Origin of the sequence: Mycolicibacterium chengduense (assembly GCF_033741155.1) — a bacterium.
Classification (GTDB): domain Bacteria; phylum Actinomycetota; class Actinomycetes; order Mycobacteriales; family Mycobacteriaceae; genus Mycobacterium.
Genome location: NZ_JAWQNH010000001.1, coordinates 169356 through 283743, shown reverse-complemented (window position 1 = coordinate 283743; position 114388 = coordinate 169356). Strand labels below are relative to the sequence as shown.

Below are 114388 nucleotides of genomic sequence, written 5' to 3'. Positions count from 1 at the left end.
GTGGTGAGGCGCCCGCCGGGCCGGGCAATTTCTTCCCCGCCACGGTGCTCGACGGCGTGCCCGCCGACGCGCGGATCCTCAAGGAGGAGGTGTTCGGTCCGGTCGCGCCGATCATCGGGTTCGACACCGAGGAAGAGGGCATCGCCGCGGCGAACAACACCGAGTACGGGTTGGCGTCCTACATCTACACGCAGTCGCTGGACCGGGCCCTGCGGGTGGCCGAGGCCGTGGACGCCGGCATGGTGGGTGTGAACCGCGGGGTGATCTCCGACCCGGCAGCGCCGTTCGGCGGGGTGAAGCAGTCCGGTTTCGGCCGCGAGGGCGGCACCGAGGGGATCGAGGAGTACCTGGAGACCAAGTACATCGCCTTCACCCCCTGACTCCTTCCCGCCCAATTGATCAAACGGGCGCGAAAGTGCGAGAGGACCTCGCCAGAACGTCGAACTCGGCGGGCGGGGTCTTCCGCATAAGCGGGTCCACGCGTCTCATTCCGCCGCCAATGCGGATACGATGCCGCGGTGCCGACGATCCGGATCCGCGAGGCGGCCGAGCTGCTCGGCGTCAGTGATGACACCGTGCGGCGCTGGGTCGACGACGGCAGCCTCACCGCGAGCGCCGACGTGTCCGGCCGCAAGGTGCTCGACGGCGCCGAGCTGGCGGCCTTCGTGCGCGGTAACGCCGGCCGGGTGCCACAGGACCCGGTCGGCATCGGCAGTTCGGCACGCAACCGGTTCGCCGGCCTGGTCACCAAGGTTGTCGCCGATACGGTGATGGCTCAGGTCGAGATGCAATGCGGGCCGTTCACCGTCGTCTCGCTGATGAGCGCCGACGCCGTGCGCGAACTCCGGCTCGAGCCGGGCAGCGTCGCCGTGGCCGTCGTCAAGGCCACCACCGTCATCGTCGAAACCCCGGGAGGCAGCACATGAAACGCGTCGCCGCGCTGATGCTCGCCGCCGCCCTGCTGGCCGCCGGATGCAGCACCGACAAGCCGGCGCCCGGCCGGCACCTGGTGGTGTTCGCGGCGGCGTCGCTCAAACAGTCCTTCACCCAGATCGGCGAGCAGTTCAAGACCGACAATCCCGGCGCGACGGTGGAGTTCTCCTTCGCCGGCTCGTCGGATCTGGTGACCCAGCTGACCCAGGGCGCCAAGGCCGACGTGTTCGCCTCGGCCGATACCAAGAACATGGACAAGGCGGCGCAGGCAGGCCTGCTGGCCGGGAATCCGGTGAATTTCGCCACCAACACCCTGACCATCGCGGTTGCCCCAGGAAACCCCAAGGGCATCACCAGCTTCGGCGATCTGGCCCGGCCGGGCCTGGCCGTGGTGGTGTGCGCTCCGCAGGTGCCGTGCGGGGCGGCCACCACGAAGATCGAGGACGCCACCAAGGTGAGGCTGGCGCCGGTCAGCGAGGAATCGTCGGTGACCGATGTGCTGGGCAAGGTGTCAACCGGGCAGGCCGACGCCGGGCTGGTGTACGTCACCGACGTCGCGGGGGCGGGCGGCAAGGTCGACGGGGTCGCGTTCCCGGAAGCCTCGCGCGCCGTCAACACCTACCCGATCGCGACGCTGAAGGCTGCCTCGGACCCGGACCTGGCGCAGAGGTTCGTCGAGCTGGTCACCGGAGCGGGCGGTCAGAAGCTGTTGGGCCAGGCCGGCTTCGCGAAGCCTTAGTGGCCGAGGCGGCAGTGTTCTAGTGGCCGAGGCGGCCGGGCCTTAGTGGCCGAGCCGGCCGCGGCCCATCTGGAGCAGCAGCATCGCCAGGTCCTTGCCCTCCGGGCCGAGCTCGCTGTAGCGCTCGATGACCTTCATCTCCCGGCTGTGCACCAGGCGGGTGCCACCCGAGGCCATCCGGATCTTGCCGATGGTCTGGGACACCTCCTTGCGCCGCTTGATGGCGGCCAGGATCTCGGCGTCCAGCCGGTCGATCTCCAGGCGCAGATCGTCGATGTTGGGGGCGTCGGTGTCGATACTCATGGATGAGTCCTCACTGTTGGTGGGTTCTGGTTTCATCCGGTTGCGGGCCTCACCAAACAGACGAGCCCCGGATCCGGATGCGGACCGCGGGGCTCTGGGAAGCAGCTAGACCACGGGCACCGCGGATCGGTACCCGTAAAAAAATCGTCCCTGCAGATGGAGCACTTTTCGAGTGTGCCACCAAGGAAGCCGTCGACGCAAAAAGTGTCCCCGGGCAGCGGTAGGTTTGACAGCGATATGAGCGTCATCAGCGAAACCGATCAACTCCTCGACGGACTCAACCCACAGCAGCGGCAGGCGGTGCTGCACGAGGGGTCGCCGCTGCTCATCGTGGCCGGCGCCGGGTCGGGCAAGACGGCCGTGCTGACCCGGCGGGTGGCCTACCTGCTGGCCGCGCGCGATGTCGGCGTCGGGCAGATCCTGGCCATCACCTTCACCAACAAGGCCGCCGCCGAGATGCGGGAGCGGGTGGTCCAACTGGTCGGGCCGCGGGCCCGCAACATGTGGGTGTCGACGTTCCACTCGACGTGTGTGCGCATCCTGCGCAACCAGGCCTCGCTGCTGCCCGGGCTCAACTCCAACTTCTCCATCTACGACGCCGACGATTCCCGGCGCCTGCTGATGATGATCGCCAAGGACATGGGGCTGGACACCAAGCGGTACTCGCCGCGGGTGCTGTCCAACGGGATCTCCAATCTGAAGAACGAGCTCGTCGATCCCGAGCGGGCGGTCGCCGAGCTGACCGACTCGTCCGACGACATGTCCAAGACCGTGGTCTCGGTGTTCGGCGAATACCAACGCCGGCTGCGGGCGGCCAACGCGCTGGACTTCGACGACCTGATCGGCGAAACCGTCGGTGTGCTGCAAGCGTTTCCGCAGGTGGCCCAGTACTACCGGCGCCGGTTCCGGCACATCCTGGTCGACGAGTACCAGGACACCAACCACGCCCAGTACGTGTTGGTGCGCGAACTCGTCGGGGGCGGGCCTGAGGACACCGGTGAGGTGCCGCCGGCGGAACTGTGCGTCGTCGGTGACGCCGATCAGTCCATCTACGCGTTCCGCGGCGCCACCATCCGCAACATCGAGGACTTCGAGCGCGACTACTCGAACGCGACAACCATTCTGCTGGAACAGAATTACCGATCCACCCAGACCATCCTGAACGCCGCGAACGCCGTCATCTCCCGCAACGCGGGGCGCCGGGAGAAGCGGTTGTGGACCGACTCCGGTGACGGGGAGCTGATCGTCGGCTACGTCGCCGACAACGAGCACGACGAGGCGCGGTTCGTCGCCGGTGAGATCGATGCGCTGGCCGACCAGGATCAGATCAATTACAACGACGTCGCGGTGTTCTACCGGACCAACAACTCCTCGCGTGCGCTGGAGGAGGTGTTCATCCGCTCGGGCATCCCGTACAAGGTGGTCGGCGGCGTTCGGTTCTACGAGCGCAAGGAGATTCGCGATATCGTCGCCTACCTGCGGGTGCTGGACAACCCCGGCGACTCGGTGAGCATGCGGCGCATCCTGAACACCCCGCGCCGCGGCATCGGGGACCGCGCCGAGGCGTGCGTGGCGGTGTACGCCGAGAACACCGGGGCCAGTTTCAACGACGCCCTACAGGCCGCCGCCGAGGGCAAGGTTCCGATGCTCAACACCCGCTCGGAGAAGGCCATCGCCTCGTTCGTGGCGTTGCTCGACGAGCTGCGTGGCGGCCTCGACGGCGAGCTCGGCGACCTGGTCGAGTCGGTGCTCGACCGCACCGGCTACCGACGCGAGCTCGAAGCGTCCAACGACCCGCAGGACCTGGCGCGCCTGGACAACCTCAACGAATTGGTCAGCGTCGCACACGAATTCAGTATCGACCTGGCCAATGCGCAGGCACTTCGCGATGAGGAGGAACTCGACGAAGACGTCCCGGAGACCGGGGTGTTGGCGCAGTTCCTGGAGCGGGTCTCACTGGTCGCCGACACCGACGAGATCCCCGAGCACGGCACCGGTGTTGTCACCATGATGACCCTGCACACCGCCAAGGGACTGGAGTTCCCGGTGGTGTTCGTGACCGGCTGGGAGGACGGCATGTTCCCGCATATGCGGGCCCTCGGCGACCCGACCGAACTGTCCGAGGAGCGCCGGCTGGCCTACGTGGGCATCACCAGGGCCCGGCAGCGGCTCTACCTGAGCCGGGCCAAGGTGCGCTCGTCATGGGGACAACCGATGCTCAACCCGGAATCCCGCTTCCTGCGCGAGATCCCGGAGGAGCTGATCAACTGGCGCCGCGTCGAGACGCCGGCGTCGGTACTCAGCGCCCCGCGCAGTGTCGGCCGGTTCGCCGACAGCGCCCGCCCGGCTCCGGCTCGGTCTGCGGCGCCGCGTAACCGGACCCTGCTGGTGCTCGAGCCCGGCGACCGCGTCACCCACGACAAGTACGGGCTGGGCCGGGTGGAAGAGGTCTCCGGGATGGGCGAATCGGCCATGTCGCTCATCGATTTCGGCAGCGCGGGCCGGGTCAAGCTGATGCACAACCACGCTCCGGTGACCAAACTCTAGTCAGCTTCGCGCCCACCGGCCCGTCGCGGGCAACAGCGCCAGCACGATCGCAGCGACCGGCAGCACCGGCATGGCGTAGACGACGGGGTGCAACCGCGCCCCGGCCAGGAACAGGCAGCCGAAGATCATCAGTCCGATCGCCGCACCGATGACGATCAGCAGCCGGCCCAGCCGCCGGCGCAGCAGCAGCGCGATCAGGCCGCCGATGCCGGCCGCCGCGGAGATCGCGGTGAGGAACCCGATGGCCACACAGAACAGCCGGTCGGTGCGCCACCAGCCGGCGATCAGGTCGGTGGCGATGACGGCGGTGGCCCAGCCGGTCAGGATGCTGAACACTGCCGCGGCGATGGCCGCCGCGGCGCCGGGGTCGCGGTGCGCCGACACCAGCTGCGGTGTGGGCCGTGGGGCGTAGCCGGGGATGTAGCTCGTCTGGTCGGGCTCGGCCGGGCTGCGCACGAAGGTGGTGCGGTCGTCACCCAGCTGTGGTGCGAGTGCGGGAAAGGAGCCGGTGGGGGTCCGCCGGATGATGTTCGTGCGTGGCTCATCGGATGACTGGTCGGAACTCACATCATCCAACGTAGGTGCCGGGGCTAAGCCCCCGCTGGGCGAGCCACGGCACCGGGTCGATGCGGTTGCTGCCGTTGAGCAAGACCTCGAAGTGGCAGTGCGGGCCGGTCGAGTTGCCGCGGTTGCCGATGGTGGCGATCTGGTCGCCGGCCATCACGCGCTGACCGACCGACACCAGCCAGGTGTTGACGTGGCCGTACAGCGTGACGGTGCCGTCGTTGTGGCGGATCTTGACCCACGCCCCGTAGCCCGCGGTCGGGCCGGCGTCGATGACGGTGCCGTCGGCGACGGCCACGATGGGCGTGCCGATGGGTCCAGCGATGTCGATGCCGGCGTGCAGCACACCCCAGCGGTAACCGAAGCCTGACGTCCACACGCCCTTGGTGGGCATCACGAACAGCGGCCGGGACAGCCGGGCCTCACGCTCGGCGCGCTCCTGGGCGAAGGCCGCGGCCTTGGTGATCTCCTCGGCGTGCACCGCGGAGCTGGCGGCCGGCTCGACGGTGACGATCTGCATGCCGTCGGTCGACCCCGTGATGACACCACCGCTGAGGCCGGCCTGCGCGCCGGTCAGGATGGTGTCCGACGTGGGCTTGGCCGAGTCCGCGGTGCTCAGTGTGTACGCGCCGGAGGCGGTGGCGCCGGCGGCCATGGCGGCGATCAGCAGGCGGCTCTTGACGGCGCCGACGGTCTGCTTGCGGTGCGCGCCACCGGCGCGCGGGCGGCGGATGTCGATGATGTCGGTCTTGGCCAGTCCGTCGCTGAGGTCGGTGTGGCTGTCCCGGTAGCCATGGGCCGACGGCGTGGGCTGGTCGGATGCGAACTCACTCGGCACGGCCAGCCGCAGCGGGACCAGATCGTCGGTGTCGTTGAGGTCGTCGAGCTCGGGAGCCGCGATGACGCGCTGCTCCTTGTCGAATGCCGAGTTGTCCCGGAAGTCGAGTTCGGGCAGGTCACCGAATTCGTTGAACGGGATGATGTCGGTTACTTCGGCGGCGGAGGCGGGACGGATCGGCTTGCGAGCACTCGTCGCGGTTCCCTTCGGGGAGCGGGGCGAACTGTGCTCAAGCAACCTGCGATGTCCTTCTTTTCGTGACCTTGCCGTGATCTGGACCAGTAGGCACGGTAACGAAACGCGAATGTGAGTGGCAACCCAAGCGGGTGTTCCGGCTGGGATTGTGACTTGTATCACTGAGCGGGGCCGGTGAGATTTAGCACAAGTCAGGTGGGCGGTGGGGGAGGTCGCGGCGCGGGTCGATAAAGTGCCCAGCGAGCCAGTCAGGCCCAAACGCTGAAGTGAATTCAAACGTCAACGCAGACAGACAGGGATTTCTCGGAGCTCATGGATCTCTTCGAATATCAGGCGAAAGAGTTGTTCGCCAAGCACAACGTCCCCACCACGCCCGGCCGGGTCACCGACTCGCCCGAGGACGCCAAGGCGATCGCCGAGGAAATCGGCAAGCCGGTCATGGTCAAGGCTCAGGTCAAGGTCGGCGGCCGCGGCAAGGCCGGTGGCGTCAAGTACGCCGCCACCCCGGAGGACGCGTTCACCCACTCCCAGAACATCCTCGGCCTGGACATCAAGGGCCATATCGTCAAGAAGCTGCTGGTCGCCGAGGCGAGTGATATTGCCGAGGAGTACTACATCTCGTTCCTGCTGGACCGCTCCAACCGCACCTACCTGGCCATGTGCTCGGTCGAGGGCGGCATGGAGATCGAAGAGGTCGCCGCCACCAAGCCCGAGCGGCTCGCCAAGGTGCCCGTCGACGCGGTCAAGGGTGTCGACTTGGCCTTCGCGCGTGAGATCGCCGAGAAGGGCCACCTGCCCGCCGAGGTGCTCGACGCCGCAGCCGTGACCATCCAGAAGCTGTGGGAGGTCTTCGTCGGGGAGGACGCCACCCTGGTCGAGGTCAACCCGCTGGTGCGTACCCCGGACAACCAGATCCTCGCGCTGGACGGCAAGGTCACCCTGGACGCCAACGCCGACTTCCGGCAGCCCGGGCATGCCGCGTTCGAGGACAAGGACGCCACCGATCCCCTGGAGCTCAAGGCCAAGGAGAACGACCTCAACTACGTCAAGCTCGACGGCGAGGTCGGCATCATCGGTAACGGTGCCGGTCTGGTCATGTCGACCCTGGACGTCGTCGCCTACGCCGGCGAGAAGCACGGCGGCGTGAAGCCGGCCAACTTCCTGGATATCGGCGGTGGCGCCTCGGCCGAGGTGATGGCCAACGGTCTGGACGTCATCCTGGGCGACTCTCAGGTCAAGAGTGTGTTCGTGAACGTGTTCGGCGGCATCACCGCCTGCGACGCGGTCGCCAACGGCATCGTCAAGGCGCTGCAGATCCTCGGTGACGAGGCCAACAAGCCGCTCGTGGTCCGCCTGGACGGCAACAACGTCGAAGAGGGCCGCCGCATCCTGGCCGAGGCCAACCACCCGCTGGTGATCCAGGCCGAGACCATGGACGCCGGCGCCGACAAAGCCGCCGAGCTGGCGAACAAGTAAGGGACGCAATCAATGTCGATTTTTCTGAACAAGGACAGCAAAGTCATCGTCCAGGGCATCACCGGCGGCGAGGGCACCAAGCACACCGCGCTGATGCTCAAGGCCGGCACCCAGGTGGTCGGCGGCGTGAATGCCCGCAAGGCGGGTACTACCGTCGCTCATAAGGACAAAGACGGCAACGACATCGAGCTGCCGGTGTTCGGTTCGGTGGCCGAGGCCATCAAGGAGACCGGCGCCGACGTGTCGATCGCCTTTGTGCCGCCGGCCTTCTCGAAGGACGCCATCATCGAGGCCATCGACGCCGAGATCCCGCTGCTGGTGGTCATCACCGAGGGAATCCCGGTGCAGGACAGCGCCTATGCGTGGGCCTATAACGTCGAGAAGGGCCAGAAGACCCGGATCATCGGCCCGAACTGTCCCGGCATCATCACCCCGGGTGAGTCGCTGGTCGGCATCACGCCGAACAACATCACCGGCAAGGGCCCGATCGGCCTGGTGTCGAAGTCCGGCACGCTGACCTACCAGATGATGTACGAGCTGCGCGATCTCGGCTTCTCCACCGCCATCGGCATCGGCGGCGACCCGGTCATCGGCACCACCCACATCGACGCCCTCGAGGCGTTCGAGAAGGATCCCGAGACCAAGCTGATCGTGATGATCGGTGAGATCGGTGGCGACGCCGAGGAGAAGGCCGGCGCCTACATCCAGGCCAACGTCACCAAGCCGGTCGTCGGCTACGTCGCCGGTTTCACCGCTCCGGAGGGCAAGACCATGGGCCACGCCGGCGCCATCGTCTCCGACGGTGCGGGTACCGCGCAGGGCAAGAAGGAGGCTCTGGAGGCCGCTGGGGTGAAGGTCGGCAAGACGCCGTCCGAGACCGCCAAGCTGGCTCGGGAGATCTTCGAGACGCTGTAACGAGCTGCATACGAGAATGGCCCCCGCGGGATTCGCGGGGGCCATTCTTGTCGCGCCGACACTACGGTTCCTGCTGTCAATCGGGCTGTTTCGCGCCATCAACCGTCGTCTCGGCGGGGAGGTGTTGGGCCAGGAAACGTTCGACGGCGTGGTAGAGGTCCATCTGGTTGTCCGGGTTGAGGAAACCGTGCCCCTCGTCGTCCTTGACCAGATACTCGACCTGCACCCCGCGGGCCCGCAGTGCCGCCACCATGTTGTCGGACTCGGCCTGCACCACCCGAGAATCGTTGGCGCCCTGGATGATCAGCAACGGGGTGCGAATGGCGTCCACCTTGGTGATCGGTGAGCGGGCCAGCATATCGGCCTCTTGTGCCGGATCCGACGGGTCGCCGACATAGCGGTGCCAGTTGTTCGCCAGGAAGGGCCGGGCGATATTCGGCAGGGTCCGCATGAAGTTGGGCAGGCTGGAGATCCCGACATAGTCGATGGCCGCGGCGAAGACATCGGGGGTGAAGGTCACGCCGACCAGCGCGGCATACCCGCCGTAGGAGCCGCCGAAGATGGCCACCCGGTCCCGGTCGGCGATGCCCCGCTGCACGGCCCAGTCGACGGCGTCGATCAGATCGTCGTGCATCTTGCCGGCGAACTCACCGATGGCGGCCTGGACGAACGCCTTGCCGTAGCCCGTCGAGCCGCGAAAGTTGACCTGCAGCACCGCATATCCGCGGTTGGCCAGCAGTTGCACGTCGGGCTGATAACCCCAGCAGTCGCGTGCCCACGGCCCGCCGTGCACCAGCAGCACCAGCGGCAGGTTCGTCTGCTCCGTCCCGACCGGCAGGGTGAGGTAGCCGTGCAGGTCCAGGCCGTCGCGCGATTCGATGGTGACCGGCCGCATCGGGGCTAGTGCCTCGGGGTCCAGGTGCGGGTAGGGCCGGAACAACAGCCGGTGCTCACCGGTGGAGCGGTCGTAAAGGTAGGTGGCCCAAGGGTCGCGGTCGTGGGTGAAGCTGACGACCCAGCGCCGGCCGTTGTCGTCGGCGGATATGGTCGCCAGGTCTCCATCGGAGAGCGCCGTCACATCGCCCAGTACCTCGGCGAACTCCGGGTCGAGCGCGTGGATCACCTGACGCTCCCCGTAGTACCTGGCCCCGATCAGCTCACCGGTCCGGGAACTGAGGATCATCGGTGCGGGCAGCATCAACTGGGCGCCCAGCTCCAGGGTGGGGTGGCTGTCCACCTCGGTCTCGGTGCCGGTGGCCACGTCGACCCGCACCAGGCGGGTGCGGTCGGTGCCTTCGTTGGAGCCCAGCCACAGACCGGTCCCGTCGGGTGTGACGGCGATGGGATGGATACCCAGCGGGTAGTCGCTGCCGTCGTAGATTTTGATGCACCGCAACGTTTTTGCCGCCGGATCCCACCGCGAGAGCTCGATGTCGCCGTCGGCTGTCAGCGTGTTGCTGAACAGGTCCCCGGTCTGGCTGCTCAGCCAACCGACGACCGTGCCGGGGTTTTCGGCCAGCAGCGTCAGCTCGCCCGAGGCGATGTCGAGTTCGTAGGCGTCGAACAGCTCAGGGTTGCGTCTGTTCAGCTGCACCAGCGCCTTGCCGGGTCGGGCTTTGAGCAACTCGACATTCGCGCGGACACCGGGGAACGGCGTGAGATCGACTGCCGGGGTGGCCGGGTCGTCGAGGTCGACCCGGTAGACGTGCCAATGTTCGTCGCCGCCGGTGTCCTGCATGTACAGCAGCCAGCGTGGGTCCTGGGTCCAGCGGTAGAGGTACACGCTACGGGTGTCGTCGGCGGTGACGCAGCGGGGCGGCTCGTCGGTGTCCAGACTCTGTACCCAGACGTTGAGGCGGTTGCGCCACGGAGCCAGGTAGGCCAGGCGGGTGCCGTCGGGGGAGATGGTCGCCCCTGTCCGGTCGGGCGGGCGGAAGAACTCCTCGACGGTGATATGAGTGGGCACTGTGGTCCTTTCTCGGGCGCGCTGGGTCGACGAACCCACCTGACGTGGGCTCGTAATGATTTGGGGGAGAACGGCTCAGGGCTGTACGGGTCCGCCTATGCGGCCGTCGGTGGCCTCCCGGATGGCGCGGTCGATCAGTGCGTAGGCCTCGTCCTGGCTGACCGGTTTACCTTCGACGATGACGGTGTGGCCGACGTCTTCGTCGATGACGCGGAATGCGCCGGTGACCGTGGCGGCGTAGAGCCGAGCGGTGAGATGGTCGTCCGGCACGCCGAGGCGGTCGGCGATGACCGGGATCAATCCGCGTTCCATCTGGTCGTGCACCATCAGGTAGGCGGTGCGTAGCGCGGGGTCGGTGTGTGACAGCGTGGCGATCCGCAGCGCGGCCACCTCATCCTCGATATCTTGCGGGGACAGCGGGTAGGCGACGGCCTCGGCGGCCAGATGCTCGATGAGGGACAGTGCGTGCGGCCAGCGGCGCGCCGAATCCAGGAAGCGTTCTGCTGATTTGGCCAGCAACGGCTCGACACAACTCTCCTTGGTGCGGAAGTAGCGCCAGATGGTTCTGGTGGAAAGTCCTGCGGCAGCGGCAATATCGTCACCACTGGTGGCGGCGACCCCACGTTCCCAGAAGAGGGCGGCCGCGTGCCGGGACACGGCCAGGCGTGCCTGCGCCTGCTTGTCACCGATCTGCACCACCCCCTCGACTTGTCACTTAGTGACAGGTCCACTGTGTCACTAAGTGACAAACTCGTCAAGGGTGGGCGGTTGCCCCTCCCGGTAGCGCAGCACGTGGCGTACCAGTGGTTCGGTGAGGTCGTACCAGGTGGCGCGCCGGTCACCGGTGTCGGACTTGGCGGCCGTCACCCAGCGTGTCGCCACCAGCCGGCCCAGTGCCGCCGATGCGGTCTGATTCGAAACTCCCACGGCGGCAGCGAGTTCGGAGACGGTGCGCGGCCCGTCGCCGCGTGCGATCTCGACCACCAGTCGCTGTTCGCCGGGCGGTAGTTCCCACAGCCGGTGCTGGTAGAGCGGGGTCAACCGGTCCAGCAGCGCCGTCAGTACCGGGGTGACGGCGGCCAGGCGCCGGCGGTCGGCGACGTCGCCGACCATCCGCCAGATCCGGGGCGCGCCACCGGTCACCGCGGCGATCTGCGAGAGCCGGTGTGTGCCGTCGGCAGAGCGCACATATTCGGCCAGTTCGTCGTCGCCACGGTCGCGGGCCGTTCTGGCCACGATCCGCGCGCCGTCTGCCACGGTCAGGTCGGCCAGGTTCTCGATGATGAACGAGCCGTACCAGGGGTGGCTGCGTGACGACACACCGGGGAAGAGTCTTGGTGCGGTAGCGAAAATCGTTACGGCCGTCGATGTTTCGACCCACGCCCGCAGGCTTCCTTGGCCGGCTTCGCCGATCGCGTCGAATATCCGGTCCAGGTTCTCGATGACGGCCAGCACCATCCGGCCGTCGGCGATATCGAGGATGGTCCGTTCCAGCTCGACCACGTCGTCGCGCAGGTCCTTCGCATCTGCACGACGGGTCCGCAGCAGTTCGACGAGCAGATCGGCGTAGCTCCCGATGGCCAACGCGTCTTCGGGAATGACCAGGGGCAGAACATGGTCGGCGTGTGACGCCAGGGTGCGATGGAGGGCGACCCGCACGGTATGGGTCTTACCGCTGCCGCGCGGTCCGACGAGCAGGGTGTGTGGCCGGGAGCCGTCCGTCGCGGCCGTCCCGAGACGCTGGACCAGCGTGGCCAACAAAGCCTCCCGCCCGACCGTGCGCGCTTCCAGGTCGGCGGCACCGGCGGTGCCGGGGGTGTACAGCGGTGCGCTCATCGGTTCATCTCCGCATGGCCCGCCACGCGCGTTGCACCAGCCCGGAGGAGAAGACGTCGTCATCACCGTGGCGGCGCAGATAATGGTCCTGCTCCAGCCGTTCGATGAAGGACACCAGCTGGTCCTTGTCGGTGATGGGGGAACCCTCGCTGTGCAACAACCGCAGAATCATGGTGACACTCAACGGTTCCGGAGCGTGAGCGTAGATGTCGAGCAGCTCGGCGATGGCCGGTGCGTCGTCGCCGTAGTAATTGCGCAGCCGGTCGCGGTAATGGCGCAGGTCCCACGGATCGTGCGGATCGGCGATCGCCGCGTCCAGCAACAGCGGGATGCGTTCGGCGCTGACCGGTTCACCGAGCCGGGCCGCGGCGGCCACCAGGTGCTGGATGTAATACGGCACGTCTTCGGCCGCGGCGGCGACGGCGGCGGCCACCGCATGACGGTCGGTGGTGCCGACCTGCGCGCCCAGCAGCAGGCACTCGGCCAGATAGGTGGCGTGGTCGGCACGGATCGGGCCGACGGTGACCTTGCGGATGTCGTTGACCGAGCTGAGCGCGTCGCCGGAAACATGGTGGAAACCGATCGATCCGGACAGCACCGTGGCCAGCCGGCCGGAGTGCTCTTGGCGTAGGCGACGCAGCAGATGCAGGAAACCGTCTCCGCCGCCGGGCCTCTCCCGCTCCAGGTTGCGGGCCAGCACGGTGACCTCGTCGATGAACAGCACCAGCGGGCCGCCGCGGGCACGGCTGACCGCCCGCTGCAGCAGATCGTCGAGCGCGGCTTCGGCACGCGCCCGCTCGAACCGCACCGGACCGGTGCCGAAGGCGATCTTCCAGCGCTCGACCTCCTGGCGCAGCGTCGTGTCAAGGCGGCCGAGCTCACTCGCCAATGCCGAGACGAATTCGGCGTAGGTCTGCCGTTCGGCGCTCACCGTGATCACCGGCCAGCCGCGCCCGCGGGCGGTGTGGGCCACCAATCGCGCCAGTGAGGTCTTGCCGTGCCTGCGGTCGCCGACCAGGGCCGCGCCACCATCGGGCACGGCGGCCAGGATTTCCTGCTGCTCCCGGACGCGGCCCACGACATTCTCGGGCGGCACCACGCCACCCACCACCAGGGACATGGGACGAACCGGCCACGACATCCGGTAATTGTACGTCCAAATTGATGTACGTCGAGTAAGACGTACGTCAACTGTGACGTGGAGACCGTTGTGCTTCGCGCGGGGCTATCCATTAGCCTGGCGAATTAACACCTGTCAGGAGATATGTCATGGTCGATTCCCGTACCCCGGTCATCGTCGGCGTCGGTCAGTTCACCGAATGTCTCGGCGATTCCGGCTATCGCGGCATGTCGTCGGTCGACCTTGCCGCCGCCGCGGCGCGGGCCGCCCTGGAGAACACCGGCGCCGATCCGGCCTTCGTCGCACGTGCCGTCGACGTCATCGCCGGAACCCGGCAGTTCGAGATCTCCGGCCGCACGCCGGCGCCCCTGGGCAAGTCCGACAACTACCCGCGGTCGGTGGCCGCGCGCATCGGCGCCGACCCCGCGCGCGCCGTGCTGGAGGTGATCGGCGGCCAGAGCCCGCAGCATCTGGTCACCGAGTTCGCCGGCGCCATCGCCGCCGGCGAGGCCGATGTGGTCCTGGTGATGGGGTCGGAGAACACCTCGAGCCTGCGGTACTTCGCCGACCGCGACGACAAGCCCGACCACTCCGAGACCGTCGGCGGCCAGCTGGAGGATCGCGGCTACGGCTACGACGGCATCTTCGACGAATACACGATCAAGCACGGACTGATCGGCGCCCCGGTCCAATACGGCTTGTTGGAGAACGCGCGGCGGGCCCGGCTGGGCCTGTCGGTGGCCGACTACCGGCTGGCGATGGCCGAACTGTTCGCCCCGTTCTCCAAAGTCGCTGCCAAGAACCCGTACTCGTCGGCGCCCACGGAACGGTCGGTCGACGAACTGGTCACCGTGACGCCCGCCAACCGGATGATCTGTGATCCCTATCCGCGCCTCATGGTGGCGCGCGACCAGGTGAACCAGGGCGCGGCGGCGCTGCTCATGTCGGTAGGCAGGGCTCGGGAACTCGGTGTGCCCGAGGACAAATGGGTGTACCTGCGCGGGCATGCCGACATGAAGGAACAGAAACTGCTGGAGCGTGCCGATCTGGGCGCCAGCCCCGCCTCGGTGCTCGCGGTGCGCGAGGCGCTACGCGTGGCGGGTATCGGCATCGACGATATCGCGGCAATCGACCTCTACAGCTGCTTCCCGTTCCCGGTGTTCAATATCTGTGACGGGCTCGGGCTGGCGACCGACGACGAGCGCGGGCTGACCCTCACCGGTGGGCTGCCGTTCTTCGGCGGCCCGGGCAACAACTACTCGCTGCACGGCATCGCCGAAGCGGTCAACGAAATGCGGGACAGGCCTGGCCAATTCGCGCTCGTCGGTGCCAACGGCGGTATCGCGAGCAAGTATTCGGTCGGCATCTACTCCACCGAACCCGCCGACTGGACGCCTGACCGCAGCACCGAACTGCAGGACGAGGTGGCCGGCTACCCGGCGGTGGCCGTCACCGAGCAGGCCGACGGGGCGGCGACCATCGAGACCTACACGGTGCGCTACGACTGGACCCCGCACACCGGCATCATCGTCGGCCGGTTGGACGGCGACGGGTCGCGCTTCCTGGCCACCACCGACGACGCGGCACTGGTGGCGCTGCTGTCCGACGGCGAACCGCTGGGCGCGGCGATCGCGGTGCGCGCGACCGAGCAGGGCAACCGCGCGACGCTGGCCTGAGGCCGGCAAACCCGACGCCGTGTCGGGTCCGCTGGGTGCCGATCCGCGGACCGGTGGGCGAGCCGAATTCGACTCCGGCTGATCCGAATTCGATCAGGTGAAGGCGAACCGTTGGTGCAGCGCGGCCAGTAGCCGGCGCGCCTCGTCCACCCGCGCATGCTGGCGCGCCAGCCCGTCTGGGCGCTTGGCGTCGGCCGGGTGGCTGCGCTTCCACTTCTCCTCGGCCGCTACCGCATACGCGCTGAGTTCGGCGATCTCGGCTTCCAACAGTGCCGCGAACAGGCGTGCCTGCGCCGCGTCGGCCGCGCCGGGATGTCGCCTCCCGCCGGTGACCAGCACCGGCCGGGCGGGCAGGCGGATCTCGTATTCGTCCGAGAGCGGGGCGACTGACATGCGAGCATCGTTGGCCCTGTTCCGGTGAATATGCTGTGAATCCGGCCGCCGATCGGTCGAACGGCGTTCATCGCGCGGTCACCGAAAAGACGGTCGCGCGTTACCTTCCGGGCCGCTCCAGCAAACCTCAGACCAGGGCGGCGAGCTTGCCCGCGAGCCGTTCGACGTACGCCCCGACCTCCGCCTCGGATTTGTCCGGAAGGCCGAACAACACCTCGGTGACGCCGAGTTCGCGCCAGCGCGCGAGTTTGTCAGGGTCCGGCTTGAAGTCGAGCGCGACGATCTGTGGCGCCCCGTCCCGGCCTGCGGCTGCCCAGGTGTCCTGCAACAGCTTCACCGGCTCGTCGATGTCGAAGTCCCGGGGCGTGGTGATCCAGCCGTCGGCCGAGCGCGCGATCCACTTGAAGTTCTTCTCGGTGCCGGCCGCGCCGACCAACACCGGGATGTGTGACTGGACCGGCTTGGGCCACGCCCAACTGGGGCCGAAGTTGACGAACTCGCCGTCGTAGGCGGCTTCTTCCTGCGTCCACAGCGCCCGCATGGCCTCCAGGTACTCCCGCAACATGGTCCGACGCCGACCCGGTGGCACCTTGTGGTCGGCGAGTTCGTCGGTGTTCCAACCGAATCCGACGCCGAGGCTGACCCGGCCGCCGGACAGGTGATCCAGCGTCGCGATCGACTTGGCCAGCGTGATGGGGTCGTGCTCGACGGGCAGGGCCACCGCGGTGGACAGTCGCACCCGCTCGGTCACGGCGGCCACCCCGCCCAGCGAGACCCACGGATCGAGGGTCCGCATGTAGCGGTCGTCGGGCAGAGTTTCGTCACCGGTGGTCGGATGCGCGGCCTGCCGCTTGATCGGGATGTGGGTGTGCTCGGGCACGTAGAAGGTGGTGAAGCCGTGGTCATCGGCGAGCTTGCCCGCGGCTGCCGGGGCGATGCCGCGATCGCTGGTGAAGAGTACGAGCCCAAAGTCCATGGCAAGAATTAGAACGTGTTCTAGTCTTCGGGGCAAGGGTGGGGCCCGGACGGTTCGGTTCAGGCAGATCGTTACTGGTGACTATCGCTGCCCGGGCTGCTGCCATGACAGCCATGACGACCGAACGCATCGCCGATCACATCAAGTTCGCCTACTGGGTGCCCAACGTCAGTGGGGGCCTGGTCACCAGCGATATCGAGCAGCGCACCGACTGGAATTACGAGTACAACCGCAAGCTCGCGCAGACCGCGGAGAACAACGGGTTCGAGTACGCCCTGTCCCAGGTTCGCTACGAAGCCAGCTACGGCGCCGAGTATCAGCATGAATCGACCAGTTTCAGCCTGGCCCTGCTGCTGGCCACCGAGCGGCTCAAGGTGATCGCCGCCGTGCATCCGGGCCTGTGGCAACCGGCCGTGCTGGCCAAACTCGGGGCCACCGCCGATCACCTGTCCGGTGGCCGGTTCGCGGTCAACGTGGTGTCCGGCTGGTTCAAGGACGAGTTCACCCACCTGGGTGAGCCCTGGCTGGAGCACGACGAGCGCTACCGACGCAGCGCCGAGTTCCTGCAGGTGCTGCGCAAGATCTGGACCGAGGACGACGTGGATTTCCGCGGCGACTTCTATCGCATCCACGACTTCACCCTCAAGCCCAAGCCGCTGAACACCCCCGAGCGGCCCAACCCCGAACTGTTCCAGGGTGGCAATTCCACGGCCGCCCGCCGCAACGGCGGCTATTACGCCGACTGGTACTTCTCCAACGGCAAGGATTTCGACGGCATCACCGAGCAGGTCGTCGAGGTCCGCGATCACGCGAGAGCCGCGGGCCGTGAGGTCAAGTTCGGCCTCAACGGTTTCATCATCGCGCGGGATTCGGAGAAGGAAGCGAAGGAAACGCTGCGGGAGATCATCGCCAAGGCCAACAAGCCGGCCGTCGAGGGATTCCGCGGGGCGGTGCAACAGGCCGGCAACTCGACCGCGGACAAGAAGGGCATGTGGGCCGACTCGTCCTTCGAGGACCTCGTCCAATACAACGACGGGTTCCGCACCCAGCTGATCGGCACCCCCGAGCAGATCGCCGAGCGCATCGCCGCGTACCGCAAACGGGGCGTCGACCTGATCCTGGGTGGCTTCCTCCACTTCCAGGAAGAGATCGAATACTTCGGCAAGCATGTGCTGCCGCTGGTGCGCGAAATCGAGGCGTCCGAGGTCGACACGCTGGACGCGTCGGTGCTCGTATCGGCCTGAGGTCGCTCACATGTGGGTGCGCTAGCGTGGGTGGTCGAGATCGCTGACACAGGAGAGTCATGACTTACCCACCCGGTAGTCCCGGATATCCGCAGGCCCAGCAGGGCAACCAGTACATCGCGCCGACGCAGCAGTTCGGGAAGGTCGCCGATCCGGCGGAGCCGGTCAAGCTGCCGGTCTACCTGTTCGCCGCCATCGCCGCCCTCGGCCTGGCCACCTACGCGTTCAACTTCGGTCCGCTGCTCACGATCAAGAGCTCGGACTTCCCGCAGTTCGGCAGCGCCAGTGGCAGCACCATCGGCATCGGGCTGGCGGTGGCGGCGTCGGTACTGGCCGGTCTGATCGCCGCCGTCGGCCTGCTGCCCAAGCAGAAGGTGTCCGCCGGAGTGGTGGCGGCCATCGCGCTGCTGTCCTTCCTGCTGGTGCTCGGTGAGGTGATCAACGCGCCGCAAGGGGTGACGATCGGCTGGGCGCTGTATCTGGTGATCATCTGCACCGTGCTGCAGGCCGGTGCGGCGATCGCGGCGCTGTTGCTGGAGTCGGGCATCATCACCGCCCCGGAACCGCGGCCGCGGTACGAGCAGCCCTATGGCCAGTACGGTGCCCCGTACTACGGTCAGCAAGGGGGCCAGCAAGGGGGCCAGCACGGTGGCCAGCAGCCCGGCCCGCAGCCGGGCCAGCCGTACGGTGCACCGCCCGCCCCGCCGCAGCAGGGCCGGCCGGGTTATGCGCCGCCGGCCCAGTACGGCGGCTACCAGGGTCCGAGCACCGGCGGTTTCGCCGCCGCCGGCGCCCCGGGGCCGCAGAGTGGTCCGCCCACGCCGCCGACCGGTTTCCCCGCGTTCGGTCAGCCGCAGCCTGCCGGATCGTCGGACCCGACCACAGCGGTCCCGACACAATCTCACGCCGCGTCCTCAGAGCAAGCCGGGCCGCCGCCGTCGTAGTCTGGGCGTCGCGCGTCCGGGCACGGAGGACCCGGTGTGCGTGAGGCCAGCAGGCGAGGAGCGACCCAGCTAGTGGACAACCGGTCAGTCGGCACTCGGCAGGCACGCGATCTGCTGCGTGTCGCGTTCGGGCCCTCTCTGGTTGCCCTCGGGATCATCGCGGCGGTGACGCTGCTTCAGCTGCTCATCGCCAACAGCGATATGACCGGCGCCTTCGGCGCCATCGCCAGCATGTGGCTCGGCGTACATCAGGTGCCGGTGTCGATCGGTGGCCGCGAGCTGGGCGTGATGCCGCTGCTGCCGGTGCTGCTGATGGTGTGGGGCACCGCCCGGACCACCGCGGCCGCCGCGGCGCGGTCGTCCTGGTTCGTCATCCGGTGGGTGGTGGCCTCCGCCCTGGGTGGACCGCTGCTCATCGCGGCGCTCGCGCTGGCCGTCATCCACGACGCGTCCTCGGTGCTCACCGAACTCCAGACGCCCAACGCCGGGCGCGCCTTCGCCGGCGTACTCGCCGTCCATGCCGTCGGCGCGGCCGTCGGCGTGCTGCTCACCGGCAAGCTGCGGTCGGTGCCCTGGGTGCCGGGCTGGCTGCCCGACGCCCTGCGCGGTGCCGGTGCCGGCGTGCTGGCGCTGTTCGGCCTGTCCGGTGCGGTGGCGACGGGGTCGCTGATCGTGCACTGGGGCACCATGCACGACCTGTTCGGGATCACCGACTCGGTGTTCGGGCAGTTCAGCCTCACCCTGCTGTCGGCGCTCTACATCCCCAACGTCATCGTCGGCACCGCGGCAGTGGCCGTCGGATCGACGGCGCATGTCGGGCTGGCCACCTTCAGCTCGTTCACCGTGCTGGGCGGAGACATCCCGGCGGTACCGGTGTTGGCGGCCATGCCCACCCCGCCGCTCGGTCCGATCTGGGTCGCGTTGCTGATCGTCGCCGCGGTGTCGGCGGTGGCGCTGGGGCAGCAGTGTGCCCGGCGCCCGGTGCCGCTGCCGGTCGCCGCCGCCAAGCTGGTGGTGGCGGCCGCCGTCGCGGCCGCGGTGATGGCGCTGCTCGGTTACGCCGGTGGCGGACGGCTTGGCAACTTCGGTGACGTCGGGGTCGACCAGGTCACGTTCGGGCCCGCCGTGTTCCTGTGGTTCGTCTCGATCGGCGGCCTCACCGTGGCGATGGCCGGGGGTCTGGCCAAGCGACCCAAACCGGTCAAGCCGGTACCCGAGCCGGAACCGCAGTCCGAACCGGAGCCCGACGATGCCGTCACCGACGTGGTGCGGCTGGACGAACCGGTCGACGTCGAGGTCGTGGAGATCGACGACGTCACCGAGGTGCAGGCGGCCCAGGTGGTCCCGGAGGCCGAGACCAGCGCCCCGCCCCGTGCCCAGAACCCGCACCCCGACGAGCCCCTGCTCGATCCGGAAGAGCACTTCCTCACCGACGGGGATCCGGTCGAAAAGCCGCGCGAACAGGCCGACTAGGCTGCTGGGCGTGCAGCCCCCGCTCCGGGACCCGATCCGGGTGCCTCCGACCGCGCCGTCGCGGCTGGTGGTGTTGGCTTCGGGGACCGGTTCCCTGCTGGAGTCCCTGCTGGCCGCGGCCGAGGGCGACTACCCGGCCGAGGTCGTCGCCGTCGGCACCGACCGGGTGTGCCGTGCACTGGACATCGCCGCGGGCGCCGGGGTGCCGTCGTTCACCGTGCGGGTGAGTGACCACGTCGACCGGGCCGCCTGGGACGCTGCGCTCACCGACGCGGTGGCGCGCCACGAACCGGATCTCGTCGTCAGTGCGGGTTTCATGAAAATCCTTGGCCCGCAATTTCTATCGCGCTTCGAAGGACGGGTGGTGAACACCCATCCGGCCCTGCTGCCTGCTTTCCCGGGCGCGCGGGCGGTCGCCGAGGCGCTGGACTGCGGCGTCCGCGTGACGGGTGCCACGGTGCACCTGGTCGACGCGGGAACCGACACCGGGCCGATTCTGGCGCAGGAAGCCGTGCCCGTGCTCGATGATGACGACGAGGGAACTTTGCACGAACGCATCAAGGTGGTCGAACGGCGACTGCTGGTGGACGTGCTCGCCGCGGCGGCTACCCGCGGCCTCACCTGGACCGGGCGAAAGGCGACCTTCGGATGTTGAGGATGCAGCGATGAGTGAGAAGCGGCCGATCCGGCGCGCGTTGATCAGTGTGTACGACAAGACGGGTCTGGGGGCGTTGGCCCGTGGGCTGCACGAGGCGGGCGTGAGCATCGTCTCGACCGGGTCCACCGCGAAAACGATTGCCGAGGCCGGTGTTCCGGTCACCCCGGTCGAGGACGTCACCGGCTTCCCCGAGGTGCTCGACGGCCGGGTGAAGACACTGCACCCGAAGGTGCATGCCGGCCTGCTGGCCGACCTGCGCAAGTCCGAGCACGAGGCGGCACTGGCCGACCTGGGCATCGCCCCGTTCGAGCTCGTGGTGGTCAACCTCTACCCGTTCAGCGAGACCGTGGCCTCCGGGGCGGCGCCCGACGAGTGCGTCGAGCAGATCGACATCGGCGGACCGTCCATGGTGCGCGCCGCCGCCAAGAACCATCCCAGCGTGGCCGTGGTGGTCGACCCGCTCGGCTACGAGGGCGTGCTGGCCGCCGTGCGGTCCGGCGGTTTCACTTTGGCTGAGCGGAAGCGCCTGGCGGCGTTGGCATTCCGGCACACCGCCGAATACGACGTCGCGGTGGCCAGCTGGATGGGTTCGGTGCTGGCACCCGAAGAGGGTGCCGTTGCGGACGCCCCGCCGCAGTGGGTGGGCGCCACCTGGCATCGCGCCGCGGTACTGCGCTACGGCGAGAACCCGCACCAGGGTGCGGCGCTGTACCGCAACGATGCCGGCTGGCCCGGGCTGGCGCAGGCCGAGCAGCTGCACGGCAAGGAGATGTCCTACAACAACTACACCGACGCCGATGCCGCCTGGCGGGCCGCGTTCGACCACGAGCAGACCTGTGTGGCGATCATCAAGCACGCCAACCCGTGCGGGATCGCCGTCTCGTCGGTATCGGTGGCCGACGCGCACCGCAAAGCCCATGAATGCGACCCGCTTTCGGCGTTCGGCGGGGTGATCGCCACCAACACCACCGTCAGCGTGGAGATGGCGCAGACGGTGGCCGATATCTTCACCGAGGTGATCGTGGCGCCGGCCTACGAGCCGGGCGCGGTCGAGATCCTGTCCGGGAAGAAGAACATCCGCATCCTGGTGGCCTCCGAGCCGCAGGAGAGCGGTGTCGAATTCCGGCAGATCAGTGGCGGGCTGCTGCTGCAGCAGCGCGATGCGCTGGACGCCGCGGGTGACGACCCGGCCAACTGGACGCTGGCCACCGGCGAGCCCGCCGATCCGGCGACGCTGGCCGATCTGGTGTTCGCCTGGCGGGCCTGCCGCGCGGTGAAATCGAACGCGATCGTCGTCGCGGCCGACGGTGCCACCGTCGGGGTGGGCATGGGTCAGGTGAACCGGGTGGACGCTGCTCGGTTGGCGGTCGAACGCGGCGGTGACCGGGTCAAGGGGGCGGTCGCGGCCTCGGATGCCTTCTTCCCCTTCCCGGACGGTCTGGAAACCCTGACCAATGCGGGTGTGAAAGCGGTTGTGCACCCGGGTGGTTCGGTGCGTGACGACGTGGTGACCGAGGCCGCGGCGAAGGCCGGGATCACGCTGTACCTGACCGGGGCGCGGCACTTCGCACACTAGGCGGCATCGCGCGGGCCCACACCGCGGTGCGGGCCCGCGCGATGATCGACGCCCGGGTGTGCTGCGGCAGCGCCGGCACCATGGTCCAGCCGATGCGGTGCAAGAAGTCGCTCTCGTCGTCGGGGCGTGGTCCGCAGTCGATGCCGACCTTCCACCGCGGCCAGCCCATCGCGATGATGACGTCGCTGACGCGGATGCTGGTGCGGGGTGGTGGTACGCCCCCGAGACGCTGCACCATCAGGCGTACCCGGGTTTCCCAGCGCGACCCGGAACCGGCATCCATCAGGGCTATTGCCTGCCTGGCTGAGATGATGCCCCGAGCCGTGGGGTAGCGCTCTTCGAGGTACCAGACATCGTCCTTGTGCAGTCCGGTGATCGCAGCCAGTGCATCGAGGTGTTCGACGGCGATATTCAGCTCCAAGTGCCTGGCCAGGTCCAGTGAGGTGCGCTCGGCAGTAGTGATCGGCATGCCGTCGATGATTCGGATCTCGTCCACGGCGATGCGTTCATTACGAACGATCACGCCTTCCGGGCACTTGCTGTTCGGCGCGATGAGCTCGATGGGACATGTACTCGCGATCCACGGCACGCCGTACCGTGCCGCCGCCGTCAGGCCTGCGATGATGCCGCGCCGGCCGCTCCACAACCACGCGGCTGCGGCGTAGGCACCCGGGCCGGGCGTACTGCCTTTCGGCACATAGACATTCGGGTAGATCGCAGTATATCGCCAGCGCAGTTCGCCCCTGGTGAGCGCTCCGCTCGCGATGGCCTCCGAGCCGATGATCGGGTCCATGCGCGCATCGTGTCAGGAGCCACCGACGTCTCTCGGGTGCTCCAGCGAGATCGACCTCAGGGCTGTGGACAACTCGCGACAGCCCTGAGGTCGATCTCGCTGGAGCACGGCTGAGGCAACCCAACCGGGGTCTGGAGCTAGGTGTATTCGGCCATCAGGTTGGTCGCAGTCGGCTGATGGGTGGTAGTCCATCGAGTGCGCTGTGGCGGCGTTGAGTGTTGTAGAACTCGACCCAAGGTGCAAGTGCTCGAGCCCGGTCTGCGTTGGAGGCGAAGACTCGGCGGTAGGACCATTCGCTTTGCAGGGTGCGGTTATAGCGTTCCACTTTGCCGTTCTGCCAGGGGCAGTGCGGCTTGATGAACAGGTGTCGGGCGCGCAGTTGGTCGATGACTGCTGCGACGTCGTTTGAGCGCCGATAGCTCAGATGGTTATCGGTGATGACCCGTTCGATGGCTGGAATGCCCTGGGATTGAAAGTAATCGGCCGCTCTGGCGATAAACCCAGCACAGGTCGGTCCTTTCTCGTCGGCGTGGATCTCTGAGTAGGCCAGCCGGCTGTGGTCATCGACCATCGAATGCACGTAGTCATACCCGATACCGCGGACGCGGACCTGTTCGCTGCGGCCGTGAGCACGCCACCCACCTCCATCGGGGATGCGGCCGAGCTTTTTGACATCGACGTGCACCAGCTCGCCAGGACGGGCGCGCTCATAGCGTCGTGTCGTGGCCTTGGATGCTTTGATCACCGCGCCGGTCATTGGATCGCAATCACGCAGATAGGGCACACCACGGCGACGCAGAATCCGTGCCACGGTACGCGCGGGGATCCCGAGCTGCGGCCCCAGCCAGTCCTGACCGCGGCGATGCGTGCGGCGTGCGGCGATTACTTGGCGTGCCACGCGTGCGGGGGTTTTGGTGGGGCTGCGGTGCGGTCGCGAGGACCGGTCGCACAGACCGGCTTCGCCTTCGGTGGCGAAGCGGCTGATCCAGGTGTGTACGCATTTGCGGGAGATGCCCATCGCCTCGGCGATGTGGGCTTGTTTCCAGCCCTGCTGGTGGCGCTGCACGATCAGCAATCGGCCGTGCACGGTGGTGCGGGCATTACGGTGGGACACGAGAACCTCCGGGTTGGTGATGGGCCTTCGACAAGCCACACCTCACCCGGAGGTTCTCCTCACATCAAGCCAACACGCCCGCCACCAACGTCATGGCCGGATACAGCTAGGACACCGCCTCGTCGCGGGCCGGCGTCGTCACGTACTCCACGAACGACGCGATCTCCTCGACCGCGCGGCGGGCGTCGGGATTCACGTCGAAGGACAGCTGGAACATGTGCATTGCCTTGTCCCACACCTGGACCCATACCGGGACGCCATCGGCCTGCAGCCGGTCGGCCAGGGTGAAGGTGTCATTGCGCAGCATCTCGTTGGTGCCGATCTGCAACAGGAACGGGCCCAGTCCGCTCATGTTCGCCTCGGACGGCATGACCGGTACCGGCCGGGTGCCGTTGACCGTGGCGAAGACGTCGTAGATGAACTTGACGGTCATGAACGGGAACAGCACGTCGGTGTGTTCCTTGAGTGCCGCGTACTTGATCTGCATGTCGGCCGACGTCAGCGCCGACAGCAGAACCTGGCCGGCGGGCACCGGCAGCCCGGCATCGCGAATCGCCAGCGCGGTATCGGCGGCCATCAGCCCACCGGCTGAATCCCCCGCCAGCACAACATGATCCGGGGTGTAACCGAGCGAGAGCACGTGCCGGTAGGCGTCCAGGCCATCCTCGACGGCCTCCTCGATGCTGGCCTGCGGAGCCAGTCGATATCCGACGTTGAACACCCGGGAACCGGTGGCCTCGGACAGTTTCGAGGCGAACCTCCGGTGCGAATTCAGGCCGAGGGTCACCAGGGCTGAGCCGTGGAAGTAGACGATCACCCGATCGGCGTCGCGGGCGTTCGGTGCGACGACCCACTCGGCCGGGCAGTGCGGCAGCCGCTCCGGGGTGACGCTGGTACCAGGCAGAGGGGGGATGAACCGCAGCGGCCGATCGATGACGTCGAGGTGGGCGCGCTGCAATCCGGCAGGCCATACTTTGTTGACGATCAGGCCGATGATCGTGGCGATACCCAGCACGGTGCGCAGGGAGATCGCGGTCAGCAGACCCAGCAATCGGGATTGCCGGCAGGCCGGGCCGAACTGCACGGTGGTCGGCCGGTCACGCCATTCGAGCGAGTTCACGGTACCCATGGTATCGGGTACTTTCGGGCGGGGAAAATTCAGGTGACGATGCCGGCACTCGGCAGCAGTCGTAGCGTGGAGTGGTGACCTCACCTAACAACCTGCCCCGCACCGTCGGCGAGCTGCGTGCTTCCGGTCATGTCGAGCGTGGAATCAAGCAGGAGATCCGCGAGAATCTGTTGGCCAGGCTGGCCACCGGCGACGACATCTGGCCCGGTCTGTTCGGTTTCGAGGACACCGTGCTGCCCCAGGTCGAACGCGCCCTGATCGCCGGCCACGATTTCGTGCTGCTGGGCGAGCGGGGACAGGGCAAGACCCGCCTGTTGCGTTCCCTGGCCGGTCTGCTCGACGAGTGGACGCCCGTCATCGCCGGCTCGGAGTTGGGTGAGCATCCCTACAGTCCCATCACCCCGGAATCGATCCGCCGGGCCGCCGAGGTCGGTGACGACCTCCCGATCTCCTGGCGCCACCGCAGTGAGCGCTACACCGAGAAGCTCGCGACCCCCGACACCAGCGTCGCCGACCTGGTCGGCGATATCGACCCCATCAAGGTGGCCGAGGGGCGCAGCCTCGGCGACCCCGAGACCATCGCCTACGGCCTGATCCCGCGTTCGCACCGTGGCATCGTCGCCGTCAACGAGTTGCCCGACCTCGCCGAGCGCATCCAGGTGGCCATGCTCAACGTGATGGAGGAGCGCGATATCCAGGTCCGCGGCTACACCTTGCGGCTGCCGCTCGACGTGCTCGTCGTCGCCAGCGCCAATCCGGAGGACTACACCAACCGCGGCCGTATCATCACCCCGCTCAAGGACCGGTTCGGCGCCGAGATCCGCACCCACTACCCGCTCGAGCTGGCCGCCGAGGTGGCCGTCATCAGGCAGGAGGCGCACCTGAGCGCGCCGGTGCCCGACTACCTGCTGCAGATCGTCGCCCGGTTCGCCCGCTCGCTGCGCGAGTCCAGCGCCATCGACCAGCGCTCGGGTGTGTCGGCGCGGTTCGCGATCGCCGCGGCCGAAACGGTGGCCGCGTCCGCCCGGCACCGCGGGGCCGTCCTCGGCGAACAGGAGCCGGTGGCCCGCGTCGTCGACCTCGGCACGGTGATCGACGTGCTGCGCGGCAAGCTCGAATTCGAATCCGGCGAGGAAGGCCGCGAGCAGGTGGTGCTGGAGCATCTGCTGCGCCGCGCGACGGCCGACACCGCGTCGCGGGCACTCGGCGGCATCGATGTGGGCCCGTTGGTCTCCGCCGTCGAGGACGGGTCGCCGGTGACGACGGGTGAGCGGGTCAGCGCCAAGGATGTACTGGCCGCGCTGCCCGATCTCCCGGTGCTGGACGCCATCGCCGAACGGCTCGAGGCCACCACCGACGGTGAACGGGCCGCGGCGGTGGAACTGGCCCTGGAGGCGCTGTACCTGGCCAAGCGGATCGACAAGACTTCCGATGAGGGCGAAACAGTCTATGGCTAAACACCTTTCGCGTTACTCGCGATACAGCGGCGGACCCGACCCGCTGGCGCCGCCCGTCGACCTGCGGGAAGCGCTCGAACAGATCGGCCAGGACGTGATGGAGGGTTCGTCACCGCGGCGGGCGCTCTCGGAGTTGCTGCGTCGCGGCACCCGCACCCTGTCCGGGGCGGACAAGCTCGCCGCCGAGGCCAACCGCAAGCGGCGGGAATTGTTGCAGCGCAACAATCTCGACGGCACCCTGCAGGACATCAAGAAACTGCTCGACGAGGCGGTGCTGGCCGAACGCAAGGAGCTGGCCCGCGCGCTCGACGACGACGCCCGCTTCGGCGAGATGCAGATGGAGGCGCTGTCACCGTCCCCGGCCAAAGCGGTGCGCGAACTCGCCGACTACGACTGGCGCTCGGCGGAAGCCAGGCAGACGTACGAGCAGATCCGCGATCTGCTCGGCCGCGAGATGCTCGACCAGCGCTTCGCCGGGATGAAGCAGGCTCTGGAGAACGCCACCGACGAGGACCGTCAGGCCGTCAACGACATGCTCGACGACCTCAACGAGCTGCTCGACAAGCACGCCCGAGGACAGGACTCCGAGCAGGATTTTCAGGACTTCATGGCCAAGCACGGCCAGTACTTCCCGGAGAATCCGCGCAATGTGGAGGAGCTGATCGATTCGCTGGCTCAACGCGCCGCGGCCGCCCAGCGTTTCCGCAACAGCCTCTCCGAGCAGCAGCGCGCCGAGCTGGATGCCTTGGCCCAACAAGCCTTCGGCTCACCGTCGCTGATGAACGCACTCGGTCGGCTGGATTCCCACCTGCAGGCCGCCCGGCCCGGTGAGGACTGGACGGGATCGCAGGAGTTCTCCGGTGGCGACCCGCTGGGTATGGGCGAGGGTGCCCAGGCGCTGGCCGATATCGCCGAACTGGAGCAGTTGGCCGAGCAACTGTCCCAGAGCTACCCGGGCGCCTCCATGGAGGACGTCGACCTGGACATGCTGGCCCGGCAGCTCGGCGACGACGCGGCGGTGAACGCCCGCACCCTCGCCGACCTGGAACGCGCGCTGATGAACCAGGGCTTCCTGGACCGCGGCTCCGACGGCAAGTGGCGGTTGTCGCCCAAAGCCATGCGCCAGCTGGGCCAGACCGCGCTGCGCGATGTTGCGCGCCAACTCTCGGGACGCAACGGCGAGCGGCAGACCCGACGGGCCGGGGCGGCGGGCGAACTGACCGGGGCGACCCGGCCGTGGGCGTTCGGGGACACCGAACCGTGGAACGTCACGCGGACGCTGACGAACGCGGTCCTGCGGCGGGCCGGTACCGACGAGCACGGGCCACTGACCATCACGGTCGACGACGTCGAGGTCTCCGAAACGGAGACCCGCACCCAAGCGTGCGTGGCGCTGCTGGTGGACACCAGCTTCTCGATGGTGATGGAGAACCGGTGGCTGCCGATGAAACGCACCGCTTTGGCGCTGAACCATCTGGTGAGCACCCGCTTCCGGTCCGATGACCTGCAGATCATCGCGTTCGGCCGGTACGCCCGGACGTTGACCGCGGCGGAACTGACCGGCCTGGAGGGCGTCTACGAGCAGGGCACCAACCTGCATCACGCGCTGGCCTTGGCGTCCCGGCATCTGCGCAGGCATCCGAACGCGCAGCCGGTGGTCCTCATTGTCACCGACGGTGAGCCCACCGCCCACCTGGAGGACTACGGCGGCACCGAGGGCTCGTCGGTGTTCTTTGATTACCCGCCGCATCCGCGGACCGTCGCGTTCACCGTCAAGGGTTTCGACGAGGTGGCCCGGCTCGGGGCGCAGGTCACCATCTTCCGGCTCGGCAGTGATCCCGGACTCGCCAGATTCATCGACCAGGTCGCCCGCCGGGTGCAGGGCCGCGTCGTCGTGCCGGATCTGGATGGGCTGGGTGCGGCGGTGGTGGGGGACTACCTGACCTCACGGCGCAGGTAGCGCGTCAGGCACCAGCCTCTGTACTGGCACAGCGGCGCTTCCTGCGCTTGACGCCGACGCTGCCCCACAGCGAGAACCCGCGCACCCGGACCCGGGGCCCGCCCGGCGTCCCGCTGCCGTTCACGCTGTGGTCGAAGCTGCCCATCACGCCGACACCGCCGATATCGACATTCACCTCCGGCGGCACCAGAATGGTCTGCCCGCCGAAGATCGAGTAGCTGCGGATCTCCACATCGGCCGTGGTGAAGTCGGCGTAGCGCAGATCGACGACGCCGCCACCGAACAAGGCGAAGGTGGTCAGCTTCTTGGGTACGTTCCACCGACCGCGGCGTTCGTATCCGCTCATGATGGCCAGCAACAAGGTGGACGGCGCCGGCCGGCAGACACCCTTGCCGGTTGCGCCGCCGCCGGGCAGATCGGCGCTCAACCGATCCAGATCTGCGCAGGTCTGGGCGGCATACGCCTTGGCGAGCCGGGATTCGTACTCTGCGAGGGAGAGGCGGCCCTGGGCGGCCGCGTCCGTGAGCAACTGCGCCACCTGGATCCGGTCGGTGTCGGCGGCAGGCCGCGATGTACTCCGCGACCCCGACGTCCGCATCAGTGCCGTCTGTTCTTCGCGCCCAACGCTCATCACAGATGAGGGTACGACGAAAAACCACACATGCAAGACCGCCGACGAATTCGTTGCAGCGGACCCGATGTTTGCTGGAATTTCGTCGTCCGGGTTACGACAGCCAGTTGGGGCTGCGCTTCTGCAGGAAGGCGAGCATGCCCTCGCGCGCTTCGTCGGAGGTGAACAGTCGCGCCGACTGGATCGCCAGTTCGTCGGCGTGTGCGTCGAAATCGGCCAGGATCGACGCCGTGGTCAGGGCCTTCGACGCGGCCAGCCCCTGCGGTGACCCCTTGACGATCTCCGCGGTGAACGCCGTCACGGCGGCGCCGACATCCGCGGCGGCCGCGGTGATCAGACCGATGGCCGCGGCCGTGGCCGAGTCGAACTTCTCACCCGTCACGAAGTAGCGGCCGGCCGCGCGAGCCGTAAGTTTCGGCAAGAGTGTGAGCGAGATGATGGACGGTGCCACCCCGATCCGGGCCTCGGTCAGCGCGAAGGTACTCGCCGGCCCGGCCACCGCGATATCGCAGGCACCGACCAGTCCCATACCGCCGGCGCGCACGTGTCCGTCCACCGCGGCGAGCACGGGGATCGGCAACTCCAGGATCGATCGCAGCATCGCCGTCATCTCCCGGGCCCGGGCCACCGCGAGGTCACCGGGATCGCCGTCGGTGGCTTCGCTCAGGTCGGCCCCCGCGCAGAACGTCTTGCCGGTGTGCCCGAGCACCACGGCGCGTGCACCGGACTGTGCCGCCTCGGTCAGTCGCTCACGTAGTTGGGTCACCAGCGCCGACGACAACGCGTTGTGGTTGTGCGGCGAATCCAGGGTGACCCGCGCGACGGCACCGTCGACGTCGTAGCGGACGAGTGTGTCGGACATCAGTACGACCGGGGCAGACCCAGCGAGGTCTGTGCGACGAAGTTGAGGATCATCTCGCGGCTGACCGGGGCGATGCGCGCCAGCCGCGACGCGGTCAACACCGACGCGATGCCGTACTCCTTGGTCAGGCCGTTGCCGCCGAGGGACTGCACGGCCTGGTCGACAGCCCGCACCGACGCCTCGCCCGCCGCGTACTTGGCCATGTTCGCGGCCTCGGCCGCCCCGAAATCGTCGCCGGTGTCGTACAGCGTCGCGGCCTTCTGCATCATCAGCTTGGCCAGTTCGATCTCGATGTGGTTCTGCGCCAACGGATGCGAGATGCCCTGGTGGGCGCCGATCGGCGTCTTCCAGACCTGGCGGGTCTTGACGTACTCGGTGGCCTTGCCGATCGCGAAGCGGCCCATCCCGACCGCGCTGGCCGCTCCCATGATGCGCTCGGGATTGAGCCCGGCGAACAACTGGGCGATGGCCGCGTCCTCGGAACCGACCAGGGCGTCGGCCGGCAACCGGACATCGTCGAGGAACACCTGGAACTGGCTCTCCGGGCTGATGATCTCCATGTCGATCTTGGTCCAGTGCAGGCCCGGGGTGTCGGTGGGCACGACGAACAGCGCCGGCTTCAGGTTGCCGGTCTTGTGGTCCTCGGTGCGGCCCACGACCAGCACCGCCTGGGCTTGGTCGACACCGGAGATGTACGTCTTCTGGCCCTTGAGGATCCAGTCGTTACCGTCGCGCCGGGCGGTGGTGGTGATGCGGTGGGAGTTGGATCCGGCGTCGGGTTCGGTGATGGCGAACGCCATGGTGATCGACCCGTCGGCGATACCGGGGATCCAGCGCTTCTTCTGTTCTTCGGTGCCGAACTTGGAGATGATGGTGCCGTTGATGGCGGGGGAGACCACCATCATCAGCAGGGCCGAGCCGGCCGCGGACATCTCCTCCATGACCAGGCTGAGTTCGTACATGCCCGCGCCGCCGCCACCGTACTCCTCGGGCAGGTTCACCCCGATGAAGCCGAGCTTGCCTGCCTCAGACCACAATTCGGTGGTGTGCTGCCCGGCGCGGGCCTTCTCCAGGTAGTAGTCCTGGCCGTAGTTGGCGGCCATCGCCTTGACGGCGTCGCGCAGCGCCCGCTGTTCCTCGGTCTCGATGAAACTCATGCTTGTTCTCCTTCGGGTTCTTGTACACGGGCGAGCACGGCGCCGACATCGACCTGTTGGCCGGCCGTGACGTGGAGTTCGGCGAGCACACCGGCCTGCGGGCTGGTGATGGTGTGCTCCATCTTCATGGCTTCCAGCCAGATCAGCGGTTGGCCTGCGGTGACGGTGTCCCCGACGGCGGCGCCGATACGCACCACCGATCCGGGCATCGGCGCCAGCAGGGAGCCTTGCGCGACGGCCGCGTCGGGGTCGGGGAAGCGCGGCTGGGCCACCAGGCGCACCGCTCCTAGCGGGGAGTCGACGAACACCTGCTCGCCGTACCGGGCCACGTCGAAGGTCCGCTCCACGCCGTGGACGGACAGGACGACCCGGTCCGGCGTCGCTGTCACCAGGGCGACGCCGTCATGGTCGGGCAACTGCACCCCGGCCCGGGTGAATCGGTAACGGACCGCGTGTTCGGATCCGGCGGCGTCGACATAGGTGCGGGTCTGGTAGCCGGACGCGAGGTTGCGCCACCCGCTGGGTGCGGGCGCGAACGCCGTTGCGGTGCTGCGGTTGTGCGCGGCCTCGGCGAGCGCCGCCGCCACGGCGGACGGGGCCCCCGCGGCGGCGGGACCGGCTGCCAGTTCGGCCAGTCCATGGGTGTCGAAGAAGGCGGTATCGGTGTCACCGGCGCGGAACGCCGGATGCCGCAGCACGTTGACCAACAAGTCACGATTGGTCTTGATGCCGTGCAGGCGGGTGTTGGCCAGCGTATCGGCCAGGATCGCCGCGGCGCGCTCCCTGCTGGGTGCATAGGAGATGATCTTGGCCAGCATCGGGTCGTAGAACACCGACACCTGCGAGCCGTCGACGATGCCGGAGTCCACCCGCACGCCGGTGCGCCCGTCCAGCGTGTCGAATCGGGTTCGGGTGGCGGGCACGTCGAACCGGTGCACCGGACCGGCCTGGGGTTGCCAGTTCTCGGCCGGGTCCTCGGCGTAGAGCCTCGCCTCGATCGAATGACCCTGTGCAGCAGGGGGAGCGGGATCCAGCCGGTGACCATCGGCCACCTCGAGCTGAAGTTCGACGAGGTCGCATCCGGTGGTCTCCTCGGTGACCGGGTGCTCCACCTGCAGCCGGGTGTTCATCTCCAGGAAGAAGAAGTCGTCGCCGACACCGGAAGCCATGAACTCGACCGTTCCCGCGCCGGTGTAGCCGATGGCCGTGGCGGCCAGCCGGGCCGCCTCGAAAAGCTTGTCCCGCATGCCCGGGGTGCGCTCCACCAACGGGGAGGGCGCCTCCTCGATCACCTTCTGATGCCGGCGCTGGATCGAGCATTCGCGTTCCCCGACTGCCCACACGGTGCCGTGCGCATCGGCCATCACCTGCACCTCGATGTGGTGACCGCTGGCCAGGTAGCGCTCGCAGAACACCGTCGGATCGCCGAACGCCGACTGCGCCTCGCGCTGGGCGGCGGCGACCTCGCCTGCCAGCGCGGACAATTCGCGGACCACCCGCATGCCGCGGCCGCCACCGCCTGCCGACGCCTTGATCAGTACCGGCAGCTGATCGGCGGTGACGGTGTCCGGGTCGAGCTCGGCCAGCACCGGCACGCCGGCGGCCGCCATCAGCTTCTTGGCCTCGATCTTGGAACCCATCGCGGCCACGGCGGGTACCGGCGGCCCGATCCAGGTGAGCCCGGCCTGCTGCACGGCGGCGGCGAAATCCGGGTTCTCCGAGAGGAATCCGTAGCCGGGATGGATGGCGTCGGCCCCGGCAGCCCGCGCCGCGGCGATCAGCTGGGCGCTGTCGAGGTAGCCGTTGCGGCCGTCCAGGCGTACCCGGATGTCGGTCTCGGCCACGTGAGGTGAGCCGGCGTCCGGATCCGTGTACACCGCGACGGTGCCGATACCGAGCCGGCGGCAGGTGGCGAACACGCGGCGGGCGATCTCACCACGGTTGGCGACGAGAACTCGTGTTATCACGGTGAGTCTCACATCCTGAAGACGCCGAAGTTCGACGTCCCCTCGATCGGGCCGCTGGCGATGGCGGACAGGCACATTCCGAGCACGGTGCGGGTGTCGCGCGGGTCGATCACCCCGTCGTCGTAGAGTCGCCCGGACAGGAAGGCGGGCAGCGACTCGGCTTCGATCTGTGCCTCGACGGCGGCCCGCAGGGCGGCGTCGGCCTCCTCGTCGACGGTCTGCCCGCGCGCCTCGGCCGCGGCGCGGCTGACGATCGAGAGCACGCCGGCCAATTGGGTGCCGCCCATCACCGCCGATTTGGCGCTGGGCCAGGCGAACAGGAAGCGCGGGTCATAGGCCCGACCGCACATGCCGTAATGGCCGGCGCCGTAGGAGGCCCCGATCAGCAGGGAGATGTGGGGAACGGTGGAGTTGGACACGGCGTTGATCATCATCGAACCGTGCTTGATCATCCCGCCCTCCTCGTACTGCCTACCCACCATGTAGCCGGTGGTGTTGTGCAGGAACAGAAGTGGCGTATCGGCCCGGTTGGCCAGCTGGATGAACTGGGTGGCCTTCTGCGACTCCTCGCTGAACAGCACGCCTCTGGCGTTGGCCAGGATGCCGACGGGATATCCGTACAGCCGCGCCCAGCCGGTGACCAGCGACGAACCGTACAGCGGTTTGAACTCGTCGAAATCCGAGTCGTCGACAATGCGGGCGATCACGTCGCGCGGATCGAACGGGATACGCAGATCGGCGCCGACGAGGCCGATCAGTTCCTCGGTGTCGAACCGCGGTTCGAGCACGGGGGCGGGGGAGGGTCCCTGTTTGTGCCAGTTCAGCCGGGCCACGATGCGCCGGCCGATCCGGATGGCGTCGAGTTCGTCGACGGCCAGGTAGTCACCCAGACCTGACGTACGGGCGTGCATTTCGGCGCCACCGAGGGATTCGTCATCGGATTCCTCGCCGGTGGCCATCTTCACCAGCGGTGGGCCGGCCAGGAACACCTTGGAGCGTTCCTTGATCATCACGACGTGGTCGGACATACCGGGCACGTAGGCCCCACCCGCCGTCGAGTTACCGAAAACCAAGGCGATGGTGGGAATCCCGGCCGCCGACAACCGGGTCAGATCCCGGAACATCTGACCGCCCGGGATGAAGATCTCTTTCTGGGTGGGCAGATCGGCGCCACCCGATTCCACCAGCGAGATCACCGGCAACCGGTTCTGCATGGCGATCTGATTGGCCCGCAGGATCTTCTTCAACGTCCACGGATTGCTGGTGCCGCCCTTGACCGTCGGGTCGTTGGCCACGATCAGGCATTCGACGCCGGAGACCGCACCGATCCCGGTGACCACGCTGGCGCCGACCGTGAAATCGGTGCCCCACGCCGCCAGCGGGCTGAGTTCCAGGAACGGGGCGTCGGGGTCGAGCAGAAGTTCGACGCGTTCACGTGCGGTCAGTTTGCCGCGGGCGTGGTGGCGGTCGACGTACTTGGGGCCACCGCCGGCCAGTGCCTTGGCGTGCTCGGCATCCAGTTCGGCGAGTTTGGCCGCCATCGCCTCGGCCGCTTCGGTGTACGCCGCCGAGGCCGGGTCGATGGTGGATTTCAAGGTGGTCATGACTGGTATCCCAACGTCTTGGCGGCCAGCGCGGTGAGGATCTCGGAGGTCCCGCCGCCGATGCCGAGGATGCGCATATCGCGGTACTGGCGTTCCACCTCGGACTCGGCCATATAGCCCATGCCGCCGAACAATTGGACGGCTTGGTTGGCCACCCACTCGCCGGCCTCCACGGCGGTGTTCTTGGCGAAGCACACCTCGGCGATCAAACCCATGTCACCGGCCAGTTGCCGCTCCACCACGCGGTGCGTATACACCCGCGCCACGTCGATCCGGCGGGCCATCTCGGCCAGCGTGTTCTGCACGGCTTGCCGGCTGATCAACGGGCGGCCGAAGGTCTCCCGGTTGCGGCACCAGTCGACGGTGAGGTCCAGGCACCGCTGTGCGCTCGAATACGCTTGGGCGGCAAGGCCTACCCGCTCGGAGACGAATGCGCCGGCGATCTGCAGGAAGCCGGTGTTCTCCACCCCGACCAGATTCTCGGCGGGCACCCGGACGTCGGTGTAGGACAGTTCGGCGGTGTCACTGGAGCGCCAGCCCATCTTGTCCAGTTTGCGGCTGACCTCGAAACCGGGCGTGTCCTTGTCCACCACGATCAGGGATACGCCGGCCGCGCCGGGACCGCCGGTGCGCACCGCGGTCACCACATAGTCGGCGCGCACACCCGAGGTGATGTAGGTCTTGGCGCCGTTGACGACGTAGTGGTCACCGTCCCTGACCGCGCGGGTGGTCAGATGGCCGACGTCGGAACCGCCACCCGGTTCGGTGATCGCCAGCGACCCGATCAGGTCACCGCGCAGCGTGGGGCGCACGTAGGTGTCGATCAGGCGCCGATCGCCGGAGGCGATCATGTGTGGCACCGCGATCCCGCAGGTGAACAGCGACGCGAACACACCGCCAGGGGATCCGGCGTGATGCATCTCCTCACAGATGACGACGGCGTCGGCGCCGTCACCACCGCCACCGCCCACCGATTCGGGCATCCCGGCCCCGAGCAGCCCGGCGGCGCCGGCCGTGCGGTGCAGCGCGCGCGGAATCTCACCTCGGCGTTCCCACTCGTCGGCATGGGGGAGCACCTCACGTTCGGCGAACGTGCGCACCGACTTTCGCAGTGCCTCGCGTTCAGGGGTATGCCAGATGTCGGTCACAGCAACCTTTCCGGGATGTCGAGATGTCGGGATCGCAGCCATTCGCCGAGGCCCTTGGCTTGCGGGTCGAAGCGGGCCTGGTAGGCCACCCCTTCGCCGAGGATGCCCTCGATCACGAAGTTGACCGCCCGCAGGTTCGGCAGCAGGTGCCGGGTCACCGGTAGGTCGGCGGTCTCGGGAAGGAGCTCGCGCACCTTGTCGACGGTCAACGTGTGTGCCAGCCAAGCCCATTCATCGTCGGTACGCACCCACACGCCGACATTCGCCGACCCGCCCTTGTCGCCGCTGCGGGCCCCGGCCACCCGACCCAGCGGGGCGCGCACCACCGGCCCGGCGACCGGTGCCGGCGGCAGCGGCGGGTCGGGCACCGGAGCCGGCACAAGGGTGTCGGTGGCCGCGGCGATCTCCACCCGGCGACCGTCGGCGTGCACCGCGATATGCGGTACCAGCCCGGCGTCCACGTAGCCGGGCTTGAACACCCCGTACACCTGGCCGTCCCCCGGCGGTGCCGTGGAGGTGAAGCCCGGATAGCTGGCCAACGCGAGTTCGACGGCGGCCGAAGAGAATTGGCGCCCAACCTTGGCGGGGTCGGGATCGCGCACCACACAGTGCAGCAGCGCGGAGGCGGTTTCCTCGGTGTCGGCATCGGGGTGGTCGGTGCGGGCCAGCGTCCATTCCAACTCGGCGGGCCGCACCGCGAGGCTGCCCTCCAGTTGACGCTGCAGCAGCTCGGCCTTGGCCTCGATGTCCAGACCGGTGAGCACGAACGACGTCGCGTTGCGGAAGCCGCCGATGCTGTTGAGCGACACCTTCAGCGTGGGGGGCGGTGCCTCGCCACGCACACCGTGCACCCGCACCCGATCCGGCCCGTCGGCGGCCAGCGACACGCTGTCCATCCGCAAGGTGACATCCGGGTTGGGATAGCGCGCCCCGGTGATCTCGTAGAGCAGCTGGGCGGTGACGGTGCCGGTACTGACCGATCCGCCGGTACCGGCGTGCTTGGTGATCACCGACGACCCATCGGTCGCGATCTCGGCCAGCGGGAAGCCGGGCCGGGACAGATCGGGTAGCTCGGTGAAGAAGGAGTAGTTGCCGCCGGTGGCCTGCGTGCCGCATTCGATGATGTGGCCCGCGGCCACGGCGCCGGCCAGCGCGTCGTAGTCGGTGCGGGACCAGCCGTGGTGGGCGGCGGCCGGCCCGACGATCACCGAGGCGTCGGTGACCCGCCCGGTCACCACGACATCGGCGCCGGCGTTCAGGCAGTCGACGATGCCCCACGCGCCCAGGTAGGCGTTGGCCGCCAGCACACCCCCGAACCCGAATTCGTCGGCGCGCGCCACCAGGTCGTCGCCCTCGACATGAGCCACGGTGACCGTCAGACCCAGTCGCTCGGCGAGCTCCCGCACCGCGCCGGCCAGCGCGACGGGGTTGAGGCCGCCGGCATTGGCCACGATCTTCACGCCCCGATCGAGCGCGATGCCCAGGCACTCCTCGAGCTGGCGCAGAAAGGTCTTGGCGTAGCCCAGCGCCGGATTCTTGGCGCGATCACGGGCCAGGATGAGCATGGTGAGTTCGGCGAGGTAGTCGCCGGTCAGGTAATCCAGCTCACCGCCGGTGAGCATCTCGCGCATCGCCGCGAAGCGATCACCGTAGAAGCCCGAACAATTGCCGATCCGAACCGTATCGCCGGCCGCAGACGCCACGCATTCTCCCTTGAACCGGGCTGGACGCCGTCGCATCCCAACCAACCGGTAGGTTATCGGGTACCGCTGGTCTCGAGTCAAGGGGTGGGTCGCGCCCGCCGGCTCGTTTTGGAGTCGACGCGGCTCACCGGCTATCCTCAAGTGCAATTGTCGCCGCTGAGGTTCCGCGCGACTTTGACTTTTCGAGAACCCGAACTAAGGAGATGCACGTCATGGCCGTGCCCAAGCGGAGAATGTCGCGCTCGAACACGCGTAGCCGTCGTGCGCAGTGGAAGACCGAGGCCACCGGCCTGGTCAACGTGAACGTCGCCGGTCAGCAGCACAAGGTGCCGCGTCGCCTGCTCAAGGCCGCCCGCCTCGGCCTGGTCGACCTCGACCGCAAGTAGCTCGGCAGCACCCGTCGGCGCGCCTCTCAGGTCGCTCTCAGACACGCGGGTGACACTGTGCCGGTGCGCATTCTTGTCGTTGATGACGATCGCGCGGTGCGCGAATCACTGCGCCGGTCGCTCTCCTTCAACGGGTACTCGGTCGAGTTGGCCCAGGATGGTGTCGAGGCACTGGATCTGATCGCCAGTGACCGCCCCGACGCCTTGGTCCTGGACGTCATGATGCCGAGGCTCGATGGCCTGGAGGTCTGCCGGCACCTTCGCAGTACCGGTGACGATCTGCCCATCCTGGTGCTGACCGCCCGTGACTCGGTGTCCGAACGGGTGGCCGGACTGGACGCCGGCGCCGACGATTACCTGCCCAAACCGTTCGCCCTCGAAGAGCTGTTGGCGCGGATGCGCGCCTTGTTGCGCCGCCGGGTGCCCGAGGACACCAGCGAATCACGGGCACTGACCTTCTCCGACCTGAGCCTGGATCCGGTGACCCGTGAGGTCACCCGCGGCGAGCGGTCCATCAGCCTGACCCGCACCGAGTTCGCCCTGCTGGAGATGCTCATCGCGAATCCACGCCGGGTGCTGACCCGCAGCCGCATCCTCGAAGAGGTGTGGGGTTTCGATTTCCCGACGTCGGGCAACGCCCTTGAGGTGTATGTCGGTTACCTGCGCCGCAAGACCGAGGCCGAAGGAGAACCGCGGCTGATCCACACCGTGCGCGGCGTGGGTTACGTGCTGCGTGAGACCCCACCCTGATGTCAGTGAAACTGCCCTACCGCCGCTACACCACGGTCCGCAACGTCAGTTCGGTATCGCTGCGTTGGCGGGTGATGCTGCTGGCGATGTCGATGGTGGCCATGGTGGTGGTGCTGATGGCCGTTGCCGTCTACGTCGTGGTTTCCCGCTCTGTGTTCGCCGACATCGACAACCAGCTGCACAGCCGGGCCCGGCTACTCATCGAGAGCGGGTCGCTGGCCGCCGATCCCGGTAAGGCCATCGAAGGCACCGCCTATTCCGACGTCAACGCCATGCTGGTCAGCCCGGGTCGATACATCTACACCGCCAACCAGGAGGGGCAGACCCTGCCGCTGGGGGCGCCGGAGAAGGCGGTGGTGCAGGGCGACCTGCTGATGTCGTTGCGGACGGTCAACAACCAGCGGGTGCTGGCGGTGCATCTGGCCGACGGCAACTCCCTGCTGATCTCCAAGAGCCTGGCACCGACACTGGCCCTGCTCAAACGGCTCGGCACCATCCTGGCCATCGTCGGCGGTGCGGGCATGGCGGTGGCCGCCATTTCCGGGGGCATGGTGGCCCGTGCCGGCCTGCGGCCGGTGGGCCGGCTGACCAAGGCCGCCGAACGGGTGGCGCGCACCGACGACCTGCGTCCCATCCCGGTGGTGGGCACCGACGAACTGGCCCGGCTGACCGAGGCGTTCAACATGATGCTGCGCGCGCTGGCCGAATCCCGGGAGCGCCAGGCCCGGCTGGTCACCGACGCCGGACACGAACTGCGCACCCCGCTCACGTCGTTGCGTACCAACGTCGAACTGCTGATGGCGTCCATGGCCCCGGGCGCGCCCCGGCTGCCCGATGACGAGATGGCCGGTCTGCAGGCCGACGTCATCGCACAGATCGGTGAATTGTCCACGCTGGTAGGCGATTTGGTGGATCTCAGTCGTGACGACGCCGGCGTGGTGATCCACGAGACCGTGGACATCTCGGATGTGGTGGAGCGTTCCCTCGAGCGAGTTCGCCGGCGCCGCAGCGATATCGAGTTCGACGCGGACGTGATCTCGTGGCAGGTCTACGGCGATGCGGCGGGGCTGTCGCGCGCCGTGCTCAATCTGCTGGACAACGCGGCCAAGTGGAGCCCGCCGGGCGGGCGGGTGTCGGTGCGGCTGCAGCAACGCGACGCCGTGCACGCCGAACTGGTGGTCGCCGACCACGGACCGGGCATCCCGCCGGAGGAACGCGACCTGGTTTTCGAGCGCTTCTACCGGTCCACCTCGGCCCGAGCGATGCCGGGTTCGGGGCTGGGCCTGGCGATCGTCAAACAGGTGGTGCTCAAACACGGCGGCACGATCCGCGTCGAGGAGACCGTGCCGGGCGGGCAACCGCCGGGTACCTCCATCCGCGTCGTGCTGCCCGGCCGGCGCGCGCTGCCCGACGCCGCCGCCACCGGCGACCTTCCGGTCGCGACACGCACGATCAATTCGGTGGACGGCGCGGTGGCCGCCGCGGACAATAATTGACATTCGGCTGGGGGCGTAGCGCCGCATGGGGGTGTGATCTGAGACGGGTGAGGATTTCCTCGCGTCGTCCACGACGTTCTCTAAGTGGATTCTCAGCCCGACTGGGCACTGTGTAGGTGACGGACGCGTTGACCAGGTAACAGCACCACGACAGAAAGAGTGCGGAGCCACATGACCAACCACCCCAGGTACACGCCCCCGCAGCGCCCCGGCGGGTACGAACCGGGGTCCGGATACTCCGCCCCGCACGGCGCTCCCCAGACCGGTTATCAGCACTCCCAGCAGCAGTACGACTGGCGTTACGCCCAGCAGCCGCGGCAGCAGCATCCCGTCGCGCCGCAATACGACCCTTACCGGCCATCCGGCAACGCCGCGCCGCGTCAGCAGAAGCGTTCGCGCACAGGGGCCTTGGTTGCCGGTGCGGTTGCCATTGCCGTGGTGTCGGCCGGTGTCGGCGGCGGTGTTGCGGTGCTTGCGCAGCCGGACCGCGCCACGACCACCACGTCCTTCGGCGGCGCCGCCCCGAGTGTGCCGGCGGCCAGCCTGCCGGTCGGATCGGTGGAACAGGTCGCCGCGAAGGTGGTGCCCAGCGTGGTCAAGCTGGAGACCGATATGGGCCGGGCCTCCGAGGAAGGCTCCGGGATCATCCTGAGCAGTGACGGCTTGATCCTCACCAACAACCACGTCGTGGCCGCCGCCGCACCGGGCGCACCGGGTGCGCCGGGTGGGGCCGCGCAGACCAAGGTGACGTTTGCCGACGGCCGCACCACCACCTTCAGCATCGTCGGCACCGACCCCAGCAGTGATATCGCGGTGGTGCGCGCGCAGGGCGTATCCGGCCTGACCCCCATCACCCTGGGTTCGTCGGAGAACCTGCGGGTGGGGCAGGACGTGGTGGCCGTCGGATCCCCGCTGGGCTTGGAGGGCACCGTCACCACCGGCATCGTCAGCGCCCTGAACCGTCCGGTGGCGGCCGGTGGTGACGCCAAGAACCAGAACACCGTGCTGGACGCCATCCAGACCGATGCCGCCATCAACCCGGGTAACTCCGGTGGTGCGCTGGTCAACATGAACGGTGAGTTGGTGGGGGTGAACTCCGCCATCGCGACCCTCGGCGGCGACTCGGGGCAGTCGCAGAGCGGTTCCATCGGTCTCGGTTTCGCCATTCCGGTGGACCAGGCCAAGCGGATCGCCGACGAGCTGGTGCAGAACGGCACCGCGACCCATGCCTCCCTCGGTGTGCAGGTCGGCAACGATGCCGGGGTGGACGGCGCCAAGATCGTCGAGGTGACCGCCGGCGGTGCCGCCGCGGGGGCGGGCCTGCCCAGTGGTGTCGTCGTGACCAAGGTGAACGACCGGGTGATCAGCAGCGCCGACGCGCTGGTGGCCGCGGTGCGTTCGAAAGCGCCGGGCACCAAGATCACCCTGACCTATCTGGATCCGTCCGGGAAACCGGCCACTCTGGACGTCACCTTGGGGAAGGCGGCTCAGTGACCCGCACAGATGACCGCGCCAGACTGTCGGTGGCTCCGTTGTCCCCTGCCGGATATACGGTGACACTCATGGAACAACCTGGGGCGTTGGTAGGGCGTGCACTCGTCGTCGTCGTCGATGACCGGACAGCACATGGGGAAGAGGACCACAGTGGGCCGTTGGTCACCGAGCTGCTCGGTGAGGCCGGATTCCTGGTCGACGGCGTGGTGGTGGTCGCCGCCGACGAGGTGGAGATCCGCAACGCGCTCAACACCGCGGTGATCGGCGGGGTCGACCTGGTGATCTCGGTGGGCGGCACCGGGGTGAGCCCCCGTGATGTCACCCCCGAGGCCACCGTCGACATCCTCGATCGGGAACTGCTCGGCATCTCCGAAGCGCTGCGCGCCTCCGGTCTGTCCGCGGGCATCATCGACGCGGGCGTCTCCCGGGGGTTGGCCGGTATTTCCGGCAGCACCTTGGTGGTCAATATCGCCGGTTCCCGCGCGGCCGTGCGCGACGGCATGGCCACCCTGGGGCCGCTCGCCGGCCAGATCATCGGTCAGCTCTCGAGCCTTGACATTTAGCGGCGATTGTCCGGTCGGAAATATGCTCGTTCGTGCACGTGAGGGAAGAATTCGCAGGCCCGCTGCGTTACAGCCACGTGAACGGGTTGGCCAGGCTGTTTGTGATGTTCGTCACACCTGGTGGGCGATGTGAGCGGGCCCTCCAAGCCATCGAGAGATGTAGTTAACGCAATCTTCGGTGACGAGCTGCCCGCCACCACGAGCGACGAGCGAGCCGACGATTTGCCGGCTGAGGCGTCCGAGCGTGATCGCTGGCTCCGCGACAACGTGCCGCCACACCACGGCTGAGCTGTGATTTCGTTCTGATCGGCCAGAATCTCTTTGATTCCGGTTGGAAACTCCGTCCGATTCTGCGGACGAGGCAAATCCGCCCTCGCGCAGGTATGGCGCCGGTGGCGCGCCCTGTCGTTGCTGGATTTGCGTCCTCCAGCAAACTTCTTGAACGGGCAGCGGCGGTGTCGGAGGTCGGCACGCACGCGTTGCCGGGTGGATGCCTCCCCGTTATGTTCCTCGTGTCAACGATGAGCAAAGAGTAAGAGCAACATGTGGGCTTTCTAATTTGGGTCACATGATGGTCTTGCAAGGTGTGAGGTTTGAGCTAGGGCCGGGCCACACATCGACACATACGGTGAACACGCAAGAACACCGTCGGCACAGCTAGGGAGAACATGAAGGCATTCAGTCGGGTGCTGCTTGCGATGGTCGCGGCTTTTGCCGCCCTGTTCGTGGGTACGGGCACTTCTCACGCAGGTCTGGACAACGAGCTGAGCCTCGTGGACGGCAAGGACCGGACCCTGACCATTCAGCAGTGGGATACGTTCCTCAATGGCGTGTTCCCGTTGGACCGCAACCGGCTGACCCGTGAGTGGTTCCATTCGGGTAAGGCCAAGTACATCGTGTCGGGTCCGGGTGCTGATGAGTTCACCGGCACGTTGGAGCTGGGTTACCAGATCGGCTTCCCCTGGTCGCTGGGTGTGGGTATCAACTTCAGCTACACCACGCCGAACATCCTGCTCGACGATGCGACGCCGGCCAACCCGCTGCAGGTGATCACCCCGAACCTGTTCCCGGGTGCGTCGATCAGTGCTGACCTGGGTAACGGCCCGGGTATCCAGGAGGTTGCGACCTTCTCGACCGATGTGTCGGGTGCCAATGGTGCGGTCGCGGTGTCCAATGCGCACGGCACGGTGACCGGTGCTGCCGGTGGTGTGCTGCTGCGTCCGTTCGCTCGGTTGATCGCCAAGGAGGGTGACTCGGTCACCACCTACGGCGAGCCTTGGAACATGAACTGACGTTTCGGCGATAAACGGCGCGGGGGTGCCGTCTGGGCTTCGGCCCGGACGGCACCACCTGCGTATTAGGCCACCACACACTCACTAGGGAGAACCATGAAGGCATTCAGTCGGGTGCTGCTCGCGATGGTCACCATCGCGGCTGGAGCGTTTGCATCGCTCTTCGTCAGCGCGGGCACTTCTCACGCAGGTCTGGACAACGAGCTGAGCCTCGTGGACGGCAAGGACCGGACCCTGACCATTCAGCAGTGGGATACGTTCCTCAATGGCGTGTTCCCGTTGGACCGCAACCGGCTGACCCGTGAGTGGTTCCATTCGGGTAAGGCCAAGTACATCGTGTCGGGTCCGGGTGCTGATGAGTTCACCGGCACGTTGGAGCTGGGTTACCAGATCGGCTTCCCCTGGTCGCTGGGTGTGGGTATCAACTTCAGCTACACCACGCCGAACATCCTGCTCGACGATGCGACGCCGGCCAACCCGCTGCAGGTGATCACCCCGAACCTGTTCCCGGGTGCGTCGATCAGTGCTGACCTGGGTAACGGCCCGGGTATCCAGGAGGTTGCGACCTTCTCGACCGATGTGTCGGGTGCCAATGGTGCGGTCGCGGTGTCCAATGCGCACGGCACGGTGACCGGTGCTGCCGGTGGTGTGCTGCTGCGTCCGTTCGCTCGGTTGATCGCCAAGGAGGGTGACTCGGTCACCACCTACGGCGAGCCCTGGAACATGAACTAGCACATGAACTAGCACATGAACTGACTCGCTCCGACGAAAACAGCCCCCGGCCGAAACCCGGGGGCTGTTCTCGTATCACGCCTTGTCGAGCGGATTGCCTTCGCTGCGGCCGGCCAGCAGGTCGCGGATCTCGGTGAGGAGCACCACTTCGGCGTCGGCGACTACTTCCTTCTCCTTACGGAACTTGCTGTAGGGCAGCACGATCAGGAAGTAGACGACGCCCGCGACGAGCACGAAGTTGATGGCGGCCGAGAGCAACACATTCAGATCGATGGTCTGCCCGCCGCCGATGCTGATCCGCAGGATGCCGTAGTCGGAATCCCCACCGGCGCCGATTCGGTTGATCAACGGCTGGATGATGCTGTCGGTGAACTTGGTGACCAGCGCGGTGAACGCGGTGCCGATGACGACGGCAACCGACAGATCGATGATGTTGCCGCGCAACAGGAACTCTTTGAAACCTTTGAGCATGCGGGGACCCTTCCAGCAGTTCGACGGTATCGACCTCGCAAACCTTACCGAGCCGGGCTGGCGGCCGCCTCAGTGGAATGTGACGGTGATCTGCCTGGTCAGCGCGGTCCCGGCGACGACGTTGGCGGCCGTGCGGGGCAATGCCACCAGCACGACCCGGTCCGCTGTGCCCGTCGAACCGGAGGTGGGCGGTGACACCAGCGTCACGACCGCGTCGGTGGCGATCACCTCGGGGCGGGTGTCCGGGCCCGCGGCGGTGCTCCCGCCGGCCAGCACGTCCACCACATCGCCGGGTCGGATGAGATCCACCAGCGCGCCATCGGTGAGGTGCAGTGAGACGATCCTGGCATCCGGTCCCGCGGTGGCCTCGGCCAGGCGCGGTCCGAGCAGACGCACGTCGGTGAGTACTTCCCCGCGCCGGGCCGGTCCGGCCAGCATGGCGTCCACCGCGGCCGCGATATCGCTGTGTGCGCCGTCGGGAATGGTTGCCGCCGCACGCTTTTCGACCTGGACGTCGGCAGGTGTCAGGGCTGTGCCGGGCGCCAGGTCGCGGGCCGCGACCAGGACGGTCCGCACGGCGACATCCGGGTCGGGCCGCAGCGCTGCCACGGCGGCCAGCAGCACGAGCAAGCCGGCCGCGACCCGACGGGCGGCCACGGTTCGGGTCCAACTCGGGCGCAGGCCATGCCGCAGCCGCGACCACAACGCAGGATTCAGTGATTCCCCCACGGCCTCACGCTAAGGCCGATGGTGCGGTGGGGGACAGGCCGCGCGGCGGTCCTGTGGATAACTAGCTCGACGCGGCCGCGGCCGGAGCCGAGCTGCTCGACGAGCTGGACGCCGACGACGAACTGCTCGACGACGAGTCCGAGGAGGACGACGACGAGCTCGAGCCGCTGTCGCTCTTGGCCGACGATCCGGTGGTGCTGCTCGACTTCGACGAGTCGCGGCTGTCGGTGCGGTAGAAACCGCTGCCCTTGAACACCACGCCCACCTTGCCGAAGAGCTTGCGCAGGCGGCCGGAGCACTGGGGGCACGTGGTCAGCGCGTCATCGCTGAAGGCCTGCACGACATCGAACCGGTTGTCGCACGCGGTGCACGCATAAGAATAGGTAGGCACGAAAACCTCCGAGACAGTCAAACTTTCTAGCACTCTACCGGCCTAAGTGCTAGAACCGCTACGTGGGGCAGGTCATTCCCGCCCCGTCAGCGCCACGATGCCGCGGCCCGGGGTCAGCACGTCCGTCATCGGTACATCGTGTGGCTCCGCCGGCAGTGCCTCGACCAGCTCGTCGTCGCGCACCACCGCGATCAACCGGGCGGCCGGATCGGCCAGTGGCAGGGCCCGGTCGTAGAAACCGGCGCCCCGGCCCAGCCGAACCCCGCGCCGGTCGACCGCCAGTGCTGGTACCAGCACCACCGATGCCGCCCGGATCGCCTCGGGCTGCTGCCACGGCGGCGCGGGCTCAAGCAAACCGAACGGAGCGGTCACCAGCCGGTCGGGTGTGTACACGCCCCACCGCATGGGTTCGCCGGCCCTGGCGACGGGAAGCAGCACCCGCACCCCAGCGGTGTGGAGTGCGTCGAGCATGGCGAGCGAGCCGGGTTCGGAACCCACCGGGACGTAGGCGCACACGGTGGCACCCGGACGAATGGCAGCCCCGAGATGAGTTTGCAGAGCGGCGGCCTCCGCCAGCCGGACCTGCGCCGGGACCGCGCGCCGAGCGGCGAGAATGCGTTCGCGCAGCACCGGTTTTGTCAGGATTGCCACGATTGCGTCGCTAGCCCTTCGCCTTCTTACTGGCTGGTATTAGTGTGTCAACGATGACACAGGCACAGGTACCGATCCCGCGGACGGCGGTCGTTCCCGCAGCCGGGCTGGGGACGCGATTTCTCCCGGCCACCAAGACCGTGCCCAAGGAACTCCTGCCGGTGGTGGACACCCCAGGCATCGAGCTGGTCGCGGCCGAGGCGGCCGAGGCCGGTGGCGAACGACTGATCATCGTCACCTCCGAGGGGAAGGACGGCGTCGTCGCGCACTTCGTCGAGGACCTGATCCTGGAGGGCACGCTGGAGGCCCGCGGCAAGCACACGATGCTGGAGAAGGTGCGCCGCGCGCCCGCCCTGATCAAGGTCGAATCGGTGGTCCAGGCCGAGCCGCTCGGCCTGGGGCACGCCGTGGGCTGCGTCGAGGAGAAGCTGCTCGACGACGAGGACGCCATCGCCGTGCTGCTGCCCGACGATCTGGTGCTGCCCACCGGCGTACTGGAGACCATGTCGAAGGTGCGCGCCAAGCGCGGCGGCACGGTGCTGTGCGCCATCGAGGTGCCCGAGGACGAGATCAGTGCCTACGGCGTCTTCGATGTCGAGGTGGTTCCGGACGCGGCCAACCCCAACGTGCTCAAGGTCAAGGGCATGGTGGAGAAGCCGAAGAAGGAGGACGCCCCGTCGCTGTTCGCGGCGGCCGGGCGCTATGTGCTGGACCGCGCCATCTTCGACGCGCTGCGCCGGGTCGACCGCGGCGTGGGTGGCGAAATTCAACTGACCGACGCCATCGCGCTGCTGATCGAAGAGGGCCACCCGGTGCACGTGGTGGTGCACCGCGGGTCCCGACACGACTTGGGAAATCCCGGCGGCTACCTCAAGGCTGCGGTTGACTTTGCGTTGGAACGCGACGACTACGGACCAGAGCTGCGGCGGTGGTTGGTCGAGCGGTTGGGCCTGGCCGAGAAATAGCGACTGCGCGGCCGGTCTGCGGACAGGAGAAAGGCGTGCGGTGCGTTCGGTTGAGGAGCAGCAGGCTCGAGTAGCGGCTGCCGCGGTGGCACCACGTCCGGTGCGGGTGGCGATCGCCGAATCGCAAGGTCTGATGTGCGCCGAAGAGGTGGTCACCGAGCGCCCGCTGCCGGGGTTCGATCAGGCCGCCATCGACGGCTATGCCGTTCGTAGTGTCGACGTGGCCGCCATCGGTGGTGACGATGGTGCCGGTGAGGTGAGCCTGCCGGTGGTCGGGCATGTCGATGCCGGGGCCCGGACGCCGAGCCGGCTGCAGCCGCGGCAGGCCGCCCGGGTGCAAACCGGTGCGCCGATGCCGACCTTGGCCGACGCGGTGCTGCCGTTGCGCTGGACCGACGGCGGCCAATCTCGGGTGCGGGTGCTGCGCGGGGTGCGCTCGGGCGCCTACGTGCGCCGCACCGGTGACGATGTGCAGCCCGGTGACGTGGCGGTGCGGGCCGGCACGATCATCGGCGCGGCGCAGGTCGGTCTGCTGGCCGCTGTCGGGCGGGACCGGGTGCTGGTACATCCGCGGCCGCGGATGTCGGTGTTGTCGGTGGGTGGAGAACTTGTCGACGTGTCCCGGACGCCGGGCAACGGGCAGGTGTACGACGTCAACTCCTATGCGCTGGCCGCCGCGGGTCGCGATGCCGGGGCCGAGGTGAACCGGGTCGGCATCGTCAACGGCGACCCGGCGGAGCTGCGCGAGGTCGTCGAGGGTCAGATCAGCCGTTCCGAGGTGGTGGTGATCGCCGGTGCCGTCGGTGGGGCGGCCGCGGAGGCCGTCCGTTCCGTGCTCTCCGAGCTGGGGGAGATGGAGGTCGTGCGCGTCGCGATGCACCCCGGGTCGGTGCAGGGCTTCGGGCAGCTGGGGCGCGACGGTGTCCCGGTGTTCCTGCTGCCGGCCAATCCGGTGAGCGCACTGGTGGTGTTCGAGGTGATGGTGCGCCCGCTGATCCGGATGTCGCTGGGTAAACGGCAGCCGATGCGCCGGGTGATCCAGGCCAGGACGTTGTCGCCGATCAGTTCGGTGGCCGGGCGCAAGGGGTTTCTGCGCGGTCAGCTGATGCGCGACCAGGACACCGGCGAGTATCTGGTGCAGGCCCTCGGCGGCGCGCCGGGTGCGTCCTCACATCTGCTGGCCACGCTCGCCGAGGCGAACTGTCTGGTGATCGTGCCCAGCGACGCCGAACAGATCCGCACCGGTGAAGTGGTCGATGTCGCCTTCCTCGCGCAGCGCGGCTGACCGCGTGAGCGAAGCGTGCGGAGCGAACCGACGGATGACACGCGAGGGCCGAGCGTGAACCGTTGGCGTACGAGTGCGGTCCACCCGGGCTGGCCGTTGCCCGCTGGGCCCATCCGGGTGCCGGCCGGGCTGGTGGGGCTGCGACCGATCCGGCTGCGCGACGGCGCCCAGTGGAGCAGGCTGCGCCTGGCCGACCAGGCCCACCTGGAGCCGTGGGAACCCAGTGCCGAGGTGAGTTGGGAAGTGCGCCATGCCATTTCGTCGTGGCCGGCGGTGTGTTCGGGGCTGCGCGGGGAGGCGCGCAAAGGGCGCATGCTGCCCTATGTCATCGAGCTCGACGGCCAGTTCGCCGGGCAGATCACGATTGGCAACGTCACTCATGGTGCGCTGCGGTCGGCGTGGATCGGGTACTGGGTGGCCAAGCAGTTCACCGGTTCCGGGGTTGCCACCGCGGCCTTGGCGTTGGGGTTGGACCACGCATTCGGTCCGGTGATGCTGCACCGGGTGGAGGCCACCGTGCGCCCGGAGAACCAGGCCAGCCGCGCCGTGCTGGCCAAGGCCGGTTTCCGGGAAGAGGGCCTGTTGCGGCGCTACCTCGATGTCGACGGCGCCTGGCGTGATCATCTGCTGGTGGCGATCACCATCGAGGAAGTGCAGGGATCGGTGGCCGCGCAGCTGGTGCGCAGCGGCCGCGCCAGCTGGACCTGACCCCCATCCCGCCCAATTGATCAAACGGGTGGGAAAGTGCGGGTGCGTTTCGCCATTTCGTCGAACTCGGCGAGCTCCAATGTGGCGAATGTGACGCGTGTGACTGATGGTGCTTGTACTCGGTGAATTACAGGTGTGTAATTGTCTCGGCGCGCCGTGGACGGATGCGCTGGTCACAGACCTAGCCTGAAGGGGAAAGGAGCAGGCGTCATGCCAAGCATCCCCCAATCTCTGTTATGGATCTCCCTCGTCGTGCTCTGGCTGTTCGTGCTGGTGCCGATGTTGGTGAGCAAACGGGACACCGTCCGCCGCACCAGCGATGTCGCCTTGGCGACCCGGGTACTCAACACCGGCCGCAACGCGCGGCTACGCCGACGCACCCGTCCGGCGAGCGGGCACCAGAGCGATCCGGACTGGCAGCCGGTCGAGGACGAGTACGTCGGCGACCTCGACGACGTGGACACCGACGACGCCGAGCCGCGGGTGCGGCGCGCCGTGGTGCTGGCCGAGGCGGTCCAGGAGAGCTCCGAACCGGACTACCTCGACGTGGACATCGTCGAAGAGGACTCCGGCGCTCTGCCGATCGGCGAGTCGTTCGGTCGGGATCAGTCCCAAACCGAGGAACTGCCCTTGGATTTCGGCGATGCGAAGCTCGAAGCCGAGACCGAACCGGTGGCCCAGCAGGCGGCCGAAGAGGCCGAGGTCGAGACCGACCGCGCCGAAGAGGTGGCCGCCGAAGAAGAGCCGGCCGATCTCACCGACGGCAGCGAGGACGATTACGAGTACGTCGACGACTCGTCGGGTCTGGAGCCCGACGCCGAGTCGGCGTCTGCCGGGGCGCAGTCCTTCGCGGCCGCGCGCCGTGACCGCTTCGAGTCCAAGACCGCCCAGGCCGTCAGCGCCCGCAAGTACACCTTCCGCAAGCGCGTGCTGTCGGTGATGGCGGCGCTGCTGATGCTGACCGCGGCCCTGGCGTTCGCGCTCGGGCCGGGCATGTGGTGGGTGTGCGGCTCCGTCGCCACGGTGACGGTGCTGTACCTGGCTTACCTGCGTCGCCAAACCCGCATCGAGGAGCAGCTGCGCCGCCGGCGTGCGCACCGGATGATGCGGTCACGGCTAGGTGTCGAGAACACCGGCGACCCCGAGTACGACGTGGTGCCGTCGCGGCTGCGACGTCCCGGTGCGGCCGTCTTGGAGATCGACGACGAGGACCCCATCTTCGAGCATCTGGAGTACACCTCGGCCGCGCGGAGCTGGGATCTGCCGCGCGCGGCGGGGCAGTGAAGCGGCCCGTGACCGGCTCCTAGCGGCCGGTTTCAGTCGCCGCCGGGGTTCCTGGTAACCTCTACCGGCACAAGGGGCTATAGCGCAGTTGGTAGCGCGTCTCGTTCGCATCGAGAAGGTCAGGGGTTCGATTCCCCTTAGCTCCACCAAAGAGTTCTTACTCGAACCCGCGCCCGAAAGGATGTCGGCGAGGGTAGGAGCTAAACCAGAAGAACTACGATGTCTAACTGCTCGATCCGAGGTTCCCGCGAGGGGGCCTCGTTTCGTTGGCGCTGTTGATGCTCCAGCCCTGTTTTGCGCGGCTGTTGTCAATTCCACGGCGACGTGCAGCTCGTCGAACGGCGGCATCAATTCGCTTGCCTGTACACCTTGCTCATCGAGATAGATGCGCTGGTAGAACGTCTCATTGAGGTTTCGGCGGATCGGGTCGGTGCCATGGGTGTAGGTCTGCTCGGGATTCGACATGAGATCGAGAGCGCCGAGCAGGACCTTGGCCCCGACTTCCAGCACCGCTCCCGTGTTGGCGAGGCGGGCTTCAGTTGTGATCCGCTCGGTTTGGATGTCGCGCAGTTTCGCTTTGACCTTTGCCTGTGGGAGCTGGTCGTCGGCCAGGAGATCGAGTAGGCGGTCCTCTTTTGCCTCGAGTTCTTTAAGTTTGCGGCTGACGGCTGCGTGGAGTTCCGCGACGCTGCGTTGTTCGCCACTGAGTGCCTCTTCAAGAAGGTGACGCACGTCCTCGACGAACGTGGCGGGCAAGTTCAGGTTCGCGTAATGATCAACGATCGCCTGCTCGACGTTGTCGGCGGGAAGATACGGCAGGTCGCACACGCCGTCCTGGCGTCCTCGACAGAGGAAGTAGCCGTATCGGGTACCGAACCGGTTGGTCGCCTCGGTGTAGATGAGGCGGGATGTTCGCTCGTTGCGTGCGCAGCGGTCGCAGAACAGGATGCCCTTGAGGTAGTGCTGGAGCACTCGATCGCGCTGACCGCTCTTACTACGGAAAGCGATCACTTCTTGGACGCGGTCGAAGAGGACTGGGTCGACAATTGGTTCGTGGCGTCCGGCGTAGATCTCGCCTTTGTAGATGACGCAGCCGATGTAGTAGCGATCCTGCAGCATCCTGTGTAACCACTTGAAGGTAACGGGCCGTTCGGGGAGATCGCCGGCGGCGCGTGCGGTCAGCCCAAGGTCGGCCATGGTCGCCTCGAGCCGTTCGAGCCCGTACTCTCCTGTGGCGTACAGTTCGAATGCCTTGCGCACCAGTGGCGCTCGTTTCGGGTCGATCTGAACAGTATTGATCAGCCTCCCTTCGTGCTCGACGCGTGCGTTGATGTACCCGAGGGGAGCCTTGCCGGTGGTTCCGCCATTCTCTGCCTTGTGCTGCAGCTTGATTCGGATATCTTCGCCGCTGAGCTTGTTCTGCACGTCGTTGAAGATGTCGGTGACGGCTTCCATCATGTCGGCGTAGACGCCGTCACCGAAGTCCTCGCGGGCGGAGATGAGTTTGACGTCGAGTTTGTCGAGTAGCCGCTTGGTGATGGCGGCGTCGATGTAGTTGCGGAACGCACGGGAGCGGGCGTAGACGATGACGTAGCGGACGTCGTCGTTCTCGCGCAGGAACGTCAGCATCTCCTGAAACGCTTGCCGCTTCTCGATGGTTGAGGCGGAGACGCCCGGTTCGACGAATTCGCGGACGACATCTGCGCCTAGGTTGAGTGCCTTGCGAGTGCTGACTTCACGCTGTGTGGCAATGGAATTGCCGTCGGGGTCGATGTCGACGGCGGTGTCCATTTGCTTCTTACTCGATACCCGAAGGTAGAGGACGGCTTTGGAGGCGTTCCCGATGGGGGTCGATAGGCTCATGCTCAGGACTCCTTCGGTCGGCGCGGCGGGTGATGCGGATGAGTTGCGTGGCGTTGGTCCGCTGGTGGGGCGGGTGTGTGGCCGTGACTGTCGGCGAGGGTGTAGACGTATTTCGTGCGGGTGATGTAGTTCTCGATGTCTTGGAGCGCTACATCAGACAGCGAGGCGCCGAATTTGGCCTGCAGGTAGGAGCGGAGGTCCGGCAGGTCGTCGGCGGTGAGCCAGCCGACGGTGATGAACATTTCGATCGCATTCACGCCGAGCACGTTGCCGATCGCGATCAGGCTTTCTACGCGCGGCTTGGCGATCATGCCCTGCTCGATGCGCCAGGCGGTGCCGGGGTCGACGTCCGCGCGCCGTGCGACTTCGTTGATGCTGATTTCAAGCTCGGTGCGTTTGCGCTTGAGCAACGTGATGAGTTTTACCGTTTGTTCCGGTGTCATGATAATCAATTCCCCTTGTATCAGTAATTGTACAACGGAATATTGATTTCGATCAATGAGAATGCGCCATTTATGAAATGGAATTCGTGAATACGAACTTGTGATTATTGCATTTCTGCAATGGCCGGGTAGCCGCCTCTCGGTGCCTCGGCTCCTACAGGTTGGTGCGGAAGATCCACAGTCCACCGTGTGGATCTCGGACAGCGGCGATGTCGCCGGACAGCTCCAGGTCGCGGGCAATGGCCGGGTAGTCCACGCGGACGTACCCGCGTAGATGCTCGGGGAGCTTGTCGAGTTCGGTTTCGTAGCCGAGGCTCTCGGCCATGTGCTCGACGTAGTCGGTGACGGTGTCGTAGTGGCCGAGGTAGGCCTCCTGGAAGGCATCGACGTCGAAGCTGACGTCTTTGCCGTCGAAGACGTCGGCCCAGGCGGCGTAGGCGTAGCCGTGTTCGGCGATGTTCTTCGCGATACGGGATATTTGTTCGATGGAGTCGAATTCGCCGACGTTCCAGCGGCCGAATTGTTCCGAGTCGTGGATTGCCCATTCTTCGGCGTCTGGATCTTCTGAGCTGTCCAGAATGGTGTTGATGTCGGCTTGTATTTTCCAGGGTTCGCGGGCGGCGTCGAGCCATCTGCCGTGAAGGACGCCGTTGTTGTAGTCGGCCAGGCTGGCGACGTAGATCGACGGCGACGGTTTCGGTTCCGCCTCACGCTCCGGTCGGGCGTCTGGCTGTTGCTCGGGTGTTGGTGGTTCGTGGTGGGTTTCATTCATTCTCACCTCCTTTCTTGGTGGTTGCGGGTTCGTGGTGGGTTGTACGGGGCCGGTCGGGAAACAGTGAGCCGGATCGGCTCGTGCTGCTTCCCGCCGGCCCCGGTGCGCGCCGTGACAGGTCACGGACGTCGGTGTCCTACGGGCACGCTCAGGTGTCCGATGGGGTGTCGCCTCCCTTGGTGTTCCGGCGCGGCCGGGTGGTGGGTTCGCCGCCGTCGGCGAACAGGGTGGCGATGGCCTGTTGGCGAGCTGCCGCCTCGCGTTCGATTTCGGCGCGGGCTTCTGCTGCCTTGCTGGCCAGTTCCGGGTCGTTCTTGGCCGCGACGATGTGTGCGGCAATCGCGATCTGGATCTCATCGGTGATCGTGCCGTCGCGCAGCTGGGCGATGAAGCTCAGCTGGGCATGGACATCGGGTTGAAGTCGGATACCAAGGGTTTTGACGCCTTTACCGGACTCGGTGGGTGTGGACATGCGACCTCCTCGGTGCGCTGCGGCCGGTGAACGCTCTGTGCGCTCACGTGAACGGCCGCATGACACCGACGAGCGCGTCCGCGGGCTCATGCGGCTGCCCTTTCGGAATGTGGTGTCCCTGGCGGTTCCTGACGGCGTGCGCCGGCGATGCGTGTTCTCGCGGCGGCGGCGAAGTCGGGGTTCAGTTCGATGCCGAGCCAGTCGCGGCCGAGCGCCTTGGCGGCCACGGCGGTGGTGCCGCTGCCCATGAACGGGTCGAGCACCAGACCGGGCTCACGGCTCGTCGTGCAGGAACACGACGGTGCCAACGCGGATCTCGTCGCCGCGCGGCCGAGTCCGCGGATGACGCGGCGTCGCCAAGGCGCGTGGCAGCGCGCGCAGCGGGCCTCGGGGCAGCCGGCGGTGACCATGCGTTCGGCCAGCCGTACGGGATAAATGGCGTGATGGGCGCTGCGGTAGCCGCCGGTGCCGATGGTCCAGACGTCGCCGGGGTTCTTGCCCAGCGGATGGCCCACGATGCCGTTCGCCTTGAGCGTGGCGAGGCCGGTGGCGGTGTCGCTGTTGGGGCCGCGCCACGATTCGTGTCGCTGCGATCGGCGCGGGCCTGTGCTCGCCGGAATCTTGGGGGTGACGTGCGGGACGCGGATGGCGTCGAGGTCGAGGAAGTACCGGGACTGCCGTGCCAGGACGTAGATGATCTCGTAGGTGGTGTTGAGGCGGTCGAGAACGCTGGTCGGCATTGGATTCGGCTTGGCCCAGACGATCTTGTTGCGGATGATCCAGCCGTCCTGTTGCAGTCGCAGTGCCAACCGCTCGGGTGCCATCAGCAGGCTTTTGCGTGCAGCGCCCTCGCGGGGGTGGGTGGCGTAGCTGTCGCCGACGTTGAGCCAGAAGGTGCCGGTGGGGACGAGGACGCGGGCGACCTGTTGGCTGATCCTCGCCAGTTGTTCCACCCACTGGTCGACGTGAGTTTCGAGGCCGAGCTGGCCATGGGCGTCGTAGTCACGCAGCCGGAAGTACGGCGGACTGGTGATCACGCAGTCGACCGATGCGTCGGGTAGCGCGCTGAGCTTCCTCAGTGCATCGCCGATGATGATCTCGTTGCGCGGCAGCGTGGTTAGGACGTTCATCGCTCGCCTCCCCGCGCGATCACCGGTAGCAACTGCTCCGGGGTGACGATGCGGAACAGTGCGCTTGGCAGCCGGGGGTCGCCGTTGACGGCGTCTTCGAGTGCCTGACGGCGACTGACGGCCTTTGCCGGATCGGCATGGCTCATCGACCAGATGACGACCGGAAACGATCCGTGACGGTCCTGCTCGATGCCGGACTGGCGGTAAGCCTCGTATTCGTGGCACTTCCGCAGGAGAGTCGGAACGTGTTCGGTGCCGAGATCGACTTCGATGAACCAGGCGCGCACCAGACCGTCGTCGCCACGGGTGGCGGTTTCGGCGAACAGGTCGGGCTTGAGGGTACGGCGAGCGGAGCCGAGGCCGGTGAAGCTGCGCCAGGTGGATGGTTCGACTGCACTGTCGATGAGGTCGAGCGAGCTGTCGCGATCGGCGGTGATGAGCGCGACGTGGTGGTCGGCGACGGCGAGTCGGTGGTTCAGAAAGCGCGCCGACGGGTCGTAGCGCAGCCTTGCACCGCGGCGGACCGGTCGTTCCAGCAGCCGTTCACCGGCGACGCCGACGTGATAGATGAGTCCCTGCGACCCGGAGCGCACGCCGCCGATCCGGCGGTTGAGAACGCCGAGCACTCGCAGGCCACGCAGCCGCGCCAGCACACGTCGGGTGATGCGACCTCTCGCGTCGGGGGCAATCGAGTCGAAGTGCAGGGCTTCGATCTGGTGGACGGTCAGGAACTGATGGTCGTCGACGGAGCGCAGGATGGCGCGGTCACGATCGGATAGACGACTGTTGATGACGTCGATGGCGGATGCGGAGATTCGTTGATCTGGTGGACGTTTGGCGGGTGCTGTGGTGCCCCGTGGGGCACCACTATTCCCTGACGGTATCGGCGGGGATTGGTCGTCTACCGGCGGCGACGGTGGTTGTGGATTCGACGCGGCCGGACCACCGATCGGACCACCCTTTTCTGCTGGGATTGACTGCTGCGGCTGGTCGTTCATGACTGCCTCCTTCGCCGAGGTGCGCCGATGTCGCCGAGATCGTCGTCGCCGGAAGCGCCCTCGACGAGGGCGGTGAAGCCGGCTTCGATGGCGGCGATCGGTTGGCCGTAGCGCTCACGACTCAGGCGGCGGATGGCCGCCGGGTCGCTCGACGGCGGTGGGGCGGGTTTCGTGACCCCGGAGGCCCAGGGCTGCACCGCGTTGTTGCGGACGAGGCTGGCGTAGACGTGGTGCGCCGGCAGCTTGGTGAAGTCCTCGATGGTGAGCACGGATTGGCCGGCGATCATCTCCTTGGCGTCCCCGGCCTGCAGCTGGAAGCAGACTCGCGAGCGGGCGTTGTTTCTGAAGGCGTCGAGCATCGACGGCGGCAGCTGCTTCTCGTACTGGTGCGCCAGATGGAAGCCGGCGCCGAGGCTGCGAGCGGTGGCCAGCGCGTCGCCGAGATCGGTTGGGAGGCGCAGGTAGTCCTGAACCTCGTCGATGTAGACCATGACCGGCTCGCGTGACTTCTCCGATGTTCCGGCGCGTTCGCGAATCGCCTGCCACAGTTCGGCCACGACGAGCGCCCCGAGCAGCTGGGCGTTCTCCGGCCCGATGACGCCCTTCTGGAGCGGCACGAGCAGGACCTTCTTCTCGCGCAGCACCTGCCGGACATTGAACTTCGGATGCTGCTGGGCCAGCACGTCTCTGAGTGGTTTGCTCAGCAGCGGGCGCAGCTTATTGCTGAGCGGCGCAATGGTTGTGGCAGCGGCTTCGGGGGAGAGGCTGTCGAACCACTGCCAGAAGGGTCCGGCGGCAAAGGGATCGGACTGCATGACGCCCCGTGTTATGCGGCGGCGGAAGCCGGGGTTGGTCAGCAGAAGTGGCAACTGCACCAGCGAGGCGTCGTCGCGGCGGGCAAGCAGATCGAGGCAGTTACGCAGGATGTCGGAGCTACGGGGGCCAAGGCTGTCACCCCAGATGGCGCGGAAGGTGCCGAACAGACTGTCGGCGACCACTTCCGGGGAGCGGCCGTGCCGGTGGGCGGCGTCGAGCGGATTGATGCCGACGGGGGCTTCATCGAACGGATCGAGCACGACGACATCGCCGCGGCGTTTCTCCGGGATGCGAGCGAGCAGCTCGGCGATCAGGTCTTTGGGCTCGATCACCACGACCGGCCGATCCGTCTCGAGGTCCTGCAGAATCAGGTTCAGCAGCAGCGTCGACTTGCCCACCCCGTTAGGTCCGATGACCCAGGTGTGGCGCATCGCGTCGAGTGGGTCGTAGCCGATGGTGCCCCCTGCCCCCGGTGCGCTGGCGTCGGCGACGACGCGGGTACCGGACTGCAGTGGACCGCTCGGCCGGACGGGGCGCGGGTGCAGCGGCGGTTGGCCGGGAAAGTGCTCGTCGTGATCGGCGATCGGCCAGCCGCTGAGACGCGCGATCTCGGTGACAGTCAGCTTCTGGGCCGGGGTGAAGACCGACCAGGTGCCGCGCGGGGTGTTCATGCGGTCGGGTTTCTCGTTCTTCAGGGTGACTCGTACATCGGGTGATTCGGCAGTGCCGATGGCCGAGGCCAGGCTCAGCAGCAAGCTGCGGCGGCGGTCGGCGGTGGCGGCCTGCACACCGAGGCGCACGGCTGCGGTGAAGGCGTGCTGGCCGAGCTTGTGCGCCAGGGCTTGCTTGGCGCCGGGCCGGTTGTCGGGCTGCACCCCGTGCAGCAGCTTGGAGACGACGATCTGGTTGTCGCGGTGCGCTTCTCGGGGCGGTGCCTTCGGATGATGGCGCGGACCGAGCACGATCTGAATGGTGAGGCGCTCGCCCTTCTTGGCTGCGGTCAGGGCGTGCAGGACGGAGCGGGTTGATGCCACCGCGTCAGCGGGCTCGAGCTGGCGGTTCGTGGTGCTCAAGTGGATACGGCGCGCGGTGGCGACGTGGTCGCGATCGGCGCTCTCGAAGCTGGTGACGATGGCGCCATCGACCAGTTGCTCGACTGCACGGCGGACGGCCGCGTGGTGCCGGAGCTGGCAGCCGAGAAGGTACTCCACGCCGCGGTCGTCGGCGCGCGCCTCCAGAATGAGCTGCGGGGCGTGGGTGCGGGCGGCGAAGTATCGCAGCAGTCCCAGGGCCGTCGCCTCAGTCAGTGGCTGCGGCCAGAACAGCTGCAGCCACACCAGCGTTCCCGCTGACGCGGTGGCACCGGACTTAGTCATCGGCCGGCTCCTGTCGCGACGGAGCGGCGTCGGTGGCGGCCGGTGTCGTGATGGCCGGGTCGTTCATGGCCTCGCGGGCTGCGGCTTGGGCTTCGGCGTCGCGGAGCGCCATCGCGATGACCGCCCTACTCAACTTTCTGAGATCCGGCGGGTCGCGGCGGACGCTTCGCACCACGATGCGGCGTTCGGGTTTGGGGGTGCCGCGGGAGCCGCGGCGGGGGTTGGGTCGTCCTGTTTTTGACATGGGTATCCTCCAATCGGAATTAGTTGGAATTATCTGCGGCTCAATTGAATTAGTTCAATGCCGTTGCCGCATTGTCTATTGAATTGAATCAATAAGCAATAGGTGATGCATCCAGCGAAATGTTTTGATGGATCTGTCAATAGGGGTCAGGAGCACGAAAATCACCACCTATTTCGCCATGTAGAAATTACAACGACCACGCCGATCGCTAGTCCAACGAGCGCCAGGATGCCGATCACGACGATGAGCGTCGGCAGGATGGTCTGCAGCAGCTGTCCGGCGCAGTACAGCGCGATGACGCCGAGCAGGACGCCGAAGCAGGCGCCGATGACCTTGTCCACAAACTTGCCCGGTTCCTGGCTCATTTAGGCTCCCGTGCGCGCAGCTCGGCGAGCAGACCGTAATCGAAACCGGCGGTGACACAACCGGTCACGAAGCGGCGCTGATCGAATGGGAAACGGCTGGCGAACGCCTGAACATAGGCCTGTCCGGTGAGATCTGCGTGCAGCAGCCGCCACACCAGCGAGCCACGAGCGTGGCCGGCCTTCTCCAGTTCGCCGAGATGCCACAGCGACAGTTCCAGTTCGTCGACGAGTCCGAAGTCGAGCCGCCGGCGAACGTGGTTGACGTCGTGCCAGAACCGCAGCGCCCCGTTGATACTGGGCGAGCGGTAGATGACGTCGTCGCTGTTCTCACTGGAGATCGGCAACGGCTCACCGGTGGCCAGGCTATGGGCATAGGCGTCCGTCAACGGCCCGAAGGTGTTCGGCGCGTCGGGCACCAGGACGTAGCCGAAGCCGACCTCCTCGGCGGTGCGGGCCGCAGCCTGTTCGATGAACGCGCTGAGCACGTCGGCGGCGTCAATGACGTCGTCGCCGAGGCGGTCGCGAAGATCGTTGATGATGGTCATGCGATCAGTTCTCCTTCACTGCCGAGGTTTTCGTGCGGGTGGGCGGCGCTGCCCGGATCGTGGGTATGCGTGCGGAAGCGGGTCAGGCCGTCGAAGACCGCACGGGCGGCTGAACCGGCTGGCGACGACGGCGTCAGCCGAGTGACGGCGACGTGCGGATCAGCTAGGAGCACAGTCGGTGGCTGCGCACCGAGTACGACGGCGTGCACGTAGCCGGGCAGTTCGCAGAGCCGCCGCAGCACGCTGCTCGGGTTGGGGTCGGTGAGCAGGAAGTCGGAGAACACCACCACGGCGCGCAGCACGCCGGAGTCGGTCTTCTCGGCCTCGACGCGGTCCAGCGCTGGACCGAGCCGGCTGGACATCCCCCAGGTATCGGCCAACTGCTGCAGCCCGTGGTCGAGGGTGCGCAGCCCGCGGCGCGTGAGCGGTTGCGGCGCAACAGCTCCCGCCGACTCGGCGTCGAACGGCGCCAGGGCGACGCGGTCGCGGCGGCAGCGGCAAGCCGCGGCCACATGGCGGATCGCCAGCGCGGCTTCGGCGTGCCGCCGCGACAGCGGATCGGTGCCACCGTCGCTTGTCACGCTCGGCGACTGATCAAGCACGACGTGCACCAGGCTGCCCTGTGGCGGGCAGCCACCGGGCTCGCCCAGAACGATCGGGGCATCCCCGGCAGTCGCCGGCTTGCCGTGCATGCGTGCAGTGCTGGTCGTCCCGAAGAGCGTCGGCGGGAGCACCCGGGAATCGAGCAGGCGGCTGGGCAACGGCAAGGCCGGCGTCGTGGTCGTCATGCCGACCCCGCCCGCTTGATCGACGACCTCGTTGTCGATGTCGGCGTCGCCAGGTCCTGGGGTGCGGGGCCGTGCCCGACCACGTCCGGGCTGGCTAGCAGGGCTCGGTACTTCTCCGTCTCGATGTGCGCGGCGGCTGCGAGGCCGCGGTGGGTGTGCTCGGTGATCACCGACTTCTGCTGTGCAGCAGCCTGATCCGCCGTGCGGATCACCCTCGTGCCGGCCAGTTGCCGGTGACGACGGTCCGCGGCGTGGGCGTGGTGCTCGGCGGACTCGACGACGTCGGCCACCGCATCGGCGTGAAACCAGCTGTTGATGAAGCTGGCCAGTGCGATGGCTGCGGCCAGCCCGCCGAACGTCAGCCCGGACAGCGCACCCTCGATGCCGGTGCGCAGCGCGAACACCCCGAGCGACACCAGCACGGCGATGAGCCCCGCGACGACGTACACCCCCGTGTACAACCGGGAGTGCGTCGGCGGCCCCGAGAACAGATAGGCGTAGGGCTGGAGCTCCTCGGGCAGGTCGTCCATCCGGCGCTCGGCTGCCTGCTGAGCGTGCCGCAACTGAGTGGCGGCCAGCCCGGCCGTCACCGTCGCAGTACCCGCCGAGATCGCCTGCACGACGGCCAATACCGGGTACTCGCCGAGCGCGATGACCGCGCCGGACAGCCCCGCGATGTCACCGAGCAGCAGCGCCGCGGTGCGCGCGACATAGCCACGCGACGATGTCGCCTTGCGTCGCACGTACGGGCCGAGAAGTTCGCGGACCTTCTCGCTGCGCCCGGCGGCGTTGTCTGCGGCCGTCTTGGCCCGCGCGACCGACGCTTTCGTCTCCGAGGTGGCGAAGGCCAGCGCGCTCGCTGTGGCGGCGTCGTCACGCGACCGCGCTTCACCTTCGGCGGCGAACAGGTGCTGCTGCTCGAGCGCCTGTGCGTCGTGGGCCAGCTCCAAGTACGTCGTGGCGATCACATTCGGGCGGGCGGTCGCCGACACAGACTCGACCGGGATCAGACGCACGCCCTCGGGACCGTCACCCCCGGTCAGGGCGGAAGCAGCCGCGCCACGCCGAAGGCGTGATCGCGACGAGAGCGGGGCCATGTCAGGCGCCCGCCGGATCGGTGACGACGGTGCATGTCGCCTGGGTACGCTCGCAGACCGCAGTGTGGAAGGCCCGCAGCGCCGCGATGTAGGGCGTGGGCAGCGGGGCATCGTCGGCTCGGCGGCCGATGCCGATCAGGCGCACCGTTGCACCCGTAAGGTCGGGAACCGCGAACAGCGCAGCCATGTCGACGGCCTGCGGTCCGGTCAGCGCAGTGTCTTCCAGGTCGGAGCCTGCGGTCTGGATCCCATCGGTCACGATGGTCTGCTCCAGCGTCACCGGTGCCGACGTGGAGAGCTGGGCGGCGTACTCCGCACCGAGCTGGTACTGACCGACGATGTCGGTCGCCCCGCCCGCGAGATGTGCCGAGGCGTCGGGCAGCGCGGCGTCGACCTCTTCCATCACCGCGTCGACCACCTTGGAGGCCTTACGTAGCCGGGCGTTCTGGGTGGCGCCGTCGAGCCGCAGGTCGTCGTCGAAGACGGTGACGCCGATCATCGAGCCCGCAAACAGCGCCACCCGCAGATGTCCACCGCAAATCGCGGTGCGCTCGGCGACCTGCCGGATCACCCGCTGGCGGGCGGGGCCGGCCGTCGCACCGACGCTGCTGCCCGACTCGTCGCTGGTGACGAGCGAGGCCACCTTGCTGCCCGCCGGGCAGGACGCGGCGATCTGCTCGGCGTAGACCAAGGAACCGACGCTGGGGGCTGCTGTTTCGCATGCGGGAACACAGAGTGTCAAGAACGCCATCACGGCAGCAGTCGCTGTCCGAGAGGCTGTCGTATCGATGGCCATATTGCTGGTCTCCTGTCGAGTCGTGAGCGATCAGACGCCACCGCCGCCCCTGCTGGAGCTGGGAACGACGCCTGGTGTCCCGGCGTGGCTGCGTCGTTGCAGACCCTGCGTTGCTCTCCATCGCAGTCGAATCGAAGTGGCGGCGGCAGACCGGTTTGGGACCGTGTTCTCGCCATTTCGGTCGGAAAGTCACCGCCTTATCGGCCTTGTTGGTGCGGGGGTGATGGTGTAATGACGCCGTGACCACGACCAGTCATGACGAGGGCGCGCCGTCAGACGAACTGACGCCGCCTACGGCGCTGGAAGTTCTACGCGAACTTCGTGCGCTGCGTTCCCGAGACGGGCTAACCGCCGACAAGGTGCGACATCGCGGCCCGCATCTGCAACGGCTAGCCATGAGCCGTGATGAACTGGCCCACTCGGGCGCGGGGGAAGATGGATTGCCGGGAGCGACGATCCGCGCTCTGCGGTGTGCGGTGCAGAGCTATCTGCGGGGTCCGCAGCCACGGACCGGCCACAACTTCAACTGGGTCGTGCTGCACTACGAACTGAACCTCACCCAGGCGTCCGGTCTTGGCCTCGAAGCACGAATCGGCGAAGCGCGAAACATCAGCGGGGTCGGCGAAGATGTCTACGCGAATAAGGCGAAAGCGATCTTGGAAAACTTCGCCTTCGACATAGCCGCGTTAAGTGAATCGCTGTGCCGCGAACCTGCTGCGCTACGAGAAGCGCGGCGTATCGCAAGGCTTTCTGAAGATGAACGCGTCCGCCAGATCTACTTTCTTCTCGTCGGGTCTGGCGCCTTCCACGACGGCACGCTGGCCAGCGCGCTGCCCAATCTCTTCGAAATCAACGACCGGCTCAAGACCGGCGCCAACGATGATCCTGCTGCCCTCGCCGGGGCGGCCGTCGAGAGCGCGGGATCGTCGCTCTACGACCAGTTCGCCACGCGGATCGTCACCTTCACCCGCGAGACCGCATTCATCCCGTGGGCACAGCTGCGACCGCTGCTAGGTATTGGCCAGTGGCCTCCTAACACCGTGTATGCCGAAGTAGCACGCACGCTTGACACGATGGTCCGCCGAGGCGCAGCTTGGCCGCACGGCCGCTGGCCCCGCGATCCGAACCCTAAGGCCGCTTACGTGCCGGATTTCTTCAGCTACGCCACCAACACGTGCCGACCATTCTTCTGGCAGACGCTGAGACGCTCATTGAATTTGCTCGCTCGAATCGTGGTGTGGGTCGACAAACATCAGCAGTGGTTCGGCAACGAAATCGTGGCGGTGCTGCCTCGATACGGCGCTACCGATGTCGATTCAAATGCGAAAGCCGCCCCGAATATGGAGCTCATCCTGAGCGTGCCGGAGATCGACCCACGCGAGTACGACGATGAGGAGCTTCAGCCGATCCTCGACCATGAAGATGACGTTGACGATTTTGACGACGCGGTGTCGGAGATTGATGAGGGAGCGGATCCAGAATTACCGACGATCGCACCGGAAGCGACAGCGTTCGAGAATCGGGCTGACGGTGGTGATTTCGACCGGTAACGTCGGCGCGATGCATGAAGAAGCCCCTGCTCTGACGAATCAGAGCAGGGGCTGGTGTGTGTTGGCGCTACAGTGCGCTCACGGTCATTGACGTTGACGCCGCCTCCGTCAGCAACCATTCTGGAAACTGAATGATCACCGACAGAATTTCGCTGGCCAGGCATCCTGGGTACCGCAACATGTGGCGGGGTTCGGTGGTCCTATCCGCCTGGTAATTGAAGCGTCGCCAGGCAGGGCGTGTATTAATGCGGACGTCGGGTAACGACTCGATTCGTTCCAAGACTAGCTGGAGCCAGCGCGACTTCGTGTAGCCGTCCGGCGGCACGACCGCAGCCCACAACTCGTCGAAGGGACGCGGCACGTGCAGTAGCAGCACTTCCGTCTCGGATCTCGCAATGAAACCGACAGGAGCGTCCGGCAGCGTCTGATACGGCCACAATTCGGTGGCGCGGGCCAATTGTTCGTCCGCGGTCCGCCACCAGAGAGGCGGCGGAGGTGCGGCCGTATCGACCTCGCGTTCGGCCAGTTCCCACGCTGGGATGGCTTCGCCGATGATGGCGCCCAATTGCGCCTCTACTTGCTTGTGATCCAGCGAGCCGTCGGCAACACGCCTCAGGATTTCGTGGGTCAACCCGTACAGGTCGACCATCTGTACCACGGTGGCCATGATGGCCTCGTCTCTACCGCTGACTTCCCAGGCACACTCTGCGCCTTTGGATCCCAAATCATCTTGAGAACGGCGGCCCAGCTTGCAGGCGAAACTGCGAGCAGGTCGCCGCCCTGAAGCGGCACATCATTGGGTGACGAGAGCCGCAGTTTTGCAGCTATCACTCGACAAATGAACTCTAACAACCGGTTTCATCCGTGCCAGTACTCTTACTTATCGCACATACGGCTCTATTTTGCAAGGGTTCGTCACTGTCCCCGCGACGCTTACACGTCGGCAAGCCCAAATGATGCAAACGACGAATCACTTTGTTAATAACCACTTTTTCTATCGTCAATGATCGAACCGCGGCGATCGGTCGACCGTTCGAACGATGACGCGCGCTGCCGGTGACTTGATTGTCCGCATCAATGTCGCGTGGGTCTGCTGCACTAAGACGTGACATCTTAAACTGTCACCCATTCGTGCAGCAGACCCTCTCGAGCTGTGAAGTAAGTCGGTTGCACCGCGCAGTTACCGGTGCTGCGTCGTTTTCGAGCTTATGGCTACACGGGCTCTCTCATCATTGGTCATTCGTAGGTCTGACGACACCCATACGAACCCGACTCCGCTCCGCGGAAACGCCCACCCGTCGAAGGACACTCGAACGGATCGCCCGGGAACTGATGCCGGCGTCCGTTCAACCCGCGTGGCGCGGCTGCTCGCGATGAGATCAAGGACGCTCACCCGCTCGATATCGCAGTCGCCATAGTCGAGCTCAACTTCAATACCGCGCGTTGGCTGTTCGATGTCGATGTACAACAGGTGCCCGCGTTCGGCGGTCACGGTGCGGTAGGTGTAGCTGATCCGTACAGGCTTCTCGTCGTCGAGGTTGGTGCCGAGGCTGATCGCGTACGTCTGGCCGCCCCTCTTTTCGCTTCGGCGGATAGGGCGCTCCACGCCATCGACGGAGAACTGCACGACCTCGAACGCGTCGCGATCGTTGGCGGCGATGTCACCTTTCGGGGTGTACCACCAGGCGGATGTGCCGTCGGCGTCCTGCATGAGGTCGAGATACTCCTCACGGTCAGAGACGCACACGAAGCGCCGCGAGTGGTGACGAGGGATGACGGTGTACTCCCAGCGCACGGTGACGACGAACAGCGGCTCTGTCTGATCGGTCGCAGGGGCACTGCTGACGACAGTGGCTCTAGGTATATCTAGAGGTGACAGCTCGATGTCCACTTTGGCGTCGAGCCAGCGTTCAGGTGCCTTGACGGCTTGGTCCCGGATGTCGTCATAGACTTCGCGTGCAAAATCTTTGTCGCCCAAACGAAGTGCGAGGCTGTTGCGGATGACATTGTCGAGGGTCTCAGGGTTGGAGACTCGAGCCAAGTCGTCATTGCCGAACGCGAACCCGTCGATCACCGCATCGCGAATGTCTGGCGCCGACTCGCGCAGGACACGGCGCAGCCGCTCGGTGTCATGGGCTTCTTTATCTCGGTTTGTGAAATAGTCCAGGCCGAGTCCGAGCACCGCCGCGACGAGCAGCGTGCCGCCGACTTCGCTCCATGGAAAGGGGGTGAGCCACTGTAGCTCGGGGGATTGGTCGACTTGTTGGTTGAAGAACATGAAGCCAACACCCGCTGCGGCTACGAGAATTGCTGCGACGATTGTCTGCAGTTTGAGAATACGTTGGAGCGGGTCCTGCATAGGCTGACAGTATTGTAGCAACTAATGTGCCATATGAATAGACATAACCGTTGAAAGAGTAAGGGGCACAGCGGATCGCGTCCGCTGCGCCCCTCATTTTTGGTCAGTTGCCTAGCCGCCGTCGCCGCCGACGAAGCCGCCATCTCCACCCATGTCGATCACCCACCTTCCTGATGCGCGTCAGCCCCCGCCGGTTTGCCCCGTTCGGGTTGATTCACGATACGAGGAAGTCTATCAGGATTCAAGGTCTAGGGATTCATCGTCTCTGGATTGATAGTCATGCTACCTATGAGCTTGGGCCATGCCCGCGCCGTCCCAGTCGCCGATCTCGGATGCGACCCGAGAGTTTGGCCGCCGGGTCACCCAGCGGCGCAATGAACTGGGCCTCAGCCAGGAGAAGGCGGCTGAACTCATCGGGCTGCATTGGACCTATCTAGGGCAGGTGGAACGCGGTCGTCGGAACCTGACGCTGCACAACATCCTGAAGATTGCGGGCGGTTTGGAGGTCGACGCGGGGGATCTCGTACGTGACCTGCCCGCGCCGACCCTTGCCGACGACGGCCGATAGGCGGACTACGCGACGTTCCGGATTGACTCAAGGAGCGATATGAACGCCGCAGCCTCGCTTGTCAGCCAGGCATCGAATCCCCTGCGGCGGCGCTTGAACGCGCGATGGACCGCTCCACGCCGCACGTCCAGCAGTGCGGGTTGATGTTGGGCATCGGGATGAGTTAGCTCCATCAGCCGAATGGCGGCTTGGATGCCGTCGCGCGACAGTTCAGGGTCTTTGAGGTAGGGCCACACCAGGTAGCTCTGCTTCTTGTCCCGCCAAATGAACTGTGGGGATACGCGAACATCGAGTCCCGCGCTGTGCCATTCGCGTGGCTGCGAGAACACCTGCAACTGCTTTCCTCGCCGCCAGCGGATCCACCCGTTGGCGAGCGCTTGGTAGTGGTTGCGCTGCTTGTGATTGCATTCGTCGACCGCCCAGCGCACACGAACTTCGTCGTTGCCGTTGGCGATGCCCTCTGCCACGGCCCGTCGAAACTGTCGGTAGAAGTCATGACTGGGTTCGTACCCACCGAACTCATTCGAAATGACGTTCTGTACCGCACCAATTCTGCCGCTGGACATCGCTGATGCGAACTCGGCAAAGCCACCCAGGCCGATAGTCGGCGTCCCTTGGTTGGCCACGACTCAGCCCTTCGGAGGATAGGGGTCGTTGCCGGGGGCGATGGTGTCGGAGTCGCGGATCTGACCGTTGCGGCCGTGGATCCGGACTTCACCGCCCCCGTCGTTACCGACGATCTCACGTGCGCGTTCGATCGCGTCCGCCTGCGTCTTGGTGTGGGCGCTGGAGCGACTGGCCCCAGGCTTCTTCACATCCCAGCCGCCGTTGGGGTTCGGCACCACATGCCGCGCGTTCGGTCCCTGCTTAGCTGCCACTTTGATCACTCCTGTTCTTCGAGCCAACGCACGGATTCTCCGCGCGCACTTACGAAGCCCAGGGTCGGATAACGGCGGGTTACCGATATCCCCAACCGGTGCTGGTGTTACCGTCAAGGCCTGCCTGCCAGAGCAGCCAAGAGGTTCCAGACCGTGGGCATCGGCTCCAAGCCAGTTTCCTGGTCTGGAGCTTCTTGGATCATAGGACCGGCCGTGGACCAACCAACGGAACACGAAATCGCAACGGTTCAGCGGCGATGTGGATACCCGTCGGTACGTTACTGTGCATGGTGTGGATAGAACTGAATATGCGCAGGTAGGCGGGTACGAGACCTTAGTTACACCAGTGTAGTTCCTTGTGGACAATCCCTTGTGGACGCTGCATTGTCTCGGCGTGTCGCGTTGCGGGCTGCTTGTCCTTCATCGCGACTGCACCGATATCGCCTCTATCTGCAGAAACCGCTATGAGGTCGGCCAGCGCGGCAACCACGCGAACCCGGCGTCGAGGAACAGTCTGTTGTCGAATCCGGACCGGATTGCGGTATCCCGCGCTGACGGACTATCGGCTGGCAGTCGATCGAGATCGTCACCCGTTGGACGTGTGTACTGCGGACGGGCTGTCGCCTAGCCGTACCGACCTGGGGCGTTGAATGCGGCATCGCGCGGAGACTGCGCGAATTGGGCGGCAGTTTAAGCCAACCACGTGTCGACGCGCCAACTACGGGACGCCTCTAGCGATGCGTAGCCGCCGTTAGAGTGACGGCGTGACCGAGGGCCCGCAGTCCGAGCACGGCTCGACAATGCCAGCACCTGCCCGCGGGGTTCAGCCTCGTCGCGGCCGCCCAGTGGTGTGGGTGCTCGTCGCGGCAACTCTGGCGGTAGCAGTGCTTGCGGTAGGGGCGGTGCTCTGGCGCGCCGGCGAGAATAACGGTCGCGGTGTTGATACCGCCGTGACAGTGCCGGGAGCAGTGTCCGGAGGCTACGAACAATGGGTTGCCGCGGTGTGTGCGCCCGGGTCTCTGTTGCAGAGTTCGGCACCACAGTTTCTCGGCGCGCTCGGCAGCGCATCGTGCGCGGCCATCGCCACGCCTGCCGGCTCGGCGCCGGTGGCATTGACCATCCTGACGTGGCCCACGTCGGTCGATGTTGCCGACCGGATGGCGCACTTTCCCGCGACCCACGTTTACGCCGTGGCGACCGTTAAAGACCGGAGCACCGTTTTCACGGCGTTGGGCAGCACCGATCGTTCAGTGCTTGAGCCGTTGACCCGTTTCGGGTTCACGATCATCGCGCTACCGTGACACCCCGTTGGGGTAGAACGCTCTAGCTTCTAGCTTCTAGCTTCTAGCTGCCGGTGCCCGGCCAGAGCCGCGGAGTGTCGCGGGATGCACTGAGGGAATCGGTACTGACGGTGACGCCCTCGGGCGTGCTGCGATACGGCACGACGATGTCAATCGCCGGTCCGGCGCGGTGTTCGAGGCGAACGTTGACAGCATCCCCGTCGAAAGGCTCGCGCACCGTCACATCGAGCACGGTGGCACGGGCCCGCAGGTTGGCAATGTCACCTTCGTTTTGCAGCGCAGCGATCACCGCGTCCACGTCATTGGCTGGGACTGGGGCGGACAACGATCGCAACCCGCGGTCCCCAGTGTTGGCGATGACCAGCATAAACGGGGCCAAATTCTGGTGCGCCAACCCCTGCACAGCCAGCTGTATGCTGTCACGAAGAAGAAGGTCAAGGTCAGTTTGGGCGGCGGGATCTGTTGTGGCGCGCCAGTCCATTTCTCACCTCGATTCGCCGGGGGGCGTGTTGGTAGACAGCAGTTTACGGGTCAATCCCGATGCATTGGTCGACGGTGCACAGCAGTTGAAGAACACCCATGAAGAGTTAACCGCCCTGCTGACCAAAGTCGCCAATGGCCAGGACGCCTTGCGCGCGGTGTGGACCGGGAGCGCCGCCGCCCGCGCCAACAGCAACTGGTCGACACTGCATGACGCCTTCAGCGCCCACATCGACCAGCTCGCTGACCACGCGCAGGATCTGCACACCGCCGCCGCGGCGTACCGCGACCGCGATCAGCAGTCGCAAGCGGCACTCGACCAGCAGATGTGAGCATTGATGCCGACATTTCAGTACGACCTGGCCGAGATGAGTGACTTCCTGGATCTGATCGACGACTCGATCGAACAGATCGGCACCCATCTCGACACCGCGAGGGCAACGGTTTCCACACTGCTGGAACAGTATTCGGGATCGGCTGCAGATGCCTTCACACACCTGCACCAGGACTGGCAGGACAAAGCCCAACAGCATCTCACCGAACTGGGCGCGTTCCGCGCCTATGTGGCGACCGCGCGTGACAACTACGCCGACGCGTTGCGCGCCAACCTGGACATGTTCGGGACGTAAAGGGCCGATGCGATGAGTCATGTGACGCCCGAACAGTTCTATCAGGTCGCCAACTCGTTGTGCGCAGCGTCCACGTCGATCGAATCGAGCCTGCGCGCACTCGACAACCAACTCGATGTCGCCCAATCAGCGGGGACGTACGCCACGGGCGGACCGGTGTGGGCGCAGAGTTTCGACCAGTCGGCCTCCGATGTTTTCGAGCTCGGCTCCACGACCTCCATCGCCGCACGTGAACTCGGCTACCAGGTACACCAAGCCGGGCTGAACTGGGCGCACGCGGAAAACGAGTCCGGCGGCAACGGTGAGCAACCCACACCGCCGCCGCCACAAGGCTCCACCTTGAGCACCAACCTGCACCCGACCAAGCACGCTGTCGGCGGGACGCACGAGAAACCTGAGCATTGGGACCTGATCGCGGACTACGTGCAACGCGAGTGGGCCGACTGCAAAGAGGGTGCGATCGGCACCGCAGGCACAAACTTCACGACCTTTGGCACCGACCGCAAAACGGCCGCAGAGACACTGTGGACCGAGACCACCGGCGTCTTCACCACCGCGGCCCAGGACGAAAGCCCCGAGGTCAGCGGAATCATGGACGAGGTCGCCCACGTCTGCTCAGCGCTCAATGCCTGCGGGGACACCGCGACCGCGTTGGGCGCCGCGTGCGCTGAGGTGCATCGGGTCGCCGATATCGATAAGAGCACCGGCCGCATCTCGCTGCAGATACTCAACGGCATCATCATCTTCTACGAGCTTCAGAAGGCCACCACCTACGCCTCGCCCTGGGGCAAGATCTTGCGCGCTGGCATCGACAAGATGATCGAAGTCAACAAGGTCGCCTACGCGCGGGCCATGGACGCGCTGATCGACGGCATCAACGACACCGTCGGCACGGCCGCGAAATCCAACACCGGCATCTACACCACCGCCACCAGCAGCGCGCAACTGCTGTCCTCCATCCTGGACCGCAGCCCCCGTCAAACCCACCCGGTACGCAACCGCGACGAGAGCGACAACTCCGAAGCCGGCAAAGAAGGCGAGCGCCGCGCCGGCATCCCAGACGGCACCCCCAAGCAGAAAGTGAACGTCACCCTCGACGGACATAACGTCGAGGTCGTGCCGGACTTGATCGACGACAACAACCACAACGTTGTCGAGGTGAAGAACACCAACGAGGTCCGGCCCTACAGCGAGCAGATCCGCGCCGAAGCCGAGTACGCCAAAGAACGCGGATACACGATGACCCTCGTTGTCGATCACCGCACACAAATCAACGACCCCCAGATCCAACAAATGATCGATTCTGGACAGATTCAGTTGGTACGCAAGGAACTTGACGACAATGACGACCATTAACCACACCGCGGACAACGGTGGCGTACGATGAATGTTCCACCATCCCAAGACAAGGCCCAGGCGCTCGCCCAGCTGCGCGACGCCATCGGAGCGATCGAATCGACCAGCTCGGATCTGGTGCGCAAAACACCGTCGCCAAGCACTGCCGACCAGCCATCATCCGCATCAGCGCACACCCGCACACCGACCATCAGCTACCCCGGGATGCCCGAGGGCAAGGACTGGATACATCACCTGCCGGCGTGGTGCCACGACGGTGAAAACGGCTTCGACCGCCGCCTCATGGAGGACCTCGCCGCCGTCGGGGTGCCGTGCTACACCGTCAACGACTTGACCAAAGTATCGTCGATCCCGCAAGGCATCCCGATCTTCCTGGACTGGCTGACACACCTGGAAGAACGCATCCCCGGCCCCGAAACGCCGCACCGGGAAACCATCCGCGGCAATCTGATCCGCAACCTCAACGATGCCGCCGCCCGGGGCAACCCCCAAGTCATCAACGCGCTTATCGAACAGCTGAAGCGGCAGCCCCGACCCAAAGTTGGTGTGCCTGACTACGCCGCCCACGCGCTGGCCAGAGTCGCTACCAAACGAGACTTTACCCAGGTTGCTGCCCTGCTGGCGGCCCTGCCGGCTGACGGGCCGAAAGGGCCCCTCATCGAGTACATGGGCAAGGTGAAAACCGACGAAGCCCGCAACATCGCACTGTCCTATCTGGACACCGAATGGGCCTACTACGCCATCAAAGCCCTCATCGCGATGAAAGCCATTGGTGTCCGTGCCCGTATCGAGGCGCACCTGAACAGTCCCAACTCATCGGTGCGCCGCTATGCACGGCAGGCCCTGGAGAAACTGTCCGAATGAGCGCGGACCGGTACATCGACATCACCAGTGTTGACGGCCAAGCCGCCCTGCTGGCACAGACACAACAAGCCATAAGCGACATCGGCGCCACTTCAGCCACCTCGCCTGACGATTCCGTATGCGTGTGGGTAGATGTGAACGGCGCCGTACTCAAGATCGAACTCGAGGACACCACCCGACGCCTCGACACAGACGAACTCGCACGCCTGATCACCACCACCGCTCAACAAGCCGCCCAGAAAGCCGCCCAACGCGTCGCCCGCGTCCTTCTCGAAGTCGACCAACGCCGCTCCGAAATACTCGAAGAACTCAGCGAACTCGACCCAGAAGTCGCCGACATCCTGCGCACCATCACGAGTAAAGACCGCCCTGACCATGGGCCGCCGAACGACCCATTTAGCTTCTTGTAAACCATGACGGCCAACTACGGCGTCGCGCGCTATCAAGGGATCGGTAAGGAATCAAAGCGACGGTGCCGAAAGGCGGAATTGATTGCAAGACTGGAGTTCTGGGCTGTATACCGTCGTCCCGCAACGTCGGCTTGGAACGGAACCTTCAAGCACAACGGGCAAAGTCGTGCGCTTGTCGCCGCGGTGAGAAGTCCGCTACGGAAACGGCATGACGCAACGGCACTCAGAACAATGACCCGCGGAATTTGGGGACGAGCAGATCTATGGTGCGAGGTGCGCTCCCGCCTTTGAGCTACATGTTCTTGGACATTTGTTCGAGAAGCGTGCGTTTCTGCTTCTTTTCGACCTCAGGATCCACGGTTTGAATGAACTCGACGGCGTTGAACCCGTCGCCTTGTCGGCGGTTCTGGGGCGGTTCGAGCCCTTCGATGAGCAGTGCCTCCATGGTGGCGATTAGCGTGTTGATCGCGATTCCGGCGGTTGGAACCGGGGTCAGTGTGCCGTCGCCTGTCACAGCTCGCACGCCGAACCAGGAGAAACGATCCCAGCGGCTTGTGAGTCTGTCGCGGGTGTGATCGAACAGGCGCAACCCCATGCGCGGTTCGGTCACGCGGCCAACGTAAATCGGTCGGTGTACGTCATAAAGCACGTACACACCTGCTTGCCCGGTGAAGTTGACGGGTGTGCTTCCGGTCTGTTGTACACCCAGGAGTCGCGGCATCTTGGTCTGCCACGCGACCTGGCCTCTGCTCCAGAACATGCCAAATGCGTTGATAAGTCCCATCTCTCGGGACGTCTCCGCGGCTTCGTCGGATTGTTCCTGTGGTGCGGGTCTCGGCGTTCGGTCGACGCCCCGCAAGGCGTAGACGCCGCGGTTGACTTTGACGAACTGGGACTTGGCCCCGGCGCGCATTGAATCGGACAGATTCGCCGAGACCGTCGCAGCGGGCGTCGCGCCGACATTCCTTCGGTAGCCCAGGTCGATGATTGCTTGGGCAATGTCGGCGTAGTGCATGGGCTCGCCACTGTCCCGCAGCACCTTCGCGATGGCCTGTTTCCACTGCATATCGGGCACCGATGCCCTCCTTGAGATATTCGGGAGCCGGCGCCCCGTGAGATCTGTCCGAGGCCTCATTCTAGGGAGCCGATGGCCAGCTGCGGCCGGATCGCCCCTGGTACGCGTGGGGAAACTCCGCAAGCAACGCGGATGATCTTGATCTGTCGCGCGATGGACAGAAGTCTCGTACTGTCATCCGGTCGTGAGTTGTCCGGGAGCCGGGGGGTGTGACTGATGCGTGCGGTGTTGACTTTGCCGATTTCTCCTGCGCTGGACTTGGATGAGCTTCGGGCGGCGCTGGCGCCGACAACCTGGTTGCCTTCGGCTGACCCGAACGAGCCGTGGATGAAAGCCCGTGTCGAGGCTCTGGTGCAGGAATTTCCGGAGAGCCTGCGTACTCAGCTGCAGCAGGCCGGATTGATCTACATCCAGGTCGGGCTGACCGTCGAAGGGCTGGTCAGCTTGGAGCGCGAGGGTGCGGTGATGATCCGCCTGGTCCACGACGGTGACGACGTGTCCTCCATCAAGGCCGCTGTCGACACGCTGGCCCGCCATCTGCCTGACGCGCTCAAGGCGGCTACCGGCAACGCCGATCTCGGACTTGAGAAAGAGATCGAGATCCGTCAGAAGCAGGGCGGCATCGCCGTGGCCAAGGGGGAGATCATTACCCCGCACAACCTGCGATTCATCAAGTACGTGCGCACAGAACGGCCCCGCGAGTTCACGCTGGTCTGTGTTCTCTTCGGAGTGCTCCTGGGAACGTTCTCGACGTCGCTGTGGCTCGCTCGTATCCATCCGATCCTGCTGAGTTGGCCGGACGTGATTCGCGGCCACGGCGAGCGCATCTCCTCGGCTCTAGTCGTTGCGCTGCTGACCATCCTGATCAACCTGCTTTTTGAGTACCGCGACTGGCGATCGGAAACAACGGAGGTGCGCTGGTTGTTCGGATAGGCCCGCTGCCTGCCCCGCACTGGAAGAATGTTGACGTGCCGGCAGGAGAAACACAGCGCGCGTTTGCGGCCGTCGCCGCGGCCGACGGTATTGAGCTTGCAGGTCAATCAGTTCCCTGGCTCAATCAGCGCGGCCATCTCGGCTTACCCGATGACGACGACCGCCGCGCGGCTGTGGAGGTCCTCGAACGCATCTATGTCGCCCTGGGCGGCGACGTCGCAGTGCTTACAACCGCTCGCCCCACGAGATTGCGCGGCGACTTCATCCATCCCGTTACCGGGACGCTGATCGAAGTTGATGAGTCGCAACACTTTACGTCGTTCCGGTTGCAGACGCTGCAGATGTACCCGCCGGACGTACCACTCGGTTTCGACCTCCAGGAGTACATCGCGATCTGCCGTAGATGGCAGCGCACATCTGACGGGTACTTCCGCACCAAAGCAGCGCGCGGATTCGGCGTCGGAGGCAGACACCGGCAGCGCGCCTACTACGACGCGCTTCGAGACCTCGCGACACCCGCGATGGGGTGCCCGCCGCTCATCCGCATTGAAGCCGCTGATAGAGATCCCGTTGAAGCTTACCGCCGTCACCGCATATCACTCAGATCGGCGCTGGGATTCGATTCGTAGTCGTTCAACAGGTCGGACTGGCGCGTGTCTTCATCGCTCGTGGCCGGGGGATCTGAGCAGCCTCCAAAGACTGGCAATCGTGACCGCCCTGTCGGACCAATGTGGCACGGTTCCCGGCATGAGCCTCTCTCCTGAAGACCTCCGAGTCGTGACGGAGCGTTGCGAGCAGTTCCGCGGCTCGAAGGCCCCGGACGGCTACCCGAACGGCTTGGCCCTCTGCATCGTGGACTCGGTGCAGTCGACAATGGTCCGCCATCCGACCGTCGAGAAGGTCGTCAACAACTACCGCTCCTACCGCCGTGAGCAAGGGGGCGACTCGAACACCGATACCGCTGCGGATCTCGCGGCGAGGTTCGAACAGCTGAATGGTCACGAAGCATAGGCCAAGCAGATCGGCAACGGCAATCGGACGTCCACGCACAAGGGGAGCGCCGCTCAAGGCCTACGCCATCGAAGACGAAGCCAACAACATGATCGATGTCAGAGTTGTGAGTGCGTTGGATCTGGGCACGGCGGCGGAGGACTCCGACGCACTCGCGAGAGTCAAGAAGGCCTGGCTGAAGGTGCCTGGTCAGGGACCGGGCGTCACGTGACACTACGTTCAGATGCTGGCCGGGATTCCCGGCATCAAGCGCGACCGCATGATTATCCGATTCGTGGCGAAGGCACTCGATCGCCCGGTCAAGACGATCAGCACAACATCCTGCATCGAACTGCTTGCCGCCGTCGCAGGCGAACTATCAATGACAGCAAGCGAACTGGATCATGCGATCTGGAGCTACCAACGCGGTCAGTGATGCGAAGGCCTGGCCAACGATCTAGATCGTGCCGGCAGTCCCGCTGCGACAGATTTCTTCGACCTCTGCGATCGGCCACACGTAGCCGAGATCGGACTCGTCGCTGGTTCGACCCGAGTAGACGCCGACAACCTGCGACTGTGGCCGCTGCGTAATGCCGATGCTGTTGCCCATGGTGGGGACCACGGCCCCTTGGGGGATGTGTCTGATGACAACTGAGCCAGACTGGCCCGTTCGTGTCCGCGCATCCACGAGGATCAGTGGCAGCTGCTTGCCGTCAACGACGACACCGAAGTGAGTGTCCGAGGCAACCGTGCCGCGTATCCACAACGGGAACAAGGGGCCGGTCGATAGCGCATACGGATACCCGACCACGAAAACGTCCTGAGCTGGAGCAAGATTCGACCACTTCGTCGCCCGAGGATCGGTTTCCTCAACCGGATACTTCCACGGGTATATCAGGTCATCGTCATCGAAGTTGATGGCCTGCACCGCGACATCGACGTCACCTCCGTGTACGGGATGCTGCTTCCAGAGGGGTGCCCAATCCTCGCCGATGAGCGAGATGAGAAACTGCCGCGCACGAAACGCCGTTGACGCCGTGCGTGCGTCATCGCCGGTTGGCTGAAGCTGCCACCCCTCGGCTGGTGGCTTGGTCAACAGCGTGATTTGCAGATGGGTCGGACTGACTTCGTACTCACCGAGGTAGACGTTTGTCTGCCAATGCCGTCCGGTGAGGTTGTGCCTTGCAGTGACGAGATAGGTCTGCCCATCGCACTCGTATGCGAAAGCACTTCCATGCGCGAGCAAGCGGAAGTCCTTATCGTCAGCCTTGGCGTCCGGCCCCGATGGGCTGAACAGCATGCGCAGATGGACTGATCCCGCGTACTCAGTGTGGAGCTGGATCTGCTGCGTTGGTGCCGATGCGCTCGGCTGCGCCTCGGTCATGCGCGAGGGAGGCGGATGACCCTGCTGCCCACGGGTGCCTGAACGACGACCGGCCGTGCGGCCGGCGGTTCTACTTCGAGTGTGAGGAGCACCATGGGACGCCCTCCCACAATCTGCTCTTGGCGCACTGACACAACATGGAGCGGACGCCGCCCGCCGCCTTCGTGAGGCACCAGTACGACGTCGCCACCGACTACCTCTTCGGCGAGGATCGACACCCCGCCATCACCACGTGTGCTCACCATTGCCCAGCCTCCATTCGTAGCGTCCAACGTCGTGCTCATCGCGAGCCTATCGACGGGTGCCGACAACCTTCCTCGTGGAACGAACACGCTTTGCCGAGGTCGGGGTTGGGCATGTGGACACATACTGCGCGGTCGATTGCTCGGCTCGCGTCGTGGTAGTCGGTCGCCCAGAATTTCTGTATGGCGCTGGATACTCCGCTGAACACACGCCAGCTCGATGTGCTCAGGTGGATTGGTGACGGCTGTCCCGACCGTCGATGGACGAACACCGGCTACAAGGCGACTGCCGCCGCCTTGCAGAACCGGCGCCTGGTCACGGTCAGCAAGCGAGGCGGATGGAAGGCGACGATCGAAGCCGCCGGTACCTACTACCTGAAGCACGGTGACTACCCGAAGGATCACTTCCCGAACAAGCGCCGGTCGTACACGCGCGCAATTCGGTTGGCGCATTCAGAGCAGGGGACGCCGCAGCGCTCACTCACCCGTCCAGGTCCCGACGATCCCACACCGACACGAAAGTTGTTGCAGGACATCATCGACGCGGGTGGTGTCCTGGTACTGAATACGAAGGGCGATGACACCAACTACGGCAATCTAGTCGCGATCATCAACCGACGGCAGATGGCCCCGGACGGCCAGCAAGTGATTCTCATGGATGGCGCCAGCTACTACCAGAAGGTGTTTCGGCTGTCGTCGGTGGCCGAGTGGAAGACGCAGCCACCAGCTGAGGTCGTGGCTGCCGACCGCATTGGGCGCTGGCACCCCGCGGTGGCGGCGCTGCGAAGCGAGAACCGGCTCAGCTCGATCGAATCACCGCAGCGCCAGCGCGCGCTGCGATTGCTGCACGCCCTGGCACGTGAGGCAGAAGCACGCGGGTACACCGTGAATGAAGCGCCGAAACTGGAGCCGCGCGGCTACGGCTACCAGAACCGCAACGAGCTGCCCGGATGCGTGATCATCGGCGTGACGCCGGTCAAGTGCGGGATTGGTATCATGCAGCTACAGGACAAGGCGCCGCATGAGGCGACACTGAAGGAATTGGAACGGGCCAAGCGGGAGTCGTGGTACCGAATCCCTACCCACGACTACGTACCGTCCAAGCGGCTGTCGATCACGCTGAACACCGATAGCCGGTATTCCTCCGAAGTGTCGTGGGCGGACACCAAGACGATCCCGCTGGAGTCGCGGCTGCCGGACGTCATGACTCTGTTCGAGCGCTGGGCGCTGATTCACACCGAGCGCACCGAAGCCGAACGGTTGGCAGAGATCGAGAAACAGAAACGGCAGGAACGCGAAGACGAACTCGCCCGCCAGGCGTACGTGCAGCACGCGCTGGGGGAGCGGCTGATCACGGACATGAAGGACTGGGAACTGGCAGGCCGGCTGCGCCTCTACCTCGCCGCCATGGCCGAGCGCATGGGGTGCATCACCGACGAGGAGCATCGAGCAGCAGCCATCGAGTGGATGCAGTGGTGCGAGCAGTACAGCGGCGAATGTGACCCGCTGACGAAGCCGATTCGCCAGCCGAAGGTCAAGCCGCCGGACTACACCGAGCTTCGGGACTTCCGTCAACGCCTGGCTTCGGCCAACGGTGGTAAGGTGCACCTGCCCTACCCGCTAACCCGACCACGTGGTGCGTCACCGAACTTTTGTCGGTGCAACGTGTCACGCTTGGTCAAGGTGTTCGTTCTCACGACGACAGGCGGAGGCCCTCATGGCACAGGGTAAGGCGCGCGTTCACGAGTTGGCTGCCGAATTCGGCGTCACGGCGAAAGACATCCTCGTCCTCTTGAGCAGCTGGAACGAGTTCGTGAAATCCTCGAGCAGCACGGTTGAGGCTCCGCTCGCGAGCAGAGTGCGCGAGCACTACGTTGCGCGACCGCCACGGCCCATTACCGCTAGCGACTATGGCGCATCGGCTGGCCCCGGCCGCCTCGTCGCGGGCGACGACAACGGGTTCGGCGCGGCGCTGGAGACGGCCCGTCGCCAGAGTCGTCGAACGCCAGCGTGGAGCCACAAGCCGGGCGAGATCGAGACCGCCCTCTTCCGCTGCGTCATCGACCCGGTGCGCACGAAGCGCGGTAACTACACGCCCGAGGAACGCGACCGTGTGGAGCGGTTGTTGCGACGGTGGCTGGAGACCTGGCTGGACGAGATGGCCGAGTGGATCAGAGTCAGCGGCGGTCAGCATCCGGATATCGCGGTGAAGCTGAGTGCGGCCGGGCTCATGCCTGCCGACGCCGACCTGCGCATCGGATTCGGACGGATCGACCCCACCCGCGACACGATCATCCGGCGAGTCATCCAGGGCACGCTTGGGATCAAGGACGCGGTGAGTCAGGTGAAGGAGTATCGCCGCTCGCAGTCGGCGACTGGTTCCGACTGACCTACTGGCGGCGCAGCAGGCCCAGCTCCAACTGGACAATGGCCAGGTCGTCAAGCATGCGTGCGCCCGCGGGGTCGCGGCGGACTTCAGCGAGCAGCTGTTGTGTCAGCTCCTCTGGATAGCAGCCGGCGTCCAAGTGGGAAACAAAGACCATGGAATACGGGGGCGCGGACTCGATCGCCGGTATCTGCTCCTGACTCATAAGTTCATTGTCGTCGCAAAGGTGCGTATGGCTCGACGCCTCTTGTTGTAGTGAGTCGAACGTTCGTCTGGCCCGGGAACTGGGAACGCAAAGTACGTTGCTGCTGGAGCTAGAATCTCACCGTTAAAGCTACATGAACAGCGGTAATGGTTCGATTGGCATTCCATTGAACGTTGCTGGACCTTGCCATTCGTTGCGATGGCGTCGTAAGGTCGCATGTGTTGTGGCCGGATCGTCCGGTGGCGTTCGGCATCGGTTCGGACGACGGGCATCTGTACGGGTTGGGGTATCGAATTGGATCGGCAGGTGGTCGTTCACCGCGGCGCGGTCCCTGCCGCTGGATTCACCCCCGCCTTCCTGTCTCGGCCCGCAAGATCGCGGTTTAGCGGCAGTCGGCGTCTGCCTGTTCGTTGCCCGCGTCGGGGTTGGAGTCCTGAGCTGCCATCAGTCGGCATGCATAGGACTCGCCGGGCAGCCTGGCCGGGTTGCTCCAGATATGTCGGCCGTCGCTGTCAAACTATGCCAGTGACGCTCAACGAGAAGGACACGCGCCTTCAGCTCGTCGACCCGAAGCTAGCCGCCGCCGGCTGGCGCGACGGACTCGTCGACGAGGAGTACATATACCGTCCCGGCAAGCTGCGGCTGCTCGGCGATCAGACCGTTCGAGACGATCCGCAGTTCGTCGACTATGTGCTGCGTGCCGAGCCTCGGGGCGGCATCCTCGGTGTCGTCGAAGCCAAGGACGAGTCACATGCCCCAAGCGCTGGTTTGCAACAGGGCCTGGCGTACGCCGTCGATGTCGGTGCACCGTTTGCTTTCGCAACCAATGGCCACGGCATCGTCGAGCAGGACCTGCGAACTGGCCTTGTGCGTGAATTGGCGGGCTTTCCGACACCCGCTGAACTCAAAGAACGGTACGAAGCGGGAGCGTCGTGGCGAGGTAAAACGGTCACGAGCCGAGACGGCAAGACTGTGCCGAATCCCTTGCTGCGCCCTGCATTCGCAATTCCCGGCGCTCCGGCTATGCGCTACTACCAGGAGCGAGCGGTCTCGGCGGCCCTTGAGCAGATCTTGGCGGGCAATCGTCGTGCACTGCTGTCATTGGCGACCGGTACGGGAAAGACCTTCATCGCGTTCAACATCGTCTATAAGTTGCTCGCAACGGAGTACGCCAAGCGCGTCCTCTTCATCGCAGACCGCGTGACACTCCGCGATCAGGCGTACAACGAGTTCGGGGGCTTGGGAGATCGGCGAGCTGTCGTAAGTGGTCCTGACCTCCCGCTGGCGCGAGATGTGCACTTTGGGATCTATCAGTCCCTCTATGCGGACGCACCGGGTGGAGGAAAGGTCTACGAGCGGTACCCGCATGACTACTTCGATGTCGTCATCATCGACGAGTGCCATCGAAGCGGATACGGCGACTGGGGCGCGATCCTTGAATACTTCTCTGGCGCATTCCATCTCGGAATGACGGCGACGCCAAAGCAAGACGACTCGATCGACACCTATGCGTACTTTGCAAGCGAGAACAAGGACGCTGAAGGCATCCCGCAACCGGTGTACGAATACTCGTTGGGCCGTGGCATCGACGACGGCTACCTTGCCACGTACAAGGTTCTCAAGGTCACAACTTCAATCGACGAGGGCCTTGTTATCGAGGATGAGGTCGAACGCGGAGCCGAGCTCATCGTTCCCGAAGGTACGACGCCTCGGGATACATACGGCATGCGTGAGTTCGAGCGTGAAATTGTCGTACCGGACCGCACCAAGCTCCTTTGCCAGCACCTCGCAAGTGTCCTGCGGACCACTGGTGCGCTCGATAAGACGATCGTCTTCTGCGTCACGATGGAACACGCGGCAATGGTCCGAGACGAGATGCAGAACCTCCTCGGATCCGAAACAGGCAAAAACCTCTACGCTGCGCGAATCGTCAGCGAAGAGCGTGATGCAGTTACCGTGCTTGAGCAGTTCCAGTTGTCATCGAGCACCGAGCCAGTCCTGGTCACCACCGTCGATCTCCTCTCGACGGGTGTGAATGTTCCCTCGGTGCGCAACATCGTATTCATGCGTCCAATTGGGTCGGTCACGATGTTCAAGCAGATCATCGGACGAGGAAGCCGCATCGATTCGATCACCGGCAAGACGTACTTCAGAATCATTGACTACGCCAATGCCACCAGGCTGTTCGATGACTGGGATCTGCCGACTGCTCCACCGGTCGACGGACCGCTTGAAGGAGACCGCGCCATCGCGGGCATTGTCAGTGATGGCGAGACCGCTGAACGCCTGGCGGATGCGTCGATCTCGGTTCGGCTGACCGGTCGCCTCCTCGCTGAAACTCGCACTGACGACGAGGGCGCATTCCGGATCGATGAGTTGCCCACCACTGTGGTCGACCTCTTCGTCGCAAGTTCCGGCTACACGCGACGGCACTTGCGCGTCGATACCGAACAGCCGGAAGCGACTGAGTTGGAAGTTGCTTTGCGAAAGCCGTCACAGGCAGACCATCGACTCCGAATCACCGGAGTCGAGGTAGCGATCGCGGACGAACTCGAATTGGACCTCGGCAACGGCAACGTCATCCAGAGCGACGAGTATCTGAAGCGCGCGAAGACCGCGATCTTGGAGCGCGTTACATCGCTCGAGAGCCTCCGCGCCGCCTGGATCGACAAATCGAAACGCGCTGAGCTGGGTGAGTATCTCGGCATGCGGCAGGTGACGCCGGAGCTGCTGGCGCTTGTCCTGGGGCGTGCGGACGTCGACGGCTTCGACCTGATTGCCCGCGCGGCCTTTGACTTCGAGCCAGTGAGCCTCTCCGCACGCGCGACAGCCGCAGAGCTGCTACTGAATGCCGCTTTCCCGGATCTGCCTGAAGGTTTCATTACGGCCGTACTGGATAAGTTCCGGCTCGGAGGGGTTGGCGAGATCGCCAGCAGTGAGCTTTTCGGCCTGAATCCGTTCGTCACCCAATGGGGTGGCGTGCTCGGCGTGACGTCACTCCTTGGCGGTCCCCAGCAAGTCGCCGAGTTCCTGAAATCTGTTCCACGCGTATTGTTTGAATCGGAAGGTAACGCATGACCCTCGCCGAGTTGCAGGCCAAGATCAAGTCGGCTTCCGACAAGATGCGAGCCGACGACAACACCAAGAACGCGTTGAAGTATCTCGAACAGTTGACATGGCTGCTGTTTCTCAAAGTCTTTGACTCACTTGAAGAAAATCACGAGATGGTCGCCACCATCGACCAAACCGCTTACCAGCCACTGATCAAGGACGAGTACCGCTGGAAGAACTGGGCTCGGAACGCCAAGCTAACCGGCGACAAGTTGATCGAGTTCGTCACAGACGAGTTATTGCCTTATCTTCGCAATCTATCGGGAAGTCCTCGCGCAGAGCGCTTTGCCGCGATCTTCGCTGAAGTTCGGACTGTCATGAAGTCTGGCTATTCGCTCAAGGAAGTCATCGGCATCGTCGATTCGATCGACTTCCACGCCCTCGACAATCACCACGCGATGAGCGTCATCTACGAGTGGCTGCTCGCACAGACGGCAGACGCGGGATGGTCTGGTGAGTTCTACACGCCACGTCCAGTTGTCGAGACGATGGTCCGGGTTGTCGATCCGAAGCTGGGGGAGCGCATATACGACCCCTGCTCCGGGTCCGCCGGCTTCCTGGTCGCGAGCGCCGAGCACATCGCACCAGCAACGAAGACGACCGAACAACGCGAGCTTTTCAACTCCGAGACGATCTACGGTCAAGAATCTGGCGAAATCGCAGCGCTCGTCGGCACCATGAATCTGATCCTTCACGGCGTTGAGGACCCACAGATCATCCGGCGCAACACGCTTGAGCAGGACTCCCGAAACATAAGCCCGAGTGACCAATTCGACGTCATTCTCACCAACCCACCCTTCGGGGGCAACGAGAATCCCCAAGTCCAGCAGAACTTCCCAAGCCGATCCGCGGCAACAGAACTGTTGTTTCTGCAGCACTGCATGGCGAAACTACGCGACAAAGGCCGTGCTGCCATCGTCTTACCCGACGGCATCTTGTACCGAACCGAAACCGCGTTCTCGACGGTGCGGCGCCGGCTGGTCAACGAGTTCAACGTCACCGCCATCATCCGACTCCCACCGGGTGTCTTCCCGACAGCTGCGGATACCCGTACAAATCTGATCTTCTTCGGGAAGAGCGGTCGCACCGAGACTATTCGCTACTACCAGATTCCCTTACCGCCAGGAAAGCGCTCCTACAGCAAGACCAATCCGCTGACACGCGACGTTCTCAAGGCGGCTGAGCACTGGCTGATCGACGGAGAAGCGGACGAGTACTCATGGGAGGTCCACTACGACAGCCTCGTCGAGAGTGGATTCGACCTCGATATCCCGTGGCCGAATGCTTCGGCGGTTACCGGCGCGGAAACGGCCGGAGAGCAGCTTCAAGCCTTGCAAGACCGTCTGGGAATTCTCAACGAACTGACTGCGGCTCTCGCCACCGCCCATGCCGAGCTGGAGCGGTATCCGCTCGGTGAGACGATCGCGATCGGTGGTTACGTCGTCGAAGCTGGAAAGCGCGCTGGGAGTACGACACCCGACCGCTTAGTGGGAGTCAGCAACGCAGGAGGACTTGCGCCCTTCAAGGGAAAGCCTGCAAGCGACACCAGCCGCTACCGAAAGCTGGAGCCTGGCGACTTTGTCTACAACCCAATGCGTGTCAATGTCGGATCTATCGCGCTCTGTAGACATGAGGAAGAAGCAGGCTGGGTCAGTCCTGACTACGCGGTGTTCCGACTTGCCGATGATGCGCCGTTCGACGCCGAGTATCTGCTGATGTATTTGAAGAGCGAGCAAGGTCGAGCGGAAATCGTCCGGGAAAGTCGCGGAGCGGTGCGTCGACGCCTCTACTTCGACGGCTTGCAGCGGGTGCAAGTGCCGCTTCCTGGAACACGAGAGGAGTGGTCCGCGTTGATCGCGTCCTTCGCATCTGTACGGCGCCATTTGCGAGAACTGCCGCTGACCGCAATCGGAGCGTTGGCGGCGCTTGAAGCGGCGGTGTTCAGTCCGCGTTCGCCACGGGGTGTGTCGCTCGATGACGAAACAGCGGAAAAGTGACGCGGGAAGTGCCGTAGTCATGCAGCTCGGCCTGTCGTTACGTCTGGAGATGCGCAGTGGTTCGAGCGCCCGGATCGTCGGTTGCCCACGACGACCGGCGAGTACAAGCGACGGCGTTCGCAACAGATGACAACCGTTGGTGAGCAAATCCGGGGCGCTGATGTTGCCATTTGCGGCAACATCGCGTCACTCGGAGATCAACGAGAACTGTTGTCCCAGAACGTTCTTGCGCAGCTACGCAACCTCGTTGAAGGCGTCGCCGTGTTGCTCCATACCGGCGGACAGGACGACGATTACAACTATGCGGCGATTGATCCTGCGCTCGCCTTCGTGAAGGCGAAGGGGCCTCTGAATTTTCTCGGCAAGTTCCACAAGTTGATTCAAGCCAGCGCGTCGCATTACACGCTCGATGGTGACGGGTCCGAGCGGTTGATGTTGAAGTACTACGAATACCTTCACCGCGTCCGCAGCCTGGCCCACGACAAGTGCGGCATTGACATCCTGGCCAATCTGGAGGCCTTCCCGATCGATCTGGACCCCTCCCTGCGGGAGTACCACGAGAAGATCGCCGCAGCGATTGATGCCGTCCGGTCAAAGCCAGTGGATAGCGGACCAGGGGTCCGCTATTACATCCACCGAGCGAAGCCGTTTTTTGTGAGCGGGCGAATCTTCTACGAGGTGACCTTCTTCAAGGCCGTCAACAAGGTGAGCAAGTTCGACCGGGTGATCGCATTCACCGAGATCGACCTGACTGACAAGTACTCGGCGTGGTTGACGCTGGAGAGTTCGTCGATCACGGTCCTCCATCAGACGATGCCGATCACGATCATTCGTGACTGGAAAGTCTCGATCCGACCATGCGAGTTTGACAACTTCGCGCGCCTGTTCGACATCGACACCAAGGTTCGAACGAACGGACCCGAGTATCGCTATCTCATGAAGGGGCTTACCAGCGGAAGAGGCTCGCTAATCGACTTGATGGACATGCCGGATGCCAAGTACGCGGCTGCGAAGGAAGCAGCCACCGTGAGCGTCAGTAAGCCGCAGATCTTCCCGGCGCTCGATGAAGCACGACGGATCATTCGGGATAAATTGCCTGGGCACAACTTGATTCGCTATCTCATGCAGCGGATGCACAACCAGATCCTGAAGCCGCAGTACAGCTGGGAGGGTTGCCCACGGCTATCGGGACTGAACCTGAAATGGGGTTGCATTCCGTTCGACCAGATGCCCTTCTGCACTTCGCCGATCGCGCATAACCCACGCTACTGGGACCTCGTGGAGTGTCTCGACTCGACCGGCCGAAATCACGAGCTGCTCGCCCGGCGGGTGAAGAACAACGTTGAACACCGCGCCGTTCTCTACACGCCGGTCGCGGATTTGGAGGATCTCGGGGACGTCACTGATCTGATCCGCACCTACAACCAACGGCTCTACTGGAAGCATCGCGATCTACGCGGGCTAGAACTGGACAAGGGGCACGTCTTCATTCGGAAGTACGAAGACGACACGGTTGCTATCGTCGAGAAACTCCAAGAGTTTGCCGCATCAGGCATCGACGGTTACACAGATGCAGTTCAGCACTGGCTCGATCAAACACCGCGGTTGATAGATGACGAGGCCAAGAAGGATGCGCTGAAGCGGCTCTTCAGCCATTCCAAGGTTGCCCTCATCTACGGCGCCGCAGGTACCGGCAAGTCGACGATGGTCGACCACATCGCGAACTACTTCAACGACAAGACGAAATTATTTCTGGCCCATACCAATCCGGCTGTCGACAACCTGAAGCGCAGGGTCACTGCCCAAGACTCGACCTTCCGGACCATCCGCAGCCAGACGTATCAAGGAGGTTCGGAATATGACCTCCTCGTCATCGACGAGTCCAGCACGGTCAGCAACGCCGATCTGATCAATGTCTTGGAGAACACAACCGCAAAGCTCGTCGTACTCGTCGGTGACGTCTACCAGATCGAGGCGATTGAGTTCGGAAACTGGTTCAGCATTATTCGTTCGTTCATACCGGGAGCGTCGGTCTTCGAACTCACGACGCCGTTCCGGACCAAGAATCCGGCACTCCTCGGGTTCTGGCAGAAGGTCCGCGACATTGACGACGACATCGCAGAGGTGATTGCGCGAAACAGTTACTCGTGCGTGCTGGATAAGACTTTGTTCGAGGCACTCGGCGACGACGAGATCATCCTGTGCCTGAACTACGACGGCCTTTACGGCATTAACAATATCAACCGCTTCTTGCAGAGCAGCAACCCTGGCAAGGCTATCCGGTGGGGCATCGCCACCTACAAGGTGGGTGATCCGGTGCTGTTCAACGAAACCGAACGCTTTAGACCCGTGATCTACAACAACCTCAAGGGTCGAATTGCCGCGATCGAGCAGTTCGAAGACGGTGTTCAGTTCGATGTCGTACTCGACCGCGACGTATCTGAGTTCGACGTTGATGGTGTGGAGCTGCAGTGGATTGCCGACAGTACGGTGCGCTTCTCGGTCTATGACTACGACGTCAGCGACGACGATGATGACTCGACGAACACGATGGTGCCGTTCCAGGTCGCTTACGCCGTGTCAATCCACAAAGCACAGGGCCTGGAATACGACTCCGTCAAGGTCGTCATCACCGATGCCAACGAGGATGCCATCACCCACAACATCTTCTATACAGCCGTCACGCGAGCCCGCGACAGCCTTCGCATCTTCTGGACCCCGGAGACGGAGAACGCCGTACTTCGCGGATTGAAGCGGGACGTCAATACGAAGGATGTCGCGCTACTGCGGAGCCGCCGCGGCCTCACGCCGGTCTGAGGAAGAAGCGCGTAAACAGCCGGCGCATCTAGACATCTTCGACGATGAACCGTGCCCGCTCATACAGCTCGTCGAAGGTGATGATCTCGACATCGTGGATCGAGTTTCGGTACACTTCGAAAGCTGATGTCTTTTCCGGATTCGGTATGCCACCGACGGCGAGCTGTTCGAGGTTCCCAGTAACCACCACCCGCCTTGGCCTGATCGACGACACCTGGATGTCGGTTGGTGTCCCGTCGTCCTTAAATATCCGGTGTATGTCTGCACCTATTTGTCGGATCGCTTTCTCGGCGGTCTTTTGGACCTGCGCAACCGCGCCATTCAGCTCGCGCGATGTTTGATACACGTCGGGCTTCCTATACGGCTCTTTTTCAAGCAGTGGAGCGGCCGGCGTCTTGATCTCTCCGAAAACGAGGCTACTGATAAAGCCTTTTGATCGCATTACTGCATCGCTTCGCTTGCCCGCGCCGGTGAAGATGTTGGCTCCGGTGGTGAATTTCTCCAGCTTTTCGCCATCTAGTGCTTCACAGGCAATAAGGGAAAGTCCGTACCCAAATATCCACTGATTTTTCTCAAAAAAGTTCTGCCAGACTCCTTCATCTCCAGGCGACTGCTTGCCCGGCTTCTGTAGTTCGAGTCGTCGCTGCTCGAAGAACGCCGGATCCGTGAGGAGTGATTTGAAAATTGCCAACTGCTTCTTGCGGTTGGCGATGATGCCGATGTCCTTCTCCGTAAGTGACTCACCGACTGCGGCCTGAACAGCGTCGAGCACAACCTGTCGGTCCTCGTTTTGGAGCAGCTGCGCGAGCACCGCGCTGTCACCGGTCACGACGCGAAACACCGAGTCTGGAAGCAAAATGCCCTTGAACGACTGGATGAAGTCGATCAGCTTCCAGAAGTTCTCATGGCAGGAATCGGTATCAACGGTTGCCTTGATGACCGTCGTCGTCGCGTCGGCATCGACGATATGTTCCGCCGGTTGCTTCGCGAACTTGGTCTTGTCCTTCTTCCAAAGACGGATCCGTGGCGAGAAGCCGTCGTCTTTCTTGATGAGCGTGATCTGGCACATCGTGCTGACTCGGGGCCGGTCCTCCAGCACGAAGTCGGTGATGAGCGTGCTTCGTTTCGTGTCGTAAAAATAGTGAAAACCGCCCGGCTTCCCGCTGTCGCGAATTTCGAGTGCAGAGAAGTCGTCCTTCTCCATGTCGAATTCGCTGCCTTGTCCAAATGTTGCCATTGCAACCTCCTACCTTAATTATAGCTTGAACTCGCGCAAATCTTGATTAGATCGTGCCCGGTCCGCTTCGGGCCGGATCATTGTCCGGGAACACCGCGAGGTCATTGCTCCACACTTTTCACGGCCATGTCGCGTGTTAGAATTAGGACAAGCCTGCGGAGCGAAATCAGAGGCGTGTGATAGTCAGGGGCAACGATGCCGGGGGAGACGTGAAATTCCATAGTTTATTTGTTGGTATCGATCGATACGATGATCCTAGAATCAATTGGCTGAGCGGCGCAGTGCGCGATGCCACCGCATTGCATGCGCTGTTTGCCGACACAATTCCCAGCTCGTCGCATGTGCTGCTCACCGATGCAGATGCGACCGTCCGCGGGATCCGGTCGGCACTGGAGACTCTGGTCGCAGAGGCTGGACCGGATGACGTGGTGTTCATCTTCTACGCGGGCCACGGTTCGGACACCCATGAAATCGTCTGTTACGACACGGACGTCGCGGATCTGGCAGCGACATCGCTGCCGCTCGACGAGCTTGCCGACACCCTTTCCCGGATCAACGGCAAGACTGTCCTGTGTGCGCTGGACTGCTGCTTCTCGGGTGGTCTTGGGAGTCGTGTGTTTGCAACAGGTCTCACGTCACGTGGGATGACACGTACGACACCCACCAACATTCTGTCCCGCTTCATCGGAACCGGCCGGTTGGTGTTGACGGCTTCCGCGGACGATGAGGAGGCGTTGGAGTCCGCGCTTCATCGTCACGGCCTCTTCACCTACCGACTGCTGGAGGCGTTGCAGGGACTCAACGACGTTGGCGACGGCGATCAAATCGATGTGTTGAAGGTCGTCGGCTACGTCACCCAGCGCGTACTTGCTGATGCCTCACAAATGGGTCGCGTTCAGACACCGACACTCCGAGGGCAGGTCGACGGAAGACTGCTCTGGCCAACGTTCACTGCGGGATCGCAGTACGGAGCGCTCTTCCCGGATCGGGTACGTCAGCCGGCGACGAGTAACCCAGCATCCCTTCTCGCCTACGGGCTTCCGCAAGAGGTGCTCGACGTTTGGTCCGGCAGTATCAGCCAATTGAACGACCTGCAGCTACGAGCCATCAACGACCACGGCGTGCTCGACGGCAAGAACCTGGTAGTCACAGCTCCAACATCTTCGGGCAAGACGATGATTGGCGAGCTGGCTGCGATCAAAGCTGCGGCGTCGCGGGGTCGCACGGTCTTCCTCCTGCCGATGAAGGCATTGGTCAACGACAAGTACGAGCAGTTCACCCGTGCCTACGGGCCGCTTGGTATTAAGACCATCAGGGCAACGGGCGACTACAGCGATCAGGTATCTGAATTCCAGCGCGGCCAATACGATTTCGCATTGCTCACCTACGAGAAGCTGACGCACCTTGCGCTCGCTAACCCGCACATCCTCGATTCGATTTCGGTCGTCGTCATCGACGAGGCACAGACGCTAACAGACCGAAATCGCGGCTCCAATCTGGAGTTCCTGATGACGTTGCTCAACAATCGGCGTGGCCTCGTTGGCTCACCGCAGATCATTACCCTCTCTGCCGTCGTGGGAGATCTTGGTGGTCTTGACAGGTGGATCGGCGGTGGACATCTGCACTCCACGACGCGGCCGGTTGATCTGCGGGAGGGCGTGATTGGGCGTTCCGGTGTCCTGCAATTTGTGGCGGCGGACGGTTCGGAGGGCAACACCCCAGCCTTCATTCAACCGATCTATCACGAGGGCAGCCGTAGCATCGTTATTCCCTTGGTGAAGCGACTCGTCGGCGAAGGCAAGAAGGTCATCGTCTTCCGCGAGACCAAGGGCGAAGTTGCAGGGTGCGCCGTGTACCTGTCCGCTGCACTCGGACTGCCGCCCGCGACATCGGTGTTGGAGGCGATGAGCAGCGGCGAAGCCTCCGCCAGTACAGAAACATTGCGACGCACGTTGTCCCAGGGTGTTGCGCTGCACACTGCGGATCTCGATCGGACCGAGAGGCAAGCAATCGAGAGCGCCTTTCGAGACCCGGACTCGGGGCTGAACGTCATCGTTGGTACGACTACGCTCGCGATGGGCGTCAACACACCGGCTGAAGCTGTCGTCATCGTTGGTCTGACCCATCCTGGCCCGACACCAACCCCGTACACCGTGGCCGAGTACAAGAACATGGTGGGTCGAGCTGGTCGGCTCGGATTCTCCACGAACGGTGAGTCGTATCTGATTCCGAACGACACGCTGGGCACGGCGAACGCATGGCGCAATTACGTTCACGGCGACCTGGAGCCGTTGCGATCTCAGTTGGTTCCAGATGGTGATCCTCGAACCCTAATGCTTAGGGTGGTTGCCCAATTCCAAGGTGAGAGTGGCCAATCCGTCACCGACGATGATGTCATCGGCTTCCTGGATTCTAGCCTCGCTGCGCAGCAAGCGCGAGAAGGTGGCGGCCAGCAATGGACCCGAGACCAGCTGACTTATGGGTTCGATCAGCTCGTCGATGCACGATTGATCGAAGCTGACGCCGATGGGTACCGGCTCACGTCGCTCGGTCGCTTTGCTGGTGAGTCAGGAGTCCATGTTGACTCGATCATCCGGCTCTCATCTGCCCTCTCTGGCGTAGATATCGCGGGCCTGAAGAGCACGACAATCATTGCGGCAGCTCAGCTGACGGTAGAAGTGGATGGCATGTACATCCCGATCAGTGGTCGAAAGAACAACCCCGAACCGCAGATCTGGCCAGGCACCCTTGCGAGGCAAGAGGTTGACCGAGTGCCTCTGCGAGCGCTTCAGCAGACAGCCCGCGATACGGCGACGGTTGTGCGCCGCGCGAAGAAAGCGATGTCGGCGATCTATTTCATCAACGGCGTTGAAATGTCCACATTGGAAGCCAGTCTGAACCAGCACGTTTGGGGCCGACCCGCGATGGCGGGCGTCGTCCGCACTGTGGCTGACCGGACGCGGGACCTACTGCCTGCAGTTGGCGCCGTCTTGGCTGAGCTGTATCCAGACAACGCCAGCGACGTTCAGACTCTGGTCAGCAGGACGATCACCCGCCTTGAATTTGGCATTCCGCCAGACCTGATCGACTTGGCGCGCCTGGGGCTCGGTCTGAGTCGGCAACAGCTACTCGCGATGAAAAATCTGGGTCTGACGGATCTCCAAGAGGTTGTAGACGCGGACCTCGAAAGTCTGAGCAAGGTTGTCGGCGGCAAAAAAGCTGCGGAGACATTGCAAGCTGCCTGCCGTGCCACGACCGAGCAGCCGGCCTCGACCGAGATAGACCTAGCGCCACCCACCGAGTAACCGAAGCTGTTTCTGCCCTTCGAGCACCGGGTCAACTCCACCCTGGTCTCGACCGCAACTGGATGCCTTGCTTTCGAAGTTCAGCGGCGACAGTCGTGTGCGACACACCGAACCTCGCACCGACCTGGGCAAGTGACTGTCCGGCGGCGTAGAGGGTGGCTGCTTCGGTGACTTGCTCTGTAGTCAGGCCTTGGCGGCGAATGGTAATGCCTTGCTCACGAAGCACGTCAGCAACCCTGGTTTTGGAGATGCTGTAGTGGGAGGCGATATGTTGGGTGGTCTCGCCTGCTTCGTAGCGAGCTGTGATGTCGGTGGTGTCGTTGGGGCTCAGGAAGCGCTTGGTTCGTGATTTTGGCTTGTCTTGATACAATAGTGGTTGACGAGGCAAAGATTCGTCGATGCGTTTCTGCAGTTCAGACCATTTATTTGACGGATGCGCAAGGTTCGAGTTTCTTCCGATTACCTCCACTCTTTCGGCACCTAAGGTCCCACGATCGAAACCATGCCGCCGTTGGTAGGGCTTTCGCTTCGCGATGCCGGTACTGGACACTCCCTACGGGCAGTTGCTCTGTCACGAGCCCAGATCAGATGGTGTATTCACTGAAGTTGCCAATGGCACCGTCAGTGAGTCAGGGAATCGCACAACTGAGGTGAGCAGCTCGCCAGTAGGGGCAAGCGCGGGTTCATCGTGCACCGCGGCGACTCCGCTACTTCGCGGCCCAACATCGCAATACTGGAGATGTGGTGGACGAGCATCCCGACGCCGATCGCGTCATCGCGTTGTATGACCGTCATGCCGAGAGCTGGTTGCGCGACCGCGGTGACCGGCTGGTCGAACGTGCGTGGCTGGATCAGTTTGTTGCGGCCCTGCCTGGTCAGCGTCGCGCCGTCCTGGATGTGGGGTGCGGAACGGCGGTGCCCATTGGCGCGTACCTGATCCAACAGGGGTGTCAGGTCCACGGGGTCGACGGGTCGAGCGCGATGATCGAGCTGAGCTCATCGCGTTTCCCGGAGCACCGATGGGAGGTGGCCGATATGCGCGCGCTGGCTCTGGGCCGTCGATTTGATGGAATCATCGCTTGGGACAGTCTGTTTCACCTCTCCCAGCATCATCAGCGGCGCATGTTCCCGATCTTCGCGCGACATGCGGCCCCCGGTGCAGTGCTCCTGTTTAATAGTGGTCCCTCGGCCGGCGAACAGATCGGCAGCTATCAAAGCGGCGCTCTCTACCATGCCAGCCTCAGCCCTTCCGAATACCGCGCACTACTCGGCGACAACGGCTTCGACGTCGTTGCTCACGTCGTCACGGACCCCACGTGCGGGCAACGAACCATCTGGCTCGCGCAAGCGACATAGTTGAACAAGCGCAAGGTGAGGCGTGGCGAACCTCCCGCCCTCATCGTCTGCGATTCGCAATCAAGATCAGGGTGTCGTTGTTCTGGTAGACACGGATCTCGTGCGGAAATGGGCTATCGGAACGTCTCTCGCGCTAGTGGTGCTGCTCACGGTCACTTTTGCCAGCTACACCTTGTCCAAATCGCGGACCTTCCAACTGGCCGGTGAGATCGTCAACCGGGTGGACACTTCCGGCAAGGTGGTGGCACTGACTTTTGACGACGGCCCCACTGAGTGGACGCCGGAAGTTCTCGACATGCTGGCCACGGCCGATATCCCGGCGACGTTCTACCTCAACGGTGCCGATCTGGACCGGCGCCCCGACCAAGGTGCAGCGATTGCGCGTGCGGGTCACGAGATCGGCAATCACACCTACACCCACCGCCGAATGATGTTCGTTTCGGATGAGACCGTCGCCGACGAGATCGAGCGCACTGACGAAGCCATCGCGCGAACGGGTTATCGCGGGCCGGTGACGTTTCGGCCGCCGTACGGCAAGAAACTGTGGGCACTTCCGCATTACCTCGCCGAACACGGACGGATCACGATCACATGGGATCTGGAACCAGATTCGGCCGGCACTCCGAACACCGACCAGATCGTGCAGGACACCGTAGAAAATGTCCGCCCCGGCTCGATCATCCTGCTGCACGTCATGCTGGAAAGCCGCGCAGCATCACGCGCCGCGGTCCCGCAGATCATCGACCGGTTGCAGTCCGATGGCTACCGATTTGTCACCGTCAGCGAACTGCTCACCCGACGCACAGCCGGTGCATCCGCCGCTTGAATCCGGTCCATTCGCCTTGAGGCAGAATGCGATTGATCTAGGTTCTCCAGATCTGAGACTCGACTACCTGGCATCGACGCCCGCTTGTTCGCCGGCGCCGGCCTGAGCCCGCACACGGTAGCCCGAGCGTCACAAATCTCCACCGCGGTGCGCCTCGTGGCGCAGGGCCTGGGCGTCACGGACGTCCCGAGCCCGTCCTCGTCGGCGTGCGACGCAATCCCGGTTCAGCAGAGACCGCCATGCTCGACCATCTCAACCAGCAGAACTGGTCCAGCAGAGGGCTCCTCCGCGAGCTCGCAGCTGTCCGAGATCGCTAGTGCCCACGCCGTCTACCTAGGGGCGGCGGTTAATCGAAGTGCGTCGGCGGAGGCTGAATGGGTGAGCACAGTCACGAGATCGTCATGGACAACGACCACCATCCGGCGCGTGGGTCTGCCGTACACGCTTGATCAATGTCTGACCTGCATAGACGTCGGATTCGATCGGCGGTATCAGGGTTCGGCAGTTCTCCCCTCAGGCCCACAGAGTTTGAGCAGTTCAGGTGCACTGTTTGGTAGTTGGCGGGGCCGGCCGCCACCCCGGTAAAACGGCCGACGGCCGCAGCGGGACTTTTCACGTCATACAGCTGGCGCACACTCGCCTGGCGCAAGCTCTCAAATACACTCCAGCAATGCCCGATGGCGGCGACTGGCGGGATTCGGCGGCGGTCTGGCACGGATTTGGCCTGATCGGCGTTATCGCCATGCTCGGCCTCTACGGCACGGCTGGCCTCTACCTCGATCATGGCAACCTCAACTTTGCACTTTTTGCAGTACTCAGCGCGGCGGCGACGGTGTGCGCGGTGGCCGCGTGCGTCGGCTGGTTCGCGGGCTGGCAGAGGCGGGAGAAGCTGCTGTGGGCCTGGCCTGTCGCAGCTATGGTGATGACGCTCGGTGTTGGGATTGTTGAGCCAGCTGTCACCCGTGCCCTCCCCGGAACCATCACCATCGCGTTCGCTTTCACCGGTCTCACGCACGCTCCAGGCAGTTCGGTAAAGCTGCTTCCACTCGCGGTGGCCGCCTTTGTCGTCGGAGGCCAGAAGACTCTTCCTGCCGCACTCCCCAGCGTTGTTGCCGCAGCTGTCATGTGGGTGCTCATCGCCGAGGTCCCGGCCAGGCTGGTCGCACGCTTGAAGCGCCAAAGTGAACTCCTTCGCGCCATGGCTTCGACTGACCCGCTGACCCAGCTGCTCAATCGGACTACCTTGGCGGCCCAGTTATCGGCCCACGCGCACGATGCCATGGTCGTGCTGATCGATCTCGACAACTTCAAGCAGTACAACGACCGACTTGGGCACGAAGCCGGCGATGCTGTGCTCGTCAGTTTCGCAGACGCTCTTCGCGCCTGTATTCGCGATGGAGACGTCATCTTCCGGATCGGCGGTGATGAATTCCTGCTCCTCCTCGTCGGTGCTGACCACGATGAAGCGCACGCCGTATGTGCTCAGCTGCGACAACGCTGGGCGCAAACCGGATCGACGATTGGTTTCAGCGCCGGTATCGCCTCGGGCGCAGACGATCCGCTGGTCGCTGCCGATGAACAGATGTACCGGGACAAGGAGCGTCGAAGAAGATCCGACTAGAAAGATGCTTGCCGCCAACGCAAATCACGGCAGCGATTCCGCCGATGGTGAATCCGCCGGCGACCGCGACACCGGCGCGGCGCATCCCGTCCGGCAGCTCAGCGGTCATCGCGAACGCCGCGGTGTCCCACGCATCGATGACGACGCCGGCGAGCAGAAGGGGGACAACGGCGCGCGGCGCCCATGCCTGCGCTGCGACGACACTGCCGCCGACGTAAATCTCGCGGATCCCGAACGTGCGACTGGCCGCGCGGGTGGTGGGCAGTGCGGCGTCACGACCGGCCAGTGTGGTGTGCGCGCGGGTGGGCGCGATCATGTAGCCCACCCCGATCGCGGCACGGGCGAGGCCGATCGCGGTGGGCATGCGGGTCATTATGGTCACGATGGCTCCTGAAGCAGACGATCCGGCTGTCATAGTTGCGGCGCGGCGCTCACCCATACGGCGAGGTAGCCCGCGGAAGCGGCCAGGAATATCAGGGCGGCGGCGTAGTCGCGGATGCTGTCCCCGGCGCGGCGGTGAAAGACCACCGCGCCGATCAACAGAACGCTCATGCCGACCGCCGCGAGAAGTCCGGCCGGTGGCCAGAAGACGCCGAAGACCGCGGCCGCGGCGGCGGCCAGTTCGAGAACTCCGATCAGCCGGTAGCGCGCCCAGGGGATGGCGAAGTGCTGCGCGGCGGTCCGCATCTTGTCTGTGCCGCTCAGCTTCATTGCTGCCGGTATCAGGCACAGCAGCGCGTACACCGCCGACACGGTGAGGTAGGCCGTTCTTATCTCCACCACGGCTAGCCGACCGGCCGGTTGAGAATGCTGACGGGAGTGCTCCCGCAGTGTTCAGGCTGCGCGAACATCGGCATGCCGATCTCACGGCCGTATTCTGTTGCGGCGTAGACGTATCGGTCCGGCCGCACGACGAGATAGTTCACGCCGCGGGCGACCATAGCGTCCCATAGTTGTCCGGCTGGGTCGCCCAGTTCGTTACCCTCGACCACTGACGTCCCGGGCCGGATCGTCAGGAATCTGGCGCCGAAGCGATCCCATGCTTGCACTGTGCTTTCGGTCATGGTGGCTCGCGGGTCGGCGTCCAGACCGAGGATCGCCCACCCGTTCCCGAGGGCGTCATCGATGTACACGGACCGTGCGCCGGGCAGTGCAACCCGGGCCGGCGGGACGAGGTAGCCGACCATACCGCTTTTGTCTTGTGGTGGCAGACATCCCGGTCCCAGCGGGGTCGGTGCCCCGACACGGCGCACCAGCGCCGTCATCACCCCGGGGATCCGGGTTGCCGCCCGCAACACCTTGTCGCGTAGCCAGGCCACCGATGGGCGTTGGGTCATGACGATCTTTCCGAACGTGACAGCCCGCCGCGTCATGGCGTCGTGGTGGGGTTCGCGCTCGGTTTGATACGTGTCGAGCAGGGCGTCGCCGGCCCGGCCGCGGATCACGGCGTCGACCTTCCACACCACGTTGGCGGCATCGCGGAAGGCACCCGAAATGCCTTGGCCGGCAAAGGGAGGCATGACATGAGCGGCGTCACCGAGCAGGAGAACTCGTCCGACCCGCCACCGCTGGGCCTTACGTACATGGAAGGTGTAGCACCAGGTCCGTGCGATCTCGATGTCGTCGGGGGTGACTCCTTCGGCGGCGAGCATGCGCCAGATGTTGTCCTGGCTCAGCATGGCGTCGGCGTCTTCACCCGGGTTGATCCGCCATTCCCACCGGTAGTAGCCGCCGGGGCAGGGGCATCTGACGCCGGGGCGTTGCGGGGAGCACACGAAGTCGAAGTGCGGTGAACGGTGCAGCGGACGTTTCACACGCGCTTGCACATCCATCCACTGCTCGGCATACGAGGTGCCGGCGAACGGGATGCCGAGCTGCTTACGCAACGGGCTGCTGCCGCCGTCACAGGCCAGAACGTAACGACCGCTGACATTCACCGCCTGTTGCTGTTCGTGGGTCAACTGCAACGTCACCGCGTGTGCGCCCTGCCCGACCAGGGACGCGGTCCACCCCGCTCTGACCTCGACGTTGGGGAAGCGCAGGAGTCCTTCGCGCAGTGCGTGTTCGAGGGCGGGTTGGTGGAAGAAGTTGGCCAGTGGATATCCGGTGTAGCTCGTCGGCGCGGACGGGGTGGCCAGGAACGGCTTTCCATCGACGCCCACGAACCGTGCCGTGACGCCGAGGTGCATGTGCGCGGTGACCTCGTCGATCAGGCCGAGATCCCTTATCACGCGCAGCGCTTCGTCGTCGAGCGCGATGGCGCGCTGTCGGTCGAAGATCGCGAGGTCGCGTTCGACGACGAGCGTACGCAGCCCCAGCGCTCCGGCGGCATTGGCCGCCGCGGCTCCGGACGGACCGAACCCGACGATGATGATGTCGTAGACCTCCGCCTCAGACATGGGCGCGATCCTTTCGTTGTGGCTGCCGGTGCAGACGACTGTCGGCTGGGTGAGGAGCGGGTCGGTTACCCCGCATGTCACGTCAGGCCGCGATGAGCCGGATCGGCAGCTGATCGTGGCGATGGATGATGTTGTTGATGCCCCAGGTTGGTTCACCGGTGACCTCGATGCGCTCGACGCGCTCGATCAGCGCTTTGAGCATCGCCGTGGTCTCCAATCGGGCAAGTCCTTGTCCGGCGCAGGCGTGCGTCCCGCTGCCGAACCCGACGTGACGGCCGGCGTCGTTGCGGATGTCGAACGTGTCGGGGGCGTCCCATTCGCGTTCGTCACGGTTGGCCGAGGCGTAGAGCACCAGCACTCGGGCACCCGCCGGAAGAGGCACGTCGGCGATGATGCTCGCCTGTGCCGTCTTGCGGGTGAATGCCCGCAGTGGTGACTCGTAGCGCACCACTTCGTTGATGGCATTGGGTAGCAACGAGGGATCGTCTCTGAGCAGCTGCCACTGTTCGGGATGGGTGGCGAACAAGTACAGGGCGCTGGAGATCGCGCTGATCGTCGTGTCCAGTGACGGGGCGATGTAGTCGATGAGCAGCGGTGGGACTTCCTCGGCGCCGAGGTGACCCTCGTCGACGGCGGTCAGGAGTTCATGGGCCATGCTGCCGGGCAGCACGTCGCGTTCACGCACGACGCGGCGGGCAAACCGCAGCATCTGCACACTGCGCGGCACCGCCCGAAGCGCCTGCAGGTTCGGCGGTCCGAGGATATCGAAAGTTGCTGCGCCCCAGTCGAGTAACCGCTCGCGTTGGTCGCGCGGCCACCCCACGAGATCGGGTACGACCGCCAGCGGAAGGGCGGCGGCGAGGTCGGCGACCGCGTCGACCGTCTGCCGTGAAACGGCAGCCTCGACAATGCTGCGCGCTCGGGCGTCGACATCGTCGGACAGGGTGCGCAGCGCCCGTGGCATCAGTCGGTGGGCGACGAGTTTGCGGCGGCGGTCGTGGTCGGCTCCGTCGCTGTTGAGGGTGGTGCCGCGGGAGAGCCGGTTGGCCAGTGGGTTGGCTGCGACGCCGTGCCCCGAGAGGAACAGGCCATCATCGCGCAGGATGGCTTTGCATTCGCGATAGCGCGGCAGGGCGTAGAGGCGATGGCGGGCCAGCCACACCACCGACCCCAGTTCGCGCATCGCGCGGTAATGGGGGTACGGGTCGAGTATGGCTGCGCGGGAGTAGATGTCGCGGCGATAGACCGGCATATCAGAGGGTCGACGAAACACGCGGATGGTTCCTATTCGGGGTGGATCTCATGGTTGACCGCGAAAGACTTCACCACGCGTTCCACCGCGGAGCGGTCGGCGTCGGCTGCGAGGGTGAGTGTGACGGTGGGTATTCCGGCGTTGACTTTCCCGACGATGTGCACCACACCGGGCTGCGCGGCAAGGGCGTCGATGAGCGCGTGTTCGGCGGCGGTGGCGCGCAACGGCACTTTGTAGGGCTTGCCCACGTCGGTGACCGGTATGGCGTCGATGACGGTGACCGTCTTGGGGATCGCGGCGCGTTCGCTGATCCGCTCGGCGGCGAAGGCGGTCAAGTCGTCACCGGTGACGGTGGCGCCTGGACGTAGGGCGACGAATCCGACGGGGACTTCACCGGAATGGGCGTCGGGGCGGGCCACTGCGGCGGCGGCGGTGACATCGGGATGAGCCAGGAGCGCGTCCTCGATCACGGCGGGGTCGATGTTGTGGCCGCCGCGGATGATGAGGTCTTTGGCCCGCCCGGCCAGGTAGACGAAGCCGTCGTCGTCGACGACGGCCAGATCACCGGTGTCCAGCCAGCCGTCGCGCAGGGCGCCACGACCGTCGAGCAGATAGCCGTCAGCCGTGCGACCGGTGACATAGCCGGGGAACACGGTGGGTCCACTGATGGCCAGCGTGCCGACCTGACCGGCCGGAACCTCCTGCCAGGCGCCGTCGTCGCCGACTTCGACGATTTTGAGCTGCTGGTAGGGCATACGTTGTCCGACCGCACCGGGGCGAGGGTGATCGGGGAAGCTGCGGGCACTGGCACAGGTCGCCTCCGTGAGCCCGTACCCTTCGACCAGGTTCACTCCGGTGGCGTTGTGGAAGTCCAGGCGCACGGTGTCCGGCAGCGCCGAAGCCCCTGACACCGCAGAGGTCAGTGTGGAGATGTCGGCGTCGACCGGGATCTGGGCCAGCACCGCGTAGACGGTCGGCACGGCGCTCATCGCCGCGAGTCGGTAGTGCTCGACGATGCGCCAAAAGTTCTGGTACAGACTCATGTCGCGGTAGCCCAGCGGCCCGGCCCACACGACGGGCTGTCCGCGTAACAGTGGGGCCAGCAGGGTGACGATCAGGGCGTTGACGTGAAACAGCGGCAGGGCCGCGAAGACGACGGCATCGTCGTCAAGGTCGGCGCCGACGGCGACCATCCATGCGTCGGCGACTTCGTTGCCGTGGGTATGGGCGGCCAGCTTCGGTGTGCCGGTGGTGCCCCCGGTGTGAAACAGCGCGGCCAACTGGGCCGAATCGGCCGGTGCACCCTCGAGTGGTTGGTCATCGTGTTCGCCGGCCAGGGCCGACAGATAGGCAACAGTGGCGCCGGACAGGACCGGAAGCGGGCCTGGTGCGCCGGCTGCCAGGGTGGGACGGAGCAGCAAGACGGTGTCGATCAGGCCTGCTTCGACCAGCGCTGCGGCGCGTTGGACCCCAGCGGGGTCCAGATCGGGTGCAGCGGTGATCAATACGCGGGCACCCGAGAGGCGAGCGAGCTCGGCCACGTGCTCGCCGGACAACGACCCATTGATCGGCACCGCGATCCCGGCGGCCTGGGCCGCCAGCGTGGCGGTGATCAGTTCATCGCAGTTGGGGCTGATCAGCAGCACCGCATCGGCGCGCTGGATGCCGCAGTGCCGCAGAGCTTTTGCCGTCCGTGTCACGTCCGCAGCCAGTTGGCCGAACGTGCGGGTCGCACTGCTCAGATAGTCGGCTCCGTTGGGCAGGACGGTGAGCGCGGTGCGGTCCGGCCACAACCGCCCGGCGCGCAGGACAACGTCATAGGTGGAGGCGGGAAGCCCACGGCTTTCCAGTGGAACCTGTTCGATGACCGTGAGGTCGTGTGGCGATCGAGCATCAGGCCACAGCATGTCTGTACTCATGCGTGTCGCACCACCAACCGCTGCGTGCCCAGGTCGAGGGCACCGTCGTCGTCTTTCGTGCGCAGCACGGAAATGATCACTTGGCAGCAACTTTCAGTATGTCGATGAGGCGGTAGAGGTTGAGTTCGTTGTCGCCGCGGAGGTCGCTGCGCGCGACGACTCACGTATCTGAGGAAATCGTCACATGCGTGGGAATCATCAGTCAAGTGTTTTGACGAAATACTCAGAAGTGATCGTCACTGGTAAGATCGCGCCATGGATCTGCCTGAGCGCAGCGGCGCCACTTCGGCGGACGCGCGGGTCAACCGCTTGGAGCGACGGAAGCTGCGCACCCGCAACGCGTTGGTGCGTGCGGCCCAAGGCTTTATCGCGCACGGCAAACTGAATGTGCCGATCATGGAGATCACCCAGGCGGCTGACGTCGGTATGGGGTCCTTCTACAACCACTTCTCGACCAAGGAGGAGTTGTTCGAAGCGGCTCTGGCCGATGCCCTCGATGACCTCGGCGCACTGCTCGACAGTTTCACCAGTTCCATTGCCGACCCCGCCGAGGCCTTCGCCGCCAACTATCGGTTGAGTGGGCGACTGTTCCGCTACCGGCCCCAAGAGGCGGCGCTGCTGCTCGCTCATGGAGACTCACTGATCCTCTCGGATCGTGGATTGTCACCGCGAGCGCTACGCGACATTGCTGCGGCGATCGACCGAGGGCGTTTCACCATCGCGGATGCCGAACTGGGCCTGGCCATCGCCGGAGGCATGTTCGTCGGCCTGGCCACCTTGCTGAGGGAGCGGCCCGAACGTGACACCGAGGTCACCGTCGACGAGGTGACCGAGCGGCTGCTGCGGACGCTCGGCATGACGCCCAAGCAGGCAAAAGCGCTCTGCCAGAAGCCCCTGCCTGACATCTCCTCGTTGCGCGATTCGCCGGATGAGTGGCCAGTCCCGCTCGCGCCCAGTACATCTGAGCAGAGCTCCGACTGATCGTCGGTCGGCACTGCGCGCCTCACCGGCCTGCGCTGATGCCGTTTTTCTCAATAATGAGGATTTCGTCAAAAAGTATTGACGACGCGGCGCCCACCATGTGATCGTCACAGCACAGCCCCGGATACCTGCCGCGAGGAGAGCAAGCCCATGAGGATCATGATCGACCGGGACCGATGCGAAGGCCATGGTCAATGCGTGGCCGCAGCCCCCGACCTCTTCGACCTCGATGACGAAGGCATCGCGATCCTTCAGACATCCGAGCCGATCGCTAGCGACTTGGCCGAGCAAGCCACAGCGGCAGCCGAGGTCTGCCCCGTCGTGGCCCTGAGCCTGGCTGCGGATTAGACGGCAGGCCCTATCGCCAGCCGGGCGGGCGATGTCTGCCCACCAGGTGCATCATGTGGCTGTGACCATTCTGACCGGCCGGCCCAATACTGCCTTGCTCGTCATTGACGTCCAGAATGACGTGGTTGCGCAGGCGTACCAGCGTGACGCGGTGGTCCGCAACATCGCCGTCGTCGTCGAGCGTGCACGGCGTCAGCGCGTCGCTGTGATCTGGATTCGGCATTCCGACGACGACCTTCCGGCGGGCACCGCCGGCTGGGAAATCGTCTCCGAATTGCGGCCGCAGAACTCAGAACCCTTGATAGACAAACACTATGGCGATGCTTTCGAGGCCACGGAGCTCGAGGTCACGTTGTCAGGCCTTGCCGTCGGACACGTGGTGATCCTCGGGGCGGCCACCGATTTCTGCATTCGCTCCACGCTGCACGGCGCCCTCGTCAGGGGCTACGACGTGACACTGGTCAGCGACGCGCACACCACTGAAGACCTGCGGGCACAGGGGGCGCCGGCGCCCAAGGATGTCATCGCACATACCAATCTCTACTGGGCCGGCCAGCGTGCGCCCGGCCGGACGGCCGACACAGTTGAGACCGCAGGCATCTTCACCGCCTCACCGTGATCAGACGTATCGTCAGGCCGTGCCGACCCCGTGGGTTGTGGCGATACGGCGTGCGAACTGTTCGTAGCTGTTGGCCGGTCGCGGCAATACCTTCGGCAGATCGGCGAAGTTACCGGCGGGCAGTCCGTGCACGTCGTAGTACTTCATCATCCGGACGTAGGTGTCCTGAGCGTCTGCTGGCCAACTACGGAAGCCACGGACATTCGGTGCGGTCCGGAGCCCACGAATGATGGAGGCGCCGGAACGAAGTCTGGTCGACACCAGTGACCGTCCGATTGCCGCGCCCAATGGTCCGACGGCCAGCAAAGGGTTGGTCAACGACTCCGGGGGCAGCCGGACGGCAGTCATGGGATGACCAAGCACTCGGCTCCAGATCCGGGCCATCTCATGACGGTCGAGTTCGACGGTAGAGAGGTCATACGTCTGGCCGATGTGCCCTTCGGGGTGAGTCAGCACGTTGGCCGCCGCGGCAGCGATGTCCTCGACGTCGACCACTCCCATCCGGCTCTCCGGCGAGGTGGGATACGGGAGCAGGCCCGCGCCGAAGAACTCCCAAAAATCCAGGACGTTCTGCATGTAGTGCGACGGTCGAAGTACCGTCACGGGCAGGCCGGATTCACGTAACGCCGCTTCCGCCAAGAGCTTTTGGCGATGATGAGGAAGTTCGGCGATATCGGGATGGATGACCGAGTGGAAGACGATGTGCGTCAGCCGTTCGGACTGGGCTGCGGCGATCAGGCGTTCGACCACGGGAAGTTCGTCGATGAGCTGGGTCGGGGCGGCGTGATAGATCTGTCCTACGCCAGCTAGGGCTGACTCGAGGTCGCCGGGTCGTCGGAGGTCTCCGATCACGACTTCGGCGGCGCCGTCGGCTTTCGACCGTCGTGCCTGGTCGTCGTTCTTGACGAAAGCCCGCACCTTGCGATCATTGGCGACGAGACCGCGAACCAGCGGGCGTCCGACACCGCCTGCTGCGCTGGTAACCAGAATCATGTCTGCTCCTCTCTCAGAGCGTGGAGTACGTTGATGTGCAATGCAATTGGTCGACTCCGCCCATCAACGGATGGGATCATGTCGACCCTGTAGCGGTTGCAGCGAACGCGCTAGCATCGGCATGAGCACGCGCCGGGGAACCAGTCGTGCCAGTGCCGCGGACACCGTATTGCCGACGCCCGAGACGGCGGAGGGCGGAGTATGGCGGCGATCGAGTGCGCGCAATCCGGCGGCAGCGACCTGGTCGGCGGTCTGTAATCGGCCCACCACCGTGGCGGTTTCGCCGATCACGTCGAAAAACTCGGTGTGGGTGGGGCCTGGTGCGAAGGAAAACACCTTGACCCCGTGTGGTTTTGCTTCGTACCACAAGGATTGGCTGAAGCTGAGCACAAATGACTTCGACGCCGCATACAAGGCCAGGGAAGGTACCGGTTGATAGGCGGTGGTGCTGCAGATGTTCACGATGGCACCGTGCCGACGCTGGATCATCGCGGGCAGAAACGCATGGCAGATGTCGACGACGGCTGCGATGTCGACGGCCAGCACCCGCGCGTAGTCCCTTGCATCGCCGTCGAGAAATGGCCCCTGGGTGGCGAATCCGGCATTGTTGACGACGAGGTCGATATCGCCTTCGACGAGTTGGCGCAACCGGCTTCCGGGTTCCTCCGCGGCTAAGTCGAAAGGGACACGGGCGCAGTCGATCCCATGGGTTTCCTGGAGCTGGTCTGCGAGCACGTCGAGCCGATCCTGTCGGCGGGCCACCAACACGAGGTCACAGCCGCGCGTCGCGAGCGCGTGGGCGAAGGCCTTGCCAATGCCCGAGCTGGCACCGGTTACCAGGGCTCGCGAAGCGCTGAACTGCTTGACCATCGATACCTCTCCCACGGTTGGGTGGCGGCCGCATGTACTGCCGAGGTGCGTACAACTAAATGCGACTATTGCATATAGAGTGCAAATGATGCAATACCGCGTACGATCTGCGGATGGGTTCCAAGGCGCGCCGGAGCGACCCCGAGCGTCAGGCCGCGGTTAAGCGTGTCCTCGGCGGTCAGCGCGCATCGGCCGTTGCGCGCGAGTTGGGGGTACATCCGGCCACGCTGTATCGGTGGGTTCACGAAGCGTCCGATGGTGCCGCCGAGTCCACCGCGACGGATGTCCGTTTGCTGCACGCCACGCAATCGCTGCTGCGAGATCACGACTACAGCCAGATCACGGTCGAAGAGGTGGCCCGGTTTTCCGGCGTGGCGCTGCGGACCGCCTTCCATCGTTTCGAGAGCAAACGTGAACTCTTCCGGGCGGCGATCGACAACGCGGCGACGGTCTTGGTCGAGGCGATGGGGCAGCGGTACCAGGGCGTCCAATGGCCATCCGAGCCGTTGCTGCAGTTGAGTTTGTTCCTCCGACTGTCAGCCGAGGCCATCTATGCCACGCCGTCCGCCCACGTCCTGTTTCGCGACCTCGGAGTGCCGAGGTCGGACAGCTTCGCCTTGCGTTGGCACGACACCTTCGAGCAGGCGGTCGCGCAACTGCTCGGTATGTCGGCACGCGCCGCCACCATCGACCCCGATACCGACATCGCGGCAGCAGCCAAGCTGATCACCGGAGCGATGCGCGGAATACATGCCGCAGTATTCGAAGGCGCCGACCCGGCACAAGCTCTGCGAACCGTCGCCCGGCTCCACCTCACGGTGTTATCTGGATGAGTCGACCAGGGCTGAGCTGCTCACCCCTCCGGGATCTCCCCAGTCACCTGAAAGATGACCCGCCGCCCGATCTCCACGGCATGGTCGGCGAACCGTTCGTAGAACCGGCCCAACAACGTGATGTCCACCGCGCTGGCGACACCGTGGTCCCACTGCCGGTCCATCAGCACCGTGAACAGGTGCTTGTGCAGCTGGTCCATCGCCTCGTCGTCGCGGCTGATCTGGGCCGCCTTCTCCGGATCGCGGGACAGCACCACTTCTTGCGCGCAGGCGCTGAGTTCGACTGCGATACGGCCCATTTCGGCGAAGTAGCCGTCGACCTCCTCGGGTACGGCGTGCTCTGGGTGGCGACGGCGCGCGATCTTGGCCACGTGCAGCGCCAGGCCGCCCATCCGTTCGGAGTCGGCGACGCTCTGCATCGACCCGACGACCAGACGCAGATCGCTGGCGACGGGCGCCTGCAGCGCGAGCAGGATGAACGCCGCTTCCTCGGCTTGGGTGCGCAGCGCCGCCAGGTGTTCGTGATCGCTGATCACCTGCTCGGCGGTGACGAGGTCCGCCTGCAGGAGAGCTTGTGTCGCCCGCTCCATGGCCGCGCCGGCCAGCCCGCACATATCGCTGAGCGTCTGGGTCAGCCCGTCGAGCTGATCCTGGAATCCGGTGCGCATTGTCACACAGTAGTGGCTGGTCGCTGCGGAAGCTGAAGGTGGTGAACACCTCGTAAATGTGGTCTGACCGGACGGTGAAACGCCTTGCTCCGCGGCCGCCCTACCGACTACCAAGGAATAAACGCTGACATGGCCGGGGGGCCGAGGGGGAACAGTGGCGCTGTCGGATGTGCTGGCCCGGATACTGGCCTTCCTGCGGGCCGGTTATCCCGACGGCATCCCGGCCGATGACTACATCCCGCTGGTCGCTGTGCTGCGGCGGCGGCTCACCGAGGACGAAGTGCTCTCGCTGACAACTCAATTGATCGCAACGGGAAGCAGGCCCGCCCACGGCACCGACGTCCGGGTGGCCATCACCAAGCTGACCGACGAACTGCCCTCCCATGAGGACGTCCAGCGCGTGGAGCGCCGGCTGCTGGCGGCCGGCTGGCCGATCGACGATCCGCTGACCTTCCCGAAGTAGGGCGTGGACGTGACCCTCGACGATGGCGTGGTCCGCCGGCTCACCCAACCGTCCGAGCGGGCCCAAGCCGAACTCTTCGCCGAAGTACTCCGGGACGAGATCACCACCATGACGGCGAAAATAACCAAGGCCGAGGCGAATTGGCGGCGGCGCTGCCAGGCCAAGGGTTATGTGGAGCCACCGGGCCGGATCGCGGTGGTGCTCGAACGCATCGAAGAGGCGACGCGCATGCTCGATGCCATCGACGAGCGCTTCCTGCGGGCCCGGTGATCGGCAGCGGGAATACCTCCCGTCCGCGACGGCGTTGCCCGCCGGTATGAGCAGACCTCTCGGAGAAGCGCAGCGCGAAGAGTTCCTGGCCGCCAAGCACGTGGGCGTGCTGTCGGTGGCCACCACCGACGGCCGACCGCCCGCCAGTGTCCCGATCTGGTATGACTACACGCCCGACGGGCTCATCCGGATCAACACCGGCGCGGCGTCGCGCAAGGTCCGCCTGATCCGGCAAGCCGGCGCGGTGACCCTCGTCGTGCAACGGGAGGAACCGCCCTATCAGTACGTGGTCGTCGAGGGCAGCGTCGTGGACACCGTCGAGCCCGCGCCGCAAGAGGTACGCGAAGCCATCGCCATCCGCTATCTGGGGGAGGACGGCGGACGCGCGTTCGTCGAGGCGATGAAAGACAGTCCGAGCGTGCTCTTCCTGGTGCGTCCGGACCGCTGGATCACCGCGGACTACTCAGACTGAGCTGCCGCCGGAATGTCGGGACGGTTCCCCCGGCAGCTGTCTGTACCGGGGGAACCTGACGCGGAGACCACCCGGGCTGGGCTCGCGCGTCTGCGGCTACGAATCCCCGCCTAGGCACCGTTCGAAACCTGGGGCGGCGCGGTGTCGGGGATCAGTAAGAGTTTCCCGGTCATCCGACCCGTCCGGCTGAGCCGGTGTGCCTCCTCGGCGGCGGTCAGCGGAAAGGTCTTGGCGATGCTCACCCGCAACGAACCAGTGCCGACGGCATCGATCAGCGGCGCGAGCCGGGCCCCGGTGGGTCTGCCCAAAATGCCCTTGGATCGTCGAGGGGCGAGCACCCTGGCCGCCAGTGCGGCCGCGTCGTCCCCGGCCACCATGACGTGTCGGCCGCCGGGCGCCAGCAATGCCCGACACCGACGGGCGGCGTAACCGCCCGCACAGTCGACGACGACGCTGAACGGGCCATGCGCCCGCGCCTGCGCCAGGGCGTCGCCGCGGGTGTAGTCGACCACCGCGTCGGCGCCCAGCCCGGCCACCCGGTCGATATTGGCGCTCGAGCAGACCCCGCACACCAGGGCACCTTCCCGCTTGGCGATCTGCACCACCAACTGGCCGACGCCGCCGGAGGCGCCCAGCACCAGCACCCGACGCTCGGCCACCGGCACCTGCCGGATCCGGCCCAGGTCGATCACCGACATCCAGGCCGTGACTCCCGGGATGGGCAGGGCGGCCGCCACCGTGCTGTCGACCGATTCCGGTACCCGGCAGATCTGATCGCGGCGCACCAGCACCGTGTCGGCGTAGGAGCCGCGTTGCCGGCGCGCGAAGTTGGTGCCGCCGGCCACCCGGTCACCCACCGCGAGATCGGTGACCGCGGGGCCGACCGCATCCACCACCCCGGCGAAGTCCACTCCCACGATCACCGGTGGCCTGGGTCCCAGCAGACGGGCCGCCCACCGTAACGGGCCGCGGCTGCGCATCTTCCAATCCACCGGGTTCACGCCGATGGCCTGCACGCGCACCCGGACCTCGCGCCGGCGCGGCACGGGTGTCGGCAACTCGACCAATTCCAAGGGTGTGCCCGCCGCCCAGCTGTGTTGGGCCATCGCCTTCACAGCCGCACAGCGTAGCGGTCCGGCCGGACAAACCGCCGCCGGATGCAGGCCGTACCGTCTAGGGTTTTCAACCGCGTGACCCATGACGACGGGAGACCCGGTGGCTGCCTGGCTGGTGCTGCACGTCCCGGCGGGGCTGCTGCTGGTCATCCTGATCGCGGTCGTCGCCGGGGGCGCGGTGCTGGTGCTCAGGGCGATCCGGCACCGCTTCCCGGCGCTGACCCTGGATGAGCACAACGACGTCACCCGCTTCACCTACGGAGTGATCGGATTCGTGTACGCCTTCTTCATCGGTTTCGTCGTCTCGTCGATGTGGGGTTCGATCAACACCGCCGACGGCAACGCGCGAACCGAGGGTGCCGCCGCGGTCCAGATGGCAACGGACGCGACGATTTTCGCTCCGAAGGACCGGGACCGGGTGCGGTCCGCGCTACTGTCCTACGAGAACGCGGCCATCGCGGAATGGACCGAGGGCAACAATCGGCGATCACCGGCCGCCGATCGGGCCTTGATCGACCTGCGCACGGCGTACGGCCAGGTGCAGCCCGTCAACGACACCCAAAAGACGCTTCTGGCAACGTCATTCACCAACCTGGACAAGATCGGCCAAGCGCGTACGGCGCGCATCCTGCAGGCTCGCACCGACGACGGACCACCATGGCCGCTCTGGGCGGTCATCTTCATCACCAGCGCCATGGTGCTGGGCACCGCCATCGTCTACGGGGTCGAGCGGCCGGCGATGCACTACCCGATGGTGATCATCGTCGGGGTGTTGGTGGCCACCAACCTGTTCCTGGTGCTGGAGCTGGCGCACCCGTTCATCGGCGATATCGCCACCACACCGGACCCGTTGCGCGAAGCAGTCCGGGTGCTCACCGAACCCGCAGGTTGACCACGCTCAGCTGGCGGCCGGCTCCTGCAGAGTCCAAAGGTCGTTGGCCAGCAGCCGCTGCACCTTGTCCACCACGGCCGCCACTTCGGCATCGGTGCCGACGAATCCGGCGTAGAAACCGATGCCGAACATCAGCACCAGAAGCATCTCCACCAAGATCTCGGGATCGCTGGCGGCACTGAGCTCGCCCGAGGCCACCGCATCGCTGACGGCGGTGGTGACGAAGCTGCGCAGGTCATCACGCGGGGCGTAGCTGTCCTGGCTCAGCTCGGGATGGCGATGGGACTCCAGCATCGACGTCACGAGGAACGCCGCCGCCGAGTCGTACTCGCGGTGCGCCATCATCATCCCGCTGAGGAATGCCGAGAGCCTGTCGGCCAGATTGGTGTGGGCTGCCGCGGCGGTCATCCCCGACGTGATCAGCGCGGCGTTGGTGGCGGTGAGTACCTCTTGGTACAGCGCCCGCTTGTTCGCAAAGTAATGATTGATCGCCGGCCGCGTCAGATCGGCGCGCTCGGCGATCGCCTGGAACGTCGCCGCGTCGTAGCCAAGTTCGCTGAAAACCAGTCGTGCCGCACGGACGATCCGCTCGCGGGTCTCCGAACCGTTAGCTGCCCGGGGACGACCGCGAGTGCGGCGCAGCGCTTGAGTCATACGCGGAGTTTGCCACAGATATCTGACCAGTGCGTAGAAACGCTGCTAGCGCGGTTAACCTCACGTGCCACACAGCAAAGTCCGGTGCGCTTCGTCGCGGTTCGTGGACCTGGTCGCGCCGGAAGTCGTAGCCTCGTGAGGTGGTGAGTGTGACCGGTGCGCGGGCCGACGAACTGGCCGCATTGGGGTTCTTCGCCGGGTGCTCGGCCGCCGAACTGCTGCCACTGGCGGCACTGCTGCAGCCGCTGGCCGCCGGCGCCGGAGACGTGCTCATGCGCCAAGGCGAGCAGGCGGCCACCTTCCTGCTGATCGGCTCCGGCACCGCCGAGGTGACCCATATCGGCGAGGACGGCGAAGCGACCGTGGTACCGCTGCAGCCCGGACTGGTGGTCGGAGAGATCGCGCTGCTGCGCGGTGTGCCGAGAACCGCGACGGTGACGGCCACCGGGGCGCTCACCGGCTGGGTCGGCGGACCCGAAGCGTTCGCCATCATGCTTGACCTGCCGGTTTCCGGTGCGCGCGGCGACGGGGTCAGGTCGTTGATGGACCGGTTGGTGCGCATCGCCCGGCAGCGGCTGGCGACCTTCATCACGCCGATTCCCGCCACCATGCGCGACGGCACCGTCCTGTATCTGCGGCCGGTGTTGCCCGGAGACAACGAACGCACCATCCACGGCCCCGTGGAATTCTCCAGCGAGACGTTGTACCGCCGATTCCAGAGCACCCGGGTGCCGACGCCGTCGTTGATGGCCTATCTGTTCGAGGTCGACTACGTCGACCATTTCGTGTGGGTGCTGACCGATGGCCCGGACGGGCCGGTGGTGGCCGACGGGCGCTTCGTGCGGCTGGGGCATGATTCGACGACTGCCGAGGTGGCCTTCATCGTCGGCGATGCCTACCAGGGGCGTGGTATCGGCACTTTCTTGATGGACGCGCTGGCGGTGGCGGCGCGCGCCGGGGGAGTCAGCACGTTCACCGCACGGGTGCTGTCGGAGAACTATCCGATGCGGGCGATCCTGGATCGGGCCGGGGCGCACTGGGAGCGCGAAGACCTCAACGTGGTGACTACCGTGGTCGATGTGCCGAATGTGTCGGTGAGCCCGCAGCGGTATCGCGCCATCTATGAGATGGCCCGGCAGGTGATGCGGGCGGTGGGCTGATGACGGCGCCCAACGTCAGTGGCGGCCGGCCGCCACTGAATAAAGACACCCGGCTGTGCATCTCGCTGGCCGCCCGCCCGAGCAATATCGGCACCCGTTTCCACAACTACCTCTACGAGCAGCTGGGCCTGGACTTCATCTACAAGGCCTTCACCACCACCGATATCACCGCGGCGATCGGTGGCGTGCGCGCGCTGGGTATCCGGGGCTGCTCGGTGTCGATGCCGTTCAAGCGTGATGTGCTCGCCCTGGTCGACGAGGTCGAGCCGTCGGCCCTGGGCATCGAATCGGTCAACACCATCGTGAACGACGACGGTCACCTGCGCGCATCGAACACCGATTACCTTGCGGTGCAACAGTTGATCCGCAGCAACGGACTGAACCCCGGCGATGCCGTCGTCATCCGGGGCAGCGGCGGGATGGCCAGTGCCGTTGCCGCCGCGTTCCAGGACAGCGGCTTCGGTTCCGGTGTCATCGTGGCGCGAAACGCCGATACCGGCCGGGCGCTGGCCGAACGGCTGGGCTACGAGTACGCCCCCGAGGTGGGTTCACTGCGTGCGCCGATCCTGGTGAACGTCACCCCGATCGGTATGTCCGGAGGCCCCGAGGAACGCCAGCAGGCGTTCGACGACGCGGCGATCGCGAACGCATCGGTGGTGTTCGATGTGGTGGCGCTGCCCTCGGAGACACCGCTCATCACGGCCGCACGGACCGCGGGCATCACGGTCATCACCGGCGCGGAGGTGATCGCGTTGCAGGCCGCCGAACAGTTCGAACGTTATACCGGGGTGCGGCCGACCCCGGACCAGATCGCGGCAGCCTCCGCAATCTCCCGCGCTTGATCGGTTGTGCTGCTGACGTTTTCGGTGCGGAGGCTACTTCCGCTGGGCCGCCGCGGATTGCGTCATGGCGTGATCGTCGTTTCCTTGTCGATGGCCGTGGTGACATCCATCAACGGACCCATCTGGTCTTCGGTGCCTTCGGCGTTGAGTTGCAGGACGAACAGATCCTGGCCGGCCGGGATGATCACCGTCTTCTGGGCGATCAAGCGTTTCTGCCCATCCTTGACGTAGGTACCGCCCACCTGCACGGCGTCGAAGCCGCCGAGTTTGCCGCTCTTGCCCGAGCTGGCGCCTTCGTAGTCGGGCAGGTTCTGCAGTTCGCCGGGGGCGTACTCCACGACCTTTGCCGGATCGGCGCCGGTCAACTTGGACATGATGGCGGTGACCGTCGGCGGGACCGGCCTGGCAGACGGATCGGTGAACACGATCTGTTCCCATGCCCCGGCGGGCGCCTTGGCGCCGGCGTCGGCCCAGCCCTCCGGTGTCGGCAGGTTCAACGTCGGAGTCCCGGGATCGCCGCGCTTGACCGGTGTTTCGGTGATGTGGTTGTCCTTGATGTAGTCGGCGAGTGTGTAATGCGCCCCCGCCGCCGGGGTGGGCGCGGCGCTGGTGGCACTGGCCGCGGAGGTCTCAGATGTCGCTGACGTCGCAGAAGTCGCTGAGGCGCTGGTGCTTTCCTGCGACGCGGGCGTGCTCTTGGTATCCGAGCCGCAGCCGGCCAGGGCGAGCCCGAGCACCGCGGCGCCCGCTGCGAGTCCACGTGCCGTGGTGTACCAGTTCATGCCTTCTCCTGTGGTCGACGCCGTCCTGCCGGGGAATCCTGCCAGAAACCTGGGTACCCCGGCGCGAATCGGTCCGCGACACCACCGTCACCGCGCGTCGATGCCCACGCGGATGTGGTATCACAGCGGCGTGCGGACGATGGCGATATGCCTGGTGGCGACGGTGGGCCTGACGGC

Annotated in this window: 113 protein-coding genes, 1 tRNA gene and 2 pseudogenes (2 of these 116 only partly in view); 59 read left to right on the top strand and 57 right to left on the bottom strand. The window is 65.4% G+C overall.

Annotated features, from left to right (window positions below):
- The 3 genes from SBI67_RS01430 to modA form a co-directional block, all read left to right on the top strand.
- Positions 1-380 carry the 3' end of an NAD-dependent succinate-semialdehyde dehydrogenase gene (locus SBI67_RS01430; protein WP_318978852.1) on the top strand. 1078 nt of this gene lie to the left of the window's left edge, so 380 of the gene's 1458 nt are visible here — the last part of the coding sequence; the start codon falls outside the window, past its left edge; the stop codon is at positions 378-380.
- A gap of 138 nt (positions 381-518) precedes the next feature.
- Entirely contained in the window at positions 519-926 is a 408-nt protein-coding gene (locus SBI67_RS01425; RefSeq protein ID WP_318978851.1) for a TOBE domain-containing protein, read from the top strand.
- Positions 923-1672, top strand: coding sequence for a molybdate ABC transporter substrate-binding protein (gene modA, locus SBI67_RS01420; RefSeq protein ID WP_318978850.1), 750 nt, complete (start codon positions 923-925; stop codon positions 1670-1672). Before SBI67_RS01425 ends, modA begins: the two co-directional genes overlap by 4 nt.
- Positions 1673-1714: 42 nt before the next feature.
- On the opposite strand, the gene SBI67_RS01415 is transcribed toward modA, so the two are convergent.
- The gene (locus SBI67_RS01415; protein WP_266048575.1) at positions 1715-2011 is read right to left on the bottom strand and encodes a chorismate mutase; all 297 of its coding nucleotides are present in this window, start codon (positions 2009-2011) and stop codon (positions 1715-1717) included.
- Between the two features lie 201 nt (positions 2012-2212).
- On the opposite strand from SBI67_RS01415, the gene pcrA reads away from it, so the two are divergent.
- A complete protein-coding gene (gene pcrA, locus SBI67_RS01410) occupies positions 2213-4522 on the top strand; it encodes a DNA helicase PcrA (RefSeq protein WP_318978849.1) in 2310 nt (769 codons plus the stop codon).
- Here pcrA and SBI67_RS01405 read toward each other — a convergent pair whose 3' ends face one another.
- Both SBI67_RS01405 and SBI67_RS01400 read right to left on the bottom strand, forming a co-directional pair.
- Positions 4523-5089 carry a hypothetical protein gene (locus SBI67_RS01405; RefSeq protein WP_318978848.1) on the bottom strand — a complete coding sequence of 189 codons (567 nt, stop codon included), beginning with the start codon at positions 5087-5089 and terminating at the stop codon, positions 4523-4525.
- Position 5090: 1 nt separating this feature from the next.
- Complete coding sequence (locus SBI67_RS01400; protein WP_318978847.1) at positions 5091-6161, bottom strand: M23 family metallopeptidase; 1071 nt, start codon at positions 6159-6161, stop codon at positions 5091-5093.
- Between the two features lie 270 nt (positions 6162-6431).
- Here SBI67_RS01400 and sucC point away from each other — a divergent pair, with 270 nt between their 5' ends.
- Positions 6432-7595, top strand: a complete 1164-nt coding sequence (gene sucC / locus SBI67_RS01395) for an ADP-forming succinate--CoA ligase subunit beta (protein WP_318978846.1) — start codon at positions 6432-6434, stop codon at positions 7593-7595.
- 12 nt (positions 7596-7607) lie between these two features.
- Positions 7608-8510, top strand: a complete 903-nt coding sequence (gene sucD / locus SBI67_RS01390; protein ID WP_036397254.1) for a succinate--CoA ligase subunit alpha — start codon at positions 7608-7610, stop codon at positions 8508-8510.
- 76 nt (positions 8511-8586) lie between these two features.
- On the opposite strand, the gene SBI67_RS01385 is transcribed toward sucD, so the two are convergent.
- The 4 genes from SBI67_RS01385 to SBI67_RS01370 all read right to left on the bottom strand — a co-directional run bounded on the left by SBI67_RS01385 (position 8587) and on the right by SBI67_RS01370 (position 13432).
- A complete protein-coding gene (locus SBI67_RS01385) occupies positions 8587-10476 on the bottom strand; it encodes a S9 family peptidase (protein ID WP_318978845.1) in 1890 nt (629 codons plus the stop codon).
- Positions 10477-10551: 75 nt separating this feature from the next.
- Positions 10552-11172, bottom strand: coding sequence for a TetR/AcrR family transcriptional regulator (locus tag SBI67_RS01380; RefSeq protein WP_318978844.1), 621 nt, complete (start codon positions 11170-11172; stop codon positions 10552-10554).
- A gap of 42 nt (positions 11173-11214) precedes the next feature.
- Positions 11215-12312, bottom strand: a complete 1098-nt coding sequence (locus SBI67_RS01375) for a MarR family transcriptional regulator (protein ID WP_318978843.1) — start codon at positions 12310-12312, stop codon at positions 11215-11217.
- Positions 12313-12316: 4 nt separating this feature from the next.
- Positions 12317-13432 (bottom strand): ATP-binding protein, encoded by a 1116-nt coding sequence (locus SBI67_RS01370; RefSeq protein ID WP_318979541.1) that lies wholly within the window; start codon positions 13430-13432, stop codon positions 12317-12319.
- Between the two features lie 149 nt (positions 13433-13581).
- Between SBI67_RS01370 and SBI67_RS01365 the strand changes: the two genes are divergently transcribed.
- On the top strand, positions 13582-15108 hold the full coding sequence (locus SBI67_RS01365) for an acetyl-CoA acetyltransferase (RefSeq protein ID WP_318978842.1): 1527 nt from the start codon (positions 13582-13584) through the stop codon (positions 15106-15108).
- A 93-nt stretch (positions 15109-15201) separates the two neighbouring features.
- On the opposite strand, the gene SBI67_RS01360 is transcribed toward SBI67_RS01365, so the two are convergent.
- Both SBI67_RS01360 and SBI67_RS01355 read right to left on the bottom strand, forming a co-directional pair.
- On the bottom strand, positions 15202-15501 hold the full coding sequence (locus SBI67_RS01360) for a hypothetical protein (protein ID WP_318978841.1): 300 nt from the start codon (positions 15499-15501) through the stop codon (positions 15202-15204).
- A 127-nt stretch (positions 15502-15628) separates the two neighbouring features.
- On the bottom strand, positions 15629-16477 hold the full coding sequence (locus SBI67_RS01355; protein WP_318978840.1) for an LLM class F420-dependent oxidoreductase: 849 nt from the start codon (positions 16475-16477) through the stop codon (positions 15629-15631).
- Positions 16478-16590: 113 nt separating this feature from the next.
- Here SBI67_RS01355 and sfnG point away from each other — a divergent pair, with 113 nt between their 5' ends.
- The 5 genes from sfnG to purH all read left to right on the top strand — a co-directional run bounded on the left by sfnG (position 16591) and on the right by purH (position 22372).
- Positions 16591-17721: a dimethylsulfone monooxygenase SfnG gene (sfnG, locus tag SBI67_RS01350; RefSeq protein WP_318979540.1), complete on the top strand. Its 1131-nt coding sequence runs from the start codon at positions 16591-16593 to the stop codon at positions 17719-17721.
- Positions 17722-17780: 59 nt separating this feature from the next.
- Complete coding sequence (locus SBI67_RS01345; RefSeq protein WP_318978839.1) at positions 17781-18665, top strand: DUF5336 domain-containing protein; 885 nt, start codon at positions 17781-17783, stop codon at positions 18663-18665.
- Between the two features lie 72 nt (positions 18666-18737).
- The gene (locus SBI67_RS01340) at positions 18738-20138 is read left to right on the top strand and encodes a cell division protein PerM (RefSeq protein WP_318978838.1); all 1401 of its coding nucleotides are present in this window, start codon (positions 18738-18740) and stop codon (positions 20136-20138) included.
- A gap of 10 nt (positions 20139-20148) precedes the next feature.
- Positions 20149-20793, top strand: coding sequence for a phosphoribosylglycinamide formyltransferase (gene purN, locus SBI67_RS01335; protein ID WP_318978837.1), 645 nt, complete (start codon positions 20149-20151; stop codon positions 20791-20793).
- Positions 20794-20803: 10 nt separating this feature from the next.
- A complete protein-coding gene (purH, locus tag SBI67_RS01330; protein ID WP_318978836.1) occupies positions 20804-22372 on the top strand; it encodes a bifunctional phosphoribosylaminoimidazolecarboxamide formyltransferase/IMP cyclohydrolase in 1569 nt (522 codons plus the stop codon).
- Here purH and SBI67_RS01325 read toward each other — a convergent pair.
- The 3 genes from SBI67_RS01325 to SBI67_RS01315 form a co-directional block, all read right to left on the bottom strand.
- Positions 22332-23165 (bottom strand): hypothetical protein, encoded by an 834-nt coding sequence (locus SBI67_RS01325; RefSeq protein WP_318978835.1) that lies wholly within the window; start codon positions 23163-23165, stop codon positions 22332-22334. The genes purH and SBI67_RS01325 overlap by 41 nt on opposite strands.
- 154 nt (positions 23166-23319) lie before the next feature.
- Positions 23320-24279, bottom strand: a complete 960-nt coding sequence (locus SBI67_RS01320; protein WP_318978834.1) for an IS481 family transposase — start codon at positions 24277-24279, stop codon at positions 23320-23322.
- Between the two features lie 106 nt (positions 24280-24385).
- Positions 24386-25408: an alpha/beta hydrolase gene (locus tag SBI67_RS01315; RefSeq protein ID WP_318978833.1), complete on the bottom strand. Its 1023-nt coding sequence runs from the start codon at positions 25406-25408 to the stop codon at positions 24386-24388.
- Positions 25409-25482: 74 nt separating this feature from the next.
- On the opposite strand from SBI67_RS01315, the gene SBI67_RS01310 reads away from it, so the two are divergent.
- The gene (locus tag SBI67_RS01310) at positions 25483-26865 is read left to right on the top strand and encodes a sigma 54-interacting transcriptional regulator (protein WP_318978832.1); all 1383 of its coding nucleotides are present in this window, start codon (positions 25483-25485) and stop codon (positions 26863-26865) included.
- Entirely contained in the window at positions 26858-28825 is a 1968-nt protein-coding gene (locus SBI67_RS01305) for a VWA domain-containing protein (protein ID WP_318978831.1), read from the top strand. The genes SBI67_RS01310 and SBI67_RS01305 overlap by 8 nt, the downstream gene beginning before the upstream one ends.
- 4 nt (positions 28826-28829) lie before the next feature.
- Here SBI67_RS01305 and SBI67_RS01300 read toward each other — a convergent pair whose 3' ends face one another.
- The 7 genes from SBI67_RS01300 to SBI67_RS01270 all read right to left on the bottom strand — a co-directional run bounded on the left by SBI67_RS01300 (position 28830) and on the right by SBI67_RS01270 (position 37897).
- Positions 28830-29423, bottom strand: a complete 594-nt coding sequence (locus SBI67_RS01300) for a DUF1707 SHOCT-like domain-containing protein (RefSeq protein ID WP_318979539.1) — start codon at positions 29421-29423, stop codon at positions 28830-28832.
- A gap of 127 nt (positions 29424-29550) precedes the next feature.
- Positions 29551-30318, bottom strand: coding sequence for an enoyl-CoA hydratase family protein (locus tag SBI67_RS01295; RefSeq protein WP_318978830.1), 768 nt, complete (start codon positions 30316-30318; stop codon positions 29551-29553).
- Positions 30318-31475: an acyl-CoA dehydrogenase family protein gene (locus tag SBI67_RS01290; RefSeq protein WP_318978829.1), complete on the bottom strand. Its 1158-nt coding sequence runs from the start codon at positions 31473-31475 to the stop codon at positions 30318-30320. Before SBI67_RS01290 ends, SBI67_RS01295 begins: the two co-directional genes overlap by 1 nt.
- Positions 31472-33442, bottom strand: a complete 1971-nt coding sequence (locus tag SBI67_RS01285; RefSeq protein ID WP_318978828.1) for an acetyl/propionyl/methylcrotonyl-CoA carboxylase subunit alpha — start codon at positions 33440-33442, stop codon at positions 31472-31474. The genes SBI67_RS01290 and SBI67_RS01285 overlap by 4 nt, the downstream gene beginning before the upstream one ends.
- Positions 33443-33450: 8 nt before the next feature.
- A complete protein-coding gene (locus tag SBI67_RS01280) occupies positions 33451-35046 on the bottom strand; it encodes an acyl-CoA carboxylase subunit beta (RefSeq protein ID WP_318978827.1) in 1596 nt (531 codons plus the stop codon).
- The gene (locus SBI67_RS01275; RefSeq protein ID WP_318978826.1) at positions 35043-36194 is read right to left on the bottom strand and encodes an acyl-CoA dehydrogenase family protein; all 1152 of its coding nucleotides are present in this window, start codon (positions 36192-36194) and stop codon (positions 35043-35045) included. Before SBI67_RS01275 ends, SBI67_RS01280 begins: the two co-directional genes overlap by 4 nt.
- Complete coding sequence (locus tag SBI67_RS01270) at positions 36191-37897, bottom strand: acyclic terpene utilization AtuA family protein (RefSeq protein WP_318978825.1); 1707 nt, start codon at positions 37895-37897, stop codon at positions 36191-36193. The genes SBI67_RS01275 and SBI67_RS01270 overlap by 4 nt, the downstream gene beginning before the upstream one ends.
- 212 nt (positions 37898-38109) lie before the next feature.
- Here SBI67_RS01270 and rpmF point away from each other — a divergent pair, with 212 nt between their 5' ends.
- The 7 genes from rpmF to mspA (SBI67_RS01235) all read left to right on the top strand — a co-directional run bounded on the left by rpmF (position 38110) and on the right by mspA (SBI67_RS01235) (position 44610).
- Positions 38110-38283: a 50S ribosomal protein L32 gene (gene rpmF, locus SBI67_RS01265; protein WP_024453127.1), complete on the top strand. Its 174-nt coding sequence runs from the start codon at positions 38110-38112 to the stop codon at positions 38281-38283.
- 63 nt (positions 38284-38346) lie between these two features.
- Positions 38347-39033, top strand: coding sequence for a response regulator transcription factor (locus tag SBI67_RS01260; protein WP_036398761.1), 687 nt, complete (start codon positions 38347-38349; stop codon positions 39031-39033).
- Positions 39034-39107: 74 nt separating this feature from the next.
- The gene (locus SBI67_RS01255) at positions 39108-40529 is read left to right on the top strand and encodes a HAMP domain-containing sensor histidine kinase (protein ID WP_318979538.1); all 1422 of its coding nucleotides are present in this window, start codon (positions 39108-39110) and stop codon (positions 40527-40529) included.
- A 171-nt stretch (positions 40530-40700) separates the two neighbouring features.
- On the top strand, positions 40701-42023 hold the full coding sequence (locus SBI67_RS01250; protein ID WP_318978824.1) for a S1C family serine protease: 1323 nt from the start codon (positions 40701-40703) through the stop codon (positions 42021-42023).
- 68 nt (positions 42024-42091) lie between these two features.
- Complete coding sequence (locus tag SBI67_RS01245; protein WP_024453123.1) at positions 42092-42586, top strand: MogA/MoaB family molybdenum cofactor biosynthesis protein; 495 nt, start codon at positions 42092-42094, stop codon at positions 42584-42586.
- Between the two features lie 668 nt (positions 42587-43254).
- Complete coding sequence (mspA, locus tag SBI67_RS01240; protein WP_318978823.1) at positions 43255-43878, top strand: porin MspA; 624 nt, start codon at positions 43255-43257, stop codon at positions 43876-43878.
- Between the two features lie 96 nt (positions 43879-43974).
- Positions 43975-44610, top strand: coding sequence for a porin MspA (mspA, locus tag SBI67_RS01235; RefSeq protein ID WP_318978822.1), 636 nt, complete (start codon positions 43975-43977; stop codon positions 44608-44610).
- Positions 44611-44685: 75 nt separating this feature from the next.
- Here mspA (SBI67_RS01235) and mscL read toward each other — a convergent pair whose 3' ends face one another.
- The 4 genes from mscL to SBI67_RS01215 all read right to left on the bottom strand — a co-directional run bounded on the left by mscL (position 44686) and on the right by SBI67_RS01215 (position 46852).
- On the bottom strand, positions 44686-45081 hold the full coding sequence (gene mscL / locus SBI67_RS01230; protein ID WP_318978821.1) for a large-conductance mechanosensitive channel protein MscL: 396 nt from the start codon (positions 45079-45081) through the stop codon (positions 44686-44688).
- 69 nt (positions 45082-45150) lie between these two features.
- Complete coding sequence (locus tag SBI67_RS01225; protein ID WP_318978820.1) at positions 45151-45810, bottom strand: SAF domain-containing protein; 660 nt, start codon at positions 45808-45810, stop codon at positions 45151-45153.
- 61 nt (positions 45811-45871) lie between these two features.
- Positions 45872-46201 carry an FmdB family zinc ribbon protein gene (locus tag SBI67_RS01220; protein WP_318978819.1) on the bottom strand — a complete coding sequence of 110 codons (330 nt, stop codon included), beginning with the start codon at positions 46199-46201 and terminating at the stop codon, positions 45872-45874.
- A 72-nt stretch (positions 46202-46273) separates the two neighbouring features.
- Positions 46274-46852, bottom strand: a complete 579-nt coding sequence (locus SBI67_RS01215) for a 5-formyltetrahydrofolate cyclo-ligase (protein WP_318978818.1) — start codon at positions 46850-46852, stop codon at positions 46274-46276.
- 53 nt (positions 46853-46905) lie between these two features.
- On the opposite strand from SBI67_RS01215, the gene SBI67_RS01210 reads away from it, so the two are divergent.
- From SBI67_RS01210 to SBI67_RS01185, 6 genes are all read left to right on the top strand, one after another.
- The gene (locus SBI67_RS01210) at positions 46906-47817 is read left to right on the top strand and encodes a UTP--glucose-1-phosphate uridylyltransferase (RefSeq protein WP_024454525.1); all 912 of its coding nucleotides are present in this window, start codon (positions 46906-46908) and stop codon (positions 47815-47817) included.
- 40 nt (positions 47818-47857) lie between these two features.
- Positions 47858-49102, top strand: a complete 1245-nt coding sequence (glp, locus tag SBI67_RS01205) for a molybdotransferase-like divisome protein Glp (protein WP_318978817.1) — start codon at positions 47858-47860, stop codon at positions 49100-49102.
- A gap of 54 nt (positions 49103-49156) precedes the next feature.
- Positions 49157-49810 (top strand): GNAT family N-acetyltransferase, encoded by a 654-nt coding sequence (locus SBI67_RS01200; protein WP_318978816.1) that lies wholly within the window; start codon positions 49157-49159, stop codon positions 49808-49810.
- Between the two features lie 210 nt (positions 49811-50020).
- The gene (sepX, locus tag SBI67_RS01195; RefSeq protein ID WP_318978815.1) at positions 50021-51094 is read left to right on the top strand and encodes a divisome protein SepX/GlpR; all 1074 of its coding nucleotides are present in this window, start codon (positions 50021-50023) and stop codon (positions 51092-51094) included.
- 73 nt (positions 51095-51167) lie between these two features.
- Positions 51168-51243: transfer RNA gene (locus SBI67_RS01190), tRNA-Ala, on the top strand.
- Positions 51244-51418: 175 nt separating this feature from the next.
- On the top strand, positions 51419-51718 hold the full coding sequence (locus SBI67_RS01185; protein WP_318978814.1) for a hypothetical protein: 300 nt from the start codon (positions 51419-51421) through the stop codon (positions 51716-51718).
- A gap of 204 nt (positions 51719-51922) precedes the next feature.
- Here the strand turns inward: SBI67_RS01185 and SBI67_RS01180 are convergent.
- From SBI67_RS01180 to SBI67_RS01120, 13 genes and pseudogenes are all read right to left on the bottom strand, one after another.
- Positions 51923-52885, bottom strand: a pseudogene (locus SBI67_RS01180) (recombinase family protein); the annotation flags it as partial.
- 74 nt (positions 52886-52959) lie between these two features.
- Positions 52960-53400: a helix-turn-helix domain-containing protein gene (locus SBI67_RS01175; RefSeq protein WP_318978813.1), complete on the bottom strand. Its 441-nt coding sequence runs from the start codon at positions 53398-53400 to the stop codon at positions 52960-52962.
- A 154-nt stretch (positions 53401-53554) separates the two neighbouring features.
- A complete protein-coding gene (locus SBI67_RS01170; RefSeq protein ID WP_318978812.1) occupies positions 53555-54172 on the bottom strand; it encodes an antirestriction protein ArdA in 618 nt (205 codons plus the stop codon).
- Positions 54173-54320: 148 nt separating this feature from the next.
- Positions 54321-54644 carry a hypothetical protein gene (locus tag SBI67_RS01165; RefSeq protein WP_318978811.1) on the bottom strand — a complete coding sequence of 108 codons (324 nt, stop codon included), beginning with the start codon at positions 54642-54644 and terminating at the stop codon, positions 54321-54323.
- A gap of 86 nt (positions 54645-54730) precedes the next feature.
- The gene (locus SBI67_RS01160; protein ID WP_318978810.1) at positions 54731-55774 is read right to left on the bottom strand and encodes a DNA-methyltransferase; all 1044 of its coding nucleotides are present in this window, start codon (positions 55772-55774) and stop codon (positions 54731-54733) included.
- On the bottom strand, positions 55771-56772 hold the full coding sequence (locus SBI67_RS01155) for a replication-relaxation family protein (protein WP_318978809.1): 1002 nt from the start codon (positions 56770-56772) through the stop codon (positions 55771-55773). Before SBI67_RS01155 ends, SBI67_RS01160 begins: the two co-directional genes overlap by 4 nt.
- On the bottom strand, positions 56769-58964 hold the full coding sequence (locus tag SBI67_RS01150; RefSeq protein WP_318978808.1) for a type IV secretory system conjugative DNA transfer family protein: 2196 nt from the start codon (positions 58962-58964) through the stop codon (positions 56769-56771). Before SBI67_RS01150 ends, SBI67_RS01155 begins: the two co-directional genes overlap by 4 nt.
- Positions 58957-59208, bottom strand: a complete 252-nt coding sequence (locus SBI67_RS01145) for a hypothetical protein (protein ID WP_318978807.1) — start codon at positions 59206-59208, stop codon at positions 58957-58959. Before SBI67_RS01145 ends, SBI67_RS01150 begins: the two co-directional genes overlap by 8 nt.
- A gap of 161 nt (positions 59209-59369) precedes the next feature.
- Complete coding sequence (locus tag SBI67_RS01140; RefSeq protein ID WP_318978806.1) at positions 59370-59573, bottom strand: hypothetical protein; 204 nt, start codon at positions 59571-59573, stop codon at positions 59370-59372.
- Positions 59570-60118 carry a hypothetical protein gene (locus tag SBI67_RS01135; protein WP_318978805.1) on the bottom strand — a complete coding sequence of 183 codons (549 nt, stop codon included), beginning with the start codon at positions 60116-60118 and terminating at the stop codon, positions 59570-59572. Before SBI67_RS01135 ends, SBI67_RS01140 begins: the two co-directional genes overlap by 4 nt.
- The gene (locus SBI67_RS01130; RefSeq protein ID WP_318978804.1) at positions 60115-60906 is read right to left on the bottom strand and encodes a DUF58 domain-containing protein; all 792 of its coding nucleotides are present in this window, start codon (positions 60904-60906) and stop codon (positions 60115-60117) included. The genes SBI67_RS01135 and SBI67_RS01130 overlap by 4 nt, the downstream gene beginning before the upstream one ends.
- On the bottom strand, positions 60903-61922 hold the full coding sequence (locus SBI67_RS01125) for a hypothetical protein (RefSeq protein ID WP_318978803.1): 1020 nt from the start codon (positions 61920-61922) through the stop codon (positions 60903-60905). Before SBI67_RS01125 ends, SBI67_RS01130 begins: the two co-directional genes overlap by 4 nt.
- Before the next feature lie 82 nt (positions 61923-62004).
- Entirely contained in the window at positions 62005-62694 is a 690-nt protein-coding gene (locus SBI67_RS01120) for a hypothetical protein (RefSeq protein WP_318978802.1), read from the bottom strand.
- A gap of 344 nt (positions 62695-63038) precedes the next feature.
- Between SBI67_RS01120 and SBI67_RS01115 the strand changes: the two genes are divergently transcribed.
- Positions 63039-64349: a hypothetical protein gene (locus SBI67_RS01115; protein ID WP_318978801.1), complete on the top strand. Its 1311-nt coding sequence runs from the start codon at positions 63039-63041 to the stop codon at positions 64347-64349.
- Positions 64350-64416: 67 nt separating this feature from the next.
- Here the strand turns inward: SBI67_RS01115 and SBI67_RS01110 are convergent, their stop codons facing one another.
- Together SBI67_RS01110 and SBI67_RS01105 are read right to left on the bottom strand one after the other, a co-directional pair.
- A complete protein-coding gene (locus SBI67_RS01110; protein WP_318978800.1) occupies positions 64417-65016 on the bottom strand; it encodes a hypothetical protein in 600 nt (199 codons plus the stop codon).
- Positions 65017-65529: 513 nt separating this feature from the next.
- Positions 65530-66708: a hypothetical protein gene (locus SBI67_RS01105; RefSeq protein ID WP_318978799.1), complete on the bottom strand. Its 1179-nt coding sequence runs from the start codon at positions 66706-66708 to the stop codon at positions 65530-65532.
- A gap of 301 nt (positions 66709-67009) precedes the next feature.
- On the opposite strand from SBI67_RS01105, the gene SBI67_RS01100 reads away from it, so the two are divergent.
- A complete protein-coding gene (locus SBI67_RS01100) occupies positions 67010-67276 on the top strand; it encodes a helix-turn-helix domain-containing protein (RefSeq protein ID WP_318978798.1) in 267 nt (88 codons plus the stop codon).
- A 5-nt stretch (positions 67277-67281) separates the two neighbouring features.
- Here SBI67_RS01100 and SBI67_RS01095 read toward each other — a convergent pair whose 3' ends face one another.
- Together SBI67_RS01095 and SBI67_RS01090 are read right to left on the bottom strand one after the other, a co-directional pair.
- On the bottom strand, positions 67282-67902 hold the full coding sequence (locus SBI67_RS01095) for a hypothetical protein (RefSeq protein WP_318978797.1): 621 nt from the start codon (positions 67900-67902) through the stop codon (positions 67282-67284).
- Between the two features lie 3 nt (positions 67903-67905).
- Entirely contained in the window at positions 67906-68154 is a 249-nt protein-coding gene (locus SBI67_RS01090; RefSeq protein ID WP_318978796.1) for a DUF2188 domain-containing protein, read from the bottom strand.
- Positions 68155-68918: 764 nt separating this feature from the next.
- Here SBI67_RS01090 and SBI67_RS01085 point away from each other — a divergent pair.
- Positions 68919-69455: a hypothetical protein gene (locus tag SBI67_RS01085; protein WP_318978795.1), complete on the top strand. Its 537-nt coding sequence runs from the start codon at positions 68919-68921 to the stop codon at positions 69453-69455.
- 43 nt (positions 69456-69498) lie between these two features.
- Here SBI67_RS01085 and SBI67_RS01080 read toward each other — a convergent pair whose 3' ends face one another.
- Positions 69499-69936, bottom strand: a complete 438-nt coding sequence (locus SBI67_RS01080) for a hypothetical protein (RefSeq protein ID WP_318978794.1) — start codon at positions 69934-69936, stop codon at positions 69499-69501.
- On the opposite strand from SBI67_RS01080, the gene SBI67_RS01075 reads away from it, so the two are divergent.
- The 5 genes from SBI67_RS01075 to SBI67_RS01055 all read left to right on the top strand — a co-directional run bounded on the left by SBI67_RS01075 (position 69920) and on the right by SBI67_RS01055 (position 73194).
- Positions 69920-70267 carry a WXG100 family type VII secretion target gene (locus SBI67_RS01075; RefSeq protein WP_318978793.1) on the top strand — a complete coding sequence of 116 codons (348 nt, stop codon included), beginning with the start codon at positions 69920-69922 and terminating at the stop codon, positions 70265-70267. The genes SBI67_RS01080 and SBI67_RS01075 overlap by 17 nt on opposite strands.
- 6 nt (positions 70268-70273) lie before the next feature.
- Positions 70274-70564 carry a WXG100 family type VII secretion target gene (locus SBI67_RS01070; RefSeq protein ID WP_318978792.1) on the top strand — a complete coding sequence of 97 codons (291 nt, stop codon included), beginning with the start codon at positions 70274-70276 and terminating at the stop codon, positions 70562-70564.
- 12 nt (positions 70565-70576) lie between these two features.
- Complete coding sequence (locus tag SBI67_RS01065) at positions 70577-71920, top strand: putative toxin (protein WP_318978791.1); 1344 nt, start codon at positions 70577-70579, stop codon at positions 71918-71920.
- 204 nt (positions 71921-72124) lie between these two features.
- Positions 72125-72784, top strand: coding sequence for a HEAT repeat domain-containing protein (locus SBI67_RS01060; protein ID WP_318978790.1), 660 nt, complete (start codon positions 72125-72127; stop codon positions 72782-72784).
- The gene (locus SBI67_RS01055; RefSeq protein ID WP_318978789.1) at positions 72781-73194 is read left to right on the top strand and encodes a YbaB/EbfC family nucleoid-associated protein; all 414 of its coding nucleotides are present in this window, start codon (positions 72781-72783) and stop codon (positions 73192-73194) included. The genes SBI67_RS01060 and SBI67_RS01055 overlap by 4 nt, the downstream gene beginning before the upstream one ends.
- A gap of 292 nt (positions 73195-73486) precedes the next feature.
- Here SBI67_RS01055 and SBI67_RS01050 read toward each other — a convergent pair whose 3' ends face one another.
- A complete protein-coding gene (locus tag SBI67_RS01050; protein WP_318979537.1) occupies positions 73487-74260 on the bottom strand; it encodes a winged helix-turn-helix domain-containing protein in 774 nt (257 codons plus the stop codon).
- 225 nt (positions 74261-74485) lie between these two features.
- Here SBI67_RS01050 and SBI67_RS01045 point away from each other — a divergent pair, with 225 nt between their 5' ends.
- The 4 genes and pseudogenes from SBI67_RS01045 (at position 74486) to SBI67_RS29185 (ending at position 76628) form a co-directional block, all read left to right on the top strand.
- Complete coding sequence (locus SBI67_RS01045) at positions 74486-75202, top strand: hypothetical protein (RefSeq protein WP_318978788.1); 717 nt, start codon at positions 74486-74488, stop codon at positions 75200-75202.
- A gap of 35 nt (positions 75203-75237) precedes the next feature.
- Positions 75238-75831 (top strand): DUF7255 family protein, encoded by a 594-nt coding sequence (locus SBI67_RS01040; RefSeq protein ID WP_318978787.1) that lies wholly within the window; start codon positions 75238-75240, stop codon positions 75829-75831.
- Positions 75832-75910: 79 nt separating this feature from the next.
- Positions 75911-76213 carry a DUF8548 family protein gene (locus SBI67_RS01035; RefSeq protein ID WP_318978786.1) on the top strand — a complete coding sequence of 101 codons (303 nt, stop codon included), beginning with the start codon at positions 75911-75913 and terminating at the stop codon, positions 76211-76213.
- Positions 76197-76628 (top strand): annotated as a pseudogene (locus tag SBI67_RS29185) (DUF8548 family protein). The gene SBI67_RS01035 and the pseudogene SBI67_RS29185 overlap by 17 nt, the downstream one beginning before the upstream one ends.
- Before the next feature lie 21 nt (positions 76629-76649).
- On the opposite strand, the gene SBI67_RS01025 reads toward SBI67_RS29185, so the two are convergent.
- Complete coding sequence (locus SBI67_RS01025) at positions 76650-77576, bottom strand: hypothetical protein (RefSeq protein ID WP_318978784.1); 927 nt, start codon at positions 77574-77576, stop codon at positions 76650-76652.
- A 425-nt stretch (positions 77577-78001) separates the two neighbouring features.
- Here SBI67_RS01025 and SBI67_RS01020 point away from each other — a divergent pair, with 425 nt between their 5' ends.
- Positions 78002-79549 (top strand): hypothetical protein, encoded by a 1548-nt coding sequence (locus SBI67_RS01020; protein WP_318978783.1) that lies wholly within the window; start codon positions 78002-78004, stop codon positions 79547-79549.
- The gene (locus SBI67_RS29075; protein ID WP_413232381.1) at positions 79536-80207 is read left to right on the top strand and encodes a translation initiation factor IF-2 N-terminal domain-containing protein; all 672 of its coding nucleotides are present in this window, start codon (positions 79536-79538) and stop codon (positions 80205-80207) included. Before SBI67_RS01020 ends, SBI67_RS29075 begins: the two co-directional genes overlap by 14 nt.
- Before the next feature lies 1 nt (position 80208).
- Here the strand turns inward: SBI67_RS29075 and SBI67_RS01010 are convergent, their stop codons facing one another.
- Positions 80209-80409, bottom strand: a complete 201-nt coding sequence (locus SBI67_RS01010) for a hypothetical protein (protein ID WP_318978782.1) — start codon at positions 80407-80409, stop codon at positions 80209-80211.
- Between the two features lie 525 nt (positions 80410-80934).
- Between SBI67_RS01010 and SBI67_RS01005 the strand changes: the two genes are divergently transcribed.
- From SBI67_RS01005 to SBI67_RS00995, 3 genes are all read left to right on the top strand, one after another.
- Entirely contained in the window at positions 80935-83487 is a 2553-nt protein-coding gene (locus SBI67_RS01005; RefSeq protein WP_318978781.1) for a DEAD/DEAH box helicase family protein, read from the top strand.
- Complete coding sequence (locus tag SBI67_RS01000; RefSeq protein ID WP_318978780.1) at positions 83484-85517, top strand: N-6 DNA methylase; 2034 nt, start codon at positions 83484-83486, stop codon at positions 85515-85517. Before SBI67_RS01005 ends, SBI67_RS01000 begins: the two co-directional genes overlap by 4 nt.
- 81 nt (positions 85518-85598) lie before the next feature.
- Positions 85599-88334 (top strand): ATP-dependent DNA helicase, encoded by a 2736-nt coding sequence (locus SBI67_RS00995; protein ID WP_318978779.1) that lies wholly within the window; start codon positions 85599-85601, stop codon positions 88332-88334.
- A gap of 28 nt (positions 88335-88362) precedes the next feature.
- Here the strand turns inward: SBI67_RS00995 and SBI67_RS00990 are convergent, their stop codons facing one another.
- Positions 88363-89571, bottom strand: a complete 1209-nt coding sequence (locus tag SBI67_RS00990; RefSeq protein WP_318978778.1) for a Shedu immune nuclease family protein — start codon at positions 89569-89571, stop codon at positions 88363-88365.
- Between the two features lie 209 nt (positions 89572-89780).
- On the opposite strand from SBI67_RS00990, the gene SBI67_RS00985 reads away from it, so the two are divergent.
- Entirely contained in the window at positions 89781-92876 is a 3096-nt protein-coding gene (locus SBI67_RS00985; RefSeq protein ID WP_318978777.1) for a DEAD/DEAH box helicase, read from the top strand.
- A gap of 31 nt (positions 92877-92907) precedes the next feature.
- Here the strand turns inward: SBI67_RS00985 and SBI67_RS00980 are convergent, their stop codons facing one another.
- Positions 92908-93345: a helix-turn-helix domain-containing protein gene (locus SBI67_RS00980; protein ID WP_318978776.1), complete on the bottom strand. Its 438-nt coding sequence runs from the start codon at positions 93343-93345 to the stop codon at positions 92908-92910.
- Positions 93346-93620: 275 nt separating this feature from the next.
- On the opposite strand from SBI67_RS00980, the gene SBI67_RS00975 reads away from it, so the two are divergent.
- The 3 genes from SBI67_RS00975 to SBI67_RS00965 all read left to right on the top strand — a co-directional run bounded on the left by SBI67_RS00975 (position 93621) and on the right by SBI67_RS00965 (position 96679).
- Entirely contained in the window at positions 93621-94232 is a 612-nt protein-coding gene (locus SBI67_RS00975) for a class I SAM-dependent DNA methyltransferase (protein WP_318978775.1), read from the top strand.
- Positions 94233-94332: 100 nt separating this feature from the next.
- A complete protein-coding gene (locus SBI67_RS00970) occupies positions 94333-95058 on the top strand; it encodes a polysaccharide deacetylase family protein (protein ID WP_413232399.1) in 726 nt (241 codons plus the stop codon).
- 670 nt (positions 95059-95728) lie between these two features.
- On the top strand, positions 95729-96679 hold the full coding sequence (locus tag SBI67_RS00965) for a GGDEF domain-containing protein (protein WP_318978774.1): 951 nt from the start codon (positions 95729-95731) through the stop codon (positions 96677-96679).
- Here SBI67_RS00965 and SBI67_RS00960 read toward each other — a convergent pair.
- The 5 genes from SBI67_RS00960 to SBI67_RS00940 all read right to left on the bottom strand — a co-directional run bounded on the left by SBI67_RS00960 (position 96585) and on the right by SBI67_RS00940 (position 102249).
- Positions 96585-97043: a hypothetical protein gene (locus SBI67_RS00960; RefSeq protein WP_318978773.1), complete on the bottom strand. Its 459-nt coding sequence runs from the start codon at positions 97041-97043 to the stop codon at positions 96585-96587. The two genes, SBI67_RS00965 and SBI67_RS00960, sit on opposite strands and share 95 nt — an antisense overlap.
- A 47-nt stretch (positions 97044-97090) precedes the next feature.
- Positions 97091-97459 (bottom strand): DoxX family protein, encoded by a 369-nt coding sequence (locus SBI67_RS00955; RefSeq protein WP_318978772.1) that lies wholly within the window; start codon positions 97457-97459, stop codon positions 97091-97093.
- 5 nt (positions 97460-97464) lie between these two features.
- The gene (locus tag SBI67_RS00950; RefSeq protein ID WP_318978771.1) at positions 97465-99078 is read right to left on the bottom strand and encodes a bifunctional 3-(3-hydroxy-phenyl)propionate/3-hydroxycinnamic acid hydroxylase; all 1614 of its coding nucleotides are present in this window, start codon (positions 99076-99078) and stop codon (positions 97465-97467) included.
- A gap of 82 nt (positions 99079-99160) precedes the next feature.
- Positions 99161-100330, bottom strand: a complete 1170-nt coding sequence (locus SBI67_RS00945) for a cytochrome P450 (RefSeq protein WP_318978770.1) — start codon at positions 100328-100330, stop codon at positions 99161-99163.
- A gap of 32 nt (positions 100331-100362) precedes the next feature.
- On the bottom strand, positions 100363-102249 hold the full coding sequence (locus tag SBI67_RS00940; protein WP_318978769.1) for an acyl-CoA synthetase: 1887 nt from the start codon (positions 102247-102249) through the stop codon (positions 100363-100365).
- A gap of 255 nt (positions 102250-102504) precedes the next feature.
- Between SBI67_RS00940 and SBI67_RS00935 the strand changes: the two genes are divergently transcribed.
- The 3 genes from SBI67_RS00935 to SBI67_RS00925 all read left to right on the top strand — a co-directional run bounded on the left by SBI67_RS00935 (position 102505) and on the right by SBI67_RS00925 (position 104197).
- Positions 102505-103230 (top strand): TetR/AcrR family transcriptional regulator, encoded by a 726-nt coding sequence (locus SBI67_RS00935; RefSeq protein ID WP_318978768.1) that lies wholly within the window; start codon positions 102505-102507, stop codon positions 103228-103230.
- 150 nt (positions 103231-103380) lie between these two features.
- Positions 103381-103578, top strand: a complete 198-nt coding sequence (locus tag SBI67_RS00930) for a ferredoxin (RefSeq protein ID WP_318978767.1) — start codon at positions 103381-103383, stop codon at positions 103576-103578.
- A 61-nt stretch (positions 103579-103639) separates the two neighbouring features.
- Positions 103640-104197: an isochorismatase family protein gene (locus SBI67_RS00925; protein ID WP_318978766.1), complete on the top strand. Its 558-nt coding sequence runs from the start codon at positions 103640-103642 to the stop codon at positions 104195-104197.
- 12 nt (positions 104198-104209) lie between these two features.
- Here the strand turns inward: SBI67_RS00925 and SBI67_RS00920 are convergent, their stop codons facing one another.
- Positions 104210-105190: an SDR family oxidoreductase gene (locus SBI67_RS00920; RefSeq protein ID WP_318978765.1), complete on the bottom strand. Its 981-nt coding sequence runs from the start codon at positions 105188-105190 to the stop codon at positions 104210-104212.
- A gap of 63 nt (positions 105191-105253) precedes the next feature.
- Positions 105254-106060, bottom strand: a complete 807-nt coding sequence (locus tag SBI67_RS00915) for an SDR family NAD(P)-dependent oxidoreductase (RefSeq protein ID WP_318978764.1) — start codon at positions 106058-106060, stop codon at positions 105254-105256.
- Between the two features lie 113 nt (positions 106061-106173).
- Here SBI67_RS00915 and SBI67_RS00910 point away from each other — a divergent pair, with 113 nt between their 5' ends.
- Positions 106174-106893, top strand: coding sequence for a transposase (locus SBI67_RS00910; RefSeq protein ID WP_318978763.1), 720 nt, complete (start codon positions 106174-106176; stop codon positions 106891-106893).
- Between the two features lie 20 nt (positions 106894-106913).
- On the opposite strand, the gene phoU is transcribed toward SBI67_RS00910, so the two are convergent.
- The gene (phoU, locus tag SBI67_RS00905) at positions 106914-107561 is read right to left on the bottom strand and encodes a phosphate signaling complex protein PhoU (protein ID WP_318978762.1); all 648 of its coding nucleotides are present in this window, start codon (positions 107559-107561) and stop codon (positions 106914-106916) included.
- Positions 107562-107715: 154 nt separating this feature from the next.
- Between phoU and SBI67_RS00900 the strand changes: the two genes are divergently transcribed.
- The 3 genes from SBI67_RS00900 to SBI67_RS00890 are packed head-to-tail and all read left to right on the top strand — an operon-like array spanning position 107716 to position 108766.
- Positions 107716-108024 (top strand): DUF3349 domain-containing protein, encoded by a 309-nt coding sequence (locus SBI67_RS00900; RefSeq protein WP_318978761.1) that lies wholly within the window; start codon positions 107716-107718, stop codon positions 108022-108024.
- 9 nt (positions 108025-108033) lie between these two features.
- A complete protein-coding gene (locus SBI67_RS00895; RefSeq protein ID WP_318978760.1) occupies positions 108034-108294 on the top strand; it encodes a hypothetical protein in 261 nt (86 codons plus the stop codon).
- Between the two features lie 46 nt (positions 108295-108340).
- On the top strand, positions 108341-108766 hold the full coding sequence (locus tag SBI67_RS00890) for a pyridoxamine 5'-phosphate oxidase family protein (RefSeq protein ID WP_318978759.1): 426 nt from the start codon (positions 108341-108343) through the stop codon (positions 108764-108766).
- 110 nt (positions 108767-108876) lie between these two features.
- Here the strand turns inward: SBI67_RS00890 and SBI67_RS00885 are convergent, their stop codons facing one another.
- Positions 108877-109872, bottom strand: coding sequence for an NAD(P)-dependent alcohol dehydrogenase (locus SBI67_RS00885; protein ID WP_318979535.1), 996 nt, complete (start codon positions 109870-109872; stop codon positions 108877-108879).
- A 91-nt stretch (positions 109873-109963) separates the two neighbouring features.
- On the opposite strand from SBI67_RS00885, the gene SBI67_RS00880 reads away from it, so the two are divergent.
- Positions 109964-110773 carry a bestrophin-like domain gene (locus SBI67_RS00880; RefSeq protein WP_318978758.1) on the top strand — a complete coding sequence of 270 codons (810 nt, stop codon included), beginning with the start codon at positions 109964-109966 and terminating at the stop codon, positions 110771-110773.
- A gap of 6 nt (positions 110774-110779) precedes the next feature.
- Here the strand turns inward: SBI67_RS00880 and SBI67_RS00875 are convergent, their stop codons facing one another.
- Positions 110780-111427, bottom strand: coding sequence for a TetR/AcrR family transcriptional regulator (locus tag SBI67_RS00875; protein ID WP_318978757.1), 648 nt, complete (start codon positions 111425-111427; stop codon positions 110780-110782).
- Between the two features lie 140 nt (positions 111428-111567).
- Between SBI67_RS00875 and pat the strand changes: the two genes are divergently transcribed.
- Together pat and SBI67_RS00865 are read left to right on the top strand one after the other, a co-directional pair.
- Positions 111568-112587: an acetyltransferase Pat gene (pat, locus tag SBI67_RS00870; protein ID WP_318978756.1), complete on the top strand. Its 1020-nt coding sequence runs from the start codon at positions 111568-111570 to the stop codon at positions 112585-112587.
- Positions 112587-113429 (top strand): shikimate 5-dehydrogenase, encoded by an 843-nt coding sequence (locus SBI67_RS00865; protein WP_318978755.1) that lies wholly within the window; start codon positions 112587-112589, stop codon positions 113427-113429. The genes pat and SBI67_RS00865 overlap by 1 nt, the downstream gene beginning before the upstream one ends.
- 62 nt (positions 113430-113491) lie before the next feature.
- On the opposite strand, the gene lpqN is transcribed toward SBI67_RS00865, so the two are convergent.
- Complete coding sequence (lpqN, locus tag SBI67_RS00860) at positions 113492-114211, bottom strand: envelope biogenesis lipoprotein LpqN (RefSeq protein ID WP_318978754.1); 720 nt, start codon at positions 114209-114211, stop codon at positions 113492-113494.
- Positions 114212-114311: 100 nt separating this feature from the next.
- Here lpqN and SBI67_RS00855 point away from each other — a divergent pair, with 100 nt between their 5' ends.
- A protein-coding gene (locus tag SBI67_RS00855) for a DUF5642 family protein (protein ID WP_318978753.1) crosses the window boundary here: on the top strand, positions 114312-114388 show its start. It continues 613 nt past the right edge of the window; only the first 77 of its 690 coding nucleotides appear in the window; its start codon is at positions 114312-114314; its stop codon lies off the right edge, out of view.

Bases quoted from the DNA above. Each gene is read 5' to 3' on its own strand.
- modA (WP_318978850.1), top strand. From the start codon at position 923: ATGAAACGCGTCGCCGCGCTGATGCTCGCCGCCGCCCTGCTGGCCGCC.
- SBI67_RS01415 (WP_266048575.1), bottom strand. From the start codon at position 2,011: ATGAAACCAGAACCCACCAACAGTGAGGACTCATCCATGAGTATCGAC.
- pcrA (WP_318978849.1), top strand. From the start codon at position 2,213: ATGAGCGTCATCAGCGAAACCGATCAACTCCTCGACGGACTCAACCCA.
- sucC (WP_318978846.1), top strand. From the start codon at position 6,432: ATGGATCTCTTCGAATATCAGGCGAAAGAGTTGTTCGCCAAGCACAAC.
- sucD (WP_036397254.1), top strand. From the start codon at position 7,608: ATGTCGATTTTTCTGAACAAGGACAGCAAAGTCATCGTCCAGGGCATC.
- SBI67_RS01375 (WP_318978843.1), bottom strand. From the start codon at position 12,312: ATGAGCGCACCGCTGTACACCCCCGGCACCGCCGGTGCCGCCGACCTG.
- SBI67_RS01370 (WP_318979541.1), bottom strand. From the start codon at position 13,432: ATGTCCCTGGTGGTGGGTGGCGTGGTGCCGCCCGAGAATGTCGTGGGC.
- SBI67_RS01365 (WP_318978842.1), top strand. From the start codon at position 13,582: ATGGTCGATTCCCGTACCCCGGTCATCGTCGGCGTCGGTCAGTTCACC.
- SBI67_RS01360 (WP_318978841.1), bottom strand. From the start codon at position 15,501: ATGTCAGTCGCCCCGCTCTCGGACGAATACGAGATCCGCCTGCCCGCC.
- SBI67_RS01355 (WP_318978840.1), bottom strand. From the start codon at position 16,477: ATGGACTTTGGGCTCGTACTCTTCACCAGCGATCGCGGCATCGCCCCG.
- sfnG (WP_318979540.1), top strand. From the start codon at position 16,591: ATGACGACCGAACGCATCGCCGATCACATCAAGTTCGCCTACTGGGTG.
- SBI67_RS01345 (WP_318978839.1), top strand. From the start codon at position 17,781: ATGACTTACCCACCCGGTAGTCCCGGATATCCGCAGGCCCAGCAGGGC.
- purH (WP_318978836.1), top strand. From the start codon at position 20,804: ATGAGTGAGAAGCGGCCGATCCGGCGCGCGTTGATCAGTGTGTACGAC.
- SBI67_RS01325 (WP_318978835.1), bottom strand. From the start codon at position 23,165: ATGGACCCGATCATCGGCTCGGAGGCCATCGCGAGCGGAGCGCTCACC.
- SBI67_RS01315 (WP_318978833.1), bottom strand. From the start codon at position 25,408: ATGGGTACCGTGAACTCGCTCGAATGGCGTGACCGGCCGACCACCGTG.
- SBI67_RS01305 (WP_318978831.1), top strand. From the start codon at position 26,858: ATGGCTAAACACCTTTCGCGTTACTCGCGATACAGCGGCGGACCCGAC.
- SBI67_RS01300 (WP_318979539.1), bottom strand. From the start codon at position 29,423: ATGCGGACGTCGGGGTCGCGGAGTACATCGCGGCCTGCCGCCGACACC.
- SBI67_RS01295 (WP_318978830.1), bottom strand. From the start codon at position 30,318: ATGTCCGACACACTCGTCCGCTACGACGTCGACGGTGCCGTCGCGCGG.
- SBI67_RS01290 (WP_318978829.1), bottom strand. From the start codon at position 31,475: ATGAGTTTCATCGAGACCGAGGAACAGCGGGCGCTGCGCGACGCCGTC.
- SBI67_RS01280 (WP_318978827.1), bottom strand. From the start codon at position 35,046: ATGACCACCTTGAAATCCACCATCGACCCGGCCTCGGCGGCGTACACC.
- rpmF (WP_024453127.1), top strand. From the start codon at position 38,110: ATGGCCGTGCCCAAGCGGAGAATGTCGCGCTCGAACACGCGTAGCCGT.
- SBI67_RS01255 (WP_318979538.1), top strand. From the start codon at position 39,108: ATGCTGCTGGCGATGTCGATGGTGGCCATGGTGGTGGTGCTGATGGCC.
- SBI67_RS01250 (WP_318978824.1), top strand. From the start codon at position 40,701: ATGACCAACCACCCCAGGTACACGCCCCCGCAGCGCCCCGGCGGGTAC.
- SBI67_RS01245 (WP_024453123.1), top strand. From the start codon at position 42,092: ATGGAACAACCTGGGGCGTTGGTAGGGCGTGCACTCGTCGTCGTCGTC.
- mspA (WP_318978823.1), top strand. From the start codon at position 43,255: ATGAAGGCATTCAGTCGGGTGCTGCTTGCGATGGTCGCGGCTTTTGCC.
- mspA (WP_318978822.1), top strand. From the start codon at position 43,975: ATGAAGGCATTCAGTCGGGTGCTGCTCGCGATGGTCACCATCGCGGCT.
- mscL (WP_318978821.1), bottom strand. From the start codon at position 45,081: ATGCTCAAAGGTTTCAAAGAGTTCCTGTTGCGCGGCAACATCATCGAT.
- SBI67_RS01210 (WP_024454525.1), top strand. From the start codon at position 46,906: ATGACACAGGCACAGGTACCGATCCCGCGGACGGCGGTCGTTCCCGCA.
- sepX (WP_318978815.1), top strand. From the start codon at position 50,021: ATGCCAAGCATCCCCCAATCTCTGTTATGGATCTCCCTCGTCGTGCTC.
- SBI67_RS01175 (WP_318978813.1), bottom strand. From the start codon at position 53,400: ATGACACCGGAACAAACGGTAAAACTCATCACGTTGCTCAAGCGCAAA.
- SBI67_RS01170 (WP_318978812.1), bottom strand. From the start codon at position 54,172: ATGAATGAAACCCACCACGAACCACCAACACCCGAGCAACAGCCAGAC.
- SBI67_RS01165 (WP_318978811.1), bottom strand. From the start codon at position 54,644: ATGTCCACACCCACCGAGTCCGGTAAAGGCGTCAAAACCCTTGGTATC.
- SBI67_RS01160 (WP_318978810.1), bottom strand. From the start codon at position 55,774: ATGAACGTCCTAACCACGCTGCCGCGCAACGAGATCATCATCGGCGAT.
- SBI67_RS01155 (WP_318978809.1), bottom strand. From the start codon at position 56,772: ATGAACGACCAGCCGCAGCAGTCAATCCCAGCAGAAAAGGGTGGTCCG.
- SBI67_RS01150 (WP_318978808.1), bottom strand. From the start codon at position 58,964: ATGACTAAGTCCGGTGCCACCGCGTCAGCGGGAACGCTGGTGTGGCTG.
- SBI67_RS01145 (WP_318978807.1), bottom strand. From the start codon at position 59,208: ATGTCAAAAACAGGACGACCCAACCCCCGCCGCGGCTCCCGCGGCACC.
- SBI67_RS01140 (WP_318978806.1), bottom strand. From the start codon at position 59,573: ATGAGCCAGGAACCGGGCAAGTTTGTGGACAAGGTCATCGGCGCCTGC.
- SBI67_RS01135 (WP_318978805.1), bottom strand. From the start codon at position 60,118: ATGACCATCATCAACGATCTTCGCGACCGCCTCGGCGACGACGTCATT.
- SBI67_RS01130 (WP_318978804.1), bottom strand. From the start codon at position 60,906: ATGACGACCACGACGCCGGCCTTGCCGTTGCCCAGCCGCCTGCTCGAT.
- SBI67_RS01110 (WP_318978800.1), bottom strand. From the start codon at position 65,016: ATGGCCACCGTGGTACAGATGGTCGACCTGTACGGGTTGACCCACGAA.
- SBI67_RS01105 (WP_318978799.1), bottom strand. From the start codon at position 66,708: ATGCAGGACCCGCTCCAACGTATTCTCAAACTGCAGACAATCGTCGCA.
- SBI67_RS01100 (WP_318978798.1), top strand. From the start codon at position 67,010: ATGCCCGCGCCGTCCCAGTCGCCGATCTCGGATGCGACCCGAGAGTTT.
- SBI67_RS01080 (WP_318978794.1), bottom strand. From the start codon at position 69,936: ATGGACTGGCGCGCCACAACAGATCCCGCCGCCCAAACTGACCTTGAC.
- SBI67_RS01070 (WP_318978792.1), top strand. From the start codon at position 70,274: ATGCCGACATTTCAGTACGACCTGGCCGAGATGAGTGACTTCCTGGAT.
- SBI67_RS01065 (WP_318978791.1), top strand. From the start codon at position 70,577: ATGAGTCATGTGACGCCCGAACAGTTCTATCAGGTCGCCAACTCGTTG.
- SBI67_RS01060 (WP_318978790.1), top strand. From the start codon at position 72,125: ATGCCCGAGGGCAAGGACTGGATACATCACCTGCCGGCGTGGTGCCAC.
- SBI67_RS01055 (WP_318978789.1), top strand. From the start codon at position 72,781: ATGAGCGCGGACCGGTACATCGACATCACCAGTGTTGACGGCCAAGCC.
- SBI67_RS01050 (WP_318979537.1), bottom strand. From the start codon at position 74,260: ATGCAGTGGAAACAGGCCATCGCGAAGGTGCTGCGGGACAGTGGCGAG.
- SBI67_RS01045 (WP_318978788.1), top strand. From the start codon at position 74,486: ATGCGTGCGGTGTTGACTTTGCCGATTTCTCCTGCGCTGGACTTGGAT.
- SBI67_RS01025 (WP_318978784.1), bottom strand. From the start codon at position 77,576: ATGACCGAGGCGCAGCCGAGCGCATCGGCACCAACGCAGCAGATCCAG.
- SBI67_RS01020 (WP_318978783.1), top strand. From the start codon at position 78,002: ATGGCGCTGGATACTCCGCTGAACACACGCCAGCTCGATGTGCTCAGG.
- SBI67_RS29075 (WP_413232381.1), top strand. From the start codon at position 79,536: ATGGCACAGGGTAAGGCGCGCGTTCACGAGTTGGCTGCCGAATTCGGC.
- SBI67_RS01010 (WP_318978782.1), bottom strand. From the start codon at position 80,409: ATGAGTCAGGAGCAGATACCGGCGATCGAGTCCGCGCCCCCGTATTCC.
- SBI67_RS01000 (WP_318978780.1), top strand. From the start codon at position 83,484: ATGACCCTCGCCGAGTTGCAGGCCAAGATCAAGTCGGCTTCCGACAAG.
- SBI67_RS00990 (WP_318978778.1), bottom strand. From the start codon at position 89,571: ATGGCAACATTTGGACAAGGCAGCGAATTCGACATGGAGAAGGACGAC.
- SBI67_RS00965 (WP_318978774.1), top strand. From the start codon at position 95,729: ATGCCCGATGGCGGCGACTGGCGGGATTCGGCGGCGGTCTGGCACGGA.
- SBI67_RS00960 (WP_318978773.1), bottom strand. From the start codon at position 97,043: ATGCCCACCGCGATCGGCCTCGCCCGTGCCGCGATCGGGGTGGGCTAC.
- SBI67_RS00950 (WP_318978771.1), bottom strand. From the start codon at position 99,078: ATGTCTGAGGCGGAGGTCTACGACATCATCATCGTCGGGTTCGGTCCG.
- SBI67_RS00945 (WP_318978770.1), bottom strand. From the start codon at position 100,330: ATGCCGGTCTATCGCCGCGACATCTACTCCCGCGCAGCCATACTCGAC.
- SBI67_RS00940 (WP_318978769.1), bottom strand. From the start codon at position 102,249: ATGAGTACAGACATGCTGTGGCCTGATGCTCGATCGCCACACGACCTC.
- SBI67_RS00935 (WP_318978768.1), top strand. From the start codon at position 102,505: ATGGATCTGCCTGAGCGCAGCGGCGCCACTTCGGCGGACGCGCGGGTC.
- SBI67_RS00930 (WP_318978767.1), top strand. From the start codon at position 103,381: ATGAGGATCATGATCGACCGGGACCGATGCGAAGGCCATGGTCAATGC.
- SBI67_RS00920 (WP_318978765.1), bottom strand. From the start codon at position 105,190: ATGATTCTGGTTACCAGCGCAGCAGGCGGTGTCGGACGCCCGCTGGTT.
- SBI67_RS00915 (WP_318978764.1), bottom strand. From the start codon at position 106,060: ATGGTCAAGCAGTTCAGCGCTTCGCGAGCCCTGGTAACCGGTGCCAGC.
- SBI67_RS00910 (WP_318978763.1), top strand. From the start codon at position 106,174: ATGGGTTCCAAGGCGCGCCGGAGCGACCCCGAGCGTCAGGCCGCGGTT.
- phoU (WP_318978762.1), bottom strand. From the start codon at position 107,561: ATGCGCACCGGATTCCAGGATCAGCTCGACGGGCTGACCCAGACGCTC.
- SBI67_RS00890 (WP_318978759.1), top strand. From the start codon at position 108,341: ATGAGCAGACCTCTCGGAGAAGCGCAGCGCGAAGAGTTCCTGGCCGCC.
- SBI67_RS00885 (WP_318979535.1), bottom strand. From the start codon at position 109,872: ATGGCCCAACACAGCTGGGCGGCGGGCACACCCTTGGAATTGGTCGAG.
- SBI67_RS00880 (WP_318978758.1), top strand. From the start codon at position 109,964: ATGACGACGGGAGACCCGGTGGCTGCCTGGCTGGTGCTGCACGTCCCG.
- SBI67_RS00875 (WP_318978757.1), bottom strand. From the start codon at position 111,427: ATGACTCAAGCGCTGCGCCGCACTCGCGGTCGTCCCCGGGCAGCTAAC.
- SBI67_RS00865 (WP_318978755.1), top strand. From the start codon at position 112,587: ATGACGGCGCCCAACGTCAGTGGCGGCCGGCCGCCACTGAATAAAGAC.
- lpqN (WP_318978754.1), bottom strand. From the start codon at position 114,211: ATGAACTGGTACACCACGGCACGTGGACTCGCAGCGGGCGCCGCGGTG.